General features: G+C 68.5%; 106 protein-coding genes and 4 tRNA genes (2 of these 110 cut by a window edge). 77 read left to right on the top strand and 33 right to left on the bottom strand.

From position 1 onward, the window contains the following. The 3 genes from HQ306_RS13105 to HQ306_RS13095 all read left to right on the top strand — a co-directional run. Positions 1-898 carry the 3' portion of a glycosyltransferase family 1 protein gene (locus tag HQ306_RS13105; protein WP_027504545.1) on the top strand. Its footprint begins 248 nt before the window's first position, so 898 of the gene's 1,146 nt are visible here — the last part of the coding sequence; its start codon lies beyond the left edge, outside the window; the stop codon is at positions 896-898. 30 nt (positions 899-928) lie between these two features. Then, positions 929-1,633, top strand: coding sequence for a demethylmenaquinone methyltransferase (locus HQ306_RS13100; protein ID WP_308115351.1), 705 nt, complete (start codon positions 929-931; stop codon positions 1,631-1,633). A gap of 61 nt (positions 1,634-1,694) precedes the next feature. After that, on the top strand, positions 1,695-2,678 hold the full coding sequence (locus tag HQ306_RS13095; protein ID WP_222631853.1) for a hypothetical protein: 984 nt from the start codon (positions 1,695-1,697) through the stop codon (positions 2,676-2,678). 32 nt (positions 2,679-2,710) lie between these two features. Here HQ306_RS13095 and HQ306_RS13090 read toward each other — a convergent pair whose 3' ends face one another. Beyond that, positions 2,711-3,988, bottom strand: a complete 1,278-nt coding sequence (locus HQ306_RS13090) for a geranylgeranyl reductase family protein (RefSeq protein ID WP_222631851.1) — start codon at positions 3,986-3,988, stop codon at positions 2,711-2,713. Positions 3,989-4,070: 82 nt separating this feature from the next. Here HQ306_RS13090 and HQ306_RS13085 point away from each other — a divergent pair, with 82 nt between their 5' ends. Both HQ306_RS13085 and htpX read left to right on the top strand, forming a co-directional pair. Beyond that, a complete protein-coding gene (locus HQ306_RS13085; protein ID WP_222631849.1) occupies positions 4,071-5,105 on the top strand; it encodes a polyprenyl synthetase family protein in 1,035 nt (344 codons plus the stop codon). A 72-nt stretch (positions 5,106-5,177) separates the two neighbouring features. Then, on the top strand, positions 5,178-6,044 hold the full coding sequence (htpX, locus tag HQ306_RS13080; RefSeq protein WP_027504550.1) for a zinc metalloprotease HtpX: 867 nt from the start codon (positions 5,178-5,180) through the stop codon (positions 6,042-6,044). Position 6,045: 1 nt separating this feature from the next. Here htpX and HQ306_RS13075 read toward each other — a convergent pair whose 3' ends face one another. Continuing rightward, a complete protein-coding gene (locus HQ306_RS13075; RefSeq protein WP_056441678.1) occupies positions 6,046-6,537 on the bottom strand; it encodes a YajQ family cyclic di-GMP-binding protein in 492 nt (163 codons plus the stop codon). Between the two features lie 144 nt (positions 6,538-6,681). On the opposite strand from HQ306_RS13075, the gene HQ306_RS13070 reads away from it, so the two are divergent. The 11 genes from HQ306_RS13070 to rplA all read left to right on the top strand — a co-directional run bounded on the left by HQ306_RS13070 (position 6,682) and on the right by rplA (position 11,527). Then, positions 6,682-6,764 (top strand) — tRNA-Tyr (locus HQ306_RS13070). Between the two features lie 171 nt (positions 6,765-6,935). Beyond that, positions 6,936-7,008 (top strand) — tRNA-Thr (locus HQ306_RS13065). 35 nt (positions 7,009-7,043) lie between these two features. Beyond that, positions 7,044-7,116 (top strand) — tRNA-Met (locus tag HQ306_RS13060). Positions 7,117-7,214: 98 nt separating this feature from the next. Further along, the gene (gene rpmG / locus HQ306_RS13055) at positions 7,215-7,382 is read left to right on the top strand and encodes a 50S ribosomal protein L33 (RefSeq protein WP_027504552.1); all 168 of its coding nucleotides are present in this window, start codon (positions 7,215-7,217) and stop codon (positions 7,380-7,382) included. A gap of 190 nt (positions 7,383-7,572) precedes the next feature. Then, a complete protein-coding gene (gene hadA, locus HQ306_RS13050; protein WP_051613161.1) occupies positions 7,573-8,127 on the top strand; it encodes a (3R)-hydroxyacyl-ACP dehydratase subunit HadA in 555 nt (184 codons plus the stop codon). Beyond that, on the top strand, positions 8,117-8,545 hold the full coding sequence (hadB, locus tag HQ306_RS13045) for a (3R)-hydroxyacyl-ACP dehydratase subunit HadB (RefSeq protein ID WP_027504553.1): 429 nt from the start codon (positions 8,117-8,119) through the stop codon (positions 8,543-8,545). The genes hadA and hadB overlap by 11 nt, the downstream gene beginning before the upstream one ends. A 132-nt stretch (positions 8,546-8,677) precedes the next feature. Then, positions 8,678-8,753, top strand: a tRNA-Trp gene (locus tag HQ306_RS13040). A gap of 80 nt (positions 8,754-8,833) precedes the next feature. After that, a complete protein-coding gene (gene secE, locus HQ306_RS13035; protein ID WP_222631847.1) occupies positions 8,834-9,292 on the top strand; it encodes a preprotein translocase subunit SecE in 459 nt (152 codons plus the stop codon). A 70-nt stretch (positions 9,293-9,362) separates the two neighbouring features. Further along, positions 9,363-10,208, top strand: a complete 846-nt coding sequence (nusG, locus tag HQ306_RS13030; protein WP_056442340.1) for a transcription termination/antitermination protein NusG — start codon at positions 9,363-9,365, stop codon at positions 10,206-10,208. 78 nt (positions 10,209-10,286) lie between these two features. Then, positions 10,287-10,721, top strand: a complete 435-nt coding sequence (rplK, locus tag HQ306_RS13025) for a 50S ribosomal protein L11 (RefSeq protein WP_027504556.1) — start codon at positions 10,287-10,289, stop codon at positions 10,719-10,721. 86 nt (positions 10,722-10,807) lie between these two features. Beyond that, positions 10,808-11,527 carry a 50S ribosomal protein L1 gene (rplA, locus tag HQ306_RS13020; protein WP_027504557.1) on the top strand — a complete coding sequence of 240 codons (720 nt, stop codon included), beginning with the start codon at positions 10,808-10,810 and terminating at the stop codon, positions 11,525-11,527. A 60-nt stretch (positions 11,528-11,587) separates the two neighbouring features. Here rplA and HQ306_RS13015 read toward each other — a convergent pair whose 3' ends face one another. From HQ306_RS13015 to HQ306_RS13005, 3 genes are all read right to left on the bottom strand, one after another. After that, positions 11,588-12,433 carry an alpha/beta fold hydrolase gene (locus tag HQ306_RS13015; RefSeq protein WP_374197722.1) on the bottom strand — a complete coding sequence of 282 codons (846 nt, stop codon included), beginning with the start codon at positions 12,431-12,433 and terminating at the stop codon, positions 11,588-11,590. Positions 12,434-12,547: 114 nt separating this feature from the next. Continuing rightward, positions 12,548-14,521: a CocE/NonD family hydrolase gene (locus HQ306_RS13010; RefSeq protein ID WP_222631843.1), complete on the bottom strand. Its 1,974-nt coding sequence runs from the start codon at positions 14,519-14,521 to the stop codon at positions 12,548-12,550. 112 nt (positions 14,522-14,633) lie between these two features. Further along, positions 14,634-14,831 carry a hypothetical protein gene (locus HQ306_RS13005; protein WP_027504559.1) on the bottom strand — a complete coding sequence of 66 codons (198 nt, stop codon included), beginning with the start codon at positions 14,829-14,831 and terminating at the stop codon, positions 14,634-14,636. A gap of 429 nt (positions 14,832-15,260) precedes the next feature. Between HQ306_RS13005 and rplJ the strand changes: the two genes are divergently transcribed. Next, on the top strand, positions 15,261-15,815 hold the full coding sequence (rplJ, locus tag HQ306_RS13000) for a 50S ribosomal protein L10 (RefSeq protein ID WP_027504560.1): 555 nt from the start codon (positions 15,261-15,263) through the stop codon (positions 15,813-15,815). A gap of 105 nt (positions 15,816-15,920) precedes the next feature. Further along, a complete protein-coding gene (rplL, locus tag HQ306_RS12995; protein WP_027504561.1) occupies positions 15,921-16,307 on the top strand; it encodes a 50S ribosomal protein L7/L12 in 387 nt (128 codons plus the stop codon). Positions 16,308-16,385: 78 nt separating this feature from the next. Here rplL and HQ306_RS12990 read toward each other — a convergent pair whose 3' ends face one another. Together HQ306_RS12990 and HQ306_RS12985 are read right to left on the bottom strand one after the other, a co-directional pair. Beyond that, a complete protein-coding gene (locus HQ306_RS12990) occupies positions 16,386-17,084 on the bottom strand; it encodes a hypothetical protein (RefSeq protein WP_222631841.1) in 699 nt (232 codons plus the stop codon). Then, positions 17,084-17,755, bottom strand: a complete 672-nt coding sequence (locus HQ306_RS12985) for a sigma-70 family RNA polymerase sigma factor (protein ID WP_261769881.1) — start codon at positions 17,753-17,755, stop codon at positions 17,084-17,086. The genes HQ306_RS12990 and HQ306_RS12985 overlap by 1 nt, the downstream gene beginning before the upstream one ends. A 59-nt stretch (positions 17,756-17,814) precedes the next feature. On the opposite strand from HQ306_RS12985, the gene HQ306_RS12980 reads away from it, so the two are divergent. Continuing rightward, the gene (locus HQ306_RS12980) at positions 17,815-18,516 is read left to right on the top strand and encodes a CHRD domain-containing protein (protein ID WP_222631839.1); all 702 of its coding nucleotides are present in this window, start codon (positions 17,815-17,817) and stop codon (positions 18,514-18,516) included. 31 nt (positions 18,517-18,547) lie between these two features. Continuing rightward, positions 18,548-19,129, top strand: coding sequence for a class F sortase (locus HQ306_RS12975; protein ID WP_308115350.1), 582 nt, complete (start codon positions 18,548-18,550; stop codon positions 19,127-19,129). Positions 19,130-19,138: 9 nt separating this feature from the next. On the opposite strand, the gene HQ306_RS12970 is transcribed toward HQ306_RS12975, so the two are convergent. Then, positions 19,139-20,314 (bottom strand): acyl-CoA dehydrogenase family protein, encoded by a 1,176-nt coding sequence (locus HQ306_RS12970; protein ID WP_231476216.1) that lies wholly within the window; start codon positions 20,312-20,314, stop codon positions 19,139-19,141. A 299-nt stretch (positions 20,315-20,613) separates the two neighbouring features. On the opposite strand from HQ306_RS12970, the gene HQ306_RS12965 reads away from it, so the two are divergent. Together HQ306_RS12965 and HQ306_RS12960 are read left to right on the top strand one after the other, a co-directional pair. Next, a complete protein-coding gene (locus HQ306_RS12965; protein ID WP_261769880.1) occupies positions 20,614-21,900 on the top strand; it encodes an aminotransferase class I/II-fold pyridoxal phosphate-dependent enzyme in 1,287 nt (428 codons plus the stop codon). A 4-nt stretch (positions 21,901-21,904) separates the two neighbouring features. After that, positions 21,905-22,411, top strand: coding sequence for a DUF2505 domain-containing protein (locus HQ306_RS12960; RefSeq protein ID WP_027504565.1), 507 nt, complete (start codon positions 21,905-21,907; stop codon positions 22,409-22,411). A gap of 6 nt (positions 22,412-22,417) precedes the next feature. Here the strand turns inward: HQ306_RS12960 and HQ306_RS12955 are convergent, their stop codons facing one another. Genes HQ306_RS12955 through HQ306_RS12945 form a run of 3 tightly spaced genes read right to left on the bottom strand, consistent with a single transcriptional unit; the run spans position 22,418 to position 27,392 of the window. Further along, positions 22,418-24,058, bottom strand: a complete 1,641-nt coding sequence (locus HQ306_RS12955; RefSeq protein ID WP_222631835.1) for an NAD-dependent epimerase/dehydratase family protein — start codon at positions 24,056-24,058, stop codon at positions 22,418-22,420. Continuing rightward, the gene (locus HQ306_RS12950; RefSeq protein ID WP_222631833.1) at positions 24,055-25,689 is read right to left on the bottom strand and encodes an MFS transporter; all 1,635 of its coding nucleotides are present in this window, start codon (positions 25,687-25,689) and stop codon (positions 24,055-24,057) included. The genes HQ306_RS12955 and HQ306_RS12950 overlap by 4 nt, the downstream gene beginning before the upstream one ends. Continuing rightward, positions 25,686-27,392 carry an MFS transporter gene (locus HQ306_RS12945; RefSeq protein ID WP_222631831.1) on the bottom strand — a complete coding sequence of 569 codons (1,707 nt, stop codon included), beginning with the start codon at positions 27,390-27,392 and terminating at the stop codon, positions 25,686-25,688. The genes HQ306_RS12950 and HQ306_RS12945 overlap by 4 nt, the downstream gene beginning before the upstream one ends. Positions 27,393-27,847: 455 nt before the next feature. Between HQ306_RS12945 and HQ306_RS12940 the strand changes: the two genes are divergently transcribed. The 14 genes from HQ306_RS12940 (at position 27,848) to HQ306_RS12875 (ending at position 48,204) form a co-directional block, all read left to right on the top strand. Continuing rightward, positions 27,848-29,071 carry an ABC transporter ATP-binding protein gene (locus tag HQ306_RS12940; protein WP_051613163.1) on the top strand — a complete coding sequence of 408 codons (1,224 nt, stop codon included), beginning with the start codon at positions 27,848-27,850 and terminating at the stop codon, positions 29,069-29,071. A gap of 9 nt (positions 29,072-29,080) precedes the next feature. Then, entirely contained in the window at positions 29,081-29,875 is a 795-nt protein-coding gene (locus HQ306_RS12935) for an ABC transporter permease (protein WP_027504566.1), read from the top strand. A 3-nt stretch (positions 29,876-29,878) separates the two neighbouring features. Continuing rightward, complete coding sequence (locus HQ306_RS12930; RefSeq protein ID WP_027504567.1) at positions 29,879-30,739, top strand: ABC transporter permease; 861 nt, start codon at positions 29,879-29,881, stop codon at positions 30,737-30,739. Then, complete coding sequence (locus tag HQ306_RS12925; protein ID WP_222631829.1) at positions 30,736-32,067, top strand: MCE family protein; 1,332 nt, start codon at positions 30,736-30,738, stop codon at positions 32,065-32,067. The genes HQ306_RS12930 and HQ306_RS12925 overlap by 4 nt, the downstream gene beginning before the upstream one ends. Then, a complete protein-coding gene (locus HQ306_RS12920) occupies positions 32,064-33,128 on the top strand; it encodes an MCE family protein (protein ID WP_222631827.1) in 1,065 nt (354 codons plus the stop codon). The genes HQ306_RS12925 and HQ306_RS12920 overlap by 4 nt, the downstream gene beginning before the upstream one ends. Beyond that, a complete protein-coding gene (locus tag HQ306_RS12915; RefSeq protein WP_037184706.1) occupies positions 33,125-34,144 on the top strand; it encodes an MCE family protein in 1,020 nt (339 codons plus the stop codon). Before HQ306_RS12920 ends, HQ306_RS12915 begins: the two co-directional genes overlap by 4 nt. Positions 34,145-34,200: 56 nt before the next feature. After that, on the top strand, positions 34,201-35,430 hold the full coding sequence (locus tag HQ306_RS12910) for an MCE family protein (protein WP_261769939.1): 1,230 nt from the start codon (positions 34,201-34,203) through the stop codon (positions 35,428-35,430). 2 nt (positions 35,431-35,432) lie between these two features. Then, entirely contained in the window at positions 35,433-36,695 is a 1,263-nt protein-coding gene (locus tag HQ306_RS12905; RefSeq protein WP_222631822.1) for an MCE family protein, read from the top strand. Then, positions 36,692-37,942 (top strand): MCE family protein, encoded by a 1,251-nt coding sequence (locus tag HQ306_RS12900; RefSeq protein ID WP_027504573.1) that lies wholly within the window; start codon positions 36,692-36,694, stop codon positions 37,940-37,942. The genes HQ306_RS12905 and HQ306_RS12900 overlap by 4 nt, the downstream gene beginning before the upstream one ends. 70 nt (positions 37,943-38,012) lie before the next feature. Continuing rightward, positions 38,013-38,777: a hypothetical protein gene (locus HQ306_RS12895; protein WP_222631820.1), complete on the top strand. Its 765-nt coding sequence runs from the start codon at positions 38,013-38,015 to the stop codon at positions 38,775-38,777. A gap of 60 nt (positions 38,778-38,837) precedes the next feature. Next, entirely contained in the window at positions 38,838-39,608 is a 771-nt protein-coding gene (locus tag HQ306_RS12890) for a hypothetical protein (protein WP_222631818.1), read from the top strand. A 440-nt stretch (positions 39,609-40,048) separates the two neighbouring features. Continuing rightward, positions 40,049-43,555 (top strand): DNA-directed RNA polymerase subunit beta, encoded by a 3,507-nt coding sequence (locus tag HQ306_RS12885; protein WP_027504574.1) that lies wholly within the window; start codon positions 40,049-40,051, stop codon positions 43,553-43,555. 97 nt (positions 43,556-43,652) lie between these two features. Beyond that, on the top strand, positions 43,653-47,609 hold the full coding sequence (locus HQ306_RS12880; RefSeq protein ID WP_027504575.1) for a DNA-directed RNA polymerase subunit beta': 3,957 nt from the start codon (positions 43,653-43,655) through the stop codon (positions 47,607-47,609). Between the two features lie 205 nt (positions 47,610-47,814). Beyond that, entirely contained in the window at positions 47,815-48,204 is a 390-nt protein-coding gene (locus HQ306_RS12875) for a VOC family protein (protein ID WP_027504576.1), read from the top strand. A 16-nt stretch (positions 48,205-48,220) separates the two neighbouring features. On the opposite strand, the gene HQ306_RS12870 is transcribed toward HQ306_RS12875, so the two are convergent. Beyond that, entirely contained in the window at positions 48,221-48,547 is a 327-nt protein-coding gene (locus HQ306_RS12870) for a hypothetical protein (RefSeq protein ID WP_027504577.1), read from the bottom strand. Between the two features lie 99 nt (positions 48,548-48,646). Here HQ306_RS12870 and HQ306_RS12865 point away from each other — a divergent pair, with 99 nt between their 5' ends. Further along, positions 48,647-50,284, top strand: a complete 1,638-nt coding sequence (locus HQ306_RS12865) for an alkaline phosphatase (protein ID WP_222631816.1) — start codon at positions 48,647-48,649, stop codon at positions 50,282-50,284. 17 nt (positions 50,285-50,301) lie between these two features. Here the strand turns inward: HQ306_RS12865 and HQ306_RS12860 are convergent, their stop codons facing one another. Then, positions 50,302-51,885 (bottom strand): GMC oxidoreductase, encoded by a 1,584-nt coding sequence (locus HQ306_RS12860; protein ID WP_222632606.1) that lies wholly within the window; start codon positions 51,883-51,885, stop codon positions 50,302-50,304. Positions 51,886-52,090: 205 nt separating this feature from the next. Here HQ306_RS12860 and HQ306_RS12855 point away from each other — a divergent pair, with 205 nt between their 5' ends. Continuing rightward, positions 52,091-53,053 (top strand): MsnO8 family LLM class oxidoreductase, encoded by a 963-nt coding sequence (locus tag HQ306_RS12855; RefSeq protein WP_222631814.1) that lies wholly within the window; start codon positions 52,091-52,093, stop codon positions 53,051-53,053. Between the two features lie 4 nt (positions 53,054-53,057). Here HQ306_RS12855 and HQ306_RS12850 read toward each other — a convergent pair whose 3' ends face one another. The 3 genes from HQ306_RS12850 to HQ306_RS12840 all read right to left on the bottom strand — a co-directional run bounded on the left by HQ306_RS12850 (position 53,058) and on the right by HQ306_RS12840 (position 56,085). Beyond that, the gene (locus tag HQ306_RS12850; protein ID WP_222631812.1) at positions 53,058-54,164 is read right to left on the bottom strand and encodes an endonuclease/exonuclease/phosphatase family protein; all 1,107 of its coding nucleotides are present in this window, start codon (positions 54,162-54,164) and stop codon (positions 53,058-53,060) included. A gap of 64 nt (positions 54,165-54,228) precedes the next feature. Next, positions 54,229-55,578 (bottom strand): MFS transporter, encoded by a 1,350-nt coding sequence (locus tag HQ306_RS12845; RefSeq protein ID WP_027504582.1) that lies wholly within the window; start codon positions 55,576-55,578, stop codon positions 54,229-54,231. Between the two features lie 123 nt (positions 55,579-55,701). Further along, the gene (locus HQ306_RS12840; protein WP_222631810.1) at positions 55,702-56,085 is read right to left on the bottom strand and encodes a VOC family protein; all 384 of its coding nucleotides are present in this window, start codon (positions 56,083-56,085) and stop codon (positions 55,702-55,704) included. 153 nt (positions 56,086-56,238) lie between these two features. On the opposite strand from HQ306_RS12840, the gene HQ306_RS12835 reads away from it, so the two are divergent. Further along, positions 56,239-57,132 carry an SDR family oxidoreductase gene (locus tag HQ306_RS12835; RefSeq protein WP_027504584.1) on the top strand — a complete coding sequence of 298 codons (894 nt, stop codon included), beginning with the start codon at positions 56,239-56,241 and terminating at the stop codon, positions 57,130-57,132. Here the strand turns inward: HQ306_RS12835 and HQ306_RS12830 are convergent. From HQ306_RS12830 to HQ306_RS12810, 5 genes are read right to left on the bottom strand one after another with little or no spacing between them, the layout of a single operon-like run. Next, positions 57,111-57,608, bottom strand: coding sequence for a histidine phosphatase family protein (locus HQ306_RS12830; protein WP_222631808.1), 498 nt, complete (start codon positions 57,606-57,608; stop codon positions 57,111-57,113). The genes HQ306_RS12835 and HQ306_RS12830 overlap by 22 nt on opposite strands. A 9-nt stretch (positions 57,609-57,617) precedes the next feature. Continuing rightward, positions 57,618-58,415, bottom strand: a complete 798-nt coding sequence (locus HQ306_RS12825) for a glycosyltransferase family 2 protein (RefSeq protein WP_222631806.1) — start codon at positions 58,413-58,415, stop codon at positions 57,618-57,620. A 30-nt stretch (positions 58,416-58,445) separates the two neighbouring features. Beyond that, complete coding sequence (locus HQ306_RS12820; protein WP_222631804.1) at positions 58,446-59,471, bottom strand: glycosyltransferase; 1,026 nt, start codon at positions 59,469-59,471, stop codon at positions 58,446-58,448. Beyond that, positions 59,468-60,601, bottom strand: coding sequence for a glycosyltransferase (locus tag HQ306_RS12815; protein WP_222631796.1), 1,134 nt, complete (start codon positions 60,599-60,601; stop codon positions 59,468-59,470). Before HQ306_RS12815 ends, HQ306_RS12820 begins: the two co-directional genes overlap by 4 nt. Then, complete coding sequence (locus HQ306_RS12810) at positions 60,598-61,683, bottom strand: hypothetical protein (RefSeq protein WP_308115349.1); 1,086 nt, start codon at positions 61,681-61,683, stop codon at positions 60,598-60,600. The genes HQ306_RS12815 and HQ306_RS12810 overlap by 4 nt, the downstream gene beginning before the upstream one ends. A 194-nt stretch (positions 61,684-61,877) precedes the next feature. Between HQ306_RS12810 and HQ306_RS12805 the strand changes: the two genes are divergently transcribed. Genes HQ306_RS12805 through HQ306_RS12790 form a run of 4 tightly spaced genes read left to right on the top strand, consistent with a single transcriptional unit; the run spans position 61,878 to position 66,385 of the window. Continuing rightward, positions 61,878-62,831, top strand: a complete 954-nt coding sequence (locus tag HQ306_RS12805; protein ID WP_222631792.1) for a WcbI family polysaccharide biosynthesis putative acetyltransferase — start codon at positions 61,878-61,880, stop codon at positions 62,829-62,831. Beyond that, on the top strand, positions 62,828-63,826 hold the full coding sequence (locus HQ306_RS12800) for a glycosyltransferase (protein WP_308115348.1): 999 nt from the start codon (positions 62,828-62,830) through the stop codon (positions 63,824-63,826). Before HQ306_RS12805 ends, HQ306_RS12800 begins: the two co-directional genes overlap by 4 nt. Further along, positions 63,823-65,154 (top strand): glycosyltransferase, encoded by a 1,332-nt coding sequence (locus HQ306_RS12795; protein ID WP_308115347.1) that lies wholly within the window; start codon positions 63,823-63,825, stop codon positions 65,152-65,154. Before HQ306_RS12800 ends, HQ306_RS12795 begins: the two co-directional genes overlap by 4 nt. A gap of 40 nt (positions 65,155-65,194) precedes the next feature. Further along, positions 65,195-66,385 (top strand): NAD(P)/FAD-dependent oxidoreductase, encoded by a 1,191-nt coding sequence (locus tag HQ306_RS12790; RefSeq protein ID WP_222631779.1) that lies wholly within the window; start codon positions 65,195-65,197, stop codon positions 66,383-66,385. A gap of 1 nt (position 66,386) precedes the next feature. On the opposite strand, the gene HQ306_RS12785 is transcribed toward HQ306_RS12790, so the two are convergent. Further along, complete coding sequence (locus HQ306_RS12785) at positions 66,387-67,016, bottom strand: TetR/AcrR family transcriptional regulator (protein ID WP_222631777.1); 630 nt, start codon at positions 67,014-67,016, stop codon at positions 66,387-66,389. Between the two features lie 89 nt (positions 67,017-67,105). On the opposite strand from HQ306_RS12785, the gene HQ306_RS12780 reads away from it, so the two are divergent. Further along, positions 67,106-68,449, top strand: coding sequence for a cytochrome P450 (locus HQ306_RS12780; protein ID WP_222631775.1), 1,344 nt, complete (start codon positions 67,106-67,108; stop codon positions 68,447-68,449). Here the strand turns inward: HQ306_RS12780 and HQ306_RS12775 are convergent. Beyond that, positions 68,391-68,819: a DUF1707 domain-containing protein gene (locus HQ306_RS12775; protein WP_056441748.1), complete on the bottom strand. Its 429-nt coding sequence runs from the start codon at positions 68,817-68,819 to the stop codon at positions 68,391-68,393. The two genes, HQ306_RS12780 and HQ306_RS12775, sit on opposite strands and share 59 nt — an antisense overlap. Before the next feature lie 145 nt (positions 68,820-68,964). Here HQ306_RS12775 and HQ306_RS12770 point away from each other — a divergent pair, with 145 nt between their 5' ends. After that, entirely contained in the window at positions 68,965-69,483 is a 519-nt protein-coding gene (locus HQ306_RS12770; RefSeq protein ID WP_027504595.1) for a PadR family transcriptional regulator, read from the top strand. Positions 69,484-69,605: 122 nt separating this feature from the next. Here the strand turns inward: HQ306_RS12770 and HQ306_RS12765 are convergent, their stop codons facing one another. Together HQ306_RS12765 and aroQ are read right to left on the bottom strand one after the other, a co-directional pair. Further along, positions 69,606-70,430, bottom strand: a complete 825-nt coding sequence (locus HQ306_RS12765; protein ID WP_374197691.1) for an acyl-[acyl-carrier-protein] thioesterase — start codon at positions 70,428-70,430, stop codon at positions 69,606-69,608. A gap of 14 nt (positions 70,431-70,444) precedes the next feature. Beyond that, a complete protein-coding gene (gene aroQ, locus HQ306_RS12760) occupies positions 70,445-70,939 on the bottom strand; it encodes a type II 3-dehydroquinate dehydratase (RefSeq protein WP_222631773.1) in 495 nt (164 codons plus the stop codon). Positions 70,940-70,971: 32 nt separating this feature from the next. Here aroQ and HQ306_RS12755 point away from each other — a divergent pair, with 32 nt between their 5' ends. After that, a complete protein-coding gene (locus HQ306_RS12755; protein WP_222631765.1) occupies positions 70,972-72,264 on the top strand; it encodes a nitrate/nitrite transporter in 1,293 nt (430 codons plus the stop codon). Here HQ306_RS12755 and HQ306_RS12750 read toward each other — a convergent pair. Beyond that, positions 72,212-73,429: an MFS transporter gene (locus HQ306_RS12750; protein WP_027504599.1), complete on the bottom strand. Its 1,218-nt coding sequence runs from the start codon at positions 73,427-73,429 to the stop codon at positions 72,212-72,214. The genes HQ306_RS12755 and HQ306_RS12750 overlap by 53 nt on opposite strands. A gap of 49 nt (positions 73,430-73,478) precedes the next feature. On the opposite strand from HQ306_RS12750, the gene HQ306_RS12745 reads away from it, so the two are divergent. From HQ306_RS12745 to HQ306_RS12730, 4 genes are all read left to right on the top strand, one after another. Further along, positions 73,479-74,507, top strand: coding sequence for a substrate-binding domain-containing protein (locus tag HQ306_RS12745; protein ID WP_222631763.1), 1,029 nt, complete (start codon positions 73,479-73,481; stop codon positions 74,505-74,507). A gap of 112 nt (positions 74,508-74,619) precedes the next feature. Continuing rightward, positions 74,620-75,579, top strand: a complete 960-nt coding sequence (locus HQ306_RS12740) for a lysophospholipid acyltransferase family protein (protein ID WP_056441758.1) — start codon at positions 74,620-74,622, stop codon at positions 75,577-75,579. A gap of 16 nt (positions 75,580-75,595) precedes the next feature. After that, on the top strand, positions 75,596-75,979 hold the full coding sequence (locus tag HQ306_RS12735) for a MerR family transcriptional regulator (RefSeq protein WP_056441761.1): 384 nt from the start codon (positions 75,596-75,598) through the stop codon (positions 75,977-75,979). An 8-nt stretch (positions 75,980-75,987) separates the two neighbouring features. Continuing rightward, the gene (locus HQ306_RS12730; RefSeq protein WP_222631761.1) at positions 75,988-76,983 is read left to right on the top strand and encodes an aldo/keto reductase; all 996 of its coding nucleotides are present in this window, start codon (positions 75,988-75,990) and stop codon (positions 76,981-76,983) included. Between the two features lie 92 nt (positions 76,984-77,075). Here HQ306_RS12730 and HQ306_RS12725 read toward each other — a convergent pair whose 3' ends face one another. Then, positions 77,076-77,816 (bottom strand): giguanylate cyclase, encoded by a 741-nt coding sequence (locus HQ306_RS12725; RefSeq protein WP_156380458.1) that lies wholly within the window; start codon positions 77,814-77,816, stop codon positions 77,076-77,078. A 245-nt stretch (positions 77,817-78,061) separates the two neighbouring features. Here HQ306_RS12725 and HQ306_RS12720 point away from each other — a divergent pair, with 245 nt between their 5' ends. From HQ306_RS12720 to tuf, 14 genes are all read left to right on the top strand, one after another. After that, a complete protein-coding gene (locus HQ306_RS12720) occupies positions 78,062-78,874 on the top strand; it encodes a TIGR03084 family metal-binding protein (RefSeq protein WP_222631759.1) in 813 nt (270 codons plus the stop codon). A gap of 5 nt (positions 78,875-78,879) precedes the next feature. Continuing rightward, positions 78,880-80,583, top strand: coding sequence for an acyclic terpene utilization AtuA family protein (locus HQ306_RS12715; protein ID WP_222632597.1), 1,704 nt, complete (start codon positions 78,880-78,882; stop codon positions 80,581-80,583). Continuing rightward, a complete protein-coding gene (locus tag HQ306_RS12710; protein ID WP_027504606.1) occupies positions 80,580-81,728 on the top strand; it encodes an acyl-CoA dehydrogenase family protein in 1,149 nt (382 codons plus the stop codon). The genes HQ306_RS12715 and HQ306_RS12710 overlap by 4 nt, the downstream gene beginning before the upstream one ends. Beyond that, positions 81,725-83,323, top strand: coding sequence for an acyl-CoA carboxylase subunit beta (locus HQ306_RS12705; RefSeq protein WP_222631757.1), 1,599 nt, complete (start codon positions 81,725-81,727; stop codon positions 83,321-83,323). Before HQ306_RS12710 ends, HQ306_RS12705 begins: the two co-directional genes overlap by 4 nt. A 5-nt stretch (positions 83,324-83,328) precedes the next feature. Next, positions 83,329-85,299, top strand: coding sequence for a biotin carboxylase N-terminal domain-containing protein (locus HQ306_RS12700; RefSeq protein ID WP_222631755.1), 1,971 nt, complete (start codon positions 83,329-83,331; stop codon positions 85,297-85,299). Next, positions 85,296-86,456 carry an acyl-CoA dehydrogenase family protein gene (locus HQ306_RS12695; protein WP_027504609.1) on the top strand — a complete coding sequence of 387 codons (1,161 nt, stop codon included), beginning with the start codon at positions 85,296-85,298 and terminating at the stop codon, positions 86,454-86,456. Before HQ306_RS12700 ends, HQ306_RS12695 begins: the two co-directional genes overlap by 4 nt. Continuing rightward, entirely contained in the window at positions 86,456-87,304 is an 849-nt protein-coding gene (locus tag HQ306_RS12690; RefSeq protein ID WP_222631753.1) for an enoyl-CoA hydratase family protein, read from the top strand. Before HQ306_RS12695 ends, HQ306_RS12690 begins: the two co-directional genes overlap by 1 nt. A 5-nt stretch (positions 87,305-87,309) precedes the next feature. Continuing rightward, positions 87,310-87,984, top strand: coding sequence for a TetR/AcrR family transcriptional regulator (locus HQ306_RS12685; RefSeq protein WP_051613166.1), 675 nt, complete (start codon positions 87,310-87,312; stop codon positions 87,982-87,984). 65 nt (positions 87,985-88,049) lie between these two features. Then, positions 88,050-88,583, top strand: a complete 534-nt coding sequence (locus tag HQ306_RS12680) for a DUF3558 domain-containing protein (RefSeq protein WP_222631750.1) — start codon at positions 88,050-88,052, stop codon at positions 88,581-88,583. Next, positions 88,580-89,101 carry a DUF3558 domain-containing protein gene (locus HQ306_RS12675; protein WP_308115346.1) on the top strand — a complete coding sequence of 174 codons (522 nt, stop codon included), beginning with the start codon at positions 88,580-88,582 and terminating at the stop codon, positions 89,099-89,101. The genes HQ306_RS12680 and HQ306_RS12675 overlap by 4 nt, the downstream gene beginning before the upstream one ends. A gap of 291 nt (positions 89,102-89,392) precedes the next feature. Further along, positions 89,393-89,767: a 30S ribosomal protein S12 gene (gene rpsL, locus HQ306_RS12670; protein ID WP_027504614.1), complete on the top strand. Its 375-nt coding sequence runs from the start codon at positions 89,393-89,395 to the stop codon at positions 89,765-89,767. A 1-nt stretch (position 89,768) separates the two neighbouring features. After that, a complete protein-coding gene (gene rpsG, locus HQ306_RS12665) occupies positions 89,769-90,239 on the top strand; it encodes a 30S ribosomal protein S7 (RefSeq protein WP_027504615.1) in 471 nt (156 codons plus the stop codon). 90 nt (positions 90,240-90,329) lie between these two features. Next, entirely contained in the window at positions 90,330-92,432 is a 2,103-nt protein-coding gene (gene fusA, locus HQ306_RS12660; RefSeq protein WP_027504616.1) for an elongation factor G, read from the top strand. A 98-nt stretch (positions 92,433-92,530) separates the two neighbouring features. After that, positions 92,531-93,721 carry an elongation factor Tu gene (gene tuf / locus HQ306_RS12655; RefSeq protein WP_027504617.1) on the top strand — a complete coding sequence of 397 codons (1,191 nt, stop codon included), beginning with the start codon at positions 92,531-92,533 and terminating at the stop codon, positions 93,719-93,721. A gap of 61 nt (positions 93,722-93,782) precedes the next feature. Here tuf and HQ306_RS12650 read toward each other — a convergent pair whose 3' ends face one another. Together HQ306_RS12650 and HQ306_RS12645 are read right to left on the bottom strand one after the other, a co-directional pair. Next, on the bottom strand, positions 93,783-94,448 hold the full coding sequence (locus HQ306_RS12650) for a hypothetical protein (RefSeq protein ID WP_222631749.1): 666 nt from the start codon (positions 94,446-94,448) through the stop codon (positions 93,783-93,785). A gap of 100 nt (positions 94,449-94,548) precedes the next feature. Further along, positions 94,549-94,833 carry a hypothetical protein gene (locus HQ306_RS12645; RefSeq protein WP_027504619.1) on the bottom strand — a complete coding sequence of 95 codons (285 nt, stop codon included), beginning with the start codon at positions 94,831-94,833 and terminating at the stop codon, positions 94,549-94,551. A gap of 113 nt (positions 94,834-94,946) precedes the next feature. On the opposite strand from HQ306_RS12645, the gene HQ306_RS12640 reads away from it, so the two are divergent. From HQ306_RS12640 to HQ306_RS12630, 3 genes are read left to right on the top strand one after another with little or no spacing between them, the layout of a single operon-like run. Further along, on the top strand, positions 94,947-95,711 hold the full coding sequence (locus tag HQ306_RS12640) for a glutamate racemase (protein ID WP_027504620.1): 765 nt from the start codon (positions 94,947-94,949) through the stop codon (positions 95,709-95,711). A 51-nt stretch (positions 95,712-95,762) separates the two neighbouring features. After that, on the top strand, positions 95,763-96,980 hold the full coding sequence (locus tag HQ306_RS12635) for an MFS transporter (RefSeq protein ID WP_308115345.1): 1,218 nt from the start codon (positions 95,763-95,765) through the stop codon (positions 96,978-96,980). Positions 96,981-97,024: 44 nt separating this feature from the next. Further along, complete coding sequence (locus HQ306_RS12630) at positions 97,025-98,125, top strand: HoxN/HupN/NixA family nickel/cobalt transporter (protein WP_056441783.1); 1,101 nt, start codon at positions 97,025-97,027, stop codon at positions 98,123-98,125. Positions 98,126-98,135: 10 nt separating this feature from the next. On the opposite strand, the gene HQ306_RS12625 is transcribed toward HQ306_RS12630, so the two are convergent. Then, positions 98,136-99,638: a UDP-N-acetylmuramoyl-L-alanyl-D-glutamate--2,6-diaminopimelate ligase gene (locus HQ306_RS12625; RefSeq protein WP_308115344.1), complete on the bottom strand. Its 1,503-nt coding sequence runs from the start codon at positions 99,636-99,638 to the stop codon at positions 98,136-98,138. Between the two features lie 65 nt (positions 99,639-99,703). Between HQ306_RS12625 and HQ306_RS12620 the strand changes: the two genes are divergently transcribed. Both HQ306_RS12620 and HQ306_RS12615 read left to right on the top strand, forming a co-directional pair. Further along, positions 99,704-100,213 carry a GNAT family N-acetyltransferase gene (locus tag HQ306_RS12620; RefSeq protein WP_222631747.1) on the top strand — a complete coding sequence of 170 codons (510 nt, stop codon included), beginning with the start codon at positions 99,704-99,706 and terminating at the stop codon, positions 100,211-100,213. Beyond that, the gene (locus HQ306_RS12615; protein WP_081821128.1) at positions 100,210-100,956 is read left to right on the top strand and encodes a GTP pyrophosphokinase family protein; all 747 of its coding nucleotides are present in this window, start codon (positions 100,210-100,212) and stop codon (positions 100,954-100,956) included. The genes HQ306_RS12620 and HQ306_RS12615 overlap by 4 nt, the downstream gene beginning before the upstream one ends. Here the strand turns inward: HQ306_RS12615 and HQ306_RS12610 are convergent. Next, a complete protein-coding gene (locus tag HQ306_RS12610; RefSeq protein ID WP_056441786.1) occupies positions 100,930-102,516 on the bottom strand; it encodes an NCS1 family nucleobase:cation symporter-1 in 1,587 nt (528 codons plus the stop codon). The genes HQ306_RS12615 and HQ306_RS12610 overlap by 27 nt on opposite strands. Positions 102,517-102,649: 133 nt before the next feature. After that, positions 102,650-103,351, bottom strand: coding sequence for a GntR family transcriptional regulator (locus HQ306_RS12605; protein WP_056441789.1), 702 nt, complete (start codon positions 103,349-103,351; stop codon positions 102,650-102,652). Positions 103,352-103,787: 436 nt separating this feature from the next. Between HQ306_RS12605 and mftF the strand changes: the two genes are divergently transcribed. From mftF to HQ306_RS12585, 4 genes are all read left to right on the top strand, one after another. After that, positions 103,788-105,194 (top strand): mycofactocin biosynthesis glycosyltransferase MftF, encoded by a 1,407-nt coding sequence (mftF, locus tag HQ306_RS12600; RefSeq protein ID WP_222631745.1) that lies wholly within the window; start codon positions 103,788-103,790, stop codon positions 105,192-105,194. Positions 105,195-105,311: 117 nt separating this feature from the next. Further along, on the top strand, positions 105,312-106,574 hold the full coding sequence (locus HQ306_RS12595) for a hypothetical protein (RefSeq protein WP_056442392.1): 1,263 nt from the start codon (positions 105,312-105,314) through the stop codon (positions 106,572-106,574). A gap of 104 nt (positions 106,575-106,678) precedes the next feature. Continuing rightward, positions 106,679-108,202 (top strand): aldehyde dehydrogenase, encoded by a 1,524-nt coding sequence (gene adh, locus HQ306_RS12590; protein ID WP_027504630.1) that lies wholly within the window; start codon positions 106,679-106,681, stop codon positions 108,200-108,202. 56 nt (positions 108,203-108,258) lie between these two features. Further along, entirely contained in the window at positions 108,259-108,753 is a 495-nt protein-coding gene (locus tag HQ306_RS12585; protein WP_222631743.1) for a DUF779 domain-containing protein, read from the top strand. Positions 108,754-108,774: 21 nt separating this feature from the next. On the opposite strand, the gene HQ306_RS22600 is transcribed toward HQ306_RS12585, so the two are convergent. Beyond that, on the bottom strand, positions 108,775-109,638 hold the full coding sequence (locus HQ306_RS22600; RefSeq protein WP_222631741.1) for a type IV toxin-antitoxin system AbiEi family antitoxin domain-containing protein: 864 nt from the start codon (positions 109,636-109,638) through the stop codon (positions 108,775-108,777). 167 nt (positions 109,639-109,805) lie between these two features. Between HQ306_RS22600 and eat the strand changes: the two genes are divergently transcribed. The 4 genes in view from eat to HQ306_RS12560 are tightly spaced (at most 26 nt apart) and all read left to right on the top strand, a layout consistent with a single transcriptional unit that may run on beyond the window. Then, entirely contained in the window at positions 109,806-111,236 is a 1,431-nt protein-coding gene (gene eat / locus HQ306_RS12575; RefSeq protein ID WP_222631739.1) for an ethanolamine permease, read from the top strand. Further along, complete coding sequence (locus tag HQ306_RS12570) at positions 111,233-112,645, top strand: ethanolamine ammonia-lyase subunit EutB (RefSeq protein WP_027504633.1); 1,413 nt, start codon at positions 111,233-111,235, stop codon at positions 112,643-112,645. Before eat ends, HQ306_RS12570 begins: the two co-directional genes overlap by 4 nt. Next, positions 112,642-113,367 carry an ethanolamine ammonia-lyase subunit EutC gene (eutC, locus tag HQ306_RS12565; protein WP_222631737.1) on the top strand — a complete coding sequence of 242 codons (726 nt, stop codon included), beginning with the start codon at positions 112,642-112,644 and terminating at the stop codon, positions 113,365-113,367. The genes HQ306_RS12570 and eutC overlap by 4 nt, the downstream gene beginning before the upstream one ends. Positions 113,368-113,393: 26 nt before the next feature. Beyond that, positions 113,394-114,506 carry the 5' portion of an amidohydrolase gene (locus tag HQ306_RS12560; RefSeq protein ID WP_222631735.1) on the top strand. Its footprint extends 393 nt past the window's final position, so only the first 1,113 of its 1,506 coding nucleotides appear in the window; the start codon lies at positions 113,394-113,396; its stop codon lies beyond the right edge, outside the window.

Below are 114,506 nucleotides of genomic sequence, written 5' to 3'. Positions count from 1 at the left end.
CGCGCTGCGCTCGTTCGCGCCCGACGTGGTGCACCTGGCATCGCCGTTCTCGCTCGGTGCCGGTGGCCTCGCGGCCGCGCGGAGGCTGGACGTCCCGGCCGTCGCCGTCTATCAGACCGATGTCGCCGGGTTCGCCGAGAGTTACGGTCTCGGGTTGACCTCGCGTGCCTGCTGGGCGTGGACCCGCCGGATCCACAAGGGCAGTGCCCGCACCCTCGCACCGTCGACGTCGGCGATGGACGCACTCGCCGCGCACGGCATCCCCCGCGTGCATCGCTGGGGTCGGGGAGTGGACACCGTGCGCTTCGCGCCGTCGTCGCGGAACGCGGAGCGTCGTGCGCAGTGGGACGCGGGCGACGCGCTGGTGGTGGGCTTCGTCGGCCGGTTGGCACCGGAGAAGCACGTGGAACGCCTCGCGGTGCTCGAGCGGACACCGGGCGTGCGTGTGGTGATCGTCGGTGACGGTCCGGAGCGCGCGCGGCTCGAGGCGCTCATGCCGTCCGCGGTGTTCACCGGTCAGCTGGGCGGGCAGGCTCTGTCGGAGGCCTACGCGTCCTTCGACGTGTTCGCGCACCCCGGTGAGCACGAGACGTTCTGCCAGACCGTCCAGGAGGCGCTCGCGAGCGGTGTCCCCGTGATCGGACCCGACGCCGGCGGTCCCCGCGATCTGGTGAGCCACTGCCGCAACGGGTACCTGCTGCCCGTGGATCGGTACGAGGAGTTGCTGCCGAGCGCCGTGCAGGCCCTCGCCGACCCCACCACGCGTGCGAGGTTCGCCACGTCCGCGCGCAAGTCCGTCCTGCATCGCACCTGGCCCGCGCTGTGCAGCCAGTTGATCGGCCACTACGAGGCCGTCATCGGCACCTCGGACGTCGGACGGCGGACGACGGCGGCCTAGGTGAGTGCGCGGCCCACGTACTGTTCAGGTGTGGCAGCACACGGCTCCAGAGCGCAACTGGACAAGCAACCGCACGACGTCGCGTCCATGTTCGACGGAGTCGCGAAGCGGTACGACCTGACCAACACCGTCCTGTCCTTCGGGCAGGACCGCGGCTGGCGGCGCGCGACGCGCGACGCGCTCGCGCTGGAGCCCGGGGAAGCGGTGCTCGATCTCGCGGCCGGGACCGGAGTGTCCACGGAGGAACTCGGCCGGTCCGGCGCCTGGTGCGTCGCCACCGACTTCTCCAAGGGCATGCTCCGCGCGGGCCTCTCGCGCGGCGTCCCGATGATCGCGGGCGACGCGATGCACCTGCCGTACGGCGACGACGTGTTCGACGCCGCCACCATCTCGTTCGGTCTCCGCAATGTGGCCGATCACAACGCCGGCCTCGGCGAGATCCTGCGGGTGGTCCGGCCCGGCGGACGGTTGGTGGTGTGCGAGTTCTCCACACCGGTCTTCCCGGCGTTCCGCACCGTCTACATGGAGTACCTGATGAAGGCGCTCCCGGCCGTGGCCCGCACCGTCAGCAGCAATCCCGACGCCTACGTCTACCTGGCGGAATCCATTCGCGCCTGGCCGGACCAGGCGGAGCTCGCGCGGCGCATGCAGTCCGCTGGATGGGGCCGCGTGCAGTGGCGCAATCTCACGGGCGGCATCGTCACCTTGCACAGCGCCGTGAAACCGGTGTACTGAAAGATACGGAGAACGCACCTATCGGTGTTCGTACCGTGTCCGGATACGGCATGATCTGCGCATGCCCGTACCGGATTGGCTGCCCTATGCCACCCTCGCTGCCTCGGCCGTCGCCGCCGGCGGGGCCGGTTGGGCCGTCAGCACCACGCGCATGCACCTCACCAGGGAGACGCGCCGCGCGCGCGAGCTGCGCACCATCCGAGCCGAGCTGACCCACGATTCCGGTCGCCAGGCCGTCGAGACGTCGCTGGTACGCGACCAGGTCACCGAGCGCTACCAGGAATTGTCGGTCGCGCTGACCACCTTCCAGCGGGTCTGGATCGACGCCGTACGTCGCCGGACCGCCCCCGACGCGACCGCACTGCCGCCGGGTGCCGACGACCTGCAGGCCGACGTCGACGCCGCCTATCAGGAACTGCTGCGCATCTCGACGATCACCGTCGTCGTGGCCCGCCAGCGCGTCGCGCCGCTGCTCGAGATGCTCATGTCGCTCGATCTCCGGGTGCTGGTGCCCTACTCCACGACGGGCGCGATGCCGGGTCCGGCCGTCGAGCGGCTGAACCGTGAGCACGGGTTCCTGATCGAGATCCAGCGTCTGCTGCGCGACGCCATGCGCGCCGACCTCGGTCTGCTCGACGCCAACGACCTGGGCCTGTTGATCATGGACACCAAGCGCGTCGTCGACACCCTCTCGCCGGACCGCCGGTCGATCGGCTTCGGCGCCACCGAGCGCCGCATGGTGGAGTACCTGGCCGAGTTCGGGGTGCGGGTACTGGCGGGCGGCAACGAGCGCGACTACACGATGGAAGCGGACCGTTTCGCGTTCTACCAGGCCAAGGACCCGGCGCTCGCCGGCGCGGTCGAGGCCATCCTGGCGCTGTACGGAGCCGAACTGTCCCTCGCCGTCCACGCCGGACTCGACGAGCAGGCACGGCTCCCCGTGCTGCAACGCGTCGTGGCGTCTCTCGAGTGCGGCTTCCGCGATCGCGACGGGATACTTCTGCCGGACGGCACCACCGTGTACGCCTTCCGGCCGGGACGCTGACCGGGCCCGGCTCCTGAGGCAGCCGGGCACCCTCAGGAGAACGGTGGCCGGTCGTCCACCTTCAGCGACGTCGATCCTGCAGCCCGCCAGGCGCGCGCGACCACGTCGCGATCCTCGTCGGTGATGAGATTGCCCATCACCCGCACGGCGACGGTCATGATCGCGCGCGACCGCATGCCGATCGGCCCCGTGGCGGGCAGGAACCGCGGCACCGTCAGCAGTCCCGCGAGACGACGAGCGACCGAGAAGCTCTGCCCGTAGTGCTCGCGGAGCACCGCCGGCCACACCTGCGTCAGATCTGCGCCGTCCAGGTGTTCGGCGATCAGTCGACCACCCTCGAGTCCGTAGTCGATGCCCTCACCGTTGAGCGGATTCACGCAGGCCGCCGCATCGCCGACGAGCGCCCAGTTGGGGCCCGCCACGTCCGAGACCGCGCCGCCCATCGGCAGCAGGGCGGACTGCACGCGCCGCACGCCGCCGCTCAGGCCCCACTCGGACTCCCGTTGTGACGCATAGAGATTCAGGAGAGGTCGCAGCGCGCCGGCAGCCGGGCGCTTCGAGGTGGCGAGCGTCCCCACCCCCACGTTCACCTCGCCGATGCCCTCGTCGTTCACGCCCAGCGGGAACACCCACCCGTAGCCGGCCTGCAGGGTGCCCTCCCCGTCGCGGAGCTCGAGGTGCGAGGTGATCCACTCGTCCTCACTGCGGTCACTCGTGACGTACGCCCGTGCCGCGACCCCGAAGGCGGTGTCGCGGTGCCACGTACGGCCGAGGATCTTGCCGAGCGGCGAGCGCACCCCGTCGGCCACGATCAGCGTGCGGCAGGCCACGGCGACAGGGCCGTCGGCGGTGTCGAACATCACCTCGGTGACCCGCCCGCTCACCAGCACCGCATCGACGGCCTTGGCGTTCTCCATCATCACCGCGCCGTCGTCGACGGCCACCCGGCGGATCCGGTCGTCCAACTCGGTACGCGGTACCGCGGAACCGATGTCGGGCAGTGAGCCACCCGGCCACGGCAGCGTGAGTTCCTGACCGAATCCGGTGAGGCGTAGGCCACGATTGATCGCCCGCGAGCGCACCCAGTCACCGAGTCCCAGCTCGTCGAGCTCGGCCACGGCACGCGGCGTGAGTCCGTCACCGCAGGTCTTGTCGCGCGGGAACGTGGCGGCGTCCGCGAGAATCGTGTCGTGACCAGCTCGTACGGACCAGGCCGCGGCGGCGCTGCCCGCGGGTCCCGCTCCGACGACGAGAACGTCGGTCACGCGTCGAGTTCCCGGTGTCACACCCTGTGCGCGTCCATCCGTCATCGTTCCATCTTGCAGGCACGATAGGTTGGAGGCAGACGCGGCGCCGAGGCCCGGAGCCGCGCGAGGTGTTCGACGACGAGAAATGGGTGCGAGCGCGGTGACCGAGACGAGTGCGAGTGGGGCCACCGTGGTGGCGGGCGTGGATCTCGGGAACGCGGAGTTCGCGGAGATCGTGCGCGCGGCGATGGCCGAGGTCGAGAGCCTGCTCGTGACCGAGCTGTCCGACGGTGAGGACTTCCTCACCGAGGCGGCGCTGCACCTCGCCAAGGCCGGCGGCAAGCGGTTCCGCCCGCTGTTCACCATTCTCACCGGTCAGCTCGGCCCCAAGGCGTCCAGCCCGGACATCGTCACCGCGGCCACCGTGCTCGAGATGGTGCACCTCGCGACGCTGTATCACGACGACGTCATGGACGAGGCCGCCATGCGCCGCGGCGTGGAGTCCGCCAATGCGCGCTGGGGCAACAGCGTCGCCATCCTCGCGGGCGACTACCTCTTCGCACACGCGTCGCGCCTGGTCTCGACGCTGGGCCCCTCCGCCGTCCGTACGATCGCCGAGACGTTCGCCGCGCTGGTCACGGGCCAGATGCGCGAGACGATCGGCAGCAAGCCCGATCAGGATCCGGTCGATCACTACCTCACCACGGTGTGGGAGAAGACGGGTTCGCTGATCGCGACGAGCGGTCGCTTCGGCGGCACGTTCTCCGGGGGCGACGACGAGCACATCGAGCGGCTCGAGCGTCTCGGCGACGCGGTGGGCACCGCGTTCCAGATCTCCGACGACATCATCGACATCTCGTCCGCCGCGTCGGACTCCGGCAAGACGCCGGGCACCGACCTGCGCGAGGGCGTCCACACGCTGCCCGTGCTGTTCGCGCTGCGCGACGAGGGTACGGACGGCGACCGGCTCCGCCACCTGCTGCGCGGTCCCATCACCGACGACGCGGACGTGGCCGAGGCGTTGACTCTGCTGGGTCGTTCGCCGGGCATGGCCAAAGCGCGCGAGACGCTCGACACCTACGCCCAGCGGGCGCGCACCGAGCTGGACGCTCTGCCGCAGGGCCCGGCCAACGACGCGCTGCGCAAGCTGGTCGAGTACACCGTCGCCCGCATCAGCTGACGGGAACTACCCGCGTCACCTCGGTCGTTGTTCGTGCAGGAAGCACTGCGGCGAGAGGATCGGCGACACACGATGAAGTTCGCGAACGGCATGAAGACGTTCGGCCTGATGGTCGGGATGTCGGCTCTCATCGTCTTCATCGGCGCTCTGTTCCAGAACTCGACCATCCTGGTGGTCGCGGTCGTCCTGGCCGTCGGCATGAACGGGTACGCCTACTTCAACAGCGACAAACTGGCGCTGAAGTCGATGCACGCCCAGCCGATCACCGAGGTCGAGTACCCGCGCATCTTTGCGATCGTCCGCGAGCTGGCCACCGCGGCGCACCAGCCCATGCCGCGGCTCTACATCAGCCCCACCAACGCCCCCAACGCGTTCGCCACGGGACGCAACCCGCGCAACGCCGCGGTGTGTTGCACAAGCGGCATCCTGGCGCTGCTGAACGAGCGTGAGCTGCGCGCGGTCCTCGGCCACGAGCTCTCGCACGTCTACAACCGCGACATCCTCATCTCGTCCGTGGCGGGCGCCATGGCGGCCGTGGTGTCCGGACTCGCGAACTTCGCGTTCTTCGCGAACGTCTTCGGCGGGCGCGGGAACGGGCAGGGCGCCAACCCGCTGGCCCTGCTGCTGGTGTCGATGCTCGGACCGATCGCGGCGTCCCTGGTGAAGCTGGCCGTGTCGCGCTCGCGGGAGTACCAGGCGGACCAGTCGGGTGCCGAGCTCACCGGCGACCCCCTGGCGCTGGCCTCCGCGCTCCGCAAGCTGCAGAGCGGCACCCAGGCCGCCCCGCTGCCCCCCGAGCCGCGCCTCACGGCCCAGTCGCACCTGATGATCGCCAACCCGTTCCGGGCGGGTGACCGGGCGAGCAAGCTGTTCTCCACGCACCCGCCGATGGAAGAGCGCATCGCCCGCCTCGAGCGCATGGCGGGGCCCTACCGCTGAGTCAGCGGTAGTTGACGAACTGCAGGGCGATGCCGAAGTCCTCGCCCTTGAGCAGCTGCTGAACGGCCTGGAGGTCGTCACGCTTCTTGCTGCTCACCCGCAGTTCCTCGCCCTGGATCTGCGCTTTGACGCCCTTGGGGCCCTCGTCGCGGATCTTCTTCGAGATCTTCTTGGCGTTCTCGGTGGTGATGCCCTGCACCAGCGTGCCGGTGATCTTGTAGGTCTTGCCCGACTGCACGGGATCGCCGGCGTCGAAGGCCTTGAGCGAGATGTCGCGTCGGATGAGCTTCTCCTTGAAGACGTCCAGGGCGGCCTTCGCGCGTTCCTCGGCCTCGGCGGTGATGACGATGGCCTCGTCTCCGGACCACTCGATGCTCGCGCCGGTGCCGCGGAAGTCGAAGCGGGTCGACAGCTCCTTGCCGGCCTGGTTCAGAGCGTTGTCGACCTCCTGGCGGTCCACCTTGCTCACGACGTCGAACGACGAATCAGCCACTGACAACACTCCTTCGTGCGTGATCGGTACGGTGCCGACGGTAGCGTGTCCAGCCGGTTTGCCATCGAGGGGTGCGGTCGTTGTATTCTGCGTATCGCACCTGGAGCGGTCACTCGACGAGTGTCCGGCGCCATGGAGCATCCCGGCAGATTGCCCGAGCGGCCAATGGGAGCGGACTGTAAATCCGTCGGCTTATGCCTACGTAGGTTCGAATCCTACATCTGCCACACCCGACGAGACCCCGGCGAGAATCCTCGCCGGGGTTTCGTCGTCGGGGTGGGGGCAGGCGGCACGCGAAACGCCGCGTGCAACTCGTTCACCAGGCAATTTGGCGAGCGGTCTGACCCCTGTGTAATGTCTTCGAAGGCTTCGACGTGCACCTCGTGTGCGTCGATCCTGCCCCCTTAGCTCAGTCGGTAGAGCGTTTCCATGGTAAGGAAAAGGTCAACGGTTCGATTCCGTTAGGGGGCTCGCGGGACCGAGCGCCGGCCGGCGTCCGGCACCGAGGCGGTGTAGCTCAGTCGGTAGAGCAAACGACTCATAATCGTTGTGTCGCCGGTTCAAGTCCGGCCATCGCTACTCGACAGAGGACTCCGCCGCTGCTGCGCGCAGTGGGGTCCGGTATTCATGACCGACGCAGCACCCGTATCGCGCTCTACCCGAAAGCAGGCATCGACGTGGCCTCCTCCACTGACGTTCGGCCCAAGATCACCTTGGCGTGCGAGGTGTGCAAGCACCGCAACTACATCACCAAGAAGAATCGCCGCAACGATCCCGATCGCCTCGAGATCAAGAAGTTCTGCCCGAACTGCGGAACTCATCGCGCGCACCGCGAATCTCGCTGATCATTCGCACAGCAGCGCTGCCCCGGCACAGTCGCCGTGGCAGCGCTGACGTGTGTCCAGGTGCCGGTGACCCAGTCGGCTCGGCGCCGTCCGTCTCGAACTCGCCCGACGGAGCCGTCCGGACTGTCTCTCGTCCCACGCTCGGGTGTCCCGTGGTGAGTTCCACATCATTCTCGGGGGAGTCGACGACGTGACAGTCACCGCAACCGCAACCGACCGGGGCGACACGCCTGCCGTCGACCCGGCGGTGCACACCGCCAGCATGGTCGGGCACCACTACCGCATGCCCGACTTCTACGAGATCGGGCGCGAGAAGGTGCGCGAGTACTCACGGGCCGTGCAGAACGATCATCCCGCGCACTCCTCGGAGGACGCCGCGGCCGAGCTCGGGTACGAGCATCTCGTCGCACCGGCCACCTTCATCTCGGTCGTCGGCATCATCGCGCAGAAGGCCATGTTCGACGAGGTCATCACCGGGTACGACCTGTCGCAGATCATGCAGGCGGATCAGCGTCTCGAGTTCCACCGTCCGATCGTGGCGGGGGACCGCCTGACCGTCGACGTGAGCCTGGAGTCCTTCCGCCAGATGGGTGGAAGCGACATCATCATCACGAAGAACATGGTCACGGACGAGGCCGGCGAGGACGTCATGACGTCCTGGACGACACTCGTGGCGAAGACCGGCGGCGGTTCCGATCAGGACGCGCTGGAGATGGCGAAAGGTGTCATGAAACATGACTCGTAAGCAGTTCGACCAGGTCACCGTCGGCGACGACCTTCCCGAGCGCACCTACGAGCTCACCCGCGGTGACCTCGTGAACTACTCGGGCGTCTCCGGCGACCCGAACCCGATCCACTGGAGTGATCCGGTCGCGCGCACGCTCGCCGGACTCTCGGACGTCGTCGCTCACGGCATGCTCACCATGGGACTCGGCGCCGGTTTCGTCACCGACTGGTCGGGTGATCCGGGCGCCATCACCGAGTACAACGTGCGCTTCACCAGCCCCGTGCTGGTCAAGGAGACCGAGCCGGCCAAGGTCGACTTCACGGGTCGCATCAAGTCGGTCGACGCGGACACCCGCAAGGCCGTCGTCGCCATCACCGCGAAGTACGAGGGCAAGAAGATCTTCGGTCGCGCCGTCGCGACCGTCCAGCTCGCGTGATCCGGCTCTCCGATCGCCGACTCGAGTCAGCGATTTCGGGGGCGTCCGTGAGTGCAGTACACTGAGATCTCCGGGGTCGTACAGCGCTGTGCGCTGTCCGTCGCCGGTACGACCGGATCTCGATCCGGCCGAAGGGGCGTAGCTCAATTGGTAGAGCAACGGTCTCCAAAACCGTAGGTTGCAGGTTCAAGTCCTGTCGCCCCTGCCACGTTCGCAAGCGGTGCTTCGGACAGTGGTCATGCAGAGCATTCGAGTGCAGACACCCTGCCGACGACCGAGAGGAACGACGTGAGCGATCAGCGCGGCGCGCGCGACAGCAGCTCCGACGGTTCCGAGGATCTCGGTGCGGACGATGCTGTCGTCGCCGACGATGCTGCTGCCGCCCACGATGCCGCCGGGTCGAGCCGGCCCTCCGGCAAGCGCGCAGCCCGCCGGACCCGGTCCGCTGACGATGGTCCGTCGCTGATCAAGGACGGTGCCAGGACCACCGCGGGCAAGTCCGTCGCCACCGCCTCTCGTGTCGAGGGCCGCACCCGCGCCGAAGCGACGCCGAAGATGAACATCTTCAAGCGGCTCCGCAAGTTTCTGCGCGAGGTCGTCGCCGAGCTGCGCAAGGTCATCTGGCCCAACCGCAAGCAGATGGTCACCTACACCGCTGTGGTGTTGGTGTTCGTGACGTTCATGGTGGCCTACATCAGTGGGCTGGACCTGGCGTTCATCAGGGGAGTGCAGTGGCTGTTCGGCTGACGCCGGACACACAGGTCCGCACGACCACCCCGAGTACGACCGGAACGATTACAGGAAGCGAGTGCCTTTCGTGAGCACGCCCCATAACGACGCCACCGAAGTGGCCGCCTACGACGCTCAGGTCGAGGCGACCAAGCAGGGCCTCGAAGCGGAGCAGGCCGCACAGGACCGCGAGACCGACGAGGCCATCGCGGCCGACGTCGCTGCCGCCACCGGTGACACCGACGAGTCGGAGACCGTCGACGCCGATGCGGACGCCGTCGTCGCCGACGACGCTCCCATCGACGCGGAGCCGGTCGACCCCGTCGCCGAGATGAAGGCTGCGCTGCGGCGCGCCCCCGGCGACTGGTACGTCATCCACTCGTACGCCGGATACGAGAACAAGGTGAAGACCAACCTCGAGACCCGCGTCCAGAACCTCGACGTCGGTGACTACATCTTCCAGGTGGAAGTTCCCACCGAGGAGGTCACCGAGATCAAGAACGGCCAGCGCAAGCAGGTCAACCGCAAGGTGCTGCCGGGCTACATCCTGGTGCGCATGGAACTGAACGACGAGTCCTGGGGTGCTGTCCGCAACACTCCCGGTGTCACCGGCTTCGTCGGCGCCACGTCGCGCCCGTCCCCGTTGACCATCAACGAGGTCGTCAAGTTCCTCATGCCGCAGGAGGACAAGAAGAAGGCCACCGCGGGCGCCACCACCGGTGCCGAGGGTGCGGGCGAGACGTCGTCGAAGCCGACCATCGAGGTCGACTTCGAGGTCGGCGAGTCCGTCACCGTCATGGACGGCCCCTTCGCCACGCTTCCCGCCAGCATCAGCGAGGTCAACGCCGAGCAGCAGAAGCTCAAGGTGCTGGTGTCCATCTTCGGCCGCGAGACTCCGGTCGAGCTGGGCTTCACCCAGGTCGCGAAGATCTAGGGCGCTCAGAACCCCCCCACAACTTGCAGGCAGTACCGCAAGACATCCGAGAACCACGCAACAACCTAGGAATCACAGATGCCCCCCAAGAAGAAGAAGCTAGCCGGGATCATCAAGCTTCAGATCCAGGCCGGTCAGGCCAACCCGGCACCGCCCGTGGGCCCCGCCCTCGGTCAGCACGGCGTCAACATCATGGAGTTCTGCAAGGCGTACAACGCCGCGACCGAGTCGCAGCGTGGCAACGTCGTGCCGGTGGAGATCTCGGTCTACGAGGACCGGACCTTCGACTTCAAGCTGAAGACCCCGCCTGCCGCCAAGCTGCTGCTCAAGGCAGCCGGCGTCGCCAAGGGTTCGGGCGAGCCGCACAAGACCAAGGTCGCCACGGTGACCATGGACCAGGTGCGCGAGATCGCCAAGACCAAGGCCGAGGATCTGAACGCCAACGACATCGACCAGGCCGCGAAGATCATCGCCGGCACTGCTCGCTCGATGGGTATCACGGTCGAAGGCTGAGCCACCGGCTCACCAGCTCCACAGCATCACGTGGGAGAGCCGGCCAGGCTCGTCAACCACGCTCCGAACAACGAACGGACATCATCATGGCAAAGCGCAGCAAGGCCTACGAGGCCGCAGCAGCGAAGATCGATCAGGACCAGCTCTACTCGCCGCTCTCGGCGGCGAAGCTGGCCAAGGACACCGCGTCGAGCAAGTTCGATCCGACCGTCGAGGTCGCGATGCGCCTCGGCGTCGATCCCCGCAAGGCGGACCAGATGGTGCGCGGCACCGTCAACCTGCCCCACGGCACCGGTAAGACCGCCCGCGTCATCGTCTTCGCCGCAGGCGCGAAGGCCGACGAGGCCGTCGCCGCCGGTGCGGACGAGGTCGGCGCAGAGGACCTGATCGAGCGGATCCAGGGCGGATGGCTGGAGTTCGACGCAGCGATCGCCACCCCTGACCAGATGGCCAAGGTCGGCCGCATCGCCCGCGTTCTCGGACCGCGTGGCCTGATGCCGAACCCGAAGACGGGCACGGTCACCAACGACGTGACCAAGGCCGTCGGCGACATCAAGGGCGGCAAGATCAACTTCCGCGTCGACAAGCAGGCCAACCTGCACTTCGTCATCGGCAAGGCGTCGTTCGACGACGCCAAGCTGGTGGAGAACTACGGCGCAGCCCTGGACGAGATCCTGCGTGCGAAGCCGTCGTCGGCCAAGGGCCGTTACGTCAAGAAGATCACGGTCTCGACCACCACCGGACCGGGCATCCCGGTGGACCCGAACCGTACTCGGAACCTCCTCGAGGACGACGCGACCGCCTGAGTCACTCGCAGCACCGAAGAAGGCCGGCACCCCGTGAGGGTGCCGGCCTTCGTCGCGTTCTCAGGCCTTGGCGACGTTCGTGAGAATCGTGTCGACCACGCGGTCCACCAGGGCGTTCGGGATGTCGTGCGCCATGCCGTCGACGAGCACCAGCTCGGATCCGACCACGTGGCGCGCGATGGCCTTCCCGCCGGCGGGACGCACGAGGGGATCCGCCGTGCCGTGGATGACGACCGTCGGCGCCGTGATCCGCTTCGTGTACTTCGCGAGGCTCCCGGTTCCGGTGATCGCCGCGAGCTGACGGACGATGCCGGCCGGGTAGTAGCCGCGGTCGTACGCCTCGGTCGCGTCGGCGACACGTTCGTCCCGCGTGGTGGGGAACTGCTTGCTGCCGATCGTTTGGAACGTCGTCGCCTGGTGTTCGATGATCTGCTCGCGCGTCGCGTTCTTGGGCGGCGGCTTGAGCAGCGGCGCGAGCGCGCGGACGTCCGGCGGCGGCAGGAACGCCTCGTTGGTGCTGGAGAAGAGGATGGAGACCGAGCGGATGCGCTCCGGGTGCGACCCCGCGACCACCTGCGTGATCATGCCGCCCATCGAGGCGCCGACGATGTGGGCCGACTCGATGCCCAGGTGGTCGAGCAGGCCGACGGTGTCCTCGGCCATGTCCACCACCGTGTACGGAACCGAGCTCGACTGCCCGAGTTCGTGGCGGACCAGTCGCAGCAGGATGTTCCCCGTGACGCGCTGCCCGTCGAGCTTGCCCGAGAGTCCGATGTCTCGGTTGTCGAAGCGGATCACGCGATAGCCGGCGTCGATCAGCTTGCGGCAGAACGGCATCGACCACGTGAGCAGCTGGCAGCCCAGTCCCATGACGAGCAGGATCGGCGGGTTCTCGATGTCGCCCATGTCCTCGTAGGCGATGTCGACCGCGCCGACCGAGACGGTGCCGGTACGGACCTCGACCTCGACCTCGGTCTCGGAACGGCCGGTCTCGGGTGTGCCTGTCATACGTGGATCTCCTTACCAGCCGGGCTCACCGAGCAGCGGCAACGTGATGAAACTGGGGTCCGTCGGGTCGAGGTCGACGTCCTGCGCTCGCCATCGGGTGCGGAGGCGATCGGGCAGGATCGGCACGAATCGAGGCGCGTCGGCCGCGAAGATGTCGAGTCGCAGGCGGTGTCCGGGGTGCAGGACCGCCTCGGTCGAGAGTAGTTCGATGTCGAGGACGATCGGTTCGCCGGGGACCACGGGGAGCAGTGACTCGCGCGTGAGCGGGTGGTGGGCCACCAGGTAGTCACCCGACTCGGTGCGGATGCTCTCCTTGTCGTCGATCGCGCGGCGCGACGCCAGCAGCGCACCGTTGGTGAGCACGGTGGGAGTGCCGTCTGGAGCGACGTCGCACAGCATCACGGCCCACATCGACTCGCGGGCGCGCGCGACGGTGCGGACGTGGACGTTGGCGGGGCCCGAGTAGACGACGGTGGTCATGACGGGAGGCGTCGTGAACGTGAGCGCGTCACCCTCCGCGAAGCGGTTGTCGTAGGTGAAGCCGCCGCCGAGAACGGCCGGAACACCGGCCAGCACCTGCGTGGTGTCGCGGGAGACGACGGTGCGGAACCCGGGCTTCACCGTCAGACGGGCCGTGTCGGTCGGCGCCTCGAAGTGCAGGGACCCGTCGTGCCGACTGTGCGACGCGGTACCGGACGAGTCGGCGCTCAGGTAGAGGCGCCGAGCCACGGCGGCGGGCGCGGGGAATCGGCCGTGCGCTTCCCACCCGCCGCCCTGCTGACGCAGCGTGACCGGTCCGTAGCGGTCGATGCCGTTGTCGATGCCGCGCAGCCACTTGTCGAACCAGGCGCGTTCGAGCACGTCGAGTCGCGGCGGGAACCCGGGTTCACCGAAGCCGATCCCGGGGTTGCCGTGGTACCCGTCGCCCACCAGAAGTTGCTTGCGCCCGCGTTCGACGGTGAGTCGGTTGTACATGTCGGGTGCCGCGCCACCGAAGATGTCGTGCCAGCAGCCGTAGAGGAACGTGGGGACCGCGATGTCCTCGATGGTGGGATCGATGGTGTCGAAGGACGGGTCGTCGTAGATGCGCGGGTCCGAACCGGTGAGGAACCCGTTCACCAGATTGCTGATGTTCGTGGCGGGGGACCGTATGCGATCCGCGAGCCAGCCGACTCCGCCGCGTCGCAGGATCTGTACTGCCGGAACCCATTTGAGGGTGTTCACGGCGGTGAGCCACAGGGGGATGAAGAGCGACGGTGCGCCGCCGGTGGCGAAGATCTCGCGGACGATGTCCTCGGATCCCTCGACGGCGAACACGGCGTCCGGTCCCGCGCTGCCCGCGGCGGCGGCCTGCAGGGAGTTGATGGCGGAGTAGGAGATGCCGGCCATGCCGACGCGCCCGTCGCACCACGGCGACGCCCGGATCCACTCGAGGATCTCCAGGGTGTCGAGTTGTTCACGCGGGCCGAGGGTGTCCCACACGCCGGACGAGGAACCGGTGCCGCGCGCGTCGATGATGACCTGCACGTAGCCGCTACGGACGAGATGGCGGTTCACGGTGAGCAGATCCGCCGCACCGCCCGCGACGACGCGGGTGATCTCGGAGATGCCGTCGAACGGGGTTCCCGAGAGGTCGACAGAGCGGGACACGCGACGTAGCGCCGGCCCGAGCACGGGTGCGGCTAGGAGTGCGTCGATCGAGTCGAGCAGGACCGAGTTGTACGGGGTGATGTTGAGGACGACGGGGAAGCGGGAGGAGACGGATCGTCCACTCGCGTCGGCGGGGGACACGACGATGGCGCGGAGAACGGCTCCGTCCGTCATCGGGACGGCGGCGCCGCGGTCGATGTGCACACGGGGGAACTCGGGAGCGGACTCCACGAGTTCTGCCCATGCTCGGCCGTCGGCGCCGCCGGTGGGATCACGGTGGAAGGGCGAGACGACATGCTCGGGTTGCACCAGTGCATGGGCCGATGTCGTCGTCATGAACGTCGAGTCAACCTCATTGCTGTGACACGCGGTACACAACACGCCATTCCCGGCCCTTCGACAACGACGAGGGCACGTCGTCGTTCGATGTCACCAGGTGAGTGCGCTGCTACTTGCCGCCCTCGGGGGTTCCCTCGCTGTCGCTGAAGAAGGCCCACTCGCCGTCGTGCTCCACTTCGAGACGCCAGCCGAGCTCGGCGTCGTCGGACTTGCTCTCCTTGAACCAGGTGTGGGCGTCGGTGGAGTTGGGGATCTCCTTGGTGGCGACGACGGATCCGGTGGGGTCGAGTACGCGATAATTGGCCATGAGCACCGTGTTCCCTCAAGAGAGCACCTCTCAAACCGAGCGGGCTCCGCCCCCGTGCGCCCTTTGCGTACCTGGGGATGCGCACAAGGCGCACAGGGGCGGAGCCCTTTTGGTGTCTCCGGCGGCCCCGGGGTACTCTTCTCCTCGGACACCGTGCGGTCGTGATCTGCGATCGTGCGACGTTCACCTGATCTGTTCCACCCAAGACCGTTGGTCATCGTGGTCTCCGAAGAGGTTCGCCTCGTCGGAGATGGCGATTGAAGGTCCGGCCGAGCCGGCGACCCACGCAGGAGGACGAGGACCAGGGATACGTGTTGCTGACTCTCTCCGAGTCGCGCCGCCCGCATTCCGACGCCCCGTGTGCCCTGCACCGGGGCGTTTCTGCTTGTTCGGGCCGGGCCGACTCGACGCAACGAGAGGAGGCGAAGTATGGCAAAGGCTGAGAAGGTATCCGCGGTCGCGGAGATCTCCGAGCAGTTCAAGGGCGCCACGGCGGCCGTCGTCACGGAATACCGTGGCTTGTCGGTCACCCGTCTGACGGAGCTCCGTCGGGCCCTCGGTACCGGAGCTACGTACTCCGTCGCCAAGAACACCCTGGTCAAGCGTGCCGCAGCTGATGCGGGCATCGAAGGCCTCGACGACTTGTTCGTCGGTCCGACCGCCATCGCATTCATCGATGGTGAGCCGGTCGACGCTGCCAAGGCGATCAAGCAGTTCGCCAAGGACAACAAGGCGCTCGTCATCAAGGGCGGCTACATGGACGGCCGCGCGCTGTCCGTGGACGAGGTCAACAGGATCGCGGATCTCGAATCCCGCGAGGTCCTGCTGGCCAAGCTCGCCGGCGCGATGAAGGGCAACCTGGCAAAGGCCGCAGGCCTGTTCAACGCTCCCGCCTCGCAGGTCGCGCGTCTCGCGGCTGCGCTGCAGGAGAAGAAGGCTGCAGAAGAGGGCGCCTCTGCGCCGGAAGCCGCAGCTGCCGACTAGCTGATCCGCAAGGACTGCACACCACCCCGTGCGGCCGGCCTCCGGCCTGCACGCAATCTCCTGTCCCCGGATCGGCGACAAGGACTTACAGAGAGGACCGCCACCATGGCGAAGCTCAGCACCGAAGAATTGCTCGACCAGTTCAAGGAGCTCACCCTCCTCGAGCTCTCCGAGTTCGTGAAGGCATTCGAGGAGACCTTCGAGGTCACCGCAGCTGCCCCCGTCGCCGTTGCTGCCGCAGGCGGAGCAGCTGCTCCCGCCGAGGCCGCTGAGGAGCAGGACGAGTTCGACGTCGTCCTCGAGGGCGCCGGCGACAAGAAGATCCAGGTCATCAAGGTCGTCCGTGAGGTCGTCTCCGGCCTGGGCCTGAAGGAAGCCAAGGACCTCGTCGAGAGCGCTCCGAAGGCCATCCTGGAGAAGGTGGACAAGGCTTCGGCCGACGCCGCCAAGGAGAAGCTCGAAGCTGCCGGCGCGAAGATCTCCATCAAGTGATCTAGCCCCACAGCGCATAAGCGGCCGTACCCCTCGGGGTGCGGCCGCTTTTCTCGTGTCTGGCGACGGTGCGCGGAGTCAGCCCACGGTGGGCAGTGCGGCGCGGGCGAGAAGGTCTCCACCCACAGCCCGGATCTCGATCTCCGCGACGTCGGGACGAAGCACCGCGGCGTTCATGCGGCAGTCGATGGTCACGGAGCTGCCGAGGAAGCTGCCCGAGGAACGATCCGCGCCGGTGCGGTCCACCAGAACCACCTCGAACGCTTCGTCGACCGGGACACCCTGCATGTCCAGGACCGTCTCGGTGCCCCACGTGTGAGCAACCAGGCCGCCGTCGACAGTGACGCCGGGACTCGACGCGGTGAAGTCGATCGCCTCGAACGCGCCCAGCTCGCCCGGTGGTCCCTCGACCTCGGGGGCCGCGATCGTGCTGTCGGCGGGCGTCTCGCCACCCCCGGTGCCGACCGTCTGCACACCGAGCACCGCCGCGACGCCCACCGCGATTCCGGCGACAGCTGCAGCGGCCGGGACGAGGCGACCGGGCGCAGACGGTCTGACGATGCGTCGTCGGAGCAGGTCACCGGGTTCCGCATCGACCCAGGTCAGTCCCGCTGCCGACCCCAGCGACGCGATCGTCTCGCGCATCTCACGGATCTCGTCGGCGACCGAGGTGTCCTCGGCCTCCAGAATGCGAAGCTCACGCCGCTCGGCGTCGGTCAGGTCGCCGGCCACCGCAGCCGCGATCAACTCCTCTCGTCGCGGATGTCCCGGAGTCATCAGGTCTCCTGACCGTCGAAGTGAGCGCGCAGGGCACGCAGTGCGTAGTACGCGCGGGTGCGCAGGGTGCCGATCGCGACGCCGGTGCCGGCCGACAGCTCCGCGTAGGACAGGCCGGTCAGGTGGATGGCCACCACCACCTGTCGATGTTCGGGGGACAGGGTGGCCAGACCCTCCACCACCCGCATCCGGGTCAGGACGTGATCGCTTCGATCGGGTTCCACGGCGTCGCCTTCCGCGACGGGGGAGGACGCGACCAGCGGAGTACGGCCTCGCGACCGCTGAGCATCCGCGACGACGTTGCGTGCGATGGCGAAGAGCCAGGTCCGAGTTCCACCCCGGGACTCGTCGAACCTGTCCCGCGCTCGCCACGCACGTACGAAGGTCTCCTGCACGCAGTCCTCGGCGGCGACACGATCGTGCAACACATTCACGGCGAAACCCAGCAGCGACGACGCGTGGGCGTCGTAGGCGGCCGTGAGATCGAACGTCCCGCTCTCGCGCGACCGGAAGATCGCCAGCGTCTGCCCCCTCGATGTCGGGGGAGGGGTGTACCCCGCCGGTGCCCGTGCAGGACGAACCCTACTCACCGTCGACGCCGCTCCGACCTCCATGGTGGGTGTACGTCGAGAAGTGCGACGACGTTCGACCATGGTGAACGTTTCGGTCATTCCGGACGTATCCCCTCTCGAAGGACGTCCGCGCATCCCGATCGGAAGGTACGACCACCATGACGACACGCACTGCACGAGGAACGATCATCGTCGCCGGAGGCGCCGCGGCGTTCCTCGCGCTCACCGCGGCCCCTGCGGCCGCCGAGACACCGGTCGGCGAACCGTCGTCGTTCACCAGCGCCTTCACGGCCATGGCCACACCGGACCAGGTCCTGAACGCGGACGGCGTCGCGACGCCGGGTGAGCCCGGCGCGACCGGAACGTTCACGTTCCGCATCAACTCGGACGAGAACATCGTCTGCTACGACATCACCCTCGAGGGCGTCACCGGCGACTACATGTCGCCGGCGAAGACGGCGACGCACATTCATCAGGCAGCAGTGGGTGCTGCGGGCCCGCCGCGCATCGCATTCCCGAACCCGTCTCCGGTCGGCGACGGACCTCGCACCAGCAGCGGCTGCCTGCAGGGGCCGTTCACGACCGGCGTGATGGCGAACGGTGCCGACACCGGAACGAACTTCGATCTCGCGGCCATCGAGGCGAACGCCGCCGGGTTCGCCGCGGACAGTCACACCACCGCCTTCGCCGCCGGCGCGGTGCGCGGACAGCTGACCCCGATTCCCGTCGGCGGTGTGGATACCGGTGCCGGTGGGTCGGTCGCCGAGTCGTCGACCGCGACCGTCGCGGGTGCCGGTGCCGCCGTGCTGGGTGTGGCAGCCCTGGTCGGACTGGGTGTCGCCCGTCGGCGGAACTCCTGATCCTCCGACCGGTATGAGACGGTCGACGCGTGTGAGCGCGTTCCTCCTGACGGGGCTGGTGGTCGCCTGCGCGCGACCACCGGCCGCACCGCCCACCGAGACGGCGGTGTCCGTGACGTCTCCCGCTGCCGCCACTGCGTCCGAGACGGGGCCTCTCGTCCCGGCGCGGGTGTCGGCACCCGCGATGGGTCTGGACGAACCGTTGATCGAGCTGGGTCTGAACCCGGACAACACCATGGCGGTTCCCGAGGATTACGACGACGTCGGATGGTTCACCGGCGGCGGGCGGCCCGGGCGTCCCGGTGCGGCCGATCAGGTCGGACCCACGGTGCTGGCCGGTCATGTCGACTCGACCACGGGTCCCTCCGTGTTCTTCCGACTCCGCGACCTCGTGGTGGGAGACGACGTCACGGTCACCACGACAGATGGCATCGAGGCCAGGTACCGGGTGACGGACATCGGCGACTACGCGAAATCCGAGTTCCCGACGGCGCGCGTGTTCGGCGCCGTCCCGCGCGACGAGATCCGACTGATCACGTGTGCCGGAGTGTTCGACGACGACGCCGGGTCCTACGAGAACAACCTCGTCGTCTTCGGCACCCGCGTGGGGTGATGCGACACCTCAGGCGAGGGAGAAGTTCTCGCCGCGGTGATAGGCCGCGAGGGACGACTCGGTCTCGCGGATCGACGGCGGGTGGAACGCGAACGCCGACACGACGGACTGCAGGTACGCGATGTCCGGGTCGGTGATGAACGCGATGCCGCCCAGCGCTGTCACGGCGGCGTCGACCGCGCGCCGCAGTGCGCCTCGAAGCGCGATGCGGCAGAACAACAGTCGAGCCGAGATGTCGGCGCCGCGCTCACCCGAGTCCATCGCTGCGGCGACGGCCTCGAGGCCCGCGATCGCCGCTTCGAGTTCGGCGGCCGCCGAGGTGTAGACGCTGTCGCTGACCTTCGGGTGTCCCACGAGACGCTCCACGAGCGCGGTGGCCGCGCCGATGTACCCGGCGGAGGCGAGGATGCCGAACCACAGGAACCCGGTGAGCTCGTGCATGCCCTCCGGATCGTCCAGCGCGCCGACCATGGTCAGCGACACCGGCACGCGCACGTCCTCGAGGACGACCTCCTCGCTCTCCGCACCCGCGAGAACGGGCGTCGTCCAGAACGGACGCACCGAGACACCGGGCATCGACGCGGGGATGAGGGCGACCGCCTTGCGTGTCTTGCCGCCCTTCTTCTCGCGTGTCGCGACGCTGGCGGCGAGGAAGTCCATCGAGGCCGACAGGCTGCACGGCTTCTTGCTGCCGTTGACGACGTAGTCGCCGTCGTCGTAGTAGGCGTCCACGGACGGCACCAGCGTGCTGCCCACGCCCTCCGCGAAGCCGGACGCGATGATCGACTTCTGTTCGATGAGGCCGGCGACGAGCGGCAGCTCCTCCTCGGGACCCGCCATGGCGATCTCGATGATCGTGGCGATCGACAGGTGGTGCATCGTGACGGCGGCGGCGAGCGACGGGGAGGCCGCGCCGATGGCCCGGTGGACGCGCAGTGCCTCGACGGCGGTCGCGCCGAGTCCGCCGAGCGAGGTGGGTGCGATGAGTCCGCATCCGCCCGCGTCGCGGAACGTCGCGATGGCGTCGCTGCCGGGCGCTTCGAGCACGGACAGCGGCGTGGCCTCGAGGTAGGTGGCGAGGGCGGGCAGCAGGCGACGGAGCGTGGCGCGTTCGGTGGACATGAGCCGCGATGGCTGCGCGGTCCCGTCGGACGCGAGAGCTGCTCTGTCAGCGAGAACGGACACGTACCGGCCTTTCGTCGAAGAAGGGTGACCGTGGCTGGGACGGGTGTGGGACACGTGCCAGCACGTCACTCGATACCGCAGTATTCGGGGTCGGCGACGGCCTCGATGGCGCCCGTCTCAACTGCTGTTGCATGACACAAGTGCAGTCGTGTTCGTTGGCAACTACTCACAGGTCGCGGCACCCTCGGGCCGCCTGTGCTGACCGTAGGCTCGAATCACAGACGTCTCCCGTCGCACGGGTCTCCCGGACCGGCGAGCGCACTCGCGTCACGTACCGATCCCCCAATCTTGGAGCGAACATGAGCTCGCAGAGAATGCTCGACCGAATCCGCCACGACAAGAGGATCTGGGCCCATCGTGTGCTGACGAAGCACGACCAGAACCCGTTCTTCCGCGTCATGAAATCGGTCAACGCGCCGGTCGTCGACGTGGAGGACCGCAGCGTCATCATGCTCGGTTCCAACAATTACCTCGGCCTCGCCGACCACCCGCTGGTGCGCGCGGGAGCCGCTGCGGCACTGGACAAATACGGCGCAACGGTCACGGGCAGCCGGTTGCTCAACGGCACCATCTCGCTGCACACGGAACTCGAGGAAGCACTCGCCGACTGGCACGGGACCGAGCAGGCGCTGGTCTTCACGACCGGCTACCAGGCGAACCTGGGCGGTATCAGCGCGCTGTGCGGTGTCGGTGACACCATCATCGTCGACTCGGCCGCGCACGCGTCCATCTACGATGCCTGCCGCCTCTCACGTGCCACCATCCGCGCCTTCCGTCACAACCGGGTGGACCTGTTGGAGGAGAAGCTCTCCCGCTCCACCGGCGTCGTCATGGTGGTGGTGGACGGCCTCTACTCGATGCACGGCGACCTGGCCCCGCTCGACGAGATCGCCGCGGTCTGCGAGAAGTACGACGCGGCACTGTTCGTCGACGAGGCGCACAGCGTCGCGGTCATGGGCGCGAAGCGCACCGGTGCCGCCGAGCTGTTCGGTATCGAGGACGACATCGACGCCCGGATGGGCTGCCTCTCCAAGGGACTCGGGTCCTCGGGTGGTTTCGTGGCCGGCTCGAAGGACATCGTGGACGCCATGCGCGTGCATGCGCGCACGTTCCTGTTCACCACCGCGGGCGTGCCTGCTGCCCTCGGCGCGGCGCTCGCCTCCGTGCATCTCATGCAGACCGAGGAGGGAGCCGAGCGCGCCACCCGCACACTCGCGAACGCGCGCTACCTGCACGACGGGCTCGTGGCGGCCGGTGTCGACGTGCACGCGCCGAGCCCTCTCCCGGACGGTACGGACATGGTCTCGCCCATCGTCCCCGTGAACGTCCGTGACGACCTGCGCACCGTCAACACGTGGCGGAAGCTGTGGGACGCGGGCATCTTCGCATCCGCCGCCATGTTCCCGGCGGTGGCCCGCGACGGTGCACTCCTGCGTCTGTGCGTCCAGCCCGATCACACCACCACCCAGCTCGACTACGTGGTGGAGCAGATGGGCCTGTTCCTCGGCGAGAACTCGTCCACGTCCGAGGTGGCGTCGGCCGAGGTGGGGGCAGCGCTCGCCGCGCCGGCGCCGGCATCGGTCTGACCCGGTGGTGACACAGGTCGACCAGCGCACGACGTACGACTGTGCCGCCGCGGTGCTGCACGCGACCCTCACCGACGAGAGATACTGGCAGGACCGGATCGCCGAGATCGGTGGAGGCAGTCGAGTGGTGGAGCATCGCGTCGAGGAGGGCCTGACCACCTCGGTGGTCGACCAGGACCTCGAGGCGGCGGCACTACCGAAGGCGTTGCAGCGCTTCGCCGGAGCGTCGATGTCGGCACGGTGCACCGAGTCGTGGCAGTCGGTGCGCGAGGACGGGTCCGCGCAGGGCCACTACACCCTGCGGGTCGCCCGGATGCCCGTGGTGATCGACGGGGAACTCGAACTTCTCGCGACCGGAGCGCAGCAGTGCGTGCTCCACTTCGTCGGTACGGTCGACGCGTCGATCCCGGTGATGGGTCCGGTGGTCGAGAAGATCATGGTCGGCGAGATCGACAAGAGTTTCTCTGCCGAGCGCGAGTTCACCCAGTCGTGGCTCGCCCTCCGGACCTGAGCCCTCTCATCTGCGGCGCGGGAGTGCGCGCAGGATCGCCTCCAGCACCTGGCGCTGACCACGGCCGGACGTGACGGTCGTTCTGCGCGGCACCGACACGGTCCGGTAGGAACCCGAGACCGGCTGCGCTGCCTGATGTTCGACTCCTCGCAGACGTCGGGGCAGGCGCGGTCCGTTCCGTGCGGCGAGCAGACCGTCCGTGCCCGGAACCGCCGTCAGCGTGTCGTCTCCCCGGCGGAGGGCCGCGGCCGTCCGCCGGGTCCTGGTGCGCGGAACCCGCACGAGGAGAACGTCGGTCCCCGCGAACTCACCGGCCGCAGCGTCGATCGCCTCGGCTCGTGCCCGGCGTCCGGCGCGCCCGCGGATGCCGGTACCGAGACCGTGGCCGGGGGCGTCGAGCAGCACCACCCGCGGGCCGTGATCGGCCAGTGTCCGTGCCAGACCGGTGGCGTATCGCGCATGGGAGCCGCGGGGCAGCGCGAGAACGACCGTCGGGGCCGAGGTGTCGGTCCCCTCGTGGATCTCGGCGTGCACCGAGCCCGTCGACGTGCGGATCTGGCGGTGCTCGCACGAGGAGACCGCGCGATCGAGCTCGGCGCTGAAGGGCTTCATGTCCGGGTCCACGTCGCCCCACGTCCGTACGCGGCGAGTGGCGCCGTCCAGGGCCGCCTCGCACACGTGATGACGGACCGGCGCGTGGCGGGTCGACAGGAGGGGGCGCCCGTTGAGCAACACCATGACGGCCGCGGCCTCGGCGGACGACATCGTCGGGGTCCACCCGGTGGCGCGTTCGAAGGCCGTCGAGTCGACGGCCGCCTCGCCCGAGGAGATCCAGTGGCTGGAGAACGGCAGGATGCGGAGCGCGTACGCGAGATCGACCACGGTGCGCAGGACTCGAAGCGGGATCGGCAGCACCAACTGGCCCTGCATCGCACCGAGTTCGCGCACCCCGAGCCAGTCGCGCGGACCCAGGTTGAAGGGGCCGTTCACGGGTGTCCGGACGGCCCGGTGGAAGGCGTCGGCCAGGTCGTCCTCGTGCAGGAACTGGTAGCGGGACTGCGCCGGATCGGGGAAGGCCACCACGGACTGCGTGAGGGTGTCGATGCCGTCGTTCGAGAAGTGGGTGCCCACGATGTAGGTGGGGCGCAGCATCGAGATGGTCATGCCGCCCTCGTGCCGGCGCAGCCACCACTCGACGAAGTGTTCCACCTCTGCCTTGTCGAAGAAGTAGTAGCGCAACGGATCCGACGTCGGGAACTCCTCCTCGGTGACGGGCACCGGAAGGTCCTCGCGTCCGTAAGCGCTGACACTCGAGGCGATGACCATCGACCGCACACCGGCCCGGTGCGCGCACTCGACGGCGTTGCGCGAGCCCTCCAGATTGGTCTCGTGGATCGCGGCCTTGTCGCGCTGCTCCTCCACGACGAAAGCCAGGTGGATCACCACGTCACAGCCTGCGAAGGCAGTCTCGAGTTCGGGGGAGCGGATGTCCATCGCGATCGAGCGGAGTTTCGGGTGCCGCACGCGCGGTGCCCGGCGACCCAGCCCGATGACCCGGTCGATCTCCGGATCATCCAGCAGCACAGGGAGAATGACAGCACCGAAATCGCTCGTCGCACCGGTGACGGCGACGGTCAGGCCGCTCACCGTTCGTCCGAGCTGAACTGTCGGGTGGTGTCCTGTGGGTCCGTCATGACGACTCCTGTGGTGCGGTGGTGGCGGGGAAGCAGGACCGCGACGACGACGGCGCAGGCGAAGACGGCCGCGGCGGCGAGGTAGGACGCCACCTCGGACCCGGCCATCGCGGCTTCCTTCATGGACAGGACGAGGTTGTCGCGCACCGCGGAGAACATCTCGGGGAGCGGGTACTGCTGGATCTGCTGCACGCTGAGGAAGCTGCCGTTCACGTACCCCCGGTCGCGGTCCGAGAGGATCTCCGACGGAATGGTCGCGACGAGTGGGCCGACGGTGGTGTTGTAGTACGAGGCGGTCACGGATCCGAGCACCGCGACACCGAGAGTGCCGCCGAGTTCCCGCGTCGTGTCGTTCACGGCCGAGCCGGCGCCGGCCTCGTCGATGGGCACGGACGACATGATGGACTCGGTCGCGGGACCCTGGATCACGGCGATGCCGACTGCGAGCACGATCATCGTGGGCAGTAACAGCCCGAGGTACGAGCTGTCGATGCCGACCTGACCCGCCATGATCATGCCGATGCCCACCAACAGCAGGCCCGCGACGATCACCGGCATGGTGCCGATCCGCTGTGCCAGCGAGGTCGCGGTCGGTGCGCTCACCGCGAGGGCCACCGCGAACGGCAGTGTGGCGACACCGAACTCGAGCGGCGAGTAGCCGCGGACGCCCTGGAAGTACTGGGTGATGAGGAAGACGTACCCGAAGAGCGAGAAGTAGGCGACCGAGATCGCGAGCGCCGGCATCGCGAAGGGTCGCAACCGGAACAGGCGCACGTCGAGGATCGGGCTGGACACGCGCGACTGGCGTACGACGAAGGCGGACAACAGAACCAGGGACACCGCGATCCCGCCGAGCGTGGGCACGGTCACCCAACCGTGACCCGGCGCTTCGATGAGTGCGTACACCAGGAGCGAGACCCCCGAGAAGGACAGGGCGACACCCGGCAGATCGAGCGGACCGGTGGCCGCAGCGCGTGATTCGGGCACCACGGCGACGATGCCGATCACCGCGACGACGGCGACCGGCACGTTCAGCCAGAACACGGAGTGCCAGGTGAAGTGTTCGATGAGCCACCCGCCCGAGACCGGTCCGATCGCGATAGCGACACCGGCGATCGAGGCCCACACCCCGATGGCCACGGCGCGGTCCGCGGGAGTACGGAACAGGTCGATGATCACCGCCAGGGTCGCGGGCAGCGCGGCGGCGGCGAAGACCCCCATCAGTGCGCGCGAGGCGATCAGTTGCGGCAGGTCGTCGGCCACCGCGCCCACCACCGACATCGCGGCGAGACCCACGACGCCGATCAGCAGCATGCGGCGCCGCCCGATGCGGTCGGTGATGTTGCCGAACGCCAGCAGCAGACCGCAGAACGTGAGGATGTACGCGTCGACGATCCACTGCAGCCCCGTGAAGCCGGCGCGGAGGTCGGTGGAGATGTCGGGCAGAGCGACGTTGACGACGGTGTTGTCGAGCACGACCAGCAGCTCGACGAGACAGATGACGAGGAAGGCGATCATCCGCCGCGGTGACGAGAGGAGGTGGGACGACGACCGCGGCGGCGGCGCGGCGTGCCGGCCGGTCATGACGGCGAGTCCGGGCCGCTACCCGGTGCGGAGCCGACGTCCTTCGTTGCGGCGAGACGGTCCACCGCGCGCTCGTCCGAGGTCTGCGGTGCCAGCATGCCCGTGGTGCGGTACGAGGCGGGGAAGAAGAAGAAGACCAGTGCGGCACAGACGAACACGGCTCCGGCCGCCACGTACGCGGCGATGGACGATCCGCGCAGAGCGGCTTCCTTCATCTCCAGGATCAACTGTGCGCGTTGCGGTTCGAACATCGCGGGCAGGTCTCGCTTCTGAATCTCGATGACACTGAGCACGCTGGACTGCGCGTAGCCCTTCTCGGTCTCGCTCATGATGGCGGTGGGGATCCGTTCGACGAGCGGCCGCACCGTCGACACGTAGTAGGAGGCGACGATCGACCCGAGTACCGCGACGCCGAGAGTGCCGCCGATCTCGCGGGTGGTGTCGTTCACTGCGGCACCGGCTCCGGCCTCGTCGAGGGGGAGCGAGGACATGATGGATTCCGTCGCGGGGCCCTGGATGATCGCGATGCCCACCGCGAGCAACAGCATCGCGGGCAGGACGAGCGTCAGGTAGGAGCTGTCGATCTCGACGCGGCCCGCGACGAGCAGTCCCGCGCCGATGAGGACGAGCCCGGTCACGAGAACCGGCATCGTGCCGATCTTCTGCGCGACGATCGTCGACACCGGGGAGCTGACGGCCAGCGCGGCGGCGAAGGGCAGTGTCGCGATGCCGAATGCGAGAGGTGAGTACTCGCGCACTCCCTGGAAGTACTGGGTGATGAGGAACAGGAAGCCGAAGAGACTGAAGAATCCCACCGCGATCGACACGGCCGGCCACGCGAACGGACGGATGCGGAAGAGCGACACGTCGAGCACGGGGGACGAGATGCGTCGCTCCCGCTGGACGAACAGCACGAGGAACACCGCGGCGAGCACGAGACCGCCGATCGTCCGCCACGACGTCCAGCCGAAGTTCGGTGCCTCGATGACCACGAACACCAGCAGGGTGACGCCGGCGATCGACAGGATCACGCCGGGCACGTCGAGCGGGCCCACCGCCGAGGCCTTCGACTCGGGGACGATCAGCACCACGAGCACGACGGCGACGAGGGCGACGGGGACGTTCATCCAGAACACCGAGTGCCAGGAGAAGTGTTCGAGCAGCCAGCCGCCCGACACCGGTCCGATCGCGACGGCCACGCCGGCGATGGACGACCACACGCCGATGGCGAGAGCACGCTCCTGCGGCTTCGGGAACAGGTTGGTGATGACGGCCAGGGTGGCGGGCAGGACCATCGCGGCGAAGACGCCCATGACCGAGCGTGAGGTCAGGACGTGGGCGAGGGAGTCGCCGAGCGCACCGATCACCGACGCGGTGCCCAGGCCCGTGAGGCCGACGACGAGGAACAGCTTGCGCCCGTACCGGTCACCGAGGTTGCCGAACGCCAGGAGCAGGCCGGAGAAGGTGAGGGTGTACGCGTCGACGACCCACTGCAGGCCCGAGATGCCCGTCGCCAACTCGATGCCGATGGACGGCAGCGCCACGTTGATGATGGTCATGTCGAGGACGATGAGGAGTTCGGCGATGCAGATGACGCCGAAGGCCGCGAGTTGGCGACGCCGACCGATCTCGGTGCGGACACCGAACGTCGAGTGCCCCCTCGACCCGGGCGTGCCCGTGTCGTCCCTCGAGCTGCTGCCCATGGCGTGATCCCCCGTATTCCCCCCGGACCCCGCCCGCGGATGCAGCGCGGCGAGTGTCGTGCGCGAGCGCAACGCTAGGTGTCACGACGGCACTGTCGACGCTAACGGCGGGAGCGCGGGAGAAGTCGGTGTGACGTCACAGAGTTGCGTCAACGAGCCGGTGACGCCGTACGACGCTGCAGGTGGGAGCGCCCGTCCCGCGCCACGCGGCGTGAGCCCGGGCCACCCGCGCGTGCACCGCCGCCACCAATTTCGGCCTTGTCGGCTCCGTTCCCTCGTGAATCGGGCGTTCATGGGTCACACTTCTATCCGGAGACTGCGGCCAGGTCGGGGGACGTGTTACTGGGCGGTAAGGTCCGTGGTCGTTGCGACCACTCGGCTGGGTTAGAGTGACGCGACGCACACAGGTGTCGACGCGTTCGCGTCGTGTGCGACGAGCAGTGGGAGGGATCCACATGGGTGTCGAGGTTTCGGTCGAGGGATTGACCAAGTCGTTCGGTGTGCAGAAGATCTGGCAGGACGTCACGTTGACGCTCCCGAAGGGCGAGGTCAGTGCTCTCCTGGGGCCGTCCGGTACCGGTAAGTCCGTCTTCCTCAAGTCGCTCATCGGCCTTCTCCGACCGGAGGAGGGTTCGATCGTCGTCGACGGCACGGACATCATGGAGTGCTCGTCCAAGGAGCTCTACGAGATCCGCAAGTTGTTCGGCGTGCTCTTCCAGGACGGCGCCCTCTTCGGCTCCATGAACCTGTACGACAACACCGCCTTCCCGCTTCGTGAGCACACGAAGAAGAAGGAGGACGAGATCCGCAGCATCGTCATGGAGAAGCTCGAGCTGGTCGGTCTGACCGGTGCCGAGAACAAGCTCCCCGGCGAGATCTCGGGCGGTATGCGCAAGCGTGCCGGTCTGGCGCGTGCGCTCGTCCTCGACCCCGAGATCATCCTGGTGGACGAGCCCGACTCGGGCCTCGACCCGGTGCGCACCACCTACATCAGCCAGCTGCTGCTCAACATCAACGCCCAGATCGACGCGACGATGCTGATCGTCACGCACAACATCAATCTCGCGCGCACGGTGCCGGACAACATCGGCATGCTGTTCCGCAAGAACCTCGTCATGTTCGGTCCGCGCGAGGTGCTGCTCACCTCCGACGAGCCCGCCGTGAAGCAGTTCCTGAACGGCACGATGATCGGGCCGATCGGCATGAGCGAGGAGAAGGACGAGGCGCAGATGCGCCAGGAGCAGGCCCTCTCCGATGCCGGCCACAACCTCGGCGGTGTCGAGGACGTGGAGGGCATCATGCCGCAGATGGATCCCACGCCCGGCATGCCGCGTCGTCAGGCCGTGGATCGTCGTCGCGACCGGGTGCGCAGCATCATGCACACGCTGCCCGAGCACGCACAGCACGCCATCCAGCAGAGCCTCGACGAGGCGGACGGCCAGGACGGCCGTCAGGCGGAGCCGGCGTACGCGGGTGCTCAGCAGGGCTACCAGGAGTCGTACGGTCAGCAGTCGGGCCACGACCAGCAGCCGGCCTACGGCAACCAGAGCTACGACCAGGGCCAGAGCTACGACCAGGGTCAGACGTACGACCAGAATCAGGGCTACAGCAACCAGGGGTGGAGTGAGCCCGGCCAGGACCGGAACGACGGTTTTCCTTCCAGTGGCTCGCGGGGCTGACCGAAAACAATGGCTAAAACGAAGAACCCGATTCTCAAGTCGGGCACTGCAGCGCTGGCCCAGGCAGGAAACATCGTCGAACTTCTGGTCGATGTCGCGCGCAACACCTTCCGGCGCCCCTTCCAATTCCGCGAATTCATCGAACAGGCCTGGTTCATCGCCAGCGTCACCATTCTTCCGACCGCGCTGGTCGCCATTCCGTTCGGCGCGGTGGTCTCCCTGCAGACCGGGTCGCTGATCAAGCAGCTCGGCGCCGAGTCCTTCACCGGTGCCGCCAGCGTGCTGGCGGTGGTCCAGCAGGGCAGTCCCATCGTGGTGGCGTTGCTCATCGCGGGTGCGGCGGGATCGGCCGTGACGGCCGACCTCGGTTCACGCACCATCCGCGAGGAGATCGACGCCATGCGGGTGCTCGGCATCGATCCGGTGCAGCGCCTGGTCGTTCCCCGCGTGCTCGCGATGATTCTCGTCGCGCTGCTGCTCAACGGCCTGGTGTCGGTCATCGGCATCGCCGGTGGTTACTTCTTCAACGTGATCCTGCAGGACGGAACGCCCGGCGCGTACCTGGCGTCGTTCTCCACGTTGGCGCAGCTGCCCGACCTGTGGGTCGGTGAGCTCAAGGCCGTCGTGTTCGGTCTCATCGCCGGCGTCATCGCGTCCTACAAGGGGCTGCATCCCAATCCCGGTCCGAAGGGCGTGGGTGAAGCGGTGAACCAGACCGTCGTCATCACGTTCCTGATCCTGTTCTTCGCCAACCTGATCATGACGTTGGTCTACCTGCAGGTCGTCCCTGCGAAGGGAGGGTGAGCGATGACCATCGCTCGTGGTCGTGGAGACCGCACCCTGCTCCGGCTCCGTAGCGCGGCCTCGGCTCCGCTCGGTGTGCTGGACCGTGCCGGTGAACAGATGTCGTTCTACGGACGCGCGATCGGGTGGATCCCGAAGACGGCCGTGCACTACAAGAAGGAGACCCTCCGCCTGCTCGCGGAGGTGACGTTCGGTTCCGGCGCTCTCGCCGTCATCGGCGGCACCATCGGCGTCATCCTGATGATGTCCGGGTTCACCGGTGTCGTCGTCGGTCTGCAGGGCTTCGCGGCGCTCGAACAGCTCGGCAGCCAGGTGCTGACGGGCTTCCTGTCGGCGTACGTGAACACCCGTGAGATCGCGCCCATCGTGGCGTCCCTCGCGCTGTCCGCGACCGTCGGCTGCGGCTTCACCGCCCAGCTCGGCGCCATGCGCATCTCCGAGGAGATCGACGCACTCGAGGTCATGGCCGTTCCGTCCGTGCCGTTCCTGGTGTCGACGCGCATGATCGCCGGATTCATCGCCGTCATTCCGCTGTACATCGTCGGCCTGCTGTCCGCGTATCTCGCGTCCCGCTTGGTGAGCACCGTCTTCAACGGTCAGTCACCGGGCTCGTACGACCATTACTTCACGCTCTTCCTGCCTCCGGAGGACGTGCTCTACTCCTTCGCCAAGGTGCTGGTCTTCGCCTTCGTGCTCATCATGATCCACTGCTACTACGGCTACACCGCGTCGGGCGGACCCGCCGGCGTCGGGGTGGCCGTCGGTCGTGCCGTGCGTGCCGCACTGGTCACGGTCGCGGTGCTGAACTTCTTCCTGAGCCTCGCCATCTGGGGCACCACGACGACGGTGAGGGTCGCCGGATGAACCACGCTCCGTCGGCGACACGTCGTCGCCTCCTCGGAATCGGATTCCTGCTCGTCGTCGTTCTCTTCGTCGCCTGGAGCATCACGACCTTCAACAAGACGTTCAAGGACGTCGTCATGGTCGACCTGATCACCGACACCGTCGGCAACGCGCTGCCCGCCAACGCGGACGTGAAGGCGCGCGGGATGATCGTCGGCGAGGTGCGGTCCGCCACCACCGAGAACGGTGAGGTCACGTCCGAGCTGGCACTCGATCCCGGTCTCGTGGGCACCATCCCCTCCAACGTCACCGCCCGGTTGCTGCCGAAGACGCTCTTCGGCGAGCGCTACGTCGCGCTCCAGATCCCCGAGAACTCCGCCGGCGCCAGCCCTCTCGCCGAGGGCGCGGTGATCCGTCAGGACACCAGCGGCAACGCGGTCGAGGTCGGGCAGCTGCTCGACTCGCTGCTCCCGCTCCTCGACGCCATCCCGCCGCAGGATCTCGCCAACACGCTCGGTGCGCTGTCGCAGGCACTCGAGGGCAACGGCGAGCGGCTCGGTCTGACTCTCGACCGGCTCGAGGAGATCTTCTCGGGTCTGAACGCCGAGCTGCCGAACATCCAGCAGGATCTCGTCGGCATCGCGGACCTGTCGGAGACGTACTCGACCGCCGCTCCGGATCTGATCGATGCGCTCGACAACCTGCGCGTCACCGGGAACACGGTGGTGGAGAAGCAGAACGACGTCACCACGCTCCTGGCGAGCGCCACCGCGTCGTCGGGCTCGCTGGCCGACCTGGTGCAGACCAACGCCGAGTCCATCGTGTCCATCGCGGCGGACTCCCGCGAGGCGCTCGAACTGCTCGCCGAGTTCTCCCCGTCGTTCGGCTGCACGTTCACCGAGTTCGTCCGTGTCGCCGACGAGGCGAAGAAGATCCTCTCGGTCGACGACGCGTACCCCGGCGTCCGCGCGTCGATCAACTTCGTCAACCCCAAGGGGCGCTACATCCCCAACCAGGACGAGCCGCGACTGTTCGACACCCGTGGCCCGTCGTGCTTCGAGAACGTGACCACACCCGGCAAGTTCTTCCCGCAGTACCCGGGCAGCGGCGTCAACGACGGCTCCTACCAGGTGCCGTCGCGCAACCCCGGCCCCGCGGTCGACCCCGGCGCACTGCCCAACCCGCTGCAGTCGCCCGTCCCGGCGGCCTACGCCGGATCGGACATCGAACGGGACACGCTGGCGGTGGTCTACGGCGGAGGCTCCGGCATCTCCCCGGACCAGGTCCCCGCGTGGACCACCCTGGTGGGCGCTCCGGCGCTCCGCGGCACGGAAGTGAGTGTGCGATGAGAGGCCTAGCGGCACCGCTGATCAAGCTGATCGTCTTCGCGGTGGTGACCATTCTGGCGACGGCCGCCCTGGCGTTGACCATCGCCAACGGAGCCGGGTCCGGCAAGACCAAGTTCTCGGCCATCTTCACCGACGTCTCCTCGCTCAACGAGGGCGACGAGGTGCGCATCGCCGGCGTGCGCGTCGGCCAGGTGGAGAAGATCGAGATCCACGAGCGTGACCTGGCTCAGGTGGACTTCGCGCTGACCGAGCGTGAATGGCTGCCGGCCTCCACCACCGCGACCATCCGCTACCGGAACCTGATCGGGCAGCGCTACATCGCGCTCGAGCAGGGCACGGGCGACCAGGGCGAGAAGATCACCAGCGGAGCCACCATCCCGCTCGATCGGACGTCCCCCGCGGTGAACCTGACGACACTGTTCAACGGCTTCCGTCCGCTGTTCCAGACGCTGACGGCCGACGACGTGAACAAGCTGTCCTACGAGATCATCCAGGTCTTCCAGGGTGAGTCCGGCACCATCGGCGAACTGGTGCGGGACACCGCGAGCCTGACCAACACGGTCGCGGACAAGGATCAGGTCATCGGGGCGGTCATCGACAACCTCAACGGGGTCCTCGACACGGTGAACCAGCACGACAAGGAACTCGACCAGTTGATCGTGAACACCCAGGCGCTGGTGTCGGGGCTGTCGGCGGATCGTGACACCGTCGGCTCGGCGGTCACCTCGCTGGCCGGTCTGACCGACGCGACAGCGGATCTGCTCGAGCCGACCCGTCCGTCCATCCAGTCGGCCATCTCGTCGATCGACGGACTGTCGACCAAGATCAACAATCGGCAGCAGGACTTCGACAACATCCTGTCGAACTTCCCGGTCAAGCTCGAGAAGCTGATCCGCGTCGCCAGCTACGGCTCGTGGTTCCAGTTCTACCTGTGCGGCATCGACATCGTCGCCGGGCCGGGCTACGCGCCGCAGCTCAACCTCCCGACAGGACTGCCCACCATCAATCAGCCGCTGTACACCAACTCCGCGAAGCGTTGCGCCGCAGGAGGTATCTCGTGACGAAACGCAAGCCCGCGGTGCTGGGTGCCCTCGGCATCTTCATCATCCTGATGGCGACGCTGTCCGCGTTCTTCCTCGACTCGCTGCCGATCATCGGTGCCGGATCGAAGTACACCGCGAACTTCTCCGAAGCGGCCGGTCTGCGCGCCAGCAACGAGGTGCGGATCGCCGGCGTGAAGGTCGGCAAGGTCACCGACGTCGCCCTCGACGGCGACAAGGTGAAGGTCGAGTTCACGGTCAGTGACGCGTGGGTCGGCGACAAGACGTCGGCGTCCATCCAGATCAAGACGTTGCTCGGACAGAAGTTCCTCTCGCTCGAGCCCAAGGGCGAGGAGCGGCTGAACCCGCGCGACGCGATCCCGATCGACCGCACGACGGCCCCCTACGACGTCATCGACGCGTTCTCCGACGCCGCCCGCACCACCGGCGACATCGACACGACGCAGCTCGCGACGAGCATGGAGACGCTGTCGCAGGCGTTCTCCGAGACGCCGGAGAACATCCGCGCGTCGCTCGACGGTGTCACGCGGTTGTCCGAGACCATCTCCTCCCGTGACGACGAGCTGAGCAAGCTCTTCGCCGCGACCGACAAGACGACGCAGGTCCTCGCCGACCGCAACCAGGAGTTCACCAAGCTGATTGGTGACGCCTCGGTCCTGTTGCAGGAGTTGAACAATCGGCAGCAGTCCATCTCGCAGCTGCTCATCGGCACGCAGCGGGTGTCCACTCAGCTGACCGGTCTGATCCGCGACAACGAGGCACAGATCGGGCCCGCACTCCAGTCGCTGGGTCAGGTCATCGACACCCTGAAGACCAACAACCAGAACATCGCCGAGGCGATCAAGCTGTACTCGCCGTTCGTCCGGCTGTACACCAACATCGTCGGTAACGGCCGCTGGTTCGATCAGGTCATCGTCAACACCTTCCCGCCCGGTCTCCCGGACATTCCGGGATACCGTGAGCCGATTCGCACCCTCGGTGTGGATCCCGTCCGTAGTCCGGGAGCAGGCCAGTGACCGCATCCACCGACCAGGAAGCCCCGTCGAACGGCGGCTTCTTCAGCAAGCGCAACCTGGGAATCATCGCTGCCGTCGTCGCTGTCGTGGTGCTGGTCGTGTTCGCGCTGTGGTGGGCCTTCACCCGCCTCGGCACCACCACCATCACGTCGTACTTCGACAAGACGGTCGGCGTGTACGAGGGCACCGAGGTTCGCGTCCTCGGCGTCAAGGTCGGCACCGTCACCAAGGTCGAGGGCCTGGGCGATCAGGTGCAGGTCGACATGCGCGTCGATCGCGGCGTCGACATCCCCGCCGATGCCCGCGCCGTCCAGCTCGCGCCGTCCGTCGTCGCCGACCGCTACGTCCAGCTCGCGCCGGCGTACACCGGCGGCGAGAAGATGGAGTCCGGTGCCGTGATCCCACGCGAGCGCACGGCCACTCCCGTCGAGGTCGACGAGCTGTACAAGAGCATCGACGAGCTGTCGGCCGCGCTCGGACCGAACGGTGCCAACCAGAACGGCGCCGTCTCCGACCTCGTGACCACCGGCGCGCAGAACCTGGCCGGAAACGGTGAGGCGCTGAACGATTCGCTGACCCAGCTCTCCGGTGCCGTCGAGACGCTCGACTCGTACCGCGGCGATCTGTTCGGCACGATCCAGAATCTGCAGACGTTCGTCAGTGCACTGTCGGCGAACGACCAGCAGGTGCGTGCCTTCAACAATCAGTTGTCCTCGCTGACGAGCTTCCTGGCGGGGGAGCGGGAGAACCTCGGCCTCGCGCTGAACCAGCTCTCGGTCACGCTCGGTGACGTCGCCACCTTCGTGCGGGACAACCGGGACCAGCTGTCCAACGATCTCGACGACCTCGCTCCGACCACGCAGTTGCTCGCCGACAACCGCCAGAACCTGGCGGACACGTTGACGCTGCTGCCGCTGGCCGTCGCGAACGTCGCGAGCTCCTACAACGCCGAGTCCGGATCGCTGGACGCGCGCCTGATCTTCCAGGAGTTCCAGGATCCGAAGACGTTCTTCTGCAGTCTCATCGATCTGCAGAAGCTGCGCCCGGGCGATCCGCAGTTCGAGGCGCTCGGCCGTCAGATGCAGCCGATCGTCGACAACTGCGGCGCAATCATCGACCAGGCCGTCGCCGGTGTGAAGACGCCGACGCTGGTCCTGCCGTTCGGGTTGCTCAGCGCGGACAACATCCAGCGCAACGTCGAGCCCGGCACCGTGCCCGGTGTCGAATCGCCGCGGGTCGACGACCTGCAGCTTCCGGGCCTGAACATTCCTGCGGAAGGGGAGTGACGATGAGAGTGCGCTCGCGTGGCCTGATGGCCGCCTCCGGTGCCTGCGTCGTCGCCGTGACGCTCAGTGCCTGCGGATCCAGCGGTATCTACGGGATCCCGCTGCCCGGCGGTGCCGACGTCGGATCGGATCCGATCCGGTTGACGTTGCAGTTCGACGACGTGCTGGACCTGGTTCCGCAGTCGACCGTCAAGGTCGACGGTGTCCAGGTCGGTCGGGTCACCTCGGTCTCCGTGCCGAACGACTCGTGGATCGCCGACGTCGAGGTCGAGGTCGACTCGTCCGTGGACCTGCCGGCCAACGCCATGGCGTCCGTCCAGCAGACCAACCTGCTCGGCGAGAAGTTCGTCCAGCTCAGCGTTCCGGCCGACGACGCGGCGTCCGCGCGCCTCGCCTCGGGCGACACCATCCCCGTCGAGCGGACCCGCCACGCCACCGACATCGAGCAGGTGCTCGGCGCGCTGTCGATGTTGCTCAACGGCGGCGGCGTCGCGCAGCTCGCTCCGATCGTCAAGGAGCTGAACACCGCGCTCGGCGGCCGCGAGGACCGGGTGCGGAACCTGCTCGAGGAGGCCAACTCGCTCATCGGCGGCCTCGAGGATCAGAAGGCCGACATCACGCGCGCGATCGACGGTCTCGACGTCCTCACCGGCACGCTCGACCAGCAGACCGAGAAGATCGACCGGATCCTCGTCGATCTGCCGGTCGCCACCGAGGTGCTCGAACAGCAGCGTCCGCAGCTGACACAGCTTCTCGGTCAGCTCGATCGCCTCGGGCAGGTCGGGACCGACGTCATCGAGCGGTCGAAGGACGATCTGATCGCCGACCTGCGCGCACTGCGCCCGACCCTGCAGGAGCTCTCGACCTACGGCGACGAGCTGATCACGGACCTCGCGTTCGTGCCCACGTTCCCGTTCCCCGACGGCGTCGAGAAGATCACCCAGGGCAACGCGGTGAATCTGTTCCTCAGTGTGGATCTGCAGATCGGCAACCAGCTCACCGCGCTGGGTGTCGGCCAGGGCAACCCGATCTACAGCGCGCCCCGCAACGGCGATCCCAAGCCGCGGGTCGATCCGTCGAACCCGTACTACAACGGCAACGGCCCGCGTAACTCCTTCCCGACCATCTCGCTGCTGCCTCTGCCGCCCATCATCCCGTCGCCGACCCCGGCGCCGGGTGTACCCGCCGCCGCACCGTCGGCGAACCCGTTGGACGGCATCCTGCAGCAGTTCGGGATCGTTCCTCAGAACGAAGGTGGACAGTGAGATCCAAGCTGGTCAGCACACAGCTGATCCTCTTCGTCGTCATCGCCGTGCTCGGCCTGGTGTACGTCGGTGCCAAGTACGTGCGCGTCGACCAGCTGTTCGGGTTCGGCCAGTACACGGTCACCGGTCAGTTCGCCGATTCCGGCGGCATCTTCAGCAACGCCGAGGTGACGTACCGCGGCATTCCCGTGGGGCGCGTCGGTGAGCTGAAGCTGACCGAGCAGGGCGTCGACGTCGAACTGAAACTCGAGAAGAGCGCTCCCGACGTCCCGGCCGACACCATCGCCGTGGTGGCCAACCGCTCCGCCATCGGTGAGCAGTACGTCGATCTGCAGCCGCGCACCGATCAGGGCCCGTTCCTGCAGGACGGCGACGTCATCCTGCAGGACGACACGTCCATCCCGACGCCGGTGGAGAGCCTGCTCAAGAACGTCAAGACGCTCGCGGACTCCGTGCCGGTCGACGATCTGCACACCGTGGTGACCGAGCTCGGTACCGGCTTCGCCGGCACGGGTGACTCACTGCAGCAGCTCGTCACCTCGCTCGACAGCTTCTCCGAGGACGGTCTCGCCAACCTGCCGCAGACCCTCACGCTGATCCGCGACAGCCGCGTCGTGCTGGACACCCAGTCGGAGCAGTCGTCGTCCATTCAGCAGTTCAGCTCGGATCTGGATCTGGTCACCGCGCAGTTGCGGTCGAGCGATCCGGACATCCGACGACTGATCGACAACGGGCTTCCCGCCAGCGACCAGGTCGGCGCGCTCGTCGACCAGGCCGGCCCGGGTCTGACGACCAACCTGACAAACCTCGCGGGTGTGACCAGTGCACTGAGCCCGCGCACGTTCGCACTGCGTCCGCTGCTCCAGTTCCTCCCGGCCCTGGCGCAGGGAGCGAACTCGGCGAGTCCGGGTGACGGCACCATTCACTTCGGCATCGCGCTCGAGGTGAACAACCCGCCGTCGTGCACCCAGGGTTACGAGGGCACGCAGGCGATCCTCGACGCGGAGTACGCCAAGAATCCCGACTTCGATCCGACGCAGCAGGACTTCCCGTTGAACCTCGACGCGAACTGCACTGTGCCGCAGGGATCCCTGACGGGAGTGCGCGGCGCCAACAGCGTGCGCTTCGCCGATCCGCAGACGGTGCAGCCGTGGGACGACAAGCCCAAGGTCGCGCCGGACCCCCTGGATCTGAACCCGATCGCGACGCAGCTGGCCGCACTGCTCGGTGTGACGGTCCGCCCCTGACCGTCGAGTCGGGTGAGGAGAGGTGCGCGGTGATGGCAGCGAGAAGTTACCCTCAAGTAGGGTGTCTGCTGTGACGCCAACCACCTCTCCTTCCGACTCGGACCTCGACGGCACCGACACCGGTGACGGCACGTCCGAGTCCACGCCCGCACCGGCGCCGCGCACGTCTCCGGTCGCCACGGCGGTGACTGCCGCGGCCGCCGCGATCACGTTGATCGCGGCCGTCGTGCTGAGTATCTTCTGGTTCCTCGCGTACCAGGAGTCCTCGGACGCCTCCCTGCGGGACGACGCCCTCGCCGGCGCCCGGCAGGCGGCGATCAATCTGAACTCCGTCGACTCGAACGATCTGGACAAGACGTTCGCCGACATCGAGTCCTCCATCACCGGTGACGAGCTCACCAACGGTCTGAACGACACCAAGGATCAGTTCCGCCAGCAGTTCGCGGAGACCGGTGTGGTCACCACCGCGGCGGTGCAGCACGCGTCGCTCGTCGGGTTCAGTTCCGACGACGGCACCGCGCAGTCGCTCGTGGTCCTCACCACCGACACCACCAAGCCGGACGGCAACGAGCGGTACCAGAGCACCCTGCGTCTCGAACTGCAGGACGTGGACGGCACGTGGAAGGCCACGCGTATCCAGCCCATCGGGCAGCGCATCCCCCTCGAGGTCCCGGGCGCACCCGCTGCGACGGGCGATCCCGCCGCACCCACCGATCCCGCCGCCACCGATCCCGCAGCCCCGGTCGACCCCGCAGCTCCGGTCGACCCCGCAGCTCCGGTCGACCCCGCCGCGCCCGTCGATCCCGCTCCCGCGCCGACCGACGGCGGTCAGTGACACCTCGCTGTCACGACGCCGTCCGTCCCGCTCGCCTCGCACCAGCCAGGAGTTCTCCCTATGCCCCCCGCACGCCGTAGACCCCCCACAGGCGCTCCCCGTGTCCCCGCCGGCAGCGTTCGTCGACCCAAGGTCGCCGGACGCTCCACGGCGCCCCCCGCGGGCGGCGACGCGATCGAGAACGAGACCACGACTGCGTCCACCGACGCGGCCTCGACCGTCGACCTGTCGAAGTCGTCGGCCGACACCGCTGCGGTCGACAGCGCGGCCACGGACTCGGGCGTGGACGAGACGACCGAGACGACCGAGGCGGACGACGGCGCCCCCGCCGGCCGCACGGCCTGGTGGACTCCCCGCACGATGCTGCTCGCCGCACTCGCCGTGGTGTTCGCCGTGATCGCGCTCCTCGCCGTGGTGCGCCCCGGTACGTCCGAGGTGAGCAACCAGGCATGGGTCGACACTCCGGCCACACTCGAGGTCACGTCGGCCGGGCGCGACGCCCTGCAGACGGTGTTCAGCTACAAGTTCGACACCATCGACCAGGATCAGGCGGCCGCTCGCGCGGTGCTGAACGACGAGCGCCGCGGGGAGTACGACTCCACCGCGGAGCAGACCAAGCAGGGCGTCATCCAGACGCAGACCACCACGACGGCCACGGTCACCGACATCGGGGTGTCACTGCTCGACGGTGACCGGGCCGAGCTGCTGGCCAGCATGGACATCGCCGCGACGCAGGACACGGTCGACCAGGGAACGGTGCAGACGCCGGTCTCGGTGACGATGGAACGTGTCGACGGAAAGTGGCTGCTCGCGACCATCGACAACCGCTGATCGCCCGCGTCGAGCGGATTCGGGGGACGAAACGCCGCTCTCGCTCTTGACGCGAGGGCTTCGGGAGTCCACTCTGATTACCGGATTCATCGAACGCGGGTGCGACCCCGCTGCCATGATCGAGAACGACGCCGGAGCAAATGGAGGCACCGGGCGCCGGGATCGACGGGCAGGGGCGTACGGCAGTTCGTGGATCACGGCCCGTGCAGTCTCCGGGCCGAGCGCGCTCCCCGCGCGGACGCGGTTGCCATATCCGCCGCATTGGGGTACTTTTGGACGTTGCGCTGGGTGCCTCCTGTCCACTTCCAGACTTTGCCTGAATCGACACGTGTGTCGATCTCTGCTGAGCGAGGACTTCGTACGGGTAGTGACCAGCGAAGTTCCCACACAAAGAAGCAGATTAGCGACGGTCGCGCAGTGCACGAAGCGGCCCGCGTGAGGTGCTGGAAGGACGCATCTTGGCAGTCTCCACCCAGTCCAAGGAAAACGCCGGAACTCCCGGAGCCCCGAAGAGGGTGTCGTTCGCGAAGATTCGCGAACCCCTCGAAGTACCGGGGTTGCTCGATCTTCAGACCGATTCGTTCGAGTGGCTCGTCGGCACGCCGGAGTGGCGCGCACGTGCGGAAGCACGTGGCGACAGCTCTCGCAGCGGCGGTCTCGAGGACATCCTGACGGAGCTCTCTCCGATCGAGGACTTCTCCGGCTCGATGTCCCTCTCCTTCTCCGATCCGCGCTTCGACGAGGTCAAGGCCTCGATCGACGAGTGCAAGGACAAGGACATGACCTACGCGGCGCCGTTGTTCGTCACCGCGGAGTTCATCAACAACAACACCGGTGAGATCAAGAGCCAGACGGTCTTCATGGGTGACTTCCCGATGATGACCGACAAGGGCACGTTCATCATCAACGGCACCGAGCGCGTCGTCGTCTCGCAGCTCGTGCGTTCCCCGGGTGTCTACTTCGACCACGCCGTCGACAAGACCACCGAGAAGGATCTGCACAGCGTCAAGGTCATCCCCGGCCGCGGCGCCTGGCTCGAGTTCGACGTCGACAAGCGCGACACCGTCGGTGTCCGCATCGACCGGAAGCGCCGTCAGCCCGTCACCGTGCTCCTCAAGGCACTCGGCTGGACCACCGAGCAGATCACCGAGCGCTTCGGCTTCTCGGAGATCCTCATGGCCACGCTGGAGAAGGACAACACGGCCGGCACCGACGAGGCGCTGCTCGACATCTACCGCAAGCTCCGCCCGGGCGAGCCGCCCACGAAGGAGAGCGCGCAGACCCTGCTGGAGAACCTGTTCTTCAAGGAGAAGCGCTACGACCTCGCACGCGTGGGTCGCTACAAGATCAACAAGAAGCTGGGCCTGAACTCGGGTCTGCCCATCGAGGCGTCGACGCTGACCGAAGAGGACATCGTCGCCACCATCGAGTACCTCGTGCGTCTGCACGCGGGCGAGAAGTCGATGACGGCACCCGACGGCGTCGAGGTTCCCGTGGAGGTCGACGACATCGACCACTTCGGCAACCGTCGTCTCCGCACGGTCGGCGAGCTGATCCAGAACCAGATCCGCGTGGGCCTGTCCCGCATGGAGCGTGTGGTCCGCGAGCGGATGACCACCCAGGACGTCGAGGCCATCACGCCGCAGACCCTGATCAACATCCGTCCCGTGGTCGCTGCCATCAAGGAGTTCTTCGGAACCTCGCAGCTGTCGCAGTTCATGGACCAGAACAACCCGCTGTCGGGTCTGACGCACAAGCGTCGCCTGTCGGCGCTGGGCCCCGGCGGTCTGTCGCGTGAGCGCGCCGGCCTCGAGGTCCGCGACGTCCACCCGTCGCACTACGGCCGCATGTGCCCCATCGAGACCCCGGAAGGCCCGAACATCGGCCTGATCGGATCGCTCTCGGTGTACGCCCGTGTGAACCCGTTCGGTTTCATCGAGACGCCGTACCGCAAGGTCGTCGAGGGACAGGTCACCGACGACGTCGACTACCTGACCGCCGACGAGGAGGACCGCCACGTCGTGGCGCAGGCCAACTCGTCGATCGACACCTCGGGTCGTTTCGTCGACGAGAAGATCCTCGTCCGCCGTAAGGGTGGAGAGGTCGAGTTCGTCTCGTCGATGGACGTCGACTACATGGACGTCTCGCCTCGGCAGATGGTCTCGGTCGCCACGGCGATGATCCCGTTCCTCGAGCACGACGACGCCAACCGCGCACTGATGGGCGCGAACATGCAGCGTCAGGCCGTGCCGCTGGTGCGTAGCGAGGCTCCGCTCGTCGGAACCGGCATGGAGCTGCGTGCCGCTGTCGATGCCGGCGACGTCATCGTCAACGAGAAGTCCGGTGTCATCGAGGAGGTGTCCGCCGACTACGTCACCGTGATGGCGGACGACGGCACTCGCAACACCTACCGGATGCGCAAGTTCGCGCGCTCGAACCAGGGCACCTGTGCCAACCAGCGTCCGATCGTGGACGAGGGCGCACGGGTCGAGGCCGGCCAGGTCCTGGCCGACGGTCCCTGCACCGAGAACGGTGAGATGGCGCTGGGCAAGAACCTGCTCGTCGCGATCATGCCGTGGGAGGGCCACAACTACGAGGACGCGATCATCCTGTCGCAGCGCCTCGTGGAAGAGGACGTCCTGACCTCGATCCACATCGAGGAGCACGAGATCGATGCCCGCGACACCAAGCTCGGTGCCGAGGAGATCACCCGTGACATCCCGAACGTCTCGGACGAGGTCCTCGCCGATCTCGACGAGCGCGGCATCATCCGTATCGGTGCCGAGGTTCGTGACGGCGACGTCCTGGTCGGAAAGGTCACGCCGAAGGGCGAGACCGAGCTGACCCCGGAGGAGCGCCTGCTGCGCGCCATCTTCGGCGAGAAGGCCCGCGAGGTCCGCGACACGTCTCTGAAGGTTCCGCACGGCGAGAACGGAAAGGTCATCGGCATTCGCGTGTTCTCGCGCGAGGACGACGACGATCTGCCTCCCGGCGTGAACGAGCTGGTCCGCGTCTACGTGGCCCAGAAGCGCAAGATCCAGGACGGCGACAAGCTCGCCGGCCGCCACGGCAACAAGGGCGTCATCGGCAAGATCCTCCCCCAGGAGGACATGCCGTTCCTGTCCGACGGCACCCCGGTCGACATCATCCTGAACACGCACGGCGTCCCACGTCGTATGAACATCGGTCAGATCCTCGAGACTCACCTCGGCTGGATCGGCAAGACCGGATGGAACATTCAGGTGGCCGCGGACGGAGTCCGACCCGACTGGGCCGCGACGCTGCCCGAGGAGATGCTGGCCGCCGAGGCGGACACCAACATCGCCACCCCGGTGTTCGACGGTGCGAAGGAGGACGAGCTCACCGGCCTGCTGGCGAGCACGATCCCGAACCGCGACGGCGAGCGCATGGTCGGCGCGGACGGGAAGGCCACCCTGTTCGACGGCCGTTCCGGCGAGCCGTTCCCGTACCCGGTCTCCGTGGGCTACATGTACATCATCAAGCTGCACCACCTCGTCGACGACAAGATCCACGCTCGTTCGACCGGTCCGTACTCGATGATCACGCAGCAGCCCCTCGGTGGTAAGGCGCAGTTCGGTGGACAGCGCTTCGGCGAGATGGAGTGCTGGGCCATGCAGGCCTACGGCGCTGCGTACACGCTGCAGGAGCTCCTCACCATCAAGTCCGACGACGTGGTCGGCCGCGTGAAGGTCTACGAGGCCATCGTCAAGGGCGAGAACATCCCGGAGCCCGGTATCCCCGAGTCCTTCAAGGTGCTCCTCAAGGAGCTCCAGTCGCTGTGCCTCAACGTGGAGGTGCTGTCCTCGGACGGCGCGGCCATCACGATGGCGGACGGCGACGACGAGGATCTCGAGCGTGCCGCGGCCAACCTGGGAATCAATCTCTCCCGCAACGAGTCCGCGACCGTCGACGATCTCGCGCAGTAATCGGTGACAGGCCGGCGCGAGGGGACTCGCGCCGGCCCACCCCCGATCACTCGTAGCAGCAGAAAACTATCCCTGAGAAGGGGAAAGGAAGTACGACGTGCTGGACGTCAACTTCTTCGATGAACTCCGCATCGGTCTCGCGACCGCGGACGACATCCGCAATTGGTCCTACGGCGAGGTCAAGAAGCCGGAGACCATCAACTACCGCACGCTCAAGCCCGAGAAGGACGGCCTGTTCTGCGAGAAGATCTTCGGACCTACTCGCGACTGGGAGTGCTACTGCGGCAAGTACAAGCGCGTGCGCTTCAAGGGCATCATCTGTGAGCGCTGTGGCGTCGAGGTGACTCGCGCCAAGGTGCGTCGTGAGCGAATGGGACACATCGAGCTGGCCGCACCGGTCACGCACATCTGGTACTTCAAGGGTGTTCCGTCGCGCCTCGGCTACCTGCTGGACCTGGCGCCGAAGGATCTCGAGAAGATCATCTACTTCGCCGCCTACGTCATCACGTCGGTCGACGACGAGCTGCGCCACAACGAGCTCTCCACTCTCGAGGCCGAGATGGAGGTCGAGAAGAAGGCTGTCGCCGATCAGCGTGACGCCGACCTCGAGGCCCGTGCGCAGAAGCTCGAGGCCGACATCGCCGAGCTCGAGGCGGAGGGCGCCAAGTCCGACGTCCGTCGCAAGGTCAAGGACGGTGGCGAGCGCGAGATGCGTCAGCTCCGTGACCGCGCGCAGCGTGAGCTGGATCGTCTCGAGGAGATCTGGACCACCTTCACCAAGCTGGCCAAGAAGCAGCTCATCGTCGACGAGCTCATCTACCGCGAGCTGATCGACCGCTACGGCGAGTACTTCACGGGTGCGATGGGCGCGGAGTCCATCCAGAAGCTCATGGAGACCTTCGACATCGAGGCCGAGGCCGAGAGCCTGCGCGAGACCATCCGCAGTGGCAAGGGCCAGAAGAAGCTCCGTGCGCTGAAGCGTCTCAAGGTCGTCGCCGCGTTCCAGTCCACGGGTAACTCGCCCATGGGCATGGTGCTCGACGCCGTGCCGGTGATCCCGCCGGAGCTGCGTCCGATGGTGCAGCTCGACGGTGGACGTTTCGCGACGTCCGACCTCAACGATCTGTACCGCCGCGTCATCAACCGCAACAACCGCCTCAAGCGACTGATCGACCTCGGTGCTCCCGAGATCATCGTCAACAACGAGAAGCGGATGCTGCAGGAGTCGGTCGACGCCCTGTTCGACAACGGTCGTCGTGGCCGTCCGGTCACCGGACCGGGCAACCGCCCGCTCAAGTCGCTGTCCGATCTGCTCAAGGGCAAGCAGGGTCGTTTCCGTCAGAACCTGCTCGGCAAGCGCGTCGACTACTCGGGCCGTTCGGTCATCGTCGTCGGACCGCAGCTCAAGCTGCATCAGTGCGGTCTGCCGAAGCTCATGGCACTCGAGCTGTTCAAGCCGTTCGTGATGAAGCGTCTGGTGGATCTCAACCACGCGCAGAACATCAAGTCGGCCAAGCGCATGGTCGAGCGTCAGCGCGCACAGGTGTGGGACGTCCTCGAAGAGGTCATCGCCGAGCACCCCGTGCTGCTGAACCGCGCACCGACGCTGCACCGTCTGGGCATCCAGGCATTCGAACCGCAGCTGGTCGAGGGCAAGGCCATCCAGCTGCACCCCCTCGTGTGCGAGGCGTTCAACGCCGACTTCGACGGTGACCAGATGGCAGTACACCTGCCGCTGTCCGCCGAGGCGCAGGCCGAGGCACGCATCCTGATGCTGTCGTCGAACAACATCCTGTCGCCGGCATCGGGCCGACCGCTCGCCATGCCGCGTCTGGACATGGTGACGGGTCTGTTCCACCTGACGCGTCTCGACGACAAGGCTCTGGGCGAGTTCCAGGCCTCGACGTCCGACTCGGCGGAGCTGGGCATCTACGCCAGCCCGGCCGAGGCGCAGATGGCCGTCGATCGCGGCGTCCTGACCGTGCAGTCGCAGATCAAGGTGCGTCTGACGCAGCAGCGTCCGTCGCGCGAGATCGAGGCGGAGCTGTTCCCCGACGGCTGGACCCCGGGCGATGCCTGGACCGCCGAGACGACGCTGGGCCGCGTGCTCTTCAACGAGCTGCTCCCGACGAACTACCCGTTCGTCAACGAGCAGATGCCGAAGAAGCGCCAGGCGACGATCATCAACGATCTCGCCGAGCGGTACCCGATGATCGTGGTCGCGCAGACCGTCGACAAGCTCAAGGACGCCGGCTTCTACTGGGCCACGCGTTCGGGTGTCACGATCTCCATCTCCGACGTCCTCGTGCCGCCGGAGAAGCCGCAGATCCTCGAGGAGTTCGAGGCTCAGGCCGACCGCCTGGAGAAGCAGTACCAGCGTGGCGCTCTCGACCGGACCGAGCGCAACTCGGCCCTGGTCAAGATCTGGCAGGAAGCCACCGAGCAGGTCGGTAAGGCCATGGAGGCCCACTTCCCCGACGAGAACCCGATCCCGATGATCGTGAAGTCCGGCGCAGCCGGAAACATGACGCAGGTGCGGTCGCTCGCCGGCATGAAGGGTCTGGTGACCAACCCGAAGGGTGAGTTCATCCCGCGCCCGATCAAGTCCTCCTTCAAGGAGGGCCTGACGGTCCTGGAGTACTTCATCAACACGCACGGTGCTCGTAAGGGTCTGGCCGACACGGCGCTTCGTACCGCCGACTCGGGCTACCTGACGCGTCGTCTGGTCGACGTCTCGCAGGACGTCATCGTTCGGGAGACCGACTGTGGCACCGAGCGCGGCATCACCACGGTGATCGCGGAGAAGCTGGCCGACGGCTCGATGATCCGCGACGCGCACGTCGAGACCTCGACGTACGCCCGCACCCTGGCCGCCGACGCGGTCGACGCCGACGGCAACGTCATCGTCGAGCGTGGACACGACCTGGGCGACCCGGCCATCGACGCGCTGCTCGCAGCGGGCATCACGTCGGTCAAGGTCCGTTCGGTGCTCACCTGCACCACCGGAACCGGCGTCTGCGCCACCTGCTACGGCCGTTCCATGGCCACCGGCAAGCTCGTCGACATCGGCGAGGCCGTCGGTATCGTCGCGGCACAGTCGATCGGTGAGCCCGGCACGCAGCTCACGATGCGTACCTTCCACCAGGGTGGTGTGGCCGGCGACGACATCACCGGTGGTCTGCCCCGAGTGCAGGAGCTCTTCGAGGCTCGTGTGCCCAAGGGCAAGGCGCCCATCGCGGACGTCTCGGGTCGCATCCAGCTCGAGGACGGTGACCGTTTCTACAAGATCACCATCGTCCCGGACGACGGCGGCGAAGAGGTCGTCTACGACAAGCTCTCCAAGCGTCAGCGTCTGCGTGTCTTCAAGCACGACGACGGCACGGAGCGTCTGTTGTCGGACGGTGACCACGTCGAGGTCGGTCAGCAGCTCATGGAAGGTGCTGCCGATCCCCACGAGGTCCTGCGAGTCATGGGCCCGCGCCAGGTGCAGATCCACCTCGTCAACGAGGTCCAGGAGGTGTACCGCAGCCAGGGTGTGTCCATCCACGACAAGCACATCGAGACGATCGTTCGTCAGATGCTCCGCCGCGTGACCATCATCGATTCGGGCTCCACGGAGTTCCTGCCCGGATCGCTGACCGAGCGCAGCGAGTTCGAGTCGAGCAACCGTCGCGTCGTGTCCGAGGGTGGCGAGCCCGCCGCCGGACGTCCGGTGCTGATGGGTATCACCAAGGCATCGCTGGCGACCGACTCGTGGCTGTCCGCGGCGTCGTTCCAGGAGACCACCCGAGTGCTGACCGACGCGGCGATCAACTGCCGCTCGGACAAGCTCATCGGTCTCAAGGAGAACGTGATCATCGGAAAGCTGATCCCCGCCGGCACCGGCATCAACCGGTACCGGAACATCACGGTTCAGCCCACCGAGGAAGCACGTGCCGCGGCCTACGCGGTGCCGTCGTACGACGATCAGTACTACAGCGCGGACGGCTTCGGCCAGAACACTGGTGCTGCAGTGCCGCTCGACGACTACGGTTTCTCTGGCGACTACCGCTAGAGACGAGCAACGAACGAGCCCCATCCCGCTTCGGCGGGGTGGGGCTCGTGTCGTTTCCGGGCTCGGTTGCTGCTCGGCCTGGCGCACCGCGGATCGTCTGGTGCACCCCCCATCGCGGGTGCAGGTGATGAACCGGAGTGCGGCTGGTGTCGCCGGGCGCACCGCACCGCGATGAGTTCCGGGCCACCGCGGAGTCGGCACCTGTATGACCGAGACTCCCAGCACCATCACGAACATCGGCGTGGCCATGTTCACCGTTGCCGATCAGGACAAGGCCCTCGACTTCTACACCCGCGTGCTCGGGTTCGAGGTGCGCGGTGACACCCGCTTCGGGCCGAACGAGGAGTACCGCTGGCTCGAGGTGGCGCCGCCGGGGTCCACGGCGCGCCTCGCGCTGAACCCGCCGATGTACGACACGCCGGGCGGCTCGTCCATCGGGGTGGAGACGTCGGACGTCCGCGCGGAGCACGCTCGCCTGAGTGCCTTCGACGGGTTCGAGATGGAACCGCTCGGCGGCGACGACGATCCGAACGTGCCGCCGATGTTCATGCTGAAGGATCCCGACGGCAACGTCATCACCGTCGTGCAGGCGTGATCCGTTCCCTCCCGGCTCAGCGCAGAGCGAGGGTCGGGAGGGACAAGCTCACCAGCATCAGCGCGAACAGCAGCCAGGCGGCGCCCTGCCAGACGGGCCACGTCCCGCCGTGGCGGTAGGAGCGGTAGCCGATCCACAGTGCGCCGATCCCACCGAGCAGACAGACACCGGGTACGAGCGCAGCGATCGCGACGCTGGACGCGCCCGCTGCGAGGAACACGGCCACCGCGACGGCAGCGATGCCGATCACTGCCCCGTCGTACGTGGCCGCGTGCCGGATCGCGCGCGGATCGCGCCACCGCTTCTCGACGTCGCGTCTGCCCATCTCTCGCTTGTCGTCCATGTCGACTGCGTACCCGATTCGGGTGGCTTCAGCGCGAGTCCTCGCGCGCGTCGTCTCCGATCCACACGGAGTTTCCTTTCGAGGGGCACCGTTCGGTCCATGAGCCGTCGTGATCTCGTCATCGGTGCCGATCGTTCTCTGCGTGCCGGCACCACGCGTCGTTCGTTCCTCACGTGGACCGCACTGGTCGGTGCGCTCGCGATGACACCGGAACTGTCGAGCGCGACGGCGCACGCGCAGCCGCAACGCGGCACCCCGGCCGACTACCCGTTCCGCCTCGGCGTCGCGTCGGGCGATCCGCTTCCGGACTCGGTGGTGCTGTGGACTCGTCTCGCGGTCGACCCACTCGCTCCGGTCGGCGGTATGCGGCCGGGTGTGGTGCCGGTGCGGTGGGAGATCGCCGAGGACGAACGGTTCGGGCGGACGGTGAGCCAGGGCATCGAACTGGCATCCGATGCGGACGGCTGGTCGGTGCACGTGGACGTGCGGGGTCTGGCTCCGGCGCGAGAGTACTTCTACCGCTTCATGGTCGGTCCGCACGTGAGCACCGTCGGACGGACGAGGACGGCGCCCGCACCGGGATCACCCCTTGCGTCACTGTCGTTCGCGTGGGCGTCGTGCCAGAAGTGGGAGGACGGGTTCTACGGCGCCTATGCCGATCTCGCGGCGAGTGACCCGGACGTCGTGTTCTTCCTCGGCGACTACATCTACGAGTACGCGATCGAAGGTACAGGCGCCCGCGCGTCGCAGCCACGGCCCGAGTCCGCGGGACGAGAGACGCTGGCACTGAACGACTATCGCGATCGGTACGCGCTGTACAAGTCGGATCCCGACCTGGCGTCGGCGCACGCAGCGGCGCCGTGGATCACCACCTTCGACGATCACGAGGTGGACAACAACTGGGCCGGGGCGATCAGCCAGGATGCCGGCACCGCCGCTCCCGGCGATCCTGCGGGTGATCCGCGGGTGTTCCTCCTGCGCCGCGCCGATGCGTTCAAGGCGTGGTGGGAGAACACTCCCGTGCGGATGGCCCAGCGACCGACGGGGCCGGATCTGACGGCGTACCGCCGCTTCAGTTTCGGTGACCTGGTGGACTTCTCGGTGCTCGACACCCGGCAGTACCGCAGCGATCAGGCCAACGGGGACGGCGAACACGCGCAGAACGCGGAGACCGCGGACCCGAGTCGCACCATCACCGGAGCGGCACAGGAGAAGTGGATCCTCGACGGTTTCGGGTCCGGTGCCACGTGGAAGTTCCTCGCACACCAGACGGTGATCTCCGACCTGGCCCGCATCAGCGACGGCGAGCGGAAGGTCGGGATGGACCCGTGGAGTGGGTACGAGGCGTCACGGCACCGCATCCTCGACGGCGCCCGCGACCGGGGGATCACCCTCGCGTCCATCGTGGGCGACATCCACCGCACCATCGTGTCGGAACTGCGCCGCGACTATCAGGACGACTCCGCCCCGGTGGTCGGAGTCGAGATCGCGTCGACATCCATCGCGTCGGGCAAGGACGGTGCGGACGTCGACACGGCCGGTGCGGACATCGCGGCGGCGTCACCGCACGTCAAGTTCGGCAATGCCCGACGCGGTTACCTGCGTGCGACGCTGACGCCGACGGAGTGGCGCTCCGAGGTCCGGGTCCTGGACGCGATCTCGGTTCCCGGCGCGCCGGTCCGCACGGCAGCGACCGTGACGGTGCCGGAGGGTCGGCCGGAGATCGGCCTGGCCTAGCGGATGGCCGGGTACGCCTAGCCGCCCGCAGCGATGACGGCTGCGATGTTGCGCTCGGCGAGCGCGGTGATGGTGAGAGACGGGTTGGCCGCACCTGTGCTGCCGGGAACGAGAGCTCCGTCCATGACGTACAGGCCGGGGTGCCCCTTCACTCGTCCGTACGCATCGGTGACGTCGCCCAGGACCGCACCGCCGAGAGGGTGCGCGGTGAACGTGTCGTCGACGTCGCGAGTGAACGGCTCGGCGGAGACGACGGTGCGGCCGGCCTGTGCCATCCGGTTCTGCACCGCGCGCAGTGCCTCGACGGTGTCGCGGCTGCCGCCCTTGGGCCAGGTCAAGCTCATCCCGTCCGTTGCACGGTCGTAGCGGAAATCGGCCCGCAGTGGGTCGATGGTCATACCGAGCGATCCGAGGAACCCCATCTCGGTGGGAACACCGGGGACATACCAGTTCTCGACGCTGAGAGGCAGGCCCGTGTCGTCGACGATGCGCGAGGCGCACGGCGCCCCCTGCGGGCCGCCGCCGATGGGGCCGAGCGAGCGGGTCATGAAGGCGTCGCCGTTGGTGCCCCATCCGCGTCCGACGAACTCGTTGAGCTCCGGAAGCGCGCCGGTGGCCTGTGCGCGGACCAGCAGTTCGGTGGTGCCGATGGATCCTGCGCCGAGGATCAGCGAGTCGCAGGTCAGCGTGCGCGTCTCGAGTACGTTGCCCTCGGGATCGAGGCGCCGCACCTCCACGCGGTAGCGGCCACCGCTCTCGGTGCCGATGGCGACGACCTCGTGGCTGTGACACACCACGGCGTTGCCCGTGGCCTCGGCCTGCGGGATGTAGTTCTGCGTCAGGTCGTGCTTCGCGCCGTTGGAGTTGCCGAACGTGCTGCAACCGACGGTGGCGGACGGCCGGGACCGACCCGACATCTCGTCACGCAGCACGTTCCAGTTCCAGCCTCCGTCGACGCGCTGCGGGTCGAAACCGGCGCGGCGGGCGTGGTCGTCCCACGTCCTCGAGTGGGCGAACCCGGGGGAGGCGTAGATGTCGTCGGGCATGGTCGACGGCCGGAGCACCGAGCGAGCCTTGGGGTACCACTGCGACGCCATCTCGTCGTAGTCCACGCGGCCACCGAACGAGAGATCGAAGAAGCGCTTGTCCGGGGCGATGCTGACGCCGGTGTAGACGACCGAGCCGCCGCCCACCGCGGCTGCACGCCACACCGACAGGTTCTCGTATCGCGTGGTGTCTAGGACGCCGTTGAACCAGTCGACGGGCCCGACAGGCATGCCGGTGAGGTTGGTGAACGAGCGCTGATGCCACAGGCCGCGCCCGTCGGCCGTCATGTCGGCGGTGAAGATGTCGCGGAACGGATCGCGCGGCCAGCGGAGTCCTCGTTCGAGCACGGTGACCGACGTACCGGCCTGCGCGAGCCGCAACGCCGCGGCGCTGGCTCCGAAGCCCGATCCGATGACGAGGGCGGGTGAGTGGTCCGGTGGACGCGGAGGGTCGGCGAACAGTTCGGGAAGGAGGTTCCGGATCGAGGGGACGCCGAGCGGGAGTGCGGACGCCGTCGACCGGGTGATCGCGGGCGGGACCGCGAGGCCCACCATTCCTGCTGCGGCCAGTTGCAGCAGTTGCCTGCGCTTCACGTGCACACCCACCATCGATCGAGAACAGTCGAATGGTCAGTCTCCCGTGAATGGTGCATGTGATGGAACCACTCGACCGGATTGTATGACTGTTACCAATCTTCGTGCTGGTTTCTCGAGCGGGTCGGGGCGGAACAGGGCGGCTCCCGCGAGGGTTGTGCAGAGTATGCGTCTGTCCCTTCTCGATCGCTCCCGTACCCGCACCGACAGGTCTGCCGCCGCCGCGGTGTCGGACACGATCGAGCGTGCGCGGTGGGCCGAGGCGGCGGGTTACGAGCGGTTCTGGGTGGCCGAGCATCACGCCGTCCCCGGCATCGCGAGCGGCTCACCCGCGGTGCTGCTCGCTGCGATCGGTGCGGCGACGTCGCGGATCCGGCTGGGGTCGGGCGGCGTCATGCTGCCGAACCATTCGCCCATCGTCGTCGCGGAGCAGTTCGCGATGCTCGACGCGCTGTGTCCCGGCCGTGTCGACCTCGGTGTCGGCCGGTCGCTGGGGTTCACGCCGCCGGTGCGCAAGGTGCTGCGGGCGGACACCGAGGACGCCGAGCGCTTCGCCGACGACCTCGCGGATCTGCAGGACTTCCTGCTCGGCACCGGTCCGGTGACCGTGCAGCCCGCGCCCGAGCGACTGATCCCGATCCACGTTCTCGCGACGGGTCACGGGCTCGCGATCGCCGCGCAGCGCGGGCTTCCCGTCGTGGTGGGCGGTCCGATGCTCACGGGTGACCTGTCTCCACTGGAGGCGTATCGACGCGAGTTCGTTCCGTCGGCCTTCGCGGCGCAGCCGTCCGTGACGGTGTCGCTCGACGTCCTTGTCGCCGACACCGACGCCGAGGCCCGCCGTCTCGCCATGGCGGAGGCCGTGGCCATGGCGGACTCCCGCCGGACCGGGGAGTTCCCACCGTTGCGGGCGGTCACCGAGATGCCCGACGGACTCACCCCGCGGGCCCGGCAGTCGGCCCAGCGCTCGCTCGACGGCAGCGTGCACGGCAGTCCGGCGACGGTGCGCCGCCGGCTCGAGGACCTCGTCGACCGCACCGGCGCCGACGAGATCCTGTCCTCGGCATCAACGTTCGACCGCGACGCTCTGCGTGCGTCCGACGAGGCGTTGGCCGCACTGCTGCGCTGACGGGTCAGACCTGCAGGTCCACCCACACCAGTCTGTGATCGCTGGCCGACAGCAACTCGGCGCCCGGCTCGCCGGGCGCGGGCCAGAAGACCCCCGACCCGGTGACCGTCAGATCGGTGCTCGGCAGGACGTAGTCCACCCGCAGATCACCCGGCACGGGATCGGCGAAGTCCGCCGTGTCGGTGCCTGCGGTCGGCGAGGTGGGCGCCGGGTCCTGCAGCGCCGGGCTGTCGAGCAGTTGCGCGATGGCGCCCGGATAGGAGTCCCCGTCGACCGGATCGCTGTTCTGGTCCCCCAACACCACGAACGAGGAACCGTTCGGCAGGCCGCCGGCGAGTCCGGTGTCGTCGACGAGGTAGTCGGCGCCGGCGATGTAGTCCGCGGTGAGCCGGATCTCGTCGTGGTTGCGTCGGCCGTTGCGGTCCTCGGGCCCGTCGAAGGAGGGCGGCGTGGGGTGCGAGACGACCAGGTGGATCACCCGCCCGTCGATGTCCACGGGCACGTCCCAGTGCGACTTGCTCGACAGGCGCAGGGCGTCCGAGTTCGCGCCGTAGTACTCGCGCGGCAGCAGGTTGTCGGGCATGTCGGCCCAGCGGAAGGTCTGGAACGTGCGGACCGCGGCGGCGTCGAGTGGGAACTTCGAGAGGACGACCATGCCGTACTGGCCGGGGAACTGCCCGAAGCCCCAGGCGTCGTTCGGTCCGTCGGACCGCCCGTCCCCGTCGAGGTCGAGCCCGGACGGCTCGCCGGTGTTGACGGGCGCCGTGTACGCGAACGGGTAGTCGATCGGTGCGTCGCCGACGGCGAGGTAGTTGTCGCGGAAGAGGTCGACGGCGCCGTCAGAGTAGTCGAACTCGTTGAGCAGCAGCATGTCCGGGGCGTTGCGCTGGACCACGTCGGCCACCGACCGGATCTGCGGATCCGTTCCGGACCGCAGAGCGGCGACCAGATCGCCGGCGGCGGGGCGATTCATGCTGGCGTTGTACGTCGCGACGCGGACGGTACGTGGGTCATCGGGCGGCTCGTCGGCGGCAGGCGCGCTGCAGGCGGTCAGGGTGTGGACGGACGCGGCGAGGACGGACGCGGCGAGAAGCACGCGGGTGAGTCGCATGGTGCGGGACGCTATCGCGCCGCCCTGACAGACGGGCGAACACGAGAGGGCGGGCAGGGGCGTGTCAGGCCACGCCGTCCAGCACCCGCTGCGCGTCCGGCGACACGTACGGGTAGGCGCAGAGGGCGAGCACGCCCCCGATCAGCAGCAGGGGCAGCAGCGGAACCATGCCGGTGGTGAGGGAGCCGTACGCGTCGGACACCGCGCCGACGAGGAGCGGTCCGACGGCGCCGCCCACGGTCGCGGCGATCTGCAGCAGTCCGTAACCCAGTCCGCGGTCGCGCGGGGCGAGCACGTCGGCGACGCACGAGGTGAGCGTGGGGATCGCCCAGGCGGTGAAGAAGCCGAACACGGTGAGCAGCACGGTGAAGGGCAGCCAGCTCTCGGAGGCCAACGCCCCGGCCATGGCCGCGGTGCCCAGCAGGATTCCGGTGCCGCCCACCAGGACGCGCCACTGCGACGGCGTCGAGAACAGGGTTCGCCGGGTGAGCAGGGATCCGACGAGCGTGCCGCCGACGATGCCGATCAGTGTCAGACCACCGCCCGCGGACGCGGCGGCCGCTTCGCCGAGGCCGAATCGGCGTTGCAACAGGCTGGGCACCCAGAACGTCAGGCCACCGACCGCGAGGCTCATGACGGTGAGCGCGCCGCCGGTGAACCACAGCGTCCGGATCGGTGCGACGCGGCGGAGTTGGACCGGCATCGGGTCGGTGGTGGCCTCCGGCGCAGGCGTGTCCGCGCTGCCCGCGGCCAGTCTGTCGGCGTACCCCCGTTCGGGCTCGCGCACGCGTGACATCAGGACGGCGACCACCACACCGGGAATCGCCATGACGAGGAAGGCGCCGCGCCACCCGAGCCACTCGGCGAGCACTCCGCCCAGCACGATGCCGGCGCCGCCGAGGTAGGCCGCGGTCCGCCACCACCCGAAGGCCGTCGGGCGGGTCGCGGGTGGGTGGAAGTCGGCGAGCATGCTGGCGCTGGCCGGGTTGTCGATGGCCTCGGCGGCGGCGAGGCCCATGCGCACCAGGTAGAAGACGGCGAAGGTGGGAGCGAGCGCGGAACCGACCGTCGCCAGGGCCCACAGGAACACGACGACGGTGATGATGCGGCCGCGGTCGTGGCGATCGGCGAGGTAGGCGGCGGGCATCGCGAGGAGGCCCGCGGCGACGGCGGCCGCGGTGGGGATGGAACCGGCCGCCGTGTCGCCGAACCCGAACTCCGCCTGCAGCTGCGGCAGCACGGCGGCGACCAGGCTGAACTCGATGCGGTCTACCAGGGAGACCAGCACCAGCACGATCGCGGGTCCCCACCCGTACGGGAGGGTGAGGGAGTCGCGCCGCGCCCCGATCGTGCGCCACCGCGGTGCCCGCGTCGCCGCCGCACCCCGCTCGGTCCGATTCTCGGTCTCCGTCACTGCCGCCCCCGTCCGACCGGCGCGCCTGCCGATTCGGGCGCAGCCTATTCCGGCGAAACGCCCGGGTACCGTCGTCGGGAGAAGCTTGGGCGGACCCACCATCGGGCCCGCCCGGACCCTTGCTCAGCCCACAGGCAACTGCTGCACCGACCACCTGTTGCCGTCCGGGTCGGCGAAGTAGGTGAACAGGCCCCACCCCTCGTCCTTCACGGGGGTGGCCTCGACCCCGGCTGCCAGCAACATCTCCCGCGCGGCCTCCGCGTCCTGCACGACGACGAGCATCCCCTCGACGGAACCGGGAACTGCTGTCGTGATGTTCTTCCCGATCGCGATCGAGCACGCGGAACCGGGTGGGGTGAGCTGGACGTAGCGCACGTCCGGGAAGGGAGTGGCGTCGTGATCGGCGTGGAAGCCGATGCGCGTGTAGAACTCCTTCGCACGGTCGACGTCGGTGACGGGCAGCATGACGAGCTGGATCTCCATGGTGAGCGGGTGCGTGGCGGTCATGGTCGGCCTCTCCTCGTATCGGATGATGACCGAGATCCTGCTCGTGATCGAGGACAACCACTGTCCGCAGTGCGCCGCCGATTCCGAGGAACAGTAGGTGTCATCTCCGGTCACAGGTACTGTGACCGGACATTCGTCGTCAGGAGGACTCACATGGTCAGCGTGCGCAACAAGGTCGTGCTCATCACCGGCGCGGGCCGCGGTATCGGCGAGGCGACGGCGCGGGCTCTCGCGGCCAAGGGCGCGAAGCTGGTGCTGACCGACGTGGACGAGGCGCCGCTGACGGCACTCGTGGCCGATCTGGGCGACGTCGCCGTGGGGGTGCGCGCCGACGTACGGGATCTGGCGGACATGCAGGCCGCTGTGGACGCGGGAATCGCGCGATTCGGAGGCATCGACGTGGTCCTCGCGAACGCCGGCATCTCGAGCTACGGGTCGGTGCTCAACGTCGATCCGGAGACGTTCAAGCGCGTGATCGACATCAACACCACGGGCGTCTTCCACACCGTCCGCGCGGCGCTGCCCTCGCTCATCGAGCGCAAGGGATACGTGCTCGTCGTCTCGTCGCTCGCGGCCTTCACCGCGTGCCCCGGCCTCGCGTCGTACAACGCGAGCAAGGCGGGAGCCGAACACTTCGCCAACGCCCTGCGCCTCGAGGTGAAGTACCAGGGTGTGGACGTCGGCTCCGCCCACATGGCGTGGATCGACACTCCACTGGTGCAGGACGCCAAGTCCGACCTCACCGCGTTCCAGGATCTGCTGTCCGTGCTGCCCTGGCCGCTCGGCCGCACCCTGCCGGTCGAGGCGTGTGTCGATGCCTTCGTCCGCGCGGTGGAGCGGCGGTCACGCCGGGTCTACGTTCCCGGCATCGTGGGCGGCATCGGGTGGGTGCGCTCCGTGCTCACCACTCGGCTCGGTGAGGCCACGACGCTGCGCCACGTGCCGCGCATCCTGCCGAAGATGGACGCCGAGGTGAAGGCGCTGGGTCGCTCGGAGAGCGCGCGCAATCGCGCTGTGGTGGAGGGTCAGTCGACGCGGAGCGCGTGAGTCAGGCGGGCGCGCCCCGGCCCGAGATCCGACCAGTCGCCGGTGAACTCCAGCACCGCCAGCGCGGAGGTGGGGTAGCCCCGACGGATCCACACCGCCGCGTCCGACTCCTGATCGTCGGCGAGTTCCAGTGCCGTGAAGGGGATTCCGGGTGCGTGGCCCACCACCAACACGGTCGCCGCCGAGTCGTCGGTCGCGATGATCTCGCGGACGATGTCGTCGGGGGAGCCCCCGTAGACGGTGCCCTCGAAGCGCACCGGCGCGTCGACGGCCGTGCGCTCGAGAGTCTGGCGAGTACGCGTCGCCGTCGAGCAGATCACCGCGTCCACGGCGCCGACGTTCGCCCGGATCCAGTCGCCGGCCGCGGCGGCCTGGCGACGGCCCCGCTCGTCGAGCGGCCGGTCGTGGTCGTCCACCCCGTCCGGGTACGAGGACTTGCCGTGGCGCATCAGGATCAGGGTGTGGGTGTCGGACATCGCTCGATGCTAGTGCCCTACCGGGCGGCGAGCGATGCTGCTGCCCTCGGGCGTCCAGTCGATGTCGCCGCGCTCGCGAAAAGCGTTCAGCCACCCGATCATCGGCCAGTGTCCCCATCGACCGTGGAAGATGGCGGCGTTGGTCACGATGTCGTCGAGATGCTCGATCGGCGGCGAGGACACGGGGTGCCACTGATGGTGCGCGTGCGCTCCGCCGACCCACAGCAGATCCAGACCCGATCGTTCCGCGACGCGGCCGACGTCGGTGTCCTCGCCGCCGTAGCCCGTGTAGTCCTCGCAGAACCCCCCGAGCGTGTGCCACGTCGCCGACGTGACCGCGAACGACAGCGACCAGAACAGATCCCAGTTCGTTCCGATCTCGACGTGCCCGGGCGCCGGATTCGGGCGCGCCGCATGGGGATTCGTCCATTCGTCCAGGTCGTCCGGGTACCCACCGGAGACCTCGGGCAGGTAGGTGACCGGCCCGCACAGCACGGCTCCGTCGCGCGCACGACGGACGTACCGGTCGATCATCTCGCGGCTCGGGATGCAGTCGACGTCCAAGAAGATCAGCAGATCGGCACCGGCCTCGAGGGCGAGGCGGGCACCCTCGTTGCGCGCCCGAGCCAGGGGTAGCGCGTCGCCGACGCGGGGAACGACGGCGGTGGCGTCCACGACCGTCGGGTCACCCATCGACACCACGACGTGCAGATCGGCTCGCCGCGTCGAGCGAGCGAGACCGCGGCGTTGCGCAGCGAGGTGCCCCGCGCGACCCGACACGATCGTCACCACGGCCACCGAAGTCATGTAAGCACCGACGTCATGTCCGCACCGACGTCACGCCCACACGTCCTCGATCGCCGCTGCCGCACGACGCGCTGCGCCGTCCACCTCGGTCCGTGCCCGGATGTCGCCGGTCAGCGCACCGGCACGGTTCAGGATCTCGGGCCACCGGTCCGGATCGGGCCACGACTCGAGCGAGATCGCCAGCCCCGCGGCCCCCAGCGCGTGAGTGGTCGCGAGTTGCTCACCGTGCGGGCGACTCTCGGCCACGATCACCGCGGGTGCACCCGATGCGGCCACGTCGGCCACCGCGTTCTGCCCGCCGTGCGTGACCACCACGCCGGCACCGGTCAGCAGCGGCCACACGTCGTCCACCCAGGGGGTGCCGGGCACGCCGACACCGCGCCAGGTGCGGGTCGGCGTGGCAGCACCCGCTCGGGCGAGGTGGTCCGGGGTGAGAGCTGAGCCCCCTGCGCCCGCGAGCACGACGACGGACGTCGGGTCGCGGTCGGTTCCGGCGCGGGCACGATCGGCGTGGGCACTGATCGAACCGGCGTACACGGTCCTGTCCTCGAACTCGCGCAACCACTCCGGCCGGTACACCGAGGCCGACCACGGAGCGACGATGCGGTCGGCGACGCGATAGGCCAGCTGATGGGGCGCATCGGTGCGCTCGCCCGGCATCGCGAACACGACCACCCGAACACCCATGAGTCGCACGAACATCGCAACCTCGACGGACACGTCCACGACGACGCATCGGGGGCGAAGCTCGTCCACGAACCGCGCGAGGGCGGCCATGCGGTCGGTCATCCCGGGGACCGAGGTGGGCGCCCAGTGGACGACCCCGTGAGCGGTGGGGTCGTCCGGATCGTCACCGCCGGCGGGTGTGTCCGGAGCGGGATCGGCGGAGCCGTCGGGTGTGTCGAGAGGAAGTGTGATCCAGCCCGCGAACGGGTCGATGTCCGACGGCCGGGGCCGCGAGGACAGCACCGTCACCGGCTCGGCGAGCGCCCGTGCGACGGACCGGGCCCGGGTCAGATGCCCCACGCCGTGGTGGTGGACGTAGTACCCGATCATGCAGGGACGGCGGCGGTTCGGCCCGACGTCGTCAGCAACTCGCGGTAGAGGTCGAGATAGCTGTCCACCATCGTCGCGTCCGAACAGATGCGCTCCGCGCGAGCGCGGGCGTGCGCACGGGGGAGGCGCGCAGCATCTCCGATGGCCCCGGCGAGAGCGTCGATGTCGTCGGCGGGCACCATCCGGCCACACGTGTCGTCGAGGATCTCCGGGATGCCGCCGCGACGGAAGGCCGCCACCGGTGTGCCGCACGCGAGTGCTTCGGCGACCACGAGCCCGTACGGCTCGTCCCACTGCGGCGTCACCAGTGCGACGGCGGCTCCGCCGACCAGATCGGCGAGTTCCTTCTGCATCAGGTGACCCTCGTAGGTGACGCCGTCGCCGAGGCGGGGCTCCACCGCCGTCCGGAAGTAGTCGTCGTCGGCTGCCGGTCCGGCGATGCGCAGGTGGTAGCCGGCGCGCCGGGCGGCGTCGATGGCGAGATCGACCCCCTTCTCGGGAACCAACCGGCCCGTCCACACCGCGTACTCGCCCGCCCCGCCGCGATCGCCGGTGCCCTGGCCGAACGGCCACCGGTCGAGCGGGATCCCGTTGGGAACCACGGGGATCGGACCCGCGACGGGTAGCCACTGCTGCGCCGTGTACTCGCTCACCGCGGCGTACCCGGTGTTCGGATTGAGCGGCACCGCGGCCGCCGACTCCAGCCAGGCGAGCGGTGGCGTGTGCAGCGTCGTGAGCATGGGGACCGGCACCATCGAGGACATCGCGATGGGCAGGTAGTGGAGGCTGTGATTGTGGATCACGTCGAACGACTGTGCCAGGGGCCCGGCCAGTTCGAGCATGACCGACAGATAGGCGTGATGCTCGTGCACCACCCACGACGGTCCCATGTGTTCGGTCCGCGCGTGCGGACTCATCTGGAACGTGTGGACGTCGATGACGTCGTGCGCGACGTCGGTCGACGTGCCTTCGGCACCGAAGAGCGTGACGCGATGGCCGCGCTCGGTGAGGGCATGGGCGAGATGCCACACGTGTGCCTCGAGGCCACCCGCGAACGGTTGCGCGATGGGGAAGCGCGACGATCCGAGAAGGGCGATGCGCAGTGGACGTGCGGCGGCGGCGACCGTCATACGAGCACGGCTCCGTCCGCGCGGCCCGAGGCGACGGGAGCGGACAGGGCACGGTAGAGCGCGGCGTGCTCGGCGGCGATCGCGCTCTGCTGATGACGTCGGTAGTCGGCGAAGTCCGGGCCGGTCGGCTCGGTGCGCAGCGCCTCGCCCACCGCGGCATCGAGCGACGCGGGATCGAAGAGGCCGGGTCCGAACACGAAGGTGGGGCACGGGAACTGATCGGCGAAGTGGCCGATGTCCGGGACGACGGGGACGACGCCGAGGTCGCGGCACGCCTCCATCCAGCCAGAGTGCGTACCGAAGCGGTACGGAAGCACGGACACGTCGATCTCGGACAGGTACTGCCACAGCTCCGCGTCGGTGAACCGACGATGCACCCGCACGTCGACGTCCGGGTGATCACGGAAGGCCAGCAATCGCTCGCCGCGCTCCGGTGCGTACCAGTGGCTCGTGTGGTCGAACACGTCGTCGTCGATGTCGAGACGCACCACGGCGTCGCGTGCCGACGCGGCCGCCACGACGGTCGACATGACCGCCTCGGGATCGAGGTTCGCGCGCAGCGACTTGGCGTGCACGGCGACGACTGCGCGCTCGTGCGCCGTGGTGTCGCGTGCGGCGATGACGCCGAGCGGTGCGACGTGCGGATGCGGGATCACCATCGCCGAGCGGCCCCACAGACGTTCGATCTCCCGAGCGGCGCGGTCGGTCAGCGTGATGACGGCGGCCGCGGCGGGGACGAGGACGTCGAGCTGGGACCGGTGCATGTCGAGCTCGGCGAAGTGTGGATTGTGCAGGTCGTGCACCGTGAGGACGAGGGGGGTCGACGACTCGCGCAGCACGGAGACGACGTCGGCGAGACGGTCCGGTGTGGCGGCGTCGAAGCCGAAGTGCAGGTGCACCACGTCGATGTCGTCGATGTGCGCGCGGAGATAGTCGGGCTCGAGCAGGCGCGGGGGCCACCACTGCCCGGGCGTGGTCGCCTCGAGGGGCCGGGGATCGTCGAGCAGAAGAATGTCGTCGCCCGTGGCGACGACAGCGGCGACGTACGGGTGCGCAGCAGGGATGGATGCGACGGCGATCACGGCTCGGGTCATCCTCTCGGGGGCAGACGCGCGCGCCCGAGGGGTGGGCAGGGCGGCACGGGTGTACGAACAGGGATCGGGCCGCCTTCTGGACCACGACACAAGAGGAATGCCCCGGGGGGCTCGTCCACAAACGCGGTGTCGTGCAGGTCTCTCACCGCTTCGCCTGCGCGCTGTCCGGGTAACCCGACGTCATGCCTCACTCTGCGTCGACCGAGCCGGACGGCCGGACGCGTCACTACGGCGAGTTCTACGGTCTCGACCCGGTGCCCGACGATCCACCGCTGTGGATCGTGCTCGGGAACTGCCAGGCCGAGGCCGTGCGAGTGATGCTCGACGAGGTGCCGGACGCGCCGTTCCGGACCGTGCGCATGCCGCCGGTGCACGAACTCGACTCGGCCGACGTGCGGCACCTCGCCGAGCTGGCCGGCCGGGCCTCGGTGTTGCTGGCGCAGCCGGTTCGCGACGACTACCGCGAGCTGCCGATCGGGACGAACCAGGTGGCGTCGATGCTGCCGGAGCACGCCCGGGTCGTGCGGTGGCCGGTCTTGCGGTACAGCGGGCTGTACCCGTTCCAGGTGATCGTGCGGCACCCGAGCGACCCGTCGGCGTCTCCCGCCGGCGCTCCGTACCACGATCTGCGCACGGTGCTCGTGGCCGCAGGCAGAGTGGAATCCGAGCAGTGGCGCGCCGCTCCCGTCGCCCCTGACGCGCTGCGCGCGAACGCCGAGGCGAGCATCGCCGAACTCGCACGACGCGAGCGCCGGGACTGCGACGTCGCGATCTCGGACGTCCTGACCGCGCACGGAGCGGACGCCGCACACACGATCAATCACCCCGGCAATCCCGTGCTGCTCGAGCTGGCCACGCGCATCCTGTCGGCAGCCGGTGTCGACGCTGCGGCGGCGGATCCCGGCCGCGTACTGCTCGATTCGGTGCACACGCCGCTGGAGTCCGCTGTCATCGACGCGCTCGGCCTCGGCGCCGCGCCCCGGCCGGACTGGGTGATCGGCGGCTCCGTCGTCGATGCCGAGGACATTCACCGTCGCCAAGTGCAGTGGTACGCGGAGCATCCCGCGTTCGTGGACGCCGCGCTCACCCGACACGCGGACACACTCTCGCTGCTGCTGTCGGAGGTCGCCTCGTGACGTCGGTCGCGCATCTCGTCATCGGTCCCGAGCGACACGGGGTGGTGCAGTTCGCGCTGCGCATCCGCGACGGCATCATCGACGCCGGTCTCGAGTCGACGCTCCTGCGTCACGAGTCCGCGAGTGACGTCACGTCGATTCCGGACGTCGACGTCGTGCACCTGCACGTGACGGACCGGTTGTTCGGGTCACCGGCGACGGCTGCGGCCGGGGTGGTCGAGGACCTGGCGCGGCGCATCCACGCATCGGGTTCCGCTTTCGTGGTGACGCTGCACGATCTGCCGCAGCCGTCCGACGGTCGATCCGCGTCCGCGCGCGTCGAGTGCTACCGACGGGTGGTCGCGTGCGCGGACACCGTGATCGTCAGCAGCGAGCACGAACGAGACCTGTCGCGCGAGGCCGGTATCGGTACCCCGTCCGTCGTGATCCCGCTTCCCGTCGCGACGGGGGCCGGCATCCGCACGGACAGCGGCGAGGTGACCGTCGGCGTCCTCGGGTTCCTGTACCCGGGCAAGGGACACGCCGAGGTGCTGGACGCGCTGCCCCCGGGCGCGCACCTGCTGGCACTGGGAACGCCGTCGCCGGGACACGATCATCTGGTCGACGAGCTGACCGAGTCCGCAGCGGCACACGGCACCACCGTGCGTGTCACCGGCTACATCGACGACGCCGACCTTCCGGTCGAACTCGGCCGCGTCACCGTTCCCGTGGCGCATCATCGGCACATGTCCGCCTCCGGGTCGATCAACACCTGGATCGAGCACGGCCGTCGACCGCTGGTGGTGGCCGGCGCGTACACCCGTGAGTTCGCCCGGCGCTCGCCCGGCACCGTGACCCTGTACGAGGAGGACCGACTCGCCGAGGCGCTCGCCGACGCGGCGGGTGACCCCGAGTCGACGTGGCTGGAGGACGGGGTCGTCGCACACCCCACGCGCGCGGAGGTCGGCGCCGCGCACGTGCGGGTGTACGCGAGGTCGGCCGTGGTGCACGCGTGATCACCACCGCCGTCCCCACCCCGCTCGGCCACGCGGTGCCCGGCAACAGGTGGGACCTGCTGCGCGACATCGATGCTCCGCGCCCGTCGGTCAGCGTCGTCGTGCCCTATTTCGAACAGCAACGGTCGCTGGATCTGGTTCTCGCGGCGCTCGAGCATCAGACGTACCGCGCGTTCGAGGTGATCGTCGCGGACGACGGCTCGGCCACGGCGCCGCTCGTCCGCAGTGCACTCGACGTCACGGTGGTCTCGCAGGAGGACCGTGGCTTCCGCGCCGCCGCGGCGCGCAATCTCGGGGCGCGTGCCGCGTCCGGTGACGTGCTCTGTTTCCTCGACGCCGACACGGTTCCCGAGCCCGGGTACCTCCAGGCGCTCGTGCGTCTGCCGTCGCTGGTTCCCGATGCACTCACGGTCGGTCGACGGCGACACGCGGACCTGTCCGCGCTGGGCCGACTTCCGGGGCCGGACGACGGAATCCTCGACGAGCCGCGCTGGTTGATCGACGCGTACCGCGGTTCGCGCGATCTGCTCGATGCCGATCATCGCTCCTATCGCCACGTCATCAGCGCGGTGATGTGTTGCACCGCAGCATTCTTCGAGGAGATCGGCGGCTTCGACGAGTCGTTCGGCGGATACGGCGGAGAGGACTGGGAGCTGGCGAATCGCGCCTACCTCGCCGGCGCCCTGATCGCGCACGTGCCGGACGCCGTCGCCTGGCACGACGGTCCCGACTGGGCGGGCCGACCCGGTGAGCAACGCACCGAGCAGAAGAACGCTGAGGCTCTGTCCCTGCTTCCACTCGTCACCGACCCCGCTGCGCGCACCCACGGCGTCCGGTACGCCGTTCCCGACCTCACGGCCGTCGTGCACGCCGACGGACACAGTGCCGCATCGCTGTTGGTGACGGTGGGATCGGTGCTCGCGCAGGGGGACGTCACCGTGTGGGTGGACGGGACGGACGCCGCGGATCTCGTCGCGTCGTGGCGGACCGACGACCCGCGAATCCGCCTCGGTGTCCCCGGCGGCGACGACGTACGGCGCAGCCGCTTCGGGCTCGACCTCGTCGGTCCGGTCGTCCTGGCCCCGGATGCAGCGCGGACGCTGGAGGCGTCGACGCCTCCGCAAGGCCCCGGTCTGGTGCGGTCGAGCGTGCCGGGCGGCAGTGTCGAGTGGTGGTCGTGGCGCGCCGTGCGCCGGGCCCGCCGGTGGGCCGACGCATTGGATCGCACCCCGCAGCAGGCCCTCGCCGACCTGTTCGGCATCACGGACGTACCGGCCGACGAGGTCGGCATCGCGGCGGGTCCGCATCAGCCGGACCTGTCGTGGTGAGACCCCCGAACCATTCGAGTCACAGGACACCGGAGGCACCATGACCACCGAGCACGACATCGTCATCATCGGCGGGGGCAACGCGGGCATCAGCGCCGCCGCCCGTTTCCTGAACAAGGGCGTCTCCGACGTGGTGGTCATCGAACCGCAGGAGGTGCACACCTATCGGCCGCTGCTGTCCTACGTCGGCGGCGGGCAGGCGTCCCTCGCGTCCGCGCAGCGCTCCCAGCGCTCGGTGACACCGAAAGGCTGTACCTGGATCCGGGAGCGTGTCGTCTCGGTGGACACCGTGACGCGGACGGTGCGCACCGAGTCGGGCACGGAGGTGCGCTACCGCGACCTCGTCGTGGGATCCGGTCTCGTGCCCGATCACGACGCACTGCCCGGAATCGACGCGGCGCTCGCGTCGTCGTCGGTGGCGAGCAACTACCTCGACGAGGCGACGCGTACCTGGCACCTCGTGCAGACGATGCGTCCCGACGGGCACGCCGTCTTCACGGTTCCTCGTGCGCCGGTGAGCTGCACCGGCACCACCATCAAGCCGCTGTTCCTCGCCGCCGCGCACTGGCGGAAGGTGGGTGCCGCGCCGTCGATGACGCTGGTGGTCGACCGCCCGGATCTCGTGGGAGTGCCGGCGCTCGACGCCCGGCTGCGGAAGTACCTGCGGGAGCTGGATGTCCGAGTGCTTCACCGCACCGCCGTGACGGCGCTCGCGCCGGGCGAGCGATCGATCACGGTGACCGGCGCGGACGGTCGCACCGAGCGGATCGGCTACGACATGCTGCATCTGGTGCCGCCCTACCGCGGACCGCGGTGGGTCGAGGAGACCGGCCTGGCGAGCGCTGATCCCGGCACGCACGCAGTGGTGGACGTGGATCCGCGGACCTTCCGGCACCGCACACACGAGGGCGTGTGGGCCGTGGGCGACGGCGCGTCCATCGACACCGACCCCTCGGGCGGCGGACTACGCCGCCAGGTGTCGATCCTCGTCGACAACGTGCTGGCGCAACGATCGAACGAGGCGCTGGGGGAGTACGACGGCTACACCGTGGCGCCGATCCCGGTGGACGCGCGGCGTCTCATCGCGGCCGAGTTCGATCGCACCGGCGAGATCACGTCGTCGTTGCCGTCGTTCCTGGACCCGCTGAAGCCCCGTCGGCTCTCGTGGGCGGGCGACCGGTTCGGCCTGCCGTTCACGTACTGGCACCTGTTGCTGAAGGGCCATCTCTGAGTCAGCTCGTCGGGCGCAGCATTCCGGTGAGGAACAGTTGCGTCGCAGCATCGACGATCTCGTCGGGGGTCGCACCGATGTGGTCCTGCAACCGGGCGGAGACGAGTTCGGAGCAGGCGCCGATGAACATCAGCGCCATGAGCCGGTCCTGCGGCGGCGGGAGTGCGCGGTCGGCCCAGAGTTCGTGCGAGCGTTCGACGACCACGTCCGCGACGGCGTCGATGGTCGCCTGACGTCGAGCTCGCAGGGTCGGCGACGCCATCGACTCGACGAACGCGATCCGGCCCTTGCGGGGGTCGGACAGCATGATCGACACCACGGCGCTCAGAGCGGCCCGCACGCGGTCGGCGACGTCTCCGTCCGTGGACGAGACGGCATGGATCGCAGCGCTTCTCACCTCGTCGGCAACGCCGTCGAGCACGGCGAGCAGCAGGTCCGACTTGGTGCGGAAGCTCTCGTAGAAATACCGCTCGGTGAGCCCGGCGGCCGCGCAGACCGCGGTCATCGTCGTCTTGTCGGTGCCCACCGAGGACATGAGGTCCAGGCCCGCCTCGATCAGTGCGGCCCGGCGGCGGACGGCGCGGTCCGCCGCGTCCACTCCGCCGTAGGTCCTGCTCGCGGGTTCCGCCATACCGTCAGTCTCGCAGGTCTTGACGAATGCCTCTCCTGTGACGCACACTACATCTGACAGGATGCCCTGTCAGATACTCAGGAGGCCCCATGGCTCACGCGCTCGCCGCCCCACCGCTCGGCTCCGATCTCCGTCCCGTCATGGGCAGCGCGGGCATCCCCTACGTCGGCCGTTCGATGCAGTACATCCGGGACCCCCTCGCCCTGTGGCGGCAGCAGGAGCGGCGCTACGGGCAGGTCTCGTGGCACACGATGGCGGGCCGGCGCGTGGTGCTGGTGCTCGGCGCCGACGGGTGCGAGGAGATCCTGACCAACCGGGACAAGGCGTTCAGCAACGCACTCGGCTGGCGGCCGCTCATCGGGCCGTTCTTCGACAACGGGCTCATGCTCATGGACCTCGGCGAGCACCGCCACCACCGGCGGCTGCTGCAGCAGGCGTTCACCAAGGACCGTCTCGCGTCCTACGCCGCGGCGATGGAACCGCTGATTGCCCGCACCGTGCAGGAGTGGGACTCGTCGGAGCACTTCGAGATCTATCCCGCCGTGAAGTCGTTGACGCTCGGCCTCGCGACCGAGGTGTTCATGGGCGGGGTGCGCGACGGTGACACCCGGCTGGACGCCGTCAACAAGGCCTTCGTCGACTGTGTTCAGGCGGCGACGTCCATCGTCCGGCTCGACGTGCCCGGTGGTCGGTGGCGCCGGGGTCTGAAGGGTCGACGCTTCCTCGAAGACTTCCTGCGGGACTATCTTCCGGATCGGCGGCGCGGCGACGGCCGAGATCTGTTCTCGGTGCTCGCCCACCTCGAGGACGACGACGGCGAGCGCTTCTCCGACGACGCGATCATCGACCACATGATCTTCCTGCTGATGGCAGCGCACGACACGTCGACCATCACCATCTCCACGATGGTCGATCAGCTCGGCCGACACCCGCAGTGGCAGGAGGAATGTCGCCGGCAGTCGCTGGCTGCGGGCCCCGATGTCTCCGCACCCGAGGCGCGGGCGGGTCTGACGGCACTCGACGCGGTGATGAAGGAATCGCTGCGCATGCTCGCTCCGCTGCCCACCATGGCGCGATGGACGGTGCGGGACACGGTGATCCGCGGCCATCACGTGCCTGCCGACGTGATGGTGGTGGCCACGCCGCACTACACGCATCACGATCCCACCTACTGGTCGGATCCCGAGGTCTTCGACCCCACCCGCTTCGACGGTCGCGCGCTGCCGCACAAGTTCGCGTGGCAACCGTTCGGCGGCGGGGTCCACACGTGCCTGGGTCAGTTCTTCTCGGCCATCGAGATCACGATGGTGCTGCACCACCTCCTGCGCCACCACACGTGGTCGGTGCCGGCCGATCGTGCGACACCGATCGACTTCACCTCCTTGCCGTATCCCAAGGACGGGCAGCCCGTGCGGCTGCAGCGCCGCAGCTGACGGTGCCGAGGCCCTGTGTCGCCGCGGCGATGCTGTGTACGAGCAGCACCATGCCCCACGGCCCGGCCACCCAGACGGGCCAGGGGTACAGCATCGATCCCGAGGCGACGCAGGTGATCACGTAGATCACGCTGCACAGCGCGACCACCGACGCCCACCGCAGCCACGCGGCCGCGGGCACGGTCGTCGGATGTCCGGGTGTGGACGGCGCTGGATGCAGATCGGCGGTGACGGCGGCCAGGTCTGCATCGGAGCGAGCCGAGACCACGGCCGCGGAGCGGGTGTCGAACTCGTCCAGGGTCAGGCGCCCGTCTCCCACCGCGGCGGTGAGGAGTGCGAGTGCCTGCTCGTGTGTCTGCGGTGCGGTCATCGAACGCTCGATTCGTCGGGGTGGTCGAGATCGGGGTGGTCGAGATCGGGGTGGTCGAGATCGGGGGTCGACAGTCCACTGTGGAATGTCCAATCTCAGACTGCACTGTCCACTGTGGACTGTCAAGGTGTGGGACGATGACGCCATGGCCGACACTCGTGGCACCACCGTCAACGCGACGGCGGCCTCTCTGCTGGGATTCCTGCACAACGGGCCCATGTCCGGATGGGACCTCGTCGCCACGGCGCAGGTCTGCATCGGCGGCTTCTGGACGGTCACGCGCTCCCAGGTCTACCGCGAACTCTCCGGCCTCGCCCGCGCCGGACTGGTGGAGGAACTCGAGACGCAGGCGCGTGATCGCAAGCCGTACCGCATCACCGACGCGGGGCGAACAGAGTTCGCCGCCTGGATCTCGGTGCTCCCCGAGCCGGAGGTCATTCGTCATCCGCTGCTGCTGATGATCTCCTTCGGCGAGCACGTGCCGGCGTCCGTGCTGAGCGAGGCAGTGGCGGCGCACCGGAGCACGCACGAGGAGAACCTGCGCCGGTATCGCGAGCAGAAGGACGCCGCGCTCGACGATCCCTACGCCGCGGCCACCCTCGATTTCGGCATCGCCTACGAGACGATGGTGTTGAGCTGGCTCGACGGCCTGCCCTGGCAGTAGGCGACCGGCCTCCGGCCTGCTCGGGCAGTAGGCGACCGGCCTCCGGCCTGCTCGGGCAGTAGGCGACCGGCCTCCGGGGTTTCTGCTCCCCTCGCGCCGCCTGCGAGCGGGATCCCGCCGATTCAGTCGGCGAGAGGAGCAGAAACGCCACTCGCGCCGGCGCGCGCCACCACGCACGCGATCGTGCGTACCGCGTCGTCCACCATGAACCACACCGTCACCGCCGGCGCACCGTCCACGTCGTGCCGACGCCAGCGGAGCGTGACGTGATCCGGCGCCATGATCGGCGAGAGGTACTCGATGACCGCGCGGTGCGGTCCGCCGGTGATCTCGCCGGACTCCGCGCGGGCGAGCACCTCCTCGACGGCCTGCCAGTAGGCGGCGTTGTTCACGTGGTTGAACGCGTCGACGTCGGTGATGCGCAGCGGGAACGCGAGATCTGTCAGTGAGGACTCCGGGGCCGGATCGCGGAGCCACTGCTTCCACCTGAGTCTGGTCTCGCCCGCTGTGCGGGTGAGCAGCGCGAGCCCCTCGTCGGAGATGCGCGTCGGCATGCCCGTCGTCGACGAGATGCTGATCCAGAATCCCTCGGTGCGGATGTGCGCGCCCTTGTCGCCGGTGATGTCGACGCGCATGTTCGACCATCGTGTCGACAGACCGGAACACCAGCGCCGCAACGTGATCCGCTCGGGCCAGACCGACGGTCGGTCGATGTCCATGATCGTGCGGCGCACGATCCAGAACGGATCCGTCTCCCCGAGTCCGGAGGCGTCGAGGTTGTCCGACCCGATGTCCTGCAGGTACCGGGCGACGGAGTCGTAGCGCAGCCGGTTCGCGGTGTCGACGTCGCCGGCGCGGATGGGCCACGCGGTCTCGAACCCCTCGCCCGTCGGCGGCTGTGGTGCGAGTTCGTGGCTGGTGACGGGGGAGAGGTCCATGGTGCTCATTTCCGACGTGATGGTCAGGACGTGCGGGCGCAGATCTCGTCGACGGCGTAGCGGTACCCGCGGACGCCGCACCCGGCGATCACCGACACGGCGATCCCCGAGACGAAGCTGTGGTGTCGGAACTCCTCGCGGGCGTGCACGTTCGAGATGTGGATCTCGACGACGGGGATCTCGGGCACGACCAGAGCATCGCGCAGAACGACGGACGTGTGGGTCAGGCCGCCCGGGTTGATGACGATTCCCGACGCCGTCCCGCGCGCCTCGTGAATCCAGTCGACCAACGCGCCCTCGTGATTGGACTGCTCGGCGCGGACAGTGCGTCCGTGGCGTTCCGCGGTCTCGCGGCACAGCGCGACCACGTCGTCGAGCGTCTCGGTGCCGTAGACCTCGGGTTGGCGGGTTCCGAGCATGTTCAGGTTCGGACCGTTGAGCACCAGGATGGGCAGCGGGGAGGCCGGAGGCCGGCCGTCGTCAGGCAGCGTGTCGTGGTGGGCGTGACCGTGGGTCATGGGTGCGGACTCTACCCGGGAGACTGAGCAGCATGCGCGCGTGGATCGTCTGGGGAACAGGTGTCCTCGCCTACATCGTCGGCGTCCTGCATCGCACGTCGTTCGGTGTGTCGGGGCTCGACGCGGCGGATCGGTACGCCGCGAGTCCGTCGGTGCTGTCGTCGTTCGTCGTCCTGCAGGTCGTCGTCTACGCGGCCATGCAGATCCCCGCGGGAGTGCTGCTCGACAGGGTGGGTCCGCGCGCGATGATCGTCACGGGAGCGCTGGTCATGGCGTCGGGGCAGATGATCCTGGCGTTCACCGACTCGCTGCCGGTGGCGGTGGCGGCCCGTGCCGTCGTGGGTGTCGGTGATGCGCTGACGTTCATCTCGGTGCTGCGGCTGGTGCCGAAGTGGTTCGCGCCCCGCCGGGTTCCGCTGGTCTCGCAGCTGACGGGCATCTTCGGGCAGGTCGGGCAGGTGCTGTCCGCGGTGCCGTTCCTGACGCTGCTGCACGGCGGGGGGTGGTCCGTCGCCTACGGCGCGGCCGCAGCCAGCGGGGTGGTGGTCGCGCTGGCGGCGTTCCTCGCCGTCTCGAACTCGCCCGATCCCGGACCCGGCAGCGCGCCGCGGGTGACGTTCCGCGAGACGGTGCGCAACATCTCCGTCGTCTGGTCACGGCCCGGTACCCGGCTCGGCTTCTTCTCCCACATGGGGACGCAGTTCTCCATCACCGTGTTCGCGCTGATGTGGGGAGTGCCCTACCTCAGTTCGGCGCAGGGGGTGTCGTCCGCGGTGGTGGGCGCGCTGCTCACCACGTCGGTGGTGTCGGCCATCGTGTCGGGCATCGTCGTCGGCATCCTGACGGGGCGTTATCCCATGCGTCGGTCGTGGATGGTGCTGGCGATCATGGCCAGCAACGCCCTCATGTGGGCGGTGGTGCTCGCTCTTCCGGGACCCGCGCCGACGTGGTTGCTCTTCGTCCTGGTGATCGTCATCTCGGTCGGTGGTCCGGGGTCGGCCATCGGCTTCGACTACGCGCGCACGTTCAATCCGTCGGTCGCGCTCGGCACCGCCCAGGGCATGGTGAACATCGGCGGTTTCCTCGCATCGCTGCTGGTGATGCAGGCCATGGGCGCCATTCTGAACGCGATGGGCGGCTACACCTTCGAGGCGTTCCGCGTCGCGTGGCTCACGCAGTACGCGGTCTGGGCCGTGGCGGCGACGGGTGTGCTGGTGGCCCGCCGCAAGACCCGTCGCGACGCGGGGATCTCGCCCCGGACCTGGCGTGAGGTCAGGGAGCGGATGCGGTCGCAGCGACCGGCACGGGAGCCGTCGGAGCCGTGAAGGCCGACCGCCCGGCGAGGACCCCGAGCAGTGCCAGCAGCATGGTGACGGCCGCGAAGACCAGCACCGCCGTCACCGACAGGGTGTCGACGATGCCGCCGCCCACCAGGGCACCCGTCGCGATGGCCACCTGGAAGGTCACGACGTAGATCGCCGACGCGCGGTCCGCCGCGGCCCCGGCCGGTGCCGAGTGCAGGACGGCGGACTGGATGCACACCGGGATGGTGGTGAAGGCCATGCCCCACAGAGCGATGGCGACGATCGCCAGCACGCCGGATCCGGTGGACAGCGCCAGGACCAGCGCCGCGAGCGCCGTGGTGATGGCGGTGAGGACGACGATCGTCGAGCGCCACGGACCGCGGTCGTACGTGCGACCGATGAGCCAGATGCCGGCGACGCCGGCGAGTCCGTAGACGAACAGCATGGTCGAGAGCACGCTCCCCGATGTGCCGATGCCCTCGCCGACCACGAGCGCGAAGTACGTGTAGCCGGCGAAGTGGCCCAGCGCGGCGAGGAACGTGATGCCGCACAGCAGGACGAGCACCCGGCTGATGCCGGGGCGCGACGTGGCCGTGGTGGCGACCGGAGTCGCGACCGGGAGAGCGGGCAGCAACCGGGTGAGGGCGACGGTGATGGCCAGCGCGACGACGCCGAGCGTCGCCGCGGCGACGCGCCAGTGCGTCCACTGTCCGAGGGCGGCGGTCAGCGGATTGCCCGCGACGAGTGCCAACGACGTCCCGGCGTAGACGAGCGCGATGGCCTTCGCGCGCTTGCCCGGTGCGGCGAGTGACGCCGCGACCGGAGCCACCACGGCCCAGAACACACCGTGGGTGGCCGCGCAGATCAGTCGTGCTCCGACCAGCATCGGATAGCCGACGGACACCGCCGACACGAGTTGCGACACCGCGAGTGCGCCGGCGGTGATGACGACGACCTTGCGACGGTCCCACGACTTCACCGCCGCCATCAGCGGCAACGTGATCACGGCGACCGCGTACGCGTAGAAGGTCAGCAGCAGCCCGATGGCCGATTCGCCGACACCGAGGTCGGCGGACATCTCGGGGAGCAGTCCCACCGGCAGCGTCTCCGCCGTGACGTAGATGAACGCGGTCGCGCCGAGGACGAGCAGAGCGGGCGTGTTCGCGCGCGGAGGTGCCGTGGACATGCTGTGTAACGATACACACGGTCTCCGATGGGCGATAGAGTGACGATCGATGACCTCGCACACACGCGTCACCATGGCCGACGTCGCGGCGGCGGCCGGCGTCTCGGTCATGAGCGTGTCCTACGCGTACGGGCGGCCGGAGCGGGTGTCGGACGAGACGCGGGCGAAGGTGTTCGACGCCGCCGAGCGACTCGGCTACACCGGCCCGCACCGGGGCGCGCAGTCGCTCCGCAGCGGCCGCAGCAACAACCTCGCCGTGCTTCTGACGGAGAAGCTGACGTACGCGTTCGACGACCCGCAGGCCCGCCGGTTCCTGTCAGGAGTGGCCGATGCGTGCCTCGACACCGACACCGGCCTGGTGATCCTGCCGAACACGCGCGTCGCCCGCGACGTCGACCGGGTGCGCGACGCCGCCGTGGACGGGTACGTCTTCTGGACCACGGTCACCGGGGACCCACTGCTCGACGCGGCCGTCGCCACCGGGCGACCCGTGTGCGTGCAGGGCGGTCCGGAGCACGACGGCACGACGTTGATCAGCATCGACGACGCCGCCGCGGCCGAGGCGGTCGCCCTGATCGCCCTCGCGGGTGCCGCGCGACCGCTGGTGCTCGCTTTTCCTGCCGACGAGCATCGGGAGCGGCGCCTCGTGCACGGACCGGATCCGGAGACGATCGACTTCCCGGTGACGAGGAACCGTCTGCGGGGCTACCGCGCGGCTGCCGAGGCGCTGGGGCTCGACTGGTCCGCGGTGCCCGTCGCGTTCGGCACCGGCAGCTTCCGCTCGGAGGGGACGCGCGCGATGCAGGATCACCTGGACGCGCTGCCGGACACGGTGCTGGCGATGAGTGACGAGATGGCGCTCGGGGCATTGTCGGTGGTGCGGGACCGCGGCCTGCAGGTGCCGGGCGACCTGGCGATGGTCGGGTGGGACGACACCGAGGAAGCGGCGGGCGCAGGGCTGACGACGGTGGCCCAGTCGCTGTACGAGCAGGGGCGCAGCGCTGCGCGGGCCGTGCTCGCGGGTGAGCCCGTCGCGACACCGGAGTGGCACGTCGTGCGGCGGACCTCGACGAGGTGAGGCGTGCGCAGGCTGCACACGAACCACCGCCCCGGGGGTGGATGTGCTGATTCGTCACGGCCTGTGTGCAACCGGGGTACGGCGCATCTGACCGTGCAGTAGGTTCGGCCTCATGAGTGGCGCCGATCACACAGACGTTTCCCCTACCGACCATCGCGATCCCGAGCTGCAGGACCAGGCCGAGCGGGTCGCCGCCGCGGCCCGGCTGACGATGAAGGACAAGCGCGAGAACGCGTCCGGTGGACTCGGCGGCCTGGTCGCTTCGCGCGCCGGCGACTGGGACCTCACGGACCAGGACGTCGACAGCATGCGGCGCCAGGAGAAGTTCTGGAACCCGCTCGTCGACAAGTACTTCCGCATGGAGATCGACGGGTGGGAGACCATCCCGCCGCCACCGGTGCTGCTGGTCGGCGTGCATTCGGGTGCACCGTTCGTGTGGGACGCCTGGACGGTGGGGGCGCAGTGGTGGCGACGGTTCGGCCCGTCACGCACGCTGCACGGCACCGCGCACGATGCGCTGATGGCCTTCCCCCTCATCGGCACGGTGTTCCGGTCGATGGGTGTGCTGCCCGCTGCTCCAGACTCGATGTCCACGGCACTGGCCGAGGGGCGCGACGTCATCGTGTGGCCCGGAGGTGAGGTCGACTCGCTGCGACCGTGGAGCGAACGTGACGTCGCCACCCTCGGCGGGCGCACCGGCTTCATCAAGCTCGCCATCCGCTGCGGGGTGCCGATCGTGCCGATCGCCACCGTCGGCGGTGCCGACGCCATGCCCGTGCTGGTCCGCGGTGACAAGCTCTCGAAGATGTTGGGGCTGGACAAGATCGCGCGACTCAAGGTGTTCCCCATCGCCGTGTCGCTGCCGTGGATCATCGCGCCGGCCGCACTTCCGCAGATCCCGCTGCCCGCCAAGATCCGGACCCGCTTCATGCCGCCCGTCGAGGTGGATCACGATCTCGCCCGCGTGGACGACGAGGAGTACGTGGAGGCCAAGTACGAGGAGGTGCGGCGCTCCATCCAGTCCGGCATGGACGCGCTCGCCACCAAGAGGAAGTTCCCGCTCTTCCGCTGATGCCTAAGCTGACGGGGTGAGTCACAGCATCGCGGAGGCGTCCGAGCAGACCGGGCTGACCATCGACACGCTGCGGTACTACGAGCGCGACGGGTTGCTCCTGCGCGCGGTGCCGCGGTCGTCCACCGGACAGCGCCGCTACAGCGACGACGACATCACGTGGATCGTCCTCATCACCCGACTGCGCGCCACCGGGATGTCGATCGCGGAGGTGCGGCACTACGCCGACCTGGTGCGTCAGGGCGAGGGGACGGAGCAGCAGCGGCTCGACGCCCTCCGCGCGCATCGGGAACGGGTGCTGGCGCAGCTCGCCGAGGTGACCGGTCATCTGCGCGCGATCGACCACAAGATCGAGCTCTACGTCGGCAGGCTTGACCTGGAGCGCACTCCAGCACGTTGAGTGGGGGCATGACGCTCACCTCACGCACCCTCGGTACGCAGTCCCCTCTCACCGTCTCCGCCCTCGGCCTCGGCTGCATGGGTATGTCCGAGTTCTACGGCGACACCGACCGCGCCTCCGGCATCGCCACCATCCACCGCGCTCTCGAACTCGGTGTGACCTTCCTCGACACGGCCGACATGTACGGCCCGTTCGTCAACGAGGAGCTGGTCGGCGAGGCCATCGCCGGCCGTCGGGACCAGGTGGTGCTCGCCACCAAGTTCGGCAACGAGCGACTCGCCGACGGCACCCGTCTCGGCATCAACGGCACCCCCGAGTACGTCCGCGCGGCCTGCGACGCGTCGTTGTCGCGGCTCGGTGTCGACCACATCGACCTGTACTACCAGCACCGCGTCGACAAGTCGGTCCCCATCGAGGACACGGTCGGCGCGATGGCGGAGCTGGTGCAGGCGGGCAAGGTGCGCCATCTCGGGATGTCCGAGGCGTCGGCCGCGACCATCCGTCGGGCGCACGCAGTGCACCCGATCACGGCCGTGCAGACCGAGTACTCCCTGTTCACGAGGGATCTCGAGGAGACTGTGCTCCCGACGCTCCGTGAGCTCGGCATCGGGTTGGTCCCGTATTCGCCGCTCGGTCGCGGGCTGTTGACCGGCGCCATCGCACACGAGTCGGAGTTGGCGGAGAAGGACTCGCGCCGCACCGCGTACTTCCCGCGGTTCCAGGGCGAGGCGCTCGAGGCGAACCTGGCGCTCGTGGCGCGCATCCGTGAGATCGCGGACCGGCTGGGATGCACGCCCGGTCAGCTGGCTCTGGCGTGGGTGCTGGCGCAGGGCGAGGACGTCGCGCCGATCCCCGGAACCAAGCGCGTGCGCTACCTCGAGGAGAACGTGGCAGCGGCGGACGTCGCGGTGACGCAGGAGATCCTCGACGAACTCGAGGCAGCGGTGCCCGCATCGGCCGTGGCCGGAGCACGCTACGGAGACATGTCCAGCATCGACGAGTGAGCCCCGAGGCCACCCCCCCACCGCGAGTACGTCGACAGTGTCGTGATTCCACTCGCGATCACGACACCACGGACGTACTCGCGGAGAGTGGCTCAGGACTGGTCGAGCCGCACCGCTCGCACGAACGTGTAGAGCAGTGCGGGAACGGCGATGACCAGTGACATGACCGGTGCCCACACGACCAGCGCGCCCAGCGGGGGAACGTCCTCGAACAGCATGTTGTAGCCGATGATGGACGTGACGGCGACACCGGCGATCGCGATGTGAGTGGCCAGCATCCAGCGATCGAGGAAGACACCGGCGAACAGGCCGAGCACCACGAAGAAGGTGGTCTTCCCGACGGCGTAGGCGGGCGGCATGTCGGCGCTGAGGTTCGCGGCGAGGATGCCCAGGTTGGACAGAACGACGAAGGCGAAGGCGGTGTGCAGCCGCGGCCACGAGGTCACCGTCCACCAGAGAGCGGCGGCGAACGCGAAGGCCGCGCAGCCGATCTGCACGCCCACCGTGAACGTGGTGGTGCCGCCGAAGCCGTACAGGATCTCGAGGGTGGCGCACACGCCCATCGACGCGGTGAAGAAGGCGATGATCCACCGCACGACGCGCTGATCGGTGAACGACGACATGAGGCCGACGATCCACTCGTAGCGAGCCTCGAGTTCGCCGATCGGCTCGTCGTCGTCGTACCGGGGTTCGTCGTACCCGGTCTCGTCGTGCCGCACCGGTTCCGGCACCGGGTACTCGGCTCGGGGTCCGACGCCCGGACTGAAGGCCGTGGTGAAGGCGCCCGGCGCGCTGTAGGCCTGCCCCGGTCGTCCGTCTCGTGCACTGACCATGTCGGGTCCCGTTCCCTTCGGTGCCCGCATTCGCGGGCGGCCTCGTCCCGCCCGGCGTGTCGCGAGCGTCGTGATGGGTGTCGTGCGGTAAAGCGTCCAACCGCCTGTGGGATTCACCGTAAACCAGGCTTTCGGACCTGCGCTGCGGATGGATGGTGCCACGGATTGTTTTGGAGTTCGTCACAACGTCCAAGAACAAGCAAGCATGCTTGCTTTTTTGGCCCGTGGGTGCGACCGTTCCAGGCATGGCTGCTCTCGAGGTGTTGCTGCAGGACCTGCGTGCGGAGGGCGACGCGCTGGACGCGCTGGTCGCCGATGCCGACGACGCCGCGTGGCGCACGGACACCCCGGCGGCCGGTTGGACGGTGGCGCATCAGATCGCTCACCTGCACTGGACCGACCACGTCGCCGCGCTGACGACGGCCGGCGCCTCCGGTGACGAGGACGCCGAAGCGGCATTCGACGCGGTGATCGCCGACGCGATGGGCAGTCCGGACTCGTTCGTGGACTCCGCTGCCGACGCACTCGCCGGAGAGCAGGTCAGCACCCTGTTGTCGCGATGGCGGCTCGGCCGAGTGCAACTGCTCGACGTCCTGACACACGTGCCCGACGGCGTGAAGATCCGCTGGTTCGGCCCGCCGATGAGCGCGATGTCGATGGCCACCGCGCGCATCATGGAGACCTGGGCACACGGTCAGGACGTCGCGGACGCCCTCGGCGTGGTCCGGGAACCCACCGAGCGGCTGCGTCACGTCGCGCACATCGGCGTACGCACCCGCGACTTCGCCTACGCGATCCGCGGACTGACGCCGCCGTCGGCACCGTTCCGCGTCGTGCTCACCGCTCCCGACGGGAGTGAGTGGTCGTGGGGGCCGGAGGACGCGGAGCAGAGTGTCACGGGTTCCGCTCCGGACTTCTGCCTGCTCGTCACGCAGCGCGTGCACCGTGACGACACCGACCTCGTGGCCGTCGGCGACGACGCGGCGACGTGGCTGGGTCTCGCGCAGGCGTTCGCGGGTGCCCCCGGCGGTGGCCGGGACGTGCGGGTCGCGTCGTGACGGAGATGATCAGGGTCGGGAACTGCTCCGGCTTCTACGGTGACCGGGCGTCGGCCATGCGCGAGATGCTCGACGGCGGTGATCTCGACGTCCTCACGGGCGACTACCTGGCCGAGCTGACGATGCTCATTCTCGGACGCGACCGGATGAAGGATCCGACGCGCGGCTACGCCAGGACGTATCTGCGGCAGCTCGAGGAGTGCCTGGGCACTGCACTCGACAAGGGCGTCACCCTGGTCAGCAATGCCGGTGGGTTGGCGCCCGCACGACTGGCGGACGAGGTTCGGTCCCTCGCCGACCGTCTCGGTCTGACCGTCTCGGTCGCCCACGTGGAGGGAGACGATCTGCACGACCGCGCCGAGGAACTGGGCCTCGGCTCCCCGCTGACCGCCAATGCCTATCTCGGCGCCTTCGGTGTCGCGGCGTGCCTGGACGCCGGGGCGCAGGTCGTGGTCACCGGACGCGTCACGGATGCGTCGGTGGTGGTGGCCCCGGCGATCTCCCGGTTCGGGTGGACCCGCGATCACCTCGACGAACTCGCGGGCGCCGTCGTCGCCGGCCACATCATCGAATGCGGAACCCAGGCGACCGGCGGGAACTACTCCTTCTTCGGTGAGATCGAGGATCTGCGTCGACCGGGGTTCCCCCTCGCGGAGATCCGGTCGGACGGGTCGTCGGTGATCACCAAGCACGAGAACACCGGCGGCGCCGTGACGGTCGGAACGGTGACGGCGCAGTTGATGTACGAGATCACCGGCCCGCGCTACCTCGGCCCGGACGTGACCGCGCGGCTCGACACGGTGCGGGTCTCGCAGGACGGACCCGACCGCGTGCTGGTCACGGGGGCTCGCGGCGAGGCGCCGCCGCCCACCCTCAAGGTCTCCCGGAACACGCTCGGCGGGTTCCGCAACGAGATGACCTTCGTGCTCACCGGGCTCGACATCGAGGCCAAGGCCGGCCTGGTGCGCACCCAGATGACCGAGGCGCTGACGCCGCCGCCGCGCGACGTCGACTGGACTCTGGCGCGCACCGACCACCCTGACGCCGACACCGAGGAGGCCGCCAGTGCGGTGCTCCGTGTCGTCGTCCGCGACGCTGATCCGCAGCGTGTGGGTCGCGTGTTCAGCGCTGCCGCAGTGGAACTCGCGCTGGCGAGCTACCCCGGTTTCTGTGTGACGACGCCTCCGGGTCAGGGGTCGCCCTACGGCATCTTCGAGGCCGGGTTCGTCGATCAGGCGGTGCCGCGGCACGTGGCGGTTCTCGCGGACGGCACGCGCGTCGACGTCGCACCGCCCACCGTCACCACGGCTGTCGAGGCGGACCCGTCCGACGCGCCCGCAGGCCGCCCGCCGGCCGAACCCACACGCACGCTGCCGCTCGGCACGGTGGCGGCGGCGCGCAGCGGTGACAAGGGCGGCAGCGCCAACGTCGGGGTCTGGGTGCGCGGCGACGCCGCGTGGGCCTGGCTCCGGTCGACTCTCACCACCGAGCTGGTGACGACGCTGCTCCCGGAGACGGCGGGCCTGCGCGTGCACCGGTACGAGTTCCCGCACCTGCGGGCCGTGAACATCGTCGTCGACGGGATTCTAGGAGAGGGCGTCGCATCCGGCGCTCGCTTCGATCCCCAGGCCAAGGGCCTGGGGGAGTGGCTGCGATCGCGGCACGTCCCGATACCCGAATCAGTACTCGCAGAAAGTGGACTCGCATGAGCACCTGGGGTGGCCCCGACCGAGCGCAACTCCGTAAGACGGTCCGGGGGTTCGTGGACCGGGAGGTGCTGCCGCACCTCACCGAGTGGGAGCGTGACGGCGAGATTCCCCGCAGCCTGCACCGCGCGGCAGCCGAGATCGGTCTGCTCGGGGCGCCGTTCCCCGAGGCGGTCGGCGGTGGCGGCGGCTCGCTGGTCGACGCCACGGTCATCTGCGAGGAGATGCACGAGGCGGGTGCGTCCGGCGGCCTGTTCGCGTCCTTGTTCACCTGTGGGATCGCGTTGCCGCACATGGTCGCTGCGGGCAACCCCGACCACCTCGAGAAGTGGGTCCGGCCCACGCTCGACGGCGAGCTGATCGGGTCGCTGGCCATCACCGAGCCCGGCGGCGGATCCGACGTGGGACACCTGCGCACCCGAGCGGTGCGCGACGGGGACCACTTCGTCGTCAACGGCGCGAAGACCTACATCACCTCGGGGTGCCGGGCCGACTTCGTGGTCACCGCCGTCCGCACCGGGGGAGACGGCGCGGCCGGCGTCTCGCTGCTCGTCGTCGAGCGCGGCACACCCGGATTCGAGGTGTCCCGCAAGCTCGACAAGATGGGATGGCGGGCCTCCGACACCGCCGAATTGTCGTACACCGACGTGCGCGTGCCCGTGGAGAACCTGGTGGGCCCGGAGAACTCCGGGTTCGCCCAGATCGCGCAGGCCTTCGTCTCCGAACGCGCTGCGCTGGCCGCGCAGGCCTACTCCTCGGCGCAGCGGTGCCTCGATCTGACGGTGGCGTGGACGCGGGACCGCTCGACGTTCGGCAAGCCGCTCATCGCCCGTCAGGCGGTGCAGAACACGCTCAGCGAGATGCACCGCAAGATCGACGTGGCCCGCACGTACACGCACGCACTGATCGATCGCCACGTCGAGGACGGCGACGACTGCATCGCCGAGGTGTGCTTCGCGAAGAACACCGCGGTCGAGGCCGGCGAATGGGTCGCCTCGCAGGCGGTACAGCTGTTCGGTGGACTCGGCTACATGGCCGAGAGCGAGGTCGAGCGTCAGTACCGCGACATGCGCATCATCGGCATCGGCGGCGGCACCACCGAGATCCTCACCTCGCTGGCCGCGAAGCGACTGGGGTACACCGCATGACGACTCTGACCTCCCGACTCGACAGCTCCGGTGACGCGTACGTCTCGGCCGCCGACACCATGATCGCGAAGCTCTCCGAGGTGGAGACCGAACACGCCAAGGCACTGGGCGGCGGGGGCGAGAAGTACGTCGCACGGCACCGCGGCCGCGGCAAGATGACCCCGCGCGAGCGCATCGAGATGCTCGTCGACCCGGACTCGCCGTTCCTGGAGCTGTGCCCGCTCGCGGCCTGGGGCACGGACTTCCCGGTCGGCGCCAGCGTGGTCGTCGGCATCGGTGTCGTCAGCGGCGTCGAGTGCCTGATCGTCGCCAACGACCCCACCGTGCGGGGCGGCACGAGCAATCCGTGGACCCTGCGGAAGACGCTGCGAGCGAACGACATCGCAATGCAGAACCGGCTGCCGGTCATCTCACTGGTCGAGTCCGGCGGTGCCGACCTCCCCACGCAGAAGGAGGTGTTCATCCCGGGTGGCCGCATCTTCCGTGATCTGACGCGCCTCTCCGCGGCCGGCATCCCCACCATCGCCCTCGTGTTCGGCAACTCCACCGCCGGCGGCGCCTACATCCCCGGCATGTCCGATCACGTCGTCATGATCGAGGAGCGGTCCAAGGTGTTCCTCGCCGGACCGCCGCTGGTGAAGATGGCCACCGGCGAGGAGACCGACGACGAATCGCTCGGCGGCGCCCGCATGCACGCCCGGACCTCCGGTCTCGCAGACCATCTCGCCGCGGACGAGAAGGACGCCATCCGCATCGGCCGCGGCATCGTGAAGCGGCTCAACTGGCACAAGAAGGGTCCGGCGCCGCGCACCGAGGTGCTCCCGCCCCGGTACGACGAGGAGGAACTGCTCGGTATCGTGCCGGCCGACCTCAAGATCCCGTTCGACCCCCGCGACGTCATCGCGCGCATCGTCGACGACAGCGACTTCGACGAGTTCAAGCCGCTCTACGGCTCGTCTCTGGTCACCGGATGGGCGGAACTGCACGGGTATCCGGTCGGGATCCTCGCCAACGCCCGCGGCGTCCTCTTCAGCGAGGAGTCGCAGAAGGCGACGCAGTTCATCCAACTGGCGAACCGTTCGAACACGCCACTGCTGTTCCTGCACAACACCACCGGCTACATGGTGGGCAAGGAGTACGAGGAGGGCGGGATGATCAAGCACGGGTCGATGATGATCAACGCCGTCTCGAACTCCACCGTCCCGCACATCTCGGTGCTGCTCGGTGCGTCGTACGGCGCCGGGCACTACGGCATGTGCGGTCGCGCCTTCGACCCGCGCTTCCTCTTCGCCTGGCCCAGCGCCAAGTCCGCGGTCATGGGCGGTGCCCAACTCGCGGGCGTCATCTCGATCGTCTCCCGCGCCTCCGCCGAGGCCCGCGGACAGGCGTTCGACGAGGAGGCCGACGCGGGTCTGCGCGCGATGATCGAGCAGCAGATCGAGGCCGAGTCGGTTCCCATGTTCCTGTCCGGACGCCTGTACGACGACGGCGTGATCGACCCCCGAGACACCCGCACGGTGGTGGGGATGTGCCTGTCGGCCATCGCCTCCGCCCCGATCGAGGGCACCGCCAACTTCGGTGTCTTCCGGATGTGACCGTCATGACCATTTCGTCAGTACTCGTTGCCAACCGCGGCGAGATCGCCCGCCGCGTGTTCACGACCTGCCGCGCCGAGGGCATCGACACGGTTGCCGTGTTCTCCGATCCGGACTCCGCGTCACCGCACGTCGCCGACGCCGACGTCGCCGTCCGGTTGCCCGGTTCCGCGTCGTCGGAGACGTACCTCCGCGGAGACCTGATCATCGAGGCGGCGCAGCGCGCGGGCGCCGACGCGATCCACCCCGGTTACGGGTTCCTGTCCGAGAACGCGGAGTTCGCGCGCGCCGTGCAGGATGCGGGCCTCACCTGGATCGGTCCGCCGGTGAAGGCGATCGAGTCGATGGGGTCGAAGGTCGAGTCCAAGGCCATGATGCAGAGCGCCGGTGTGCCGGTGCTCGATCGGCTCGACCCCGCGTCCGTCACGCAGGACGACCTGCCGGTGCTCGTGAAGGCGTCCGCCGGTGGTGGTGGTCGCGGTATGCGCGTGGTGCGTGAACTCGACGCACTGCAGGACGAGATCGACGCGGCGTCGCGGGAGGCGCTGTCCGCCTTCGGTGACGCGACGGTCTTCTGCGAGCGCTATCTCGAGACGGGCCGCCACATCGAGGTCCAGGTCATGGCGGACCGCCACGGCACGGTGTGGGCGGTGGGCGAGCGGGAGTGCTCCATCCAACGACGCCACCAGAAGGTGGTCGAGGAGGCACCGTCTCCGCTCGTCGAGCGCGTTCCGGGTATGCGGGAGAAGCTGTTCGAGGCGGCGCGCATCGCCACCGAGGCGCTCGACTACGAGGGCGCCGGCACCGTCGAGTTCCTCAGCGACGAGCGCGGCAACTTCTACTTCCTCGAGATGAACACGCGCCTGCAGGTCGAGCACCCGGTGACCGAGTGCACCACCGGTCTCGATCTGGTGGCACTGCAGATCCACGTCGCCGCGGGCGGAGCGCTCCCGGCCGAGCAGCCCACCACGCGCGGACACTCGATCGAAGTGCGTCTGTACGCGGAGGATCCGGCGCGCGACTGGCAGCCGCAGAGCGGCGTCGTGCACCACGTCGAGTTCGACGGAGCGCGAGAGTTCGAGGTGCTCACGCGGACAGGCCTGCGAGTCGACTCGGGCATCGTCGACGGCAGCGTGGTGGGGACCCACTACGACCCGATGCTCGCCAAGGTGATCTCGTACGCGCCCACCCGGGAGCAGGCGGCCGGAATCCTGGCGAAAGCGCTGCTGCGCTCGCGCATTCACGGGGTGCGCACCAACCGCGACCTGCTCGTCACGGTGCTGAGACACCCCGCGTTCCTCGCGGGCGACACCGACACCGCGTTCTTCGCGACGCACGATCTGGCGGTCCTCGCTCGGCCGCTCGTCGACGACCGGGGTGTGCGGCTGTCCGCACTCGCCGCAGCGCTCGCGGACGCCACCCGATCGAGAGAATCGGCGACGGTGGGCCGATCCCTCCCCAGCGGCTGGCGCAACCTCGCCTCCGTGCCGCAACGCAAGACGTACGCGGTGAACGGCACCGAGATCGTCGCCGAGTACCGGCTGTCGCGCGGAACGCTCGTCACCGACGTCGACGACTGCGCGCTGGTCCGGGCCGAGTCCGACCGGGTGGTGCTGCTGGCCGACGGTGTGCGACGCGAGTTCCACGTCGCGGTCCACGGCGACGCCGTGTTCGTCGACTCGTCGCTCGGACCGGTACGGCTCGAACGGGTTCCGGTGTTCGTCGATCCGAGCGAGATCGTCGCCGCCGGATCGCTGCTGGCACCGATGCCCGGCAGCGTCGTGCGGATCGGTGCTGCCGTCGGCGACACCGTCACCGCCGGCCAACCGATCCTGTGGCTCGAGGCCATGAAGATGGAACACACGATCACCGCACCCGCGGCGGGCGTGCTGACCGAGCTCACGGTCACCGTGGGACACCAGGTGGACGTCGACGCCGTACTGGCGGTCGTCGCAGCAGAAGGAGATCAGGCATGAGCTTCATCGAGACGGACGAGCAGAAGAGCCTCCGCGCCGCGGTGGCCGGACTGGGCAAGCGCCACAACTACATCGACTACGTGCTGCCCAAGGCACGCAAGGGTGAGGCACTCACCGAACTGTGGCACGAGGCCGGGCAGTTGGGCTTCCTCGGGGTGAACCTCCCCGAGGAGTACGGCGGCGGCGGTGCCGGCATCTACGAGCTCGCACTGGTCCAAGAGGAGATGTCCTCGTTCGGTGCGGGCCTGCTGCTCGTGGTCGTCAGCCCGGCGATCTGCGGCACCATCATCGCGAAGTACGGCACCCCCGAGCAGAAGCAGTCCTGGCTGCCCCGCCTCTCGGACGGCTCCGCGATCATGGCGTTCGGCATCACCGAGCCCGACGCCGGCTCCAACTCCCACCAGATCACCACCACCGCGCGACGCGACGGTGACGAGTGGGTGCTGCGCGGCAGCAAGATCTACATCTCCGGCGTCGACCAGGCCGACGCGGTGCTCATCGTCTCCCGTACGGAGGACGCGAAGACCGGGAAGCTGAAGCCGGCGCTGTTCATCGTGCCGACCGATGCACCGGGCCTGAACAAGACGCAGATGCGCATGGACATCATCGAGCCCGATCATCAGTTCACGCTGTTCCTCGACGACGTCCGGCTGCCGGCCGAGGCGCTGGTCGGTGAGCCCGACGCGGCGCTGATGCAGTTGTTCGCGGGTCTCAACCCCGAGCGCATCCTCGGTGCGGCGATGGCCGTCGGCATGGGCCGCTACGCCCTCGACGCCGCGGTGAAGTACGCGAACGAGCGCACCGTGTGGAAGAGCCCCATCGGGGCGCACCAGGGAATCGCGCATCCGTTGGCGCAGTGCAAGATCGAGCTCGAACTGGCGAAGCTGATGATGCAGAAGGCCGCGGTGCTCTACGACAGCGGTGACGATTTCGGTGCGGCGGAAGCGGCCAACATGGCGAAGTACGCGGCCGCCGAGGCCAGCATCAAGGCCATCGACCAGGCCATCCAGACGCACGGCGGCGCAGGCCTGACCGAGGAGTACGGCCTCGCGTCCATGCTCGGTGCGGCGCGCATCGCCCGCGTGGCTCCCGTCAGTCGGGAGATGATCCTGAACTTCGTGTCCCAGCACTCGCTGGGCCTGCCGAAGAGCTACTGATGGCGGGCAGGCCGGAGGCCGGTCGGGGCCCGGGCAGGCCGGAGGCCGGTCGGGGCGACGGACCACCTGTGCGGGTCGATCGGTCGGAGGGCGTGGTGACTCTGACACTGGACACCCCGCACAATCGCAACGCCCTCTCCACCGCCCTGGTCGACGACCTGACGGCGGCGCTCCGCGACGCGGGCGCGGATCGGGACGTCCGCGCCGTGGTCCTCACCCACACCGGCGGAACATTCTGTGCAGGTGCCGATCTCACGGAGGCGGGCAGTTCCGTCTCCTCACGCACCGAGCAGATGCTGACGCTGCTGCGGGCGATCCTCGAGACGCCGAAGCCGGTGATCGGCAGGATCGACGGGCATGTGCGTGCCGGCGGTATGGGCCTCGTGGGCGCGTGCGATCTGGTGGTGGCCGGGCCGAAGAGTTCGTTCGCGCTGACGGAGGCGCGGCTGGGATTGGCCGCGTCCATCGTCTCCTTGACGGTGGTGCCGAGGATGACCTCGCGTGCGGCGAGCCGGTACTTCCTGACGACGGAGACGTTCGGCGCGCACGAGGCGGAGGCCATCGGGCTCGTCACCGAGGCTGCGGCCGACACCGGGGCCACGGTGGCCGAACTCGTCGCGACGATCCGTCCGTCGTCACCGCAGGGTCTCGCGGCGTCGAAACGCCTCACCACCGCCGCGATGCTCGAGGAGTTCGACCGCCGGGGCGCGGACCTGGCGGAGGAGTCCGCGAGGCTGTTCGCATCGGACGAGGCGCGGGAGGGGATGATGGCCTTTCTGCAGAAGCGCAGCCCGTCGTGGGCCGCACCGGCGGAGTCGTCCGGCGCCGCTGTGGGGAAGGAGACGTGACGGCCATGACCGTGCCCACTCGTCACCGAGTCGGTGACACCCGCAGCCCGAAGCAGGATCGCAGCCGCGCCACGCGACTGCGTCTGCTCGAGTCCACGATCGACGCGCTCGCCACCGAGGGATGGGCGGCGACGACGGTCGCCGTCGTGGCCGAGCGGGCCGGCGTCTCTCGCGGTGCCACCCAGCACCACTTCCCGACGCGGGAGGACCTCATCACCGCGGCGCTCGAGTACATGTTCGACACGCGCATGGGGGAGGCGCGAGCCGAGAGCAGTGCGCTCCCGCAGGGCGCCGGGCGGACCGAGGCCGTGGTCACCCGGCTGGTCGACTACTACACGAGCCCCATCTTCCGTGCCGCGCTGCAGGTCTGGACCGCCGCGGCCGCGGATCCCGAGATGCGTGCCCGGGTCCTGCCTCTCGAGGAGAAGTTCGGTCGCGTGGCGCACCGCACGGCGGTCGATCACCTCGGCGCCGACGACAGTGATCCGCGCACCCACCGACTCGTGCAGGCCACCCTCGACCTGGCCCGCGGGCTCGGTCTCGCCGACGTGCTCAGCGACGACTCGCGCCGCCGCGCCGAGATCGTGAAGGTGTGGGCCTCGGTGCTCGACGCGTCCCTCGCCCTCGATACCCCCACCACCAGCACCAGCACCCCCGCGAGTACGTCCGAACTGTCGTGATCGGCGCTCGCATCACGGCACTTTCGGCGTACTCGCGACAGTCCGCACTCCGATAAGCTGCCGCCATGAACTCCGTGCGGTGGGCCGGCGTGGCAGCAGTGGTGCTGCTCGGGCTCACCGGTTGCGGATCCGACTCCGATGCCGCCACCGACGACGCGCCGTCCACGTCCGCGTCGCAGGGACCCGGCCCGTTCTTCGGCGTCTGCGGCGGTCTGTCGGACGAGGAGGTCCGCACTGCGTTCGCCGTGCCGTCGTTCGCGATCGTGACCCGCAACTCGGTGGGCTGCGAGTGGGAGGTGTCGGGTCCGACCGGCCCGTCGGTCAGCTTTTCCTGGTACCGCGGGAGCCCGATCGGGCGTGAGCGCATGGGGTCGGAACTGATCGGCCGACCGGCCGCGGACATCGAGATCGAGGGTCGACCGGGGTTCGAGGCGCGATCCGAGAACGCGACGGGCGTGACGTACCTCTGCGAGAACGGTCTGCAGTACGGCGACGACTTCGTCCACTTCTCCGTCATGTACGCCGACAGCGCTCCCACCGCGGATCCGTGCGCCGTCGCCGAGAGTCTGATGACGCTCGTCGCGGAGCGCGCGCAGTGACGGCCGGACGCGTGCTGGCGGCGCTGTCGGTCACCGCGGTGCTCGCCGGATGCGGGTCGACCATCGAGGGCACGCCCGTGGCAGCGGGCGTGAGTGGCGCGGACGGCGAGTTCCGCTCGCTCCTCGAGGAGTGCGACACCGTGACGCCGGAGCAGATCGCCGACGTCGTGGGCGGCGACGCCATCGACCAGGGCTTCATCGGGGCCATCTGCCGGTGGGACCTGACCGGCCCGGGCGGCGCGGTCAAGGTGACGTTCGACTGGTTCGAGACGGGGTCGCTCGCGGCCGAGCGCGAGGCGAACGAACGTATGGGGTGGACGGTGAGCGACGTCGAGGTGTCCTCGCGGAAGGCCCTCGAGATCCGTCAACCGGACGACCCGGCATCGTGCGGCGTAGCGGCGCAGTCGCCCGATTCCGGGGTCATCGGCTGGTGGGTGCAGTATCGGCCGGGGAACCCGACCGATCCCTGTGAGTCGGCCACGCGGTTGATGCAGCTCTCGCTCAATCTGTCGGCGTGACGACGGAAGGGTGAACTCCTGTACCCGATGCAGGGGCGTTTTGACCATCAGGCGCGCCGCCGGGTACCGTTACAGGTCGTGCCCGGCCCAGCCGGTACGTCTGTGTGCCTATGCGAGGTACAGCCGTGTTCGAGTTCACCATCGAGCAAGAACCGCGGCTGCCGTGTGGGGGTATGCGACACACCCGACCGCGGGGTGCACGAAGCCCGCGGAAGCACTACTGGGTGAGGGGCAGCGTTCTCTTGCCCCAACTGCTAGATCCCTGTTTCTCGACACGAAGAAAGCCGGTTCATGCCAACAATCAACCAGCTGGTCCGCAAGGGTCGCACCGACAAGGTCGCGAAGCTGAAGACCGCTGCCCTGAAGGGCAGCCCGCAGCGCCGTGGTGTGTGCACTCGCGTGTACACCACCACCCCGAAGAAGCCGAACTCCGCGCTTCGTAAGGTCGCTCGCGTCCGCCTGACCACGTCCGTCGAGGTCACCGCCTACATCCCCGGTGAGGGCCACAACCTGCAGGAGCACTCCATGGTGCTCGTGCGCGGTGGTCGCGTGAAGGACCTCCCGGGTGTCCGTTACAAGATCATCCGTGGCTCGCTCGACACGCAGGGCGTGAAGAACCGCAAGCAGGCTCGCAGCAAGTACGGCGCCAAGAAGGAGAAGAGCTGACATGCCACGTAAAGGCCCAGCACCCAAGCGCCCGCTGATCAACGATCCCGTCTACGGTTCGCCGCTGGTCACCCAGCTGGTCAACAAGATCCTGCTGGACGGCAAGAAGTCGACCGCGGAGCGCATCGTGTACCAGGCTCTCGAGCAGGCACGCGAGAAGACGGGCACCGATCCCGTCGTGACGCTCAAGCGCGCACTGGACAACGTCAAGCCGGCCCTCGAGGTCCGCAGCCGTCGTGTCGGTGGCGCCACCTACCAGGTTCCGGTCGAGGTTCGTCCGGGCCGCTCCACCACGCTGGCTCTGCGCTGGCTCGTCTCGTTCTCCCGCGCTCGTCGCGAGAAGACGATGGTCGAGCGTCTGGCCAACGAACTCCTCGATGCCAGCAACGGTCTCGGCGCAGCAGTCAAGCGTCGCGAGGACACGCACAAGATGGCGGAAGCCAACAAGGCATTCGCGCACTACCGCTGGTGATCGCGTCTCGGGGGCGCCGGGAAACATCCGGCGCCACCCGAGCGTTGAACCTTCGACTCACTTCTTCCAACACCAAGGCGGGATGAATTCGTGGCACAGGACGTGCTGACCGACCTGAACAAGGTCCGCAACATCGGCATCATGGCCCACATCGATGCCGGTAAGACCACCACTACCGAGCGCATCCTCTTCTACACCGGTATCTCGTACAAGATCGGTGAGGTCCATGACGGCGCAGCCACCATGGACTGGATGGAGCAGGAGCAGGAGCGTGGCATCACCATCACGTCTGCTGCCACGACGTGCTTCTGGAACGACAACCAGATCAACATCATCGACACCCCCGGGCACGTCGACTTCACGGTCGAGGTGGAGCGTTCGCTCCGCGTCCTCGACGGTGCCGTCGCCGTGTTCGACGGCAAGGAGGGCGTCGAGCCCCAGTCCGAGCAGGTGTGGCGTCAGGCCGACAAGTACGACGTGCCGCGCATCTGTTTCGTCAACAAGATGGACAAGCTCGGTGCGGACTTCTACTTCACCGTGCAGACCATCAAGGATCGCCTCGGCGCCAAGCCGTTGGTCATCCAGTTGCCGATCGGCGCAGAGGACAGCTTCGAGGGCATCGTCGACCTGATCGAGATGAACGCGAAGGTCTGGCGCGGAGAGACGAAGCTCGGCGAGACCTACGAGACCGTCGAGATCCCCGAGGAGCTGAAGGAGCGGGCCGAGCAGTACCGCACCGAGCTGCTCGAGACCGTCGCCGAGTCCGACGAGGCACTGCTGGAGAAGCACTTCAGCGGTGACGAGCTGACCATCGACGAGGTCAAGACCGCGATTCGCAAGATGACGGTCAACTCCGAGCTGTACCCGATCCTGTGCGGTTCCGCGTTCAAGAACAAGGGCGTCCAGCCCATGCTCGACGCGGTCATCGACTACCTCCCGTCCCCGCTCGACGTCGCCGAGACCATCGGTCACGCCGTGGGCGACGAGGAGAAGGAACTCACCCGCAAGCCGTCCGCCGACGAGCCGTTCGCGGCGCTCGCGTTCAAGATCGCGACGCACCCGTTCTTCGGCAAGCTGACGTACGTGCGCGTGTACTCGGGCAAGGTCGACTCCGGCTCGCAGGTCATCAACTCGACCAAGGGCAAGAAGGAGCGTCTGGGCAAGCTCTTCCAGATGCACTCCAACAAGGAGAACCCGGTCGCGACCGCCAGCGCCGGCCACATCTACGCCGTGATCGGTCTGAAGGACACGACGACGGGTGACACGCTCTGCGATCCGCAGAACCAGATCATCCTCGAGTCGATGACGTTCCCGGACCCGGTCATCCAGGTGTCGATCGAGCCGAAGACGAAGTCCGACCAGGAGAAGCTCGGCACGGCCATCCAGAAGCTGGCCGAAGAGGACCCGACCTTCTCGGTCAAGCTCGACGAGGAGACCGGCCAGACCGTCATCGGCGGCATGGGCGAGCTCCACCTCGACATCCTCGTCGACCGCATGCGTCGCGAGTTCAAGGTCGAGGCCAACGTCGGCAAGCCGCAGGTGGCCTACCGCGAGACGATCACCAAGATCGTCGAGAAGCAGGAGTTCACCCACAAGAAGCAGACGGGTGGCTCCGGCCAGTTCGCGAAGGTCATCATCGGCCTCGAGCCCTTCATCGGCGAGGACGGCGCGACCTACGAGTTCGAGAACAAGGTTTCCGGCGGTCGTATCCCGCGCGAGTACATCCCGTCCGTGGATGCCGGCGCGCAGGACGCGATGCAGTACGGCGTTCTCGCCGGCTACCCGCTGGTGAACGTCAAGCTGATCCTGCTCGACGGCGCGTACCACGACGTCGACTCGTCCGAGATGGCGTTCAAGATCGCGGGTTCGCAGGCCTTCAAGGAAGCTGCCCGCAAGGCCGGTCCGGTCATCCTCGAACCGCTCATGGCGGTCGAGGTGATCACGCCCGAGGAGTACATGGGCGACGTGATCGGCGATGTGAACTCCCGCCGTGGCCAGATCCAGGCCATGGAGGAACGCAGTGGTGCCCGTGTCGTCAAGGCGCTGGTTCCGCTGTCGGAGATGTTCGGTTACATCGGTGACCTGCGGTCTCGCACCCAGGGCCGAGCGAACTACTCCATGGTCTTCGACTCCTACGCAGAGGTTCCCTCGAACGTCTCGAAGGAGATCATCGCGAAGGCCACCGGAGAATAGTCTCCGAAGCTGGACCCGGTACCACCGTCACACCGCACCACCCGTAAGTACATCCGTAATGCTGCATAACGCAGGCAATAACAGTCCAGGAGGACACAGTGGCCAAGGCGAAGTTCGATCGGACCAAGCCGCACGTCAACATCGGCACCATCGGTCACGTTGACCACGGTAAGACGACGCTGACGGCTGCAATCACCAAGGTTCTGCACGACAAGTTCCCGGACCTGAACGAGGCGTCGGCCTTCGACCAGATCGACAAGGCTCCGGAGGAGAAGGCTCGTGGTATCACGATCAACATCTCCCACGTCGAGTACCAGACCGAGAAGCGTCACTACGCACACGTCGACGCTCCCGGCCACGCCGACTACATCAAGAACATGATCACCGGCGCGGCACAGATGGACGGCGCGATCCTCGTCGTCGCAGCGACCGACGGCCCCATGCCCCAGACGCGCGAGCATGTCCTGCTCGCTCGCCAGGTCGGCGTGCCGTACATCCTCGTCGCGCTGAACAAGGCCGACATGGTGGACGACGACGAGATCATCGAGCTCGTCGAGATGGAGGTGCGCGAGCTCCTCGCCGCACAGGAGTTCGACGAGGACGCTCCCGTCGTCAAGGTCTCCGCTCTCAAGGCCCTCGAGGGCGACGAGAAGTGGGCCGAATCGGTTCTCGAGCTCATGCAGGCAGTGGACGACTCGGTTCCGGACCCCGTCCGTGAGACCGAGAAGCCCTTCCTCATGCCCGTCGAGGACGTCTTCACCATCACCGGTCGCGGCACCGTCGTCACCGGCCGTATCGAGCGTGGCTCGGTCAACGTCAACGAGGATGTCGAGATCGTCGGCATCAAGGAGAAGTCGACCAAGACCACGGTCACCGGCATCGAGATGTTCCGCAAGCTGCTCGACTCGGGCCAGGCGGGCGACAACGTCGGCCTCCTCGTCCGCGGCATCAAGCGCGAAGATGTCGAGCGTGGACAGGTCGTCGTCAAGCCCGGCACCACCACTCCCCACACGGAGTTCGAGGGCCAGGCATACATCCTGTCGAAGGACGAGGGCGGTCGCCACACCCCGTTCTTCAACAACTACCGCCCGCAGTTCTACTTCCGTACCACGGACGTGACGGGCGTCGTGACCCTCCCCGAGGGCACCGAGATGGTCATGCCCGGTGACAACACCGAGATGTCCGTCGTGCTGATCCAGCCGGTCGCCATGGACGAGGGCCTGCGCTTCGCGATCCGCGAGGGTGGCCGCACCGTCGGCGCCGGTCGCGTCACGAAGATCAACAAGTAAGACCGCCTCACACCGAACGGCGCTCACCCTGCGGGGTGGGCGCCGTTCGGCGTGTGTGGGGTCAGGGCAGCACGACGACGTCCGCGGGAGAGCGCGGATCGATTTCGTAGTGGTCCTCGTACTGGCTGCTCATGCCGGTGACGCGCAGTGTCTGCCCCGCGCGGATCGCGCTCATGTCGATGCCCGTCTGCGTGTTGACGAAGACGGTGGTCTCCCCGGTTCGGTCCGCGATCGTGAACTTGTATCCGTACGGCAGATCGTCCACCACGGCGCTCGTGACGCGTCCGACGACCGTCACCAGCGACGCCTCGGTGGACTCGCCGACCACGCGGACCACCACCGGTCTGGGTGCCACCGCATCGACCGGTCCCAGCGACACGATGCTCGTCGGTCGCACCACCAGAAGTCCGGACTGGTCCGCGAGCGACCCCGTGACACGCACCGATGTACCCGGCACGACGTCGGTGGGCGCCGAGGCGCTGATGTAGATGCCGGCGGTGCGGTCCTGGATCCCGAACCCGACGTCGAGGAAGCTCGATGCGAAGGCGCCGGGCGGTGTGGTGACCGTGCCGACCACGGTGACCGTGGCGCCGGCGGAGAGAGTGCGCACCTGCGCGATGGGCGGAGCACCGCCCGGAGCGGCCGATGCAGGGGACGCTCCGAGCGTGAGTGCCACGAGGGCGGTGAGGGTCGTGCCGACAGTGCGGCGAAGGATCGTGCGCATCATGTGAGTTCCGTTTCCGCGCCGATCCCGCGTCGGCGCGCGCGCAACCCTCGTCCTCTCGGGTCGCGACGGCAACCGTGCCGAAAAGCGTTGTGACGCCGACTCACTCGACGGCGAAATCCTCCACCGTGACCACAACGGGAATCCGGACGACACGCGCGAGCGTCTCCTGGACGGCGTGGACGACGGAGTCGGGATCTCCCGGACAGCGGACCGTGATGTGCACGGCGCAGGACTCGTGCCCCACCACCACGCCCTCGATGCGTCGACCCGGCAGCAGCGTCACGGCCTCACCGAAGAGGCCGGAGTGCAGGCCGGCCACACCGGGGACCGCGAGCACCGCCGCGGCGATGAGGTCGGCCTCATCGGGCTCGAGCGGAGCGGTCATCCGCTCAGTCTGCGCTCTGTCACATTCCGACCGGCCTCCGGCCTTCCCGCATCCATCGTGGCCGCGCGCCGACGTCCGGAGGTCGGCCGGTGCCGGGGCGGTAGATTGTCACCGTGAACGTCGCGCTGATCGACTCGGGCCTGGGGTCGTTGCCCACGGCAGCCCGCCTGCGTCGACTGCGCCCGTCGCTCGACCTTCATCTGTACCTCGACCCGGACAACGCGCCGTGGGGACCCAAGCCCACCGCGTGGACGGAGGCGCACGTCGTGGAGACGGCGCGGCGCGCCGTCGACGGTGGAGCCGAGGTGGTGGTGCTGCCGTGCAACACCGCCAGCGTCATCGCGCTCGACGCGACCCGCGCGGCCCTGGGGTCCACCCCCGTGGTCGGGACGGTTCCGGCCATCAAACCCGCTGCACTGCAGTGTGACTCGATCACGGTGTGGGCGACGGCGGCGACCACCGCGTCGTCGTATCAGGCGCGCTTGATCGCGGAGTTCGCGTCGGGTCGCACGGTGTCGGCCGTCGCGTGCCACGGGCTCGCCGATGCCATCGACCGCGGTGATCTCGCGGCCGTCAGCGCGGCCATCGCGTCGGCAGCGGCGCGGACGCCGGACGACGTGCAGGGCATCGTCCTGGGGTGCACCCATTATCCGCTGGTAGCGGACGAGATCATGGCGGCGCTGCCGCCGGGTGTGCGGATGTTCGACAGCGCCGAGGCCGTCGCGGCCCAGACTCTGCGCCGCCTCGACGAGGTGTCGTCGCCGCGTGAGGGACACGGGAGCGTGTCGGTGACCCTGTCGGGACGCGACGGTTCCCTCCCCGACAGTGCGTTGCGCTTCGCGGCCGGGCGATCGCTCGCGGTGCCCGCGACGCTCTGACGCCGTCACCGTCCCGGGAATGAGGAGTCGGTGGGGGGAGTTGGACCCACGGTGACGACGACCGAGGTGCGACCCCAGTCCTGGATGACCCCCGTTCGCTCGTTCTGGGTGGTGGCCCTCGTGTTCTTCACCGTCATGGGATCGTCGGCGGCGCCGTCCCCGCTGTACCCCGTGTACCAGTCCCGATGGGGATTCGGCGCGTCGACGCTGACCATCGTCTTCGCCGTGTACGTCTTCGCACTACTCGCCGCCCTGTTGACGGTCGGGTCGCTGTCCGACCACCTCGGCCGTAAGCCCGTGATCGTGACGTCGCTGCTCGTGCTGATCGCCAGCCAGGTCGTCTTCGTGTTCGCCGACGGGGTCGGCTGGCTCATCGCCGCGCGCGTCGTGCAGGGTCTGGCGGCCGGCGCGGCCATGGGTGCCCTGACCGCCGCGATCATCGATCTGCAGCCGACCGACCGTCTCGGCCCCCTGGTGAGCTCGGTCGCACCGGCCTTCGGGCTGGGAGCAGGCGGTATGGCGGCCGGACTGCTGGTGCAGTTCGCGCCGTTCCCCACCACGCTCGTGTACGTCGTGATGATCGTCGCGCTGGTCGTCCTCACGGCGCTCGTCGTGGCAGTGCCGGAATCCGCGGTCCGGGCAGGCTTCGACGACCGTCGACACGTCGTGCGTGTGCTGACGCCGACCCTCGGGCTGCCCGTGTCGATCCGTGCCCACTTCTGGCCGGTCGTCCCCGCGCTCGTCGCGACGTGGTCGCTGGGCGGGTTCCACCTGTCGCTGGGGCCGTCCATCATGGGCACGGTCTTCGATCTCCGCGGCGCCGTCGTGGGCGGGCTGGACATCTTCACGATGTTCACGGCCGGAGCGATCGGTGCCGCGTCCGCTCGTACTCTTCTCCCGCGCACGGCCATGACCGCCGGTGCACTCACTCTCGCCGCGGGCATCGTGGTGAATCTCGTCGGGCTGCACATCGCGTCGGCGCCGCTGTACTTCGTCGGGACCGCGGTGTCCGGGTTCGGCTGGGGCGCGACGTTCCTCGGCGCGATGAGCATCATCGGCGCTCTCGCACCGCCGGAGCATCGCGGCAGTGTCTTCGCCACGACGCTCGTGCTGAGTTACCTCGCCTTCAGCGTGCCGGCCATCGTCGCGGGTGTGGCGATCCACTCGGCCGGTCTCCTCGTCACCGCGACGGTCTACGGAGCGGTCGTCGTGGCGCTGGCATCGGTTGCCGTCACGACGACGGTGCTCCGTTCACCCGCGCGCGTCTGATCCAGCACTGCGCGGACGGGCTCCATGAGGAATATTGGTGTCCCATGACGTCTGCCGACACCGTGACCGGACGTGCGCGTTTCACGCGCGACGAGATCCCCCGGCTCCTGGGCCTGGCAGCAGTGCTCGTGGCGCTGCACGTCGTCGGGTGGGGCCTGTTCCTGCACTACGACTCGATCCCGGCGATCCACGGCCTCACCGGCGCGGACGGCACTCTCGTCTACGCGGGCGCCGGGGTGTTGGCCTACACGTTGGGCATGCGGCACGCCTTCGACGCCGACCACATCGCGGCCATCGACGACACCACCCGACTGTTGCTGCAGAAGGGCAGGCGGCCCCTGGCGGTCGGACTGTTCTTCTCGCTCGGGCACTCGACGGTCGTGTTCGCGTTCGTCGCCGCGATCGCGTTCGCCGCATCGCGCGCGACGGACTTCCGGGACGCTTTCGCGGACACCGGCGGCATCATCGGCACCCTCGTCTCCGGCACGTTCCTCTACCTCATCGCGGCTCTGAACCTGGTCGTCCTCGTCGGCATCGTGCGCATGTGGCGTGCCGCGCGGCGCGGACAGTTCTCCGACGAGACGCTCGACGATCTCCTCGCACGCAGAGGACTGCTCAATCGGATCTTCCGCGGCCGCTACGACCGGATGATCAGCCACTCGTGGCAGATGTATCCGCTGGGGCTGCTCTTCGGCCTGGGGTTCGACACCGCCACGCAGGTCGGTCTGCTCGCCGTGGCGGGCACCAGCGCCATCGCCGGTGGCCTGCCGCCGATGGCCATCATCGCGCTGCCGGTGCTGTTCGCGGCCGGCATGTCGACGATGGACACGCTCGACGGCGTCTTCATGTCCAAGGCGTACGGCTGGGCCTTCGTCACGCCGGTCCGGAAGATCTACTACAACATCACGATGACGGGCCTGTCGATCTTCCTCGCCCTCGTGGTGGGCACCGTGCAGATCCTGTCGTTGCTCGGTGAGGAACTCGGACTGTCCGGCGGCATCTGGGACGCGGTGGCCGCAGTGGATCTCACCCTGGCGGGGCAGATCGTGGTGGTCGTGTTCGTGGTGGTCTGGATCGGCTCGATCGTCTATTACAAGGCGGCGCGCATCGACGACCGGTTCGAGCGGGAGACGCCGGCGAGCTGAGCCGCGGGAGTCATCGGGCGACGATCGCGTCGTGCAGTTCGGCGTGATCGTCGAAGTACACGGTTCGACTGCCGAAGTGCTGCCAGGTGTCGCTGCCTCGCCCCGCCACGACGACGGTGTCCCCGGCCGCCGCGTCCGCCACGGCGTGGTGGAATGCTGCGCGCCGGTCCGCGATCTCCACCACGCGGACGCCCCGATCACCGGACCGGGCGCCGCGGACGACGTCGGCGCGAATCGAGTGCGGATCCTCGCCGTTGGCACTCTCGTCCGTGACGACGATGTCGTTCGCATAGGCCGCGGCGACCGTGCCCAGCTCGACGCGCTTGCCCACGTCACGGTCACCGGTCGCCCCGATGACCAGGATCAGGCGCCCCGGGGTGATGCGCCGCAGGTACGGCAGGATCGCGCGCTGGCCGGACACGTTGTGCATGTAGTCGACGAGGGCGGTGAAGTCCTGGCCGGCCGACACGGTCTCGCACCGGCCCGGAATGCTGTGCAGCGCCGAGATGCCGGCGGCCGCACGCTCCGCGTCCACCCCACCGGAGACGAGGGAGGCGAGTGCGACCAGAGCGTTCGCCACCTGGTGGGGGCCGAGAACCTGCAGTGAGAGCGGGATGTCGCCCACCGGGGTCCGGGCGAGGAATCGGGTGCGATGCGTCGTGCAGTCGATGCGATCGGCGCGGAAGTCCGCCGAAGGATCGGACACCGAGCACGTCACCGTCGGCACCGCGCACTCCGACGCGAGCCGCCGCCCGTACTCGTCGTCGATCATGACGACGGCCCGTCCGGTGCGGTCAGGGGTGAACAGTGAGGCCTTGGTCCGGTAGTACTCCTCCATCGAGCCGTGGAAGTCGAGGTGGTCCCGGCCGAGATTGGTGAAGGCGGTGACGGCGAACTCCACCCCGTCGACGCGGTGCTGGGCGATGGCGTGCGAGGACACCTCGAGGGCGGCGGCCGTGCATCCGTTGTGGACGAACGTCGACAGCGTGCGTTGGAGCACCGTCGCCTCGGGAGTGGTGCGCACCGGGGCCTCGTCGCTGCCGGCGCCGCTGACCGCGACCCCGGAGATCATCCCCGCACGATGACCCGCGGCGCGCAGGCCGGCGTGGTGGAAGTGCGTCGTGCTGGTCTTGCCGTTGGTGCCCGTCGCTCCGAACACGGCCATCGACGAGGACGGGCTCCCGTGGAACCATGCGGCCAGCGGACCGACGACGACCCGCGGATCCGCGACCACGATGCTCGGCAACCGGGTGCCGGGCCGATCGCTGAGCACGGCCACCGCGCCGGCGCGCTGGGCGTCCTCCTCGAAATCGAGACCGTGCCAGCGTGTTCCGGGGAGCGCGACATACAGATCGCCGGGCCGCACCGCACGCGAATCGTCACAGAGATCGTCCACCGTGACCGGCTCGGCGGGACCTGTGACCGATCCGCCCGCGCGGTCGGCGACGTCGACGAGGGACCTCGCCCCCTGGCCACCGGCATGCCGGATCGGACGGCGGGACACGACACTCACCAGGATGCGGTACCCGAAAGTAGAACGCTCAACCACCTCTGTGCGGCACCCGGGACACTGGAGGGGTGAGCGCAGCCGACGGAGACCCCACGCAGGCCCGAGTGGTGCTGAGGACCATGCCCGACGATCGACTTCCCGAATGGGTCGAGCGCAGCCGCGGTGACTACCGCGCGGATCGCGTCCGGGCGGGTGACACCCTCGAACAGGCGACCGACAACGCCGAGCAGAGTTTCTCCGCCTACTTCCCCGACGGTCGTCCGGCACCGCATCATCAGGTGTACGACGTGCTGGACGGCGAGACCGTGGTGGGGTCACTGTGGATCGGGCCCCAGTCGATCGCGACCACGACCGACTGGTGGGTCTGGGACGTCGCCATCGACGAGCGGTACCGGGGTCGCGGTCTCGGCCGGGCGGCGATGCTCCTGGCGGAGGACGCCGTGCGGGAGAACGGCGGAACGGTACTCGGGCTCAACGTCTTCGGCTTCAACACGGCGGCGCGTCGGCTGTACGAGTCGCTGGGGTACGACACCGCGTCCCTCCGGATGCAGAAGGTTCTCCGGAAGGACGCGCGATGAGCGTGGACGAGCCGGTGGTGTTCGACCTCACCGCGGCGCGCGACGAGTTCACCCGCTTCATGATGTCCTACCGCTTCGGCATGCAGGAGCTCACCACCAAGATCGACATCCTGAAGGACGAGTTCACGCACCTGCATTCCTACAGCCCCATCGAGCACGTGGTGTCGCGGCTGAAGACGCCGCGCAGCATCGCCGAGAAGGCCGTGCGCAAGGGGATTCCGTTGACGTTCCAGGCGATTCGCGCCGGTCTGTTCGACATCGCCGGCGTCCGGATCACCTGTAGTTTCATCGCCGACACCTATGCGGTGAAGGAGATGCTGGCGTCGCAGAGCGACATCCGAGTGCTCGAGTTCGAGGACTACATCGCGAATCCGAAGCCCAACGGGTACCGCAGTCTCCACCTCACCATCGAGATTCCGGTGTTCCTGTCCGACCGCACGGAGCACGTCTTCGTGGAGCTGCAGATCCGGACCATCGCGATGGACTTCTGGGCGAGTCTCGAACACAAGATCTTCTACAAGTACGACGGTGAGGTGCCGCAACGCCTTAGGGACGAGTTGCGCGAGGCGGCGATGGCCGCGGGCACGCTCGACATCACGATGGAGCGACTGCACGCCGAGGTGGTCCGTCTCGGCGACGCCCGCACCGACGCCGGCCCCGACTACGAGGAGCTGTTCCTGCGCTCGCTCATGCCGGGACTGGCGCCGGATCCGCGGTCAGGCGGGGACGTTCCGCACCCGTAGCGAGGTCTTCGTGGCCAGCACCCAGTAGAGGGCGAAGCCGATGCCGCAGCCGATGAACCAGCTGTACTGCGCCGCGGTGTGCATTCCGGTGAGGGTGCCGCCCGTGAGCACGGGGAACATCGCGAAGACGGCACCGACGGCGGTGGCGATCAGCGCGGCCGGGTTGTAGCCCTTGGCGTAGTGGTACGTGCCGCTCTCGTCCATGGTGAACAGGTCGTCGACGATGACCTTCTGCTTGCGGATGAGGTAGTAGTCCGCGATGAGGATGCCGAACAGCGGTCCGATGAACGCTCCCAGGGTCTCGAGCGTGTAGTGGATGACGTCGGGATTGTTGTAGAGGTTCCACGGCGTGATGAGCACGGAGCCGACGGCGGCGATCATGCCGCCGGCGCGCCAGCTGATCTTCTGCGGGCTGACGTTGGAGAAGTCGAAGGCCGGCGAGATGAAGTTCGCGACGATGTTGATACCGATCGTGGCGATCGTGAAGGTCAACGCGCCCAACACGATCGCGAAGGTGCTGTCGATGCGCGCCACCGTCGTGACGGGGTCGGTGATGAGCTCGCCGAAGACGGGAACGGTAAGGGACGCGGTGACGACGACGAGGATCGAGAAGAGCAGGAAGTTGACGGGCAGGCCCAGGAAGTTGCCGCGCTTCACGGCGGCGTAGCTCTTTCCGTAGCGCGAGAAGTCGCCGAAGTTGAGCATCGGACCCGAGAAGTAGGAGACGACGAGCGCGATCGCGCCGAGCATGACGGGCACCGCGGCGAACCCCGTGTAGGTGACGTCGCCGAGGTTCAGGTCGATGGCGCTCCAGCCGGCTTCGTGAATCAAGTAGCCGCACAACAGGAACATGACGACGTAGACGGCCGGGCCGCAGAAGTCGATGAACTTGCGGATGGACTCCATGCCGCGCCAGAAGACCGCCGCCTGCAGGACCCACAGGAGCATGAAGCTGCCCCACCCCAGAGTGGACAGTCCCGCGAAGCCGTGGAGGTCTCGGTCCGCCCACGGACCGAGCGCCGGGAACAGCTTGATCAACACGATGTCGAGCGCGGCGGAGGCCAGGAAGGTCTGGATCCCGTACCACGCCACCGCGATCAGTCCTCGGATGATGGCGGGAACGTTGGCCCCGAGGACGCCGAAGACCGATCGACAGATCACCGGGTACGGGACACCTGCGACCTGACTGGGCTTGGCCACCAGGTTGCAGAAGACGTAGACGATCGAGATGCCGACGAGGAGACAGACGAGCACCTGCCAACTGGCCAGTCCCAGCGCGAAAAGGCTGCCCGCGGTGACGTATCCGCCCACGGAGTGCACGTCGGACATCCAGAACGCGAAGATGTTGTAGGACGACCAGGTCTGCTTCCGCAGCGGGGCGAGGTCCTCGTTGGTGAGCCTCGGGTCGTACCCCTCCTTGATCACTCCACCCCCCACCGGATGTCCCTCTGCTGTCGACCCGCCTCCGGCGTACCCGTGTGCCTCGATCAGATCGTTCACACCGGAGCGGGACCCGGGAGGCGGGTCGAACGGGCCGGTGTGCGGAATGGTGTCGGTCATCGTGTCTCCGTCGCTGGTGCGGACCGTGGTCGGTGCTGCGGAGAAGTCTGAGCCCGTTGTATTTCCGTGTCGTGACGAAACCGATATATCTCTTTACCGGCAGGTTTCCGGGTCCGGTCTGTCCGGTTCCGGCTCAGGAGAGCAGGCCGGAACCCGCCGGAAGCGTCGCGATGACGTCGTTCAGCCGCTCGTTGTGGTGCCCTGCCGCCGCCAGGAGTGCCGCCGAGTCGCGGTCGACGAACGCGCGGACCATGACGCTGTGATCGTCGTTCAACGCCGCGCGGTCCGCACCCTTCACGTGCACCATCGGTTGGACCGGCTCCGTGACGTTCCACGCGACGTCGAGCATGTGGAGCAGGCGGTACATCCGGGACGGCGCGGTGAGGGCGACGTGGAACTCGCGGCTCAACCGGTGGTAGCGCTGGGGATCGTCGTCCGCGATCGAGGATCGAAGGTCTCGCTCGATCTGTTCGGCACGGCGCCGTTCCCCGTCGGTGGCGGCCTCGGCCGCCACCGCGAGGGCGGCGTTCTCGAGCACCTCCCGAACGATGTACATCTCGCGCAGTTCCTGAGACGTCAACTGCGCGACCGTGTATCCGAGGTTGGGTCGATGCGACACCAGATTCTCGCCGATGAGGGTCTTCAGCGATTCACGCACCGGGATGCGGCTGACTCCGAACACGTCGGCGACGTCGCCCAGGGGAATGGGCGTTCCCGGCGGGGCGTCACCCGACAGGATGACCCGGCGGAGTTCGGTGAGGATCTCCTCCTGTGAACCACCCGCGACGTCGCGGGACAGTTTCGCGAGCAGGGCCGAGCGGCGACGCGGCGGCATCGTGACCCCTTCTGCGAACCGGGACGGGACATGGCGACTCTAACCGGGGGAGTCGTCGGACGCTCGCGTGTCGCCGCATCGGTGCGACGAGAGTTGGTGAACGTTCACGTCGGCAGACGCCGGTCGATCGATGCGCTGCCGGGTAGTCGGCTCGCCTGCTCGAACTCGCGGCGCGGGCTCCCCGGTGCACGTCGATCTGCCGTGGACGATCCGGTCGGCGGCCGCTCGATCCGAGCGAACCTCAAGTCTCGCTTGACAGTCGAGACCGGCACGCCGACCGGCCGGGGTCACGGCGCGCCGAGCAGCGCCGATGCACGGTGCGCGCGGGGCGGGTGTCCCTCGAACGGACCACAGCGCGATTCCCGCGTCGGCGGGTGTTCGGGCCGATCCTGCCCGACTTATGACAAATACCGAGAAAGGCCCTTACGATGACCCGATGCGCGACGGTCGTCTTCCCGATGGATTCGGAGTGCGTATCGATCCTCGAGTGCGGACTCTCTCGAACGGTCGAGTTCTCCTCGGCGGATCGCCCACCAGGATGGTGATGCTGGCACCCGCCGCGGCCGCGATGATCGGCGACGGATTCCTGCGGGTGTCCGATCCCGACTCCGCCACGGTGGCGCGCCGACTGCTCGACTCCGGTGTCGCGAACCCCCGGCCGATGAGCACTCCGTCCGCCGCGGACGTGACGGTCGTGATCCCGGTCCGCGACAACCACGAGGGACTGCTGCGGCTGATGCGCGCGCTGCGTGGACTCCGCGTGATCGTCGTGGACGACGGGTCCCGCGTTCCTGTCCGGCACGCCGAGATCGCCGTGGACGATCTGTGTGCCTCGGTCGCGGTGGTGCGGCACGACGCCCCGCGGGGACCGTCCGCGGCGCGCAACGCCGGCCTCGCCGCGGCCACGACCGACTTCGTCGCGTTCCTCGACTCCGACGTGGTGCCGCGCAAGGGCTGGCTCGAAGTCGTCCTCAGTCATTTCTCCGACCCCTCCGTGGGGCTGGTCGCTCCGCGCATCGTGGCGCTCGAGCCGGAGGGTAGTGCGCTCGCCCGCTACGAGCGCGCACGGTCCTCCCTCGATCTCGGTCGCCGGGAGGCCCCGGTGTTCGCGGGTGGCCCGGTGTCGTACGTCCCCAGTGCGGCGGTCGTCGCCCGGCGACGGGCCGTGCTCGACTGCGGAGGCTTCGACGAGGCGATGCATGTGGCCGAGGACGTCGATCTGTGCTGGCGACTGCAGGACGCGGGATGGCGCCTGCGGTACGAGCCGGTGGCCCGCGTCGCCCACGATCACCGCGTCACTCTGCGAAAGTGGTTCGGCCGCAAGCTGTTCTACGGTACCGGTGCCACCGAGCTGGCCTCCCGCCACCACGGGAAGGTGCCGCCCGTGGCCATGGCGCGGTCGACCCTGCTCGCACTGCTGCTGGCTGCCTCGGGGACGCGTGCGGGCATGGTCGGTGCGCTGGTCACGCTGATCACCACGGTGGTCCGCCTACGGCGCCTGTTCGTCGATCTGGATCACCCCACTCGCCTCGCCGCGGTGTTCGCGGCACGCGGAACCGTCGGGGGCGCTTGGCAGTTGGCCTCCGCGGCGGTGCGGCACTACTGGCCGGTCACGCTGGTGGCCGTGCTGTTCTCCCGGCGCATCCGACGTCTGGCGCTGGCCATCGCGGTGGCGGAGGGTGTGCGGGACTGGGTCGAGCACCGGGAGCCGGGCGGCCTCGGTCCGGTGCGCTACGCGGCGTACAAGCGCATCGACGACGTCGCCTACGGCACCGGGCTCTGGGTGGGCGCCGTGTCGCACCGCGACCCCCGTGCTCTGGTGCCGCGTCTCGGCAACCAGTAGTCCGCGCCACCCGCTCTGTGAGCTGGGTTACAGTGGAGGCCGGTCGAGTGTGCCGATCTGCCGGGCGAGCTGTTGACGGAAGCGGGGTCTGTGGTGACGGTCAATCCGTGGGTCGCGATGAGGCCCGGGGACGACGCCGCCACGCTCGCGCGCTCCGTCTCCCGCGCTCACGAGACCTTCGTCGGGCCGGGCCTGTCGACCGTGGGACTCGCCCGTCCCGTCGATCCCCAGTCGCCCGTGCGGTCCGTCGTTCTCGACTCCTGGCTGCGTAGCCGCGACATGGGCGTCGACCCCGATCGTGGTGCGGACGATCTCCTCGACGACGTCACGCTCGCGCAGTACCGCGCCGATCACCCGATGTCCGTCATCCGACCCGTGGTGCGCAAACTCCTCGTCGAGGACGCCGCCGACACCGGTCTTCTCGTGGCCATCACCGACGCGTCGGGCCGGCTGCTGTGGGTCGAGGGCGACACCGCGGCGAAGGATCGCGCGAACGCCATGAACTTCACCGAGGGCGCCGACTGGAGCGAGGGGCGGATGGGCACCAACGCCCCCGGCACCGCGTTGGCCATCGATCACTGCGTGCAGATCTTCGCGGCCGAGCACTTCTCGCGGCCCGTGCACGAGTGGAGTTGCAGTGCAGCCCCCGTCCACCACCCCGTCACCGGCCGCATCCTGGGGGCCATCGACATCACGGGCGGTCCGCGCGTCGCGGTTCCCGAGGTGCTCTCGTTGGTCCGCGCGACGGTGGCGGCGGCCGAGTCCGAACTGCGATTGCATCTGCTCGAGTCCCCGCGTCCCGATCTCGACACCGGAGTCCGGCTGGAGGTACTCGGAGCCGGGCGCCCGTCGTTGGTCCGCGGCGGTGAACGCGTCGCCCTGTCCGGACGGCACGCCGAGATGCTGCTGCTGTTGCGGGCGCATCCCGAGGGGCTGAGCTCCGACCATCTCGCCGTGCTGCTCGACGAGAACGAGCTGGACTCGGTCACCGTCCGAGCCGAGATGTCGCGCCTGCGCAAGGTTTTCGGGGCCGACGGTGTGGCCTCGCGGCCCTATCGACTGGTGGCGGAACTGTCGTCGGACGTCGAGGACGTGCGGGCGGCTCTCGACCGCGGGGACGTCGACGCGGCGCTGCGGCTCTACTCCGGCGTGGTGCTCCCGTCGTCGTACGCCCCGGGTATCGCGGAGATCCGCGAGGAGTTGCGAGTGCGCGTCCAGGCGGCGCTGCTGCGGTCCGGTGACCCGGTGCTGCTGGCGCGGTGGACGGCGTCGGTGCACGGCCGCGAGGACGCCGCCGCGTGGTCGGCCTACCTCGCCACGCTCAGCCCGTCCTCGGCGCTGTACGGGCAGGTCCAGGCTCGCCTCGCCCTGCTGGGCTGACCGAGTCGGCTCTGCAACGGTCATGCAACCGTCGTCGTTCTAGTGTCCTGCATCACAGCCCCCGATGACCGTGGGGGTGGATCACCGATGAAGGAGCATGTTCGATGACTGTCTTCGCTCGCCCGGGTACGCCCGACGCCGCCATGTCTTTCGAGGCCCGCTACGACAACTGGATCGGCAACGAGTGGGTCGCTCCGGTCAAGGGTCAGTACTTCGAGAACCCGACGCCCGTCACGGGACAGAACTTCTGCGAGATCGCGCGTTCCACCGCCGAGGACATCGACCTCGCCCTGGACGCCGCACACAAGGCCGCGCCGGCGTGGGGCAAGACCTCGCCCGCCGAGCGCGCCGTCATCCTGAACAAGATCGCCGACCGCATCGCCGAGAATCTCGACTCCATCGCGCTCGCCGAGTCGTGGGACAACGGCAAGCCGATCCGCGAGACGCTGAACGCCGACATCCCGCTCGCGATCGACCACTTCCGCTACTTCGCCGGATGCATTCGCGCGCAGGAGGGTTCGCTGTCCGAGATCGACAGTGACACCGTGGCGTACCACTTCCACGAGCCCTTGGGCGTCGTCGGCCAGATCATCCCCTGGAACTTCCCGATCCTGATGGCCGTGTGGAAGCTCGCGCCCGCACTCGCCGCCGGCAACGCCGTCGTCCTCAAGCCGGCCGAGCAGACACCCGCGTCGATCATGTACCTGATCAGCGTCATCGGTGACCTGCTGCCTCCGGGCGTGCTCAACATCGTCAACGGCTTCGGCACCGAGGCAGGCAAGCCCCTCGCGTCGAGCCCGCGCATCAAGAAGATCGCCTTCACCGGTGAGACCACGACCGGGCGCCTGATCATGCAGTACGCCTCGCAGAACCTCATTCCGGTGACGCTCGAGCTCGGCGGCAAGAGCCCCAACATCTTCTTCTCCGACGTGCTGTCGCAGAACGACGACTACCAGGACAAGGCCCTCGAGGGCTTCACGATGTTCGCCCTCAACCAGGGCGAGGTCTGCACCTGCCCGTCGCGTTCGCTGATCCAGCAGGACATCTACGACGACTTCCTCGCACTCGCCGCGATCCGCACCAAGGCCGTCCGTCAGGGTGATCCGCTGGACACCGAGACGATGATCGGCGCCCAGGCCTCGAACGACCAGCTCGAGAAGATCCTGTCGTACATCGAGATCGGCAAGGGCGAGGGCGCCAAGATCGTCACGGGCGGCGAGCGCGCGCAGCTCGGCGGCGACCTCAACGGCGGCTACTACGTGCAGCCCACCATCTTCACCGGCAAGAACAACATGCGCATCTTCCAGGAGGAGATCTTCGGACCCGTCGTCTCGGTCACGTCGTTCACCGACTATGCCAACGCCATCGAGATCGCCAACGACACGCTGTACGGCCTCGGCGCCGGTGTCTGGTCGCGTGACGGCGGCGTCGCCTACCGCGCCGGCCGCGACATCCAGGCCGGTCGTGTGTGGACCAACACGTACCACCAGTACCCGGCCCACGCGGCCTTCGGTGGCTACAAGCAGTCGGGCATCGGCCGCGAGAACCACAAGATGATGCTCGACCACTACCAGCAGACCAAGAACCTGCTGGTGAGCTACGCCCCGAAGGCTCAGGGCTTCTTCTGATGCAGCCGAACCACGGGTCGGCACCGCCTCCGAGGCTCAAAGCAACCGCCGGGGCGATGGAGCTTCTCCGTCGCCTCGGCGGGCTCCACGGCGCGCTGATGATGCATCAGAGCGGCGGATGCTGCGACGGGTCGTCGCCGATGTGTTACCCCGCAGGCGAATTCATCGTCGGGGACCGCGACGTCCTGCTCGGGCTCCTCGACCTGCGCGCGGAGGTCGGCACCGTCGCGGACGACCTGCCGAGCGACGGCGACGCCGTTCCGGTGTGGATCTCGGGGTCGCAGTTCGAGGCGTGGAAGCACACCCAGATGGTGCTCGACGTGGTGCCGGGCCGGGGCAGCGGCTTCTCCCTCGAGACGCCGGAGGGGTTGCGGTTCCTCAGTCGTGGCCGGGCCTACACCCCCGAGGAGAACGCGGAACTCGAGTCGCAGGACCCCATCACCGGCGCGCAGTGGGAGGAGGGCGCTCGCCCGCCCGTCCCCACCGAGTCGATCGTGGTCGCCGAGGCCGTCGACGCCTGCCCGGTGCCGGGGATGGCGATTCAGGGTTGAGTCGGGTGCGCTGAGCCGCGGTCACCGCGGTTCAGCGCACCGTCGGAGCGCCGCTCGGACTTCGGCGATCACCTCGTCGGGTCTCTGGGTGAGGTCGCGCCAGGTGTATCGCAACAGCGTCCACTCCTGGACGACGACGTTCTGCCGAGTTCGGTCTCGGTGAAAGGCGGTGGGGTCCGAATGGAAGGCCCAGCCGTCGATCTCGATGCAGACGCGTTCGTCGAGGAACACGAAGTCCAGCACGTACCCGCGCCACGGGAAGTTGACCATGAACCCCGTGATGCGTCCACTGCGCATCACGGTGACGAAGAGGCGCTCGGCTTCCGACCGAGTTCCTCCCTCCGCTGCCACGAGAAGCTTCTCGGCCGCGGGGGCGCCCCGTCGCCGGGGATTTCGATCGTGTGCGCGCCGGAGCACCGACGGCGACATCCGCCCGCGCAGGGCGACGTCGATGATGCCCATCCCCAACTCCTCGGACGATTCGAGAACCGTGAGACCCGAGGCCGTGACGCGGATTCCGCGGATCGCCACCACATCGGCAGGGTCGAGGTTCCGTCGCCGCACCCGAACGCCCGACGGTGCCCTGCTCCGTCCTCCGCGCGGGACCGTGACATCGACGATGCGTGGTGCAACCGAAACGAGTCCGTGCCAGTACGCGGCACTCACCGATGTCACGACGGCCCCGTCGCCGGCCCAGTACGCGGCGCACCGCACCCGAGCGGCGTCCGTCCACGGTCTGTCGCAGGCGACGTAGACACCGCGCGTGACCCGGCGCCAATGGCCCGCTCGGACGCGCCGATCGATCGCGTCCTGGCTCATCCCGGCGTCGTGAGCCTGCGTCGCGGTGATGACACCGTCGTGGAGCGCGAGAAGTCGATCGATCACAGGCGTTGGACGGCCGCGTCGGCTCTCCTGGTTCCGCCGGGTGCGCGGGGCCGCGGTTACCGCGGGTCAGCGCACCGTCCAGTCGAAAAACAATCGCAACGTCCCCGCAACACGGCAGTCCTAGCCTCACCCTCACCACCCGCTCACACTCCGAAAGAGGCTCACCCATGGCCGTGAAGGAACCGCGCCCCGTAGCGTCCGATTCTCAGGCAGAATCGTCCGACTACCTGGCCAAGCGCACGCTCAAGACCGGCAGCGCGGGGTGGGTGCTGCTGGCAGGGTTGGGCGTCAGCTACGTCATCTCGGGTGACTATTCGGGGTGGAACTTCGGGCTCGAGCAGGGTGGGTTCGGTGGTCTGCTGATCGCGGGCATCCTGATCGCCGGCATGTACCTGGCGATGGTGCTGGGCATGGCGGAGATGTCGTCTGCGCTCCCGGCAGCGGGCGGCGGATACACGTTCGCCCGGCGCGCGCTCGGACCGTGGGGCGGATTCGCCACCGGCACAGCCATTCTCATCGAGTATGCCATCGCCCCCGCGGCCATCGCGACCTTCATCGGCGCCTACGTCGAGTCGCTCGGCCTGTTCGGGATCACCGACGGGTGGTGGGTGTACCTCGCCGTCTACGCCATCTTCATCGGCGTGCACCTCGCCGGTGTCGGTGAAGCGCTGAAGGTCATGTTCGTCATCACCGGCATCGCTCTCGTAGGCCTCGTCATCTTCGCTGTCGCCGCGATCTTCCAGTTCGACGCCTCCAACCTCACCGACATCGCCCCGACGGATGCCGCGGGCGCCTCGAGTTTCCTGCCGATGGGGTACCTGGGGATCTGGGCCGCGGTGCCGTTCGCGATCTGGTTCTTCCTCGCGATCGAGGGCGTGCCGCTCGCGGCCGAGGAAGCGAAGGATCCGGCGCGCAACGTGCCACGCGGCATCATCGCCGCCATGGCGGTGCTGCTGGTGACCGCCACCGCCATGCTGATCCTCGTGACGGGCGCCGGCGGAGCCGACGCGATGCAGGCGTCGGGCAACCCGTTGGTGGAGGCGCTGGGAGACAGCGGCGCCGCGACGGTGGTTAACTACATCGGCCTCGCCGGTCTGATCGCCAGCTTCTTCTCCATCATGTACGCCTACTCCCGGCAGCTGTTCGCGCTGAGCCGCGCCGGCTACCTGCCGAAGTCCATGTCGGTGGTCAACAGCCGGAAGGCGCCGACGCTGGCGCTGATCGTGCCCGGCATCATCGGCTTCGCCCTGACGTTCACCGGCAAGGGCTCGATGTTGTTGAACATGGCCGTCTTCGGGGCAGCGCTGAGCTACGTTCTGATGATGGTGAGCCACATCGTGCTCCGTCGCCGCGAGCCCGACATGCCGCGTCCGTACCGCACTCCGGGCGGCACGGTCACGACCGGATTCGCGCTCGTCATCGCCGCCTTAGCCGTGATCGCGACGTTCCTCGTGGACAGTCAGGCGGCGCTGTGGTGCCTGGTCGTGTTCGCGCTCTTCATGGTCTACTTCGGCGTCTACAGCCGCCATCACCTGGTGGCCAATTCTCCGGACGAGGAGTTCGCGGCGCTCGCCGCTGCCGAGGACGAACTCGGGTGAGCACCTACCACCAGCAGATCTCGGGATCGACCTACACCTTCGACGGTCTCGTCGAGGTCATGGCGAAGGCCACCCCGGCGCGATCGGGCGATCAACTCGCAGGCTGCGCGGCGGAGTCGGACGCCGAACGTGCCGCCGCCGCCTGGGTTCTGGCGGATCTCCCGTTGCAGACTTTCCTCGACGAGCAGGTGGTGCCGTACGAGAGCGACGAGGTCACCCGCCTCATCATCGACAGCCATGACGCGCAGGCATTCGACGCGGTCTCTCATCTGACGGTGGGCGGTCTGCGGGACTGGTTGCTCACGGTCGCAGCGGAACCCGACAGCGCCCGGACACTGCGGGACGTCGCGCCCGGCCTCACCCCGGAGATGGTGGCCGCGACGAGCAAGATCATGCGCAACCAGGATCTCATCGCGGTGGCGCGGGCGGCGACGGTGATCTCGGCGTTCCGCACCACCATCGGTCTGCCCGGAACGATGGCCACCCGCCTGCAGCCCAATCATCCGACGGACGACCCGCACGGAATCGCCGCGGCGACGCTCGACGGTCTGCTGATGGGCTCGGGCGACGCCGTCATCGGCATCAACCCGGCGACCGACTCACCTGCTGCGACAGCCGATCTGCTGTACCTGCTCGACGAGATCCGCCAGCGTTTCGAGATTCCGGTGCAGTCGTGTGTGCTCTCCCACGTCACCACCACCGTGGACCTGATCGGCAAGGGTGTCCCGGTGGATCTCGTGTTCCAGTCCATCGCGGGAACCGAGGGTGCCAACTCCAGTTTCGGGGTGACGGTGCCGATGCTCCTCGAGGCGAACGAGGCGGGAAAGTCGTTGCACCGCGGCACCGTCGGGAACAACGTCATGTACCTGGAAACGGGCCAGGGTTCGGCGCTGTCCGCGAACTCGCACTTCGGGACCGGGGGCAAGCCGGTCGATCAGCAGACGCTCGAGACCCGCGCGTACGGGTTGGCCCGCGCTCTGGATCCGCTGTTGGTCAACACCGTCGTGGGCTTCATCGGACCCGAGTACCTGTACGACGGCAAGCAGATCATCCGTGCCGGCCTCGAGGATCACTTCTGCGGCAAGATCCTGGGCCTGCCCATGGGTGTCGACGTCTGCTACACCAACCATGCCGAAGCGGATCAGGACGACATGGACACGTTGTTGACGCTGCTCGGTGCCGCGGGCGCCGCCTTCGTCATCGCCGTGCCGGGTGCCGACGACATCATGCTCGGCTACCAGAGCCTGTCCTTCCACGATGCCCTCTACGTCCGGCAGGTGTTGGGCCTCAAGCCCGCTCCCGAGTTCGAGGCGTGGATGCACCGGCTGGGGATGACCGACGACGCGGGGCGGGTCCTGCCCGTCGACGCCGCGTCGTCGCCGCTGCGAGCACTGACGACGCCGGCATGAGCACACCGGACTTCTGGACCGACCTGCGTGTCACGACGCAGGCGCGCATCGGGCTCGGCCGGGCGGGGGACGCCCTGCCGACGACGCGGGTGCTCGAGTTCCGGGCCGCCCACGCCGCGGCGCGTGACGCGGTCCATATGCCGCTCGACACCGACAGCTTTGCTCGGGATATCGCCGCTGTCGGACTCGGTGATCCGGTGGTCGTGTCCAGCAAGGCGTCCACCCGCAGCGAATATCTGCGTCGTCCCGATCTGGGACGGCAGCCCGAGGACCTGTCCGGCGTCGACACGGTCGACGCGGACATCGGAATCGTGTTGTGCGACGGTCTGTCCCCGCGGGCACTGATGGATCACGGTGCGGGTCTGCTCGCTGCGCTGAAGGAGTCGCTGGGTACGTTCACGATCGCGTCCCCGGTGATCGCGACCCAGGCCAGGGTGGCGCTGGGTGACCACGTGGGCGCTGCGCTCGGGGTGTCCACGCTGATCGTCGTCATCGGCGAGCGTCCCGGCCTGTCGGTGGCGGACAGCCTCGGCATCTACCTGACGCACGGTCCGAAGCCGGGCCGCAACGACTCCGAGCGCAATTGCATCTCGAACATCCACCCGCCCGGCGGCATGCACTACGACCACGCGGCGCGGGTGACGGCATCGTTGGTCGCGGGTGCGCGCACGCTCGGGCGGTCCGGCGTCGATCTCAAGGACTCCTCTCGCGAACTGACCTGACCCGCGCACCGTTAGGGTCTGACATCGTGCTGCTGCAACGTGTGCGCGTCGATCCCGCGCGGGACGACCTCTCGGACGTCCGCATCGTCGACGACCTGGTGAGCGAGATCTCGGCACCCGGGAAGCGCCTGACTCCCGCCTCCGCCGAGACCGTCGTCGACGGGCGCGGGGGAGTGGTGCTGCCCGGGTTCGTCGACGGGCACCTGCACATGGCGCAGTGGGCACTCGCGCGCCGCCGACTGGACGTCGGCGCGGCCACCAGTGCACGGCACCTCGTCGACCTGCTGGTGGCGTCGGGCCTCACCGGCGACGTTCGTGCACAGGGCTTCCGGGGTGCCCTCTGGCCGGACGCACCGCACAAGGACATGCTCGAGGCCGCGCTGCCGGGTGTGTCCGTCGCGGTGACGAGCATGGATCTGCACACCGTCTGGCTCTCCCCGGCGTTGCTGCGCGAGCTCGCGGTCGATCACCCCACCGGTGTCTTCCGCGATCACGACGCCATCGCGATCGCGAGTGCCGTCGACGCGCGTGTCGGTACGGGCGTGCTCGACGAGTACGTGTGCGAGGCGACCGAGGATCTCGCCGCGCGGGGCGTGACCGAGGTCCTCGACTTCGAGTTCGACGACAACCTCACCGCGTGGACGCGGCGCTTCGCCTCCGGTCGTCCGGCGGTGCGGGTGAGCGCGTCGACGTGGCCGACGTGGCTCGACGAGACTCTGGCGGCCGGACACCGGACCGGCGACGTCGCCGCGGACACGGGCCGCATGCTCCGCATGGGGCCGCTGAAGATCATGGCCGACGGGTCGCTCAACACGCGGACGGCCTGCTGCCACGACCCCTATCCCGACGCGGGGCACGCGGCGCCGGCGACGCACGACGCCGAGGCACACGGGCTGCTGCTCGTCGACCATCCGGAGCTGGTGCGATTGATCTCGCGCGCGGCGGGCGGTGGGATCGCCGCCGCGGTGCACGCGATCGGTGACCGCGCCAACACCGTCGTGCTCGACGCCTTCGAGACCGTGCGCGCGCTCATGGACTCGGGTGCTCTCCCCGTCGTCGGTGGACGCGTCGAGCACGCGCAGCAGGTCCGCCCGGAAGACCTGGACCGGTTCGCGGCGCTGGGCGTCGTCGCCTCTGTC

It is taken from the genome of Rhodococcus sp. BP-160 (assembly GCF_019836205.1).
Taxonomy (GTDB): Bacteria; Actinomycetota; Actinomycetes; order Mycobacteriales; family Mycobacteriaceae; genus Rhodococcoides.
Note: the sequence above shows the minus strand (reverse complement) of the source record. Positions and strands in the feature narration are given on the sequence as shown.

Excerpts from the sequence above, each read along its gene's own strand:
- HQ306_RS12875 (WP_027504576.1), top strand. The coding sequence starts at position 47,815 with ATGACCGAGACTCCCAGCACCATCACGAACATCGGCGTGGCCATGTTC.
- HQ306_RS12605 (WP_056441789.1), bottom strand. The coding sequence starts at position 103,351 with ATGCCGCCGCGTCGCCGCTCGGCCCTGCTCGCGAAACTGTCCCGCGAC.
- HQ306_RS12950 (WP_222631833.1), bottom strand. The coding sequence starts at position 25,689 with ATGACCGGCCGGCACGCCGCGCCGCCGCCGCGGTCGTCGTCCCACCTC.
- HQ306_RS12890 (WP_222631818.1), top strand. The coding sequence starts at position 38,838 with ATGCCCCCCGCACGCCGTAGACCCCCCACAGGCGCTCCCCGTGTCCCC.
- HQ306_RS12940 (WP_051613163.1), top strand. The coding sequence starts at position 27,848 with ATGGGTGTCGAGGTTTCGGTCGAGGGATTGACCAAGTCGTTCGGTGTG.
- HQ306_RS12595 (WP_056442392.1), top strand. The coding sequence starts at position 105,312 with ATGAGGCCCGGGGACGACGCCGCCACGCTCGCGCGCTCCGTCTCCCGC.
- HQ306_RS12980 (WP_222631839.1), top strand. The coding sequence starts at position 17,815 with ATGACGACACGCACTGCACGAGGAACGATCATCGTCGCCGGAGGCGCC.
- rpsG (WP_027504615.1), top strand. The coding sequence starts at position 89,769 with ATGCCACGTAAAGGCCCAGCACCCAAGCGCCCGCTGATCAACGATCCC.
- HQ306_RS12745 (WP_222631763.1), top strand. The coding sequence starts at position 73,479 with ATGACCTCGCACACACGCGTCACCATGGCCGACGTCGCGGCGGCGGCC.
- HQ306_RS12815 (WP_222631796.1), bottom strand. The coding sequence starts at position 60,601 with ATGACGGTCGCCGCCGCCGCACGTCCACTGCGCATCGCCCTTCTCGGA.
- HQ306_RS12710 (WP_027504606.1), top strand. The coding sequence starts at position 80,580 with ATGAGCACCTGGGGTGGCCCCGACCGAGCGCAACTCCGTAAGACGGTC.
- HQ306_RS12985 (WP_261769881.1), bottom strand. The coding sequence starts at position 17,755 with ATGACCGAAACGTTCACCATGGTCGAACGTCGTCGCACTTCTCGACGT.
- HQ306_RS12785 (WP_222631777.1), bottom strand. The coding sequence starts at position 67,016 with ATGGCGGAACCCGCGAGCAGGACCTACGGCGGAGTGGACGCGGCGGAC.
- mftF (WP_222631745.1), top strand. The coding sequence starts at position 103,788 with ATGCGCGACGGTCGTCTTCCCGATGGATTCGGAGTGCGTATCGATCCT.
- HQ306_RS12610 (WP_056441786.1), bottom strand. The coding sequence starts at position 102,516 with ATGACCGACACCATTCCGCACACCGGCCCGTTCGACCCGCCTCCCGGG.
- HQ306_RS12755 (WP_222631765.1), top strand. The coding sequence starts at position 70,972 with ATGCGCGCGTGGATCGTCTGGGGAACAGGTGTCCTCGCCTACATCGTC.
- HQ306_RS12920 (WP_222631827.1), top strand. The coding sequence starts at position 32,064 with ATGAGAGGCCTAGCGGCACCGCTGATCAAGCTGATCGTCTTCGCGGTG.
- HQ306_RS12965 (WP_261769880.1), top strand. The coding sequence starts at position 20,614 with ATGAGCTCGCAGAGAATGCTCGACCGAATCCGCCACGACAAGAGGATC.
- HQ306_RS12840 (WP_222631810.1), bottom strand. The coding sequence starts at position 56,085 with ATGACCGCCACGCACCCGCTCACCATGGAGATCCAGCTCGTCATGCTG.
- adh (WP_027504630.1), top strand. The coding sequence starts at position 106,679 with ATGACTGTCTTCGCTCGCCCGGGTACGCCCGACGCCGCCATGTCTTTC.
- HQ306_RS12925 (WP_222631829.1), top strand. The coding sequence starts at position 30,736 with ATGAACCACGCTCCGTCGGCGACACGTCGTCGCCTCCTCGGAATCGGA.
- HQ306_RS12730 (WP_222631761.1), top strand. The coding sequence starts at position 75,988 with ATGACGCTCACCTCACGCACCCTCGGTACGCAGTCCCCTCTCACCGTC.
- rplK (WP_027504556.1), top strand. The coding sequence starts at position 10,287 with ATGCCCCCCAAGAAGAAGAAGCTAGCCGGGATCATCAAGCTTCAGATC.
- eutC (WP_222631737.1), top strand. The coding sequence starts at position 112,642 with ATGAGCACACCGGACTTCTGGACCGACCTGCGTGTCACGACGCAGGCG.
- HQ306_RS12905 (WP_222631822.1), top strand. The coding sequence starts at position 35,433 with ATGAGAGTGCGCTCGCGTGGCCTGATGGCCGCCTCCGGTGCCTGCGTC.
- HQ306_RS12790 (WP_222631779.1), top strand. The coding sequence starts at position 65,195 with ATGACCACCGAGCACGACATCGTCATCATCGGCGGGGGCAACGCGGGC.
- HQ306_RS12750 (WP_027504599.1), bottom strand. The coding sequence starts at position 73,429 with ATGTCCACGGCACCTCCGCGCGCGAACACGCCCGCTCTGCTCGTCCTC.
- HQ306_RS12740 (WP_056441758.1), top strand. The coding sequence starts at position 74,620 with ATGAGTGGCGCCGATCACACAGACGTTTCCCCTACCGACCATCGCGAT.
- HQ306_RS12720 (WP_222631759.1), top strand. The coding sequence starts at position 78,062 with ATGGCTGCTCTCGAGGTGTTGCTGCAGGACCTGCGTGCGGAGGGCGAC.
- HQ306_RS12725 (WP_156380458.1), bottom strand. The coding sequence starts at position 77,816 with ATGGTCAGTGCACGAGACGGACGACCGGGGCAGGCCTACAGCGCGCCG.
- aroQ (WP_222631773.1), bottom strand. The coding sequence starts at position 70,939 with ATGACCCACGGTCACGCCCACCACGACACGCTGCCTGACGACGGCCGG.
- HQ306_RS12935 (WP_027504566.1), top strand. The coding sequence starts at position 29,081 with ATGGCTAAAACGAAGAACCCGATTCTCAAGTCGGGCACTGCAGCGCTG.
- htpX (WP_027504550.1), top strand. The coding sequence starts at position 5,178 with ATGAAGTTCGCGAACGGCATGAAGACGTTCGGCCTGATGGTCGGGATG.
- hadB (WP_027504553.1), top strand. The coding sequence starts at position 8,117 with ATGACTCGTAAGCAGTTCGACCAGGTCACCGTCGGCGACGACCTTCCC.
- HQ306_RS12680 (WP_222631750.1), top strand. The coding sequence starts at position 88,050 with ATGAACTCCGTGCGGTGGGCCGGCGTGGCAGCAGTGGTGCTGCTCGGG.
- HQ306_RS12930 (WP_027504567.1), top strand. The coding sequence starts at position 29,879 with ATGACCATCGCTCGTGGTCGTGGAGACCGCACCCTGCTCCGGCTCCGT.
- HQ306_RS12615 (WP_081821128.1), top strand. The coding sequence starts at position 100,210 with ATGAGCGTGGACGAGCCGGTGGTGTTCGACCTCACCGCGGCGCGCGAC.
- HQ306_RS13005 (WP_027504559.1), bottom strand. The coding sequence starts at position 14,831 with ATGGCCAATTATCGCGTACTCGACCCCACCGGATCCGTCGTCGCCACC.
- HQ306_RS12805 (WP_222631792.1), top strand. The coding sequence starts at position 61,878 with ATGCCTCACTCTGCGTCGACCGAGCCGGACGGCCGGACGCGTCACTAC.
- HQ306_RS12700 (WP_222631755.1), top strand. The coding sequence starts at position 83,329 with ATGACCATTTCGTCAGTACTCGTTGCCAACCGCGGCGAGATCGCCCGC.
- rplA (WP_027504557.1), top strand. The coding sequence starts at position 10,808 with ATGGCAAAGCGCAGCAAGGCCTACGAGGCCGCAGCAGCGAAGATCGAT.
- HQ306_RS12585 (WP_222631743.1), top strand. The coding sequence starts at position 108,259 with ATGGAGCTTCTCCGTCGCCTCGGCGGGCTCCACGGCGCGCTGATGATG.
- rplL (WP_027504561.1), top strand. The coding sequence starts at position 15,921 with ATGGCGAAGCTCAGCACCGAAGAATTGCTCGACCAGTTCAAGGAGCTC.
- HQ306_RS12860 (WP_222632606.1), bottom strand. The coding sequence starts at position 51,885 with ATGGTGGGCCTCGCGGTCCCGCCCGCGATCACCCGGTCGACGGCGTCC.
- rplJ (WP_027504560.1), top strand. The coding sequence starts at position 15,261 with ATGGCAAAGGCTGAGAAGGTATCCGCGGTCGCGGAGATCTCCGAGCAG.
- HQ306_RS12765 (WP_374197691.1), bottom strand. The coding sequence starts at position 70,430 with ATGAGCACCATGGACCTCTCCCCCGTCACCAGCCACGAACTCGCACCA.
- HQ306_RS12650 (WP_222631749.1), bottom strand. The coding sequence starts at position 94,448 with ATGATGCGCACGATCCTTCGCCGCACTGTCGGCACGACCCTCACCGCC.
- HQ306_RS12685 (WP_051613166.1), top strand. The coding sequence starts at position 87,310 with ATGACCGTGCCCACTCGTCACCGAGTCGGTGACACCCGCAGCCCGAAG.
- eat (WP_222631739.1), top strand. The coding sequence starts at position 109,806 with ATGGCCGTGAAGGAACCGCGCCCCGTAGCGTCCGATTCTCAGGCAGAA.
- HQ306_RS12990 (WP_222631841.1), bottom strand. The coding sequence starts at position 17,084 with ATGACTCCGGGACATCCGCGACGAGAGGAGTTGATCGCGGCTGCGGTG.
- HQ306_RS12770 (WP_027504595.1), top strand. The coding sequence starts at position 68,965 with ATGGCCGACACTCGTGGCACCACCGTCAACGCGACGGCGGCCTCTCTG.
- HQ306_RS13095 (WP_222631853.1), top strand. The coding sequence starts at position 1,695 with ATGCCCGTACCGGATTGGCTGCCCTATGCCACCCTCGCTGCCTCGGCC.
- HQ306_RS12715 (WP_222632597.1), top strand. The coding sequence starts at position 78,880 with ATGATCAGGGTCGGGAACTGCTCCGGCTTCTACGGTGACCGGGCGTCG.
- HQ306_RS12945 (WP_222631831.1), bottom strand. The coding sequence starts at position 27,392 with ATGGGCAGCAGCTCGAGGGACGACACGGGCACGCCCGGGTCGAGGGGG.
- HQ306_RS12830 (WP_222631808.1), bottom strand. The coding sequence starts at position 57,608 with ATGTCCGACACCCACACCCTGATCCTGATGCGCCACGGCAAGTCCTCG.
- HQ306_RS12705 (WP_222631757.1), top strand. The coding sequence starts at position 81,725 with ATGACGACTCTGACCTCCCGACTCGACAGCTCCGGTGACGCGTACGTC.
- HQ306_RS12835 (WP_027504584.1), top strand. The coding sequence starts at position 56,239 with ATGGTCAGCGTGCGCAACAAGGTCGTGCTCATCACCGGCGCGGGCCGC.
- HQ306_RS12825 (WP_222631806.1), bottom strand. The coding sequence starts at position 58,415 with ATGACTTCGGTGGCCGTGGTGACGATCGTGTCGGGTCGCGCGGGGCAC.
- HQ306_RS12630 (WP_056441783.1), top strand. The coding sequence starts at position 97,025 with ATGACGTCTGCCGACACCGTGACCGGACGTGCGCGTTTCACGCGCGAC.
- HQ306_RS13090 (WP_222631851.1), bottom strand. The coding sequence starts at position 3,988 with ATGACGGATGGACGCGCACAGGGTGTGACACCGGGAACTCGACGCGTG.
- HQ306_RS12780 (WP_222631775.1), top strand. The coding sequence starts at position 67,106 with ATGGCTCACGCGCTCGCCGCCCCACCGCTCGGCTCCGATCTCCGTCCC.
- HQ306_RS13085 (WP_222631849.1), top strand. The coding sequence starts at position 4,071 with ATGGGTGCGAGCGCGGTGACCGAGACGAGTGCGAGTGGGGCCACCGTG.
- HQ306_RS12870 (WP_027504577.1), bottom strand. The coding sequence starts at position 48,547 with ATGGACGACAAGCGAGAGATGGGCAGACGCGACGTCGAGAAGCGGTGG.
- HQ306_RS12865 (WP_222631816.1), top strand. The coding sequence starts at position 48,647 with ATGAGCCGTCGTGATCTCGTCATCGGTGCCGATCGTTCTCTGCGTGCC.
- HQ306_RS12855 (WP_222631814.1), top strand. The coding sequence starts at position 52,091 with ATGCGTCTGTCCCTTCTCGATCGCTCCCGTACCCGCACCGACAGGTCT.
- HQ306_RS13015 (WP_374197722.1), bottom strand. The coding sequence starts at position 12,433 with ATGGGCGACATCGAGAACCCGCCGATCCTGCTCGTCATGGGACTGGGC.
- HQ306_RS12850 (WP_222631812.1), bottom strand. The coding sequence starts at position 54,164 with ATGCGACTCACCCGCGTGCTTCTCGCCGCGTCCGTCCTCGCCGCGTCC.
- HQ306_RS12695 (WP_027504609.1), top strand. The coding sequence starts at position 85,296 with ATGAGCTTCATCGAGACGGACGAGCAGAAGAGCCTCCGCGCCGCGGTG.
- rpsL (WP_027504614.1), top strand. The coding sequence starts at position 89,393 with ATGCCAACAATCAACCAGCTGGTCCGCAAGGGTCGCACCGACAAGGTC.
- HQ306_RS13010 (WP_222631843.1), bottom strand. The coding sequence starts at position 14,521 with ATGACGACGACATCGGCCCATGCACTGGTGCAACCCGAGCATGTCGTC.
- HQ306_RS12775 (WP_056441748.1), bottom strand. The coding sequence starts at position 68,819 with ATGACCGCACCGCAGACACACGAGCAGGCACTCGCACTCCTCACCGCC.
- HQ306_RS12645 (WP_027504619.1), bottom strand. The coding sequence starts at position 94,833 with ATGACCGCTCCGCTCGAGCCCGATGAGGCCGACCTCATCGCCGCGGCG.
- HQ306_RS12690 (WP_222631753.1), top strand. The coding sequence starts at position 86,456 with ATGGCGGGCAGGCCGGAGGCCGGTCGGGGCCCGGGCAGGCCGGAGGCC.
- HQ306_RS12820 (WP_222631804.1), bottom strand. The coding sequence starts at position 59,471 with ATGATCGGGTACTACGTCCACCACCACGGCGTGGGGCATCTGACCCGG.